At 53.6% G+C, this 97,238-nt stretch carries 90 protein-coding genes, 1 tRNA gene, 1 pseudogene and 1 riboswitch; of the genes and pseudogenes, 80 read left to right on the top strand and 12 right to left on the bottom strand.

The annotated features are described in order from the left end of the window. Positions 1-151 precede the first annotated feature (151 nt). Positions 152-235 (bottom strand) — tRNA-Leu (locus QZQ46_RS03825). Between the two features lie 266 nt (positions 236-501). On the opposite strand from QZQ46_RS03825, the gene QZQ46_RS03820 reads away from it, so the two are divergent. From QZQ46_RS03820 to QZQ46_RS03700, 25 genes are all read left to right on the top strand, one after another. Continuing rightward, on the top strand, positions 502-1,131 hold the full coding sequence (locus tag QZQ46_RS03820; RefSeq protein WP_296826976.1) for an ECF transporter S component: 630 nt from the start codon (positions 502-504) through the stop codon (positions 1,129-1,131). 168 nt (positions 1,132-1,299) lie between these two features. Next, positions 1,300-2,340, top strand: a complete 1,041-nt coding sequence (locus QZQ46_RS03815) for a rod shape-determining protein (protein WP_296826974.1) — start codon at positions 1,300-1,302, stop codon at positions 2,338-2,340. A 2-nt stretch (positions 2,341-2,342) separates the two neighbouring features. Beyond that, positions 2,343-3,263, top strand: a complete 921-nt coding sequence (gene mreC / locus QZQ46_RS03810) for a rod shape-determining protein MreC (protein ID WP_296826972.1) — start codon at positions 2,343-2,345, stop codon at positions 3,261-3,263. Next, positions 3,260-3,769, top strand: coding sequence for a rod shape-determining protein MreD (mreD, locus tag QZQ46_RS03805; RefSeq protein ID WP_296826970.1), 510 nt, complete (start codon positions 3,260-3,262; stop codon positions 3,767-3,769). The genes mreC and mreD overlap by 4 nt, the downstream gene beginning before the upstream one ends. A gap of 19 nt (positions 3,770-3,788) precedes the next feature. After that, positions 3,789-5,666, top strand: coding sequence for a penicillin-binding protein 2 (mrdA, locus tag QZQ46_RS03800; protein ID WP_296826968.1), 1,878 nt, complete (start codon positions 3,789-3,791; stop codon positions 5,664-5,666). 31 nt (positions 5,667-5,697) lie between these two features. Continuing rightward, positions 5,698-6,528, top strand: a complete 831-nt coding sequence (locus QZQ46_RS03795; RefSeq protein WP_296826965.1) for an AAA family ATPase — start codon at positions 5,698-5,700, stop codon at positions 6,526-6,528. A 9-nt stretch (positions 6,529-6,537) separates the two neighbouring features. Next, positions 6,538-7,641, top strand: a complete 1,104-nt coding sequence (rodA, locus tag QZQ46_RS03790) for a rod shape-determining protein RodA (RefSeq protein ID WP_296826964.1) — start codon at positions 6,538-6,540, stop codon at positions 7,639-7,641. A gap of 22 nt (positions 7,642-7,663) precedes the next feature. After that, positions 7,664-9,553, top strand: coding sequence for a TIGR03960 family B12-binding radical SAM protein (locus tag QZQ46_RS03785; RefSeq protein ID WP_296826962.1), 1,890 nt, complete (start codon positions 7,664-7,666; stop codon positions 9,551-9,553). After that, entirely contained in the window at positions 9,528-10,250 is a 723-nt protein-coding gene (locus tag QZQ46_RS03780) for a TIGR03936 family radical SAM-associated protein (RefSeq protein WP_296826959.1), read from the top strand. The genes QZQ46_RS03785 and QZQ46_RS03780 overlap by 26 nt, the downstream gene beginning before the upstream one ends. Continuing rightward, complete coding sequence (cobI, locus tag QZQ46_RS03775; protein ID WP_296826957.1) at positions 10,240-10,935, top strand: precorrin-2 C(20)-methyltransferase; 696 nt, start codon at positions 10,240-10,242, stop codon at positions 10,933-10,935. Before QZQ46_RS03780 ends, cobI begins: the two co-directional genes overlap by 11 nt. A 57-nt stretch (positions 10,936-10,992) precedes the next feature. Continuing rightward, complete coding sequence (locus QZQ46_RS03770; protein ID WP_296826955.1) at positions 10,993-12,432, top strand: Rne/Rng family ribonuclease; 1,440 nt, start codon at positions 10,993-10,995, stop codon at positions 12,430-12,432. A gap of 38 nt (positions 12,433-12,470) precedes the next feature. After that, positions 12,471-13,697, top strand: coding sequence for a lipase family protein (locus QZQ46_RS03765; protein ID WP_296826953.1), 1,227 nt, complete (start codon positions 12,471-12,473; stop codon positions 13,695-13,697). An 83-nt stretch (positions 13,698-13,780) separates the two neighbouring features. Further along, positions 13,781-15,124, top strand: a complete 1,344-nt coding sequence (gene trkA / locus QZQ46_RS03760) for a Trk system potassium transporter TrkA (protein WP_296826951.1) — start codon at positions 13,781-13,783, stop codon at positions 15,122-15,124. A 1-nt stretch (position 15,125) separates the two neighbouring features. Continuing rightward, positions 15,126-16,580, top strand: a complete 1,455-nt coding sequence (locus QZQ46_RS03755) for a TrkH family potassium uptake protein (protein ID WP_296826949.1) — start codon at positions 15,126-15,128, stop codon at positions 16,578-16,580. Between the two features lie 109 nt (positions 16,581-16,689). Continuing rightward, a complete protein-coding gene (locus QZQ46_RS03750) occupies positions 16,690-17,739 on the top strand; it encodes a GspE/PulE family protein (RefSeq protein WP_296826947.1) in 1,050 nt (349 codons plus the stop codon). After that, positions 17,730-18,686, top strand: a complete 957-nt coding sequence (locus tag QZQ46_RS03745) for a type IV pilus twitching motility protein PilT (RefSeq protein ID WP_296826945.1) — start codon at positions 17,730-17,732, stop codon at positions 18,684-18,686. The genes QZQ46_RS03750 and QZQ46_RS03745 overlap by 10 nt, the downstream gene beginning before the upstream one ends. 2 nt (positions 18,687-18,688) lie before the next feature. Then, the gene (locus tag QZQ46_RS03740) at positions 18,689-19,741 is read left to right on the top strand and encodes a type II secretion system F family protein (protein ID WP_296826943.1); all 1,053 of its coding nucleotides are present in this window, start codon (positions 18,689-18,691) and stop codon (positions 19,739-19,741) included. A gap of 13 nt (positions 19,742-19,754) precedes the next feature. Beyond that, positions 19,755-20,120, top strand: coding sequence for a competence type IV pilus major pilin ComGC (locus QZQ46_RS03735; protein WP_296826941.1), 366 nt, complete (start codon positions 19,755-19,757; stop codon positions 20,118-20,120). 3 nt (positions 20,121-20,123) lie between these two features. Beyond that, positions 20,124-20,570 (top strand): prepilin peptidase, encoded by a 447-nt coding sequence (locus tag QZQ46_RS03730; RefSeq protein WP_296826938.1) that lies wholly within the window; start codon positions 20,124-20,126, stop codon positions 20,568-20,570. Beyond that, a complete protein-coding gene (locus QZQ46_RS03725) occupies positions 20,567-20,992 on the top strand; it encodes a hypothetical protein (protein ID WP_296826936.1) in 426 nt (141 codons plus the stop codon). Before QZQ46_RS03730 ends, QZQ46_RS03725 begins: the two co-directional genes overlap by 4 nt. Before the next feature lie 281 nt (positions 20,993-21,273). Then, positions 21,274-21,813, top strand: coding sequence for a hypothetical protein (locus tag QZQ46_RS03720; RefSeq protein ID WP_296826980.1), 540 nt, complete (start codon positions 21,274-21,276; stop codon positions 21,811-21,813). Further along, the gene (locus QZQ46_RS03715) at positions 21,810-22,226 is read left to right on the top strand and encodes a hypothetical protein (protein WP_296826934.1); all 417 of its coding nucleotides are present in this window, start codon (positions 21,810-21,812) and stop codon (positions 22,224-22,226) included. The genes QZQ46_RS03720 and QZQ46_RS03715 overlap by 4 nt, the downstream gene beginning before the upstream one ends. 11 nt (positions 22,227-22,237) lie before the next feature. Then, positions 22,238-22,984: a hypothetical protein gene (locus tag QZQ46_RS03710; protein ID WP_296826932.1), complete on the top strand. Its 747-nt coding sequence runs from the start codon at positions 22,238-22,240 to the stop codon at positions 22,982-22,984. Positions 22,985-22,995: 11 nt separating this feature from the next. Further along, positions 22,996-23,508, top strand: a complete 513-nt coding sequence (locus QZQ46_RS03705) for a hypothetical protein (protein ID WP_296826930.1) — start codon at positions 22,996-22,998, stop codon at positions 23,506-23,508. Next, on the top strand, positions 23,492-23,950 hold the full coding sequence (locus QZQ46_RS03700; protein WP_296826927.1) for a hypothetical protein: 459 nt from the start codon (positions 23,492-23,494) through the stop codon (positions 23,948-23,950). Before QZQ46_RS03705 ends, QZQ46_RS03700 begins: the two co-directional genes overlap by 17 nt. A gap of 310 nt (positions 23,951-24,260) precedes the next feature. On the opposite strand, the gene QZQ46_RS03695 is transcribed toward QZQ46_RS03700, so the two are convergent. Continuing rightward, complete coding sequence (locus QZQ46_RS03695; protein ID WP_296826925.1) at positions 24,261-24,698, bottom strand: hypothetical protein; 438 nt, start codon at positions 24,696-24,698, stop codon at positions 24,261-24,263. A 409-nt stretch (positions 24,699-25,107) separates the two neighbouring features. On the opposite strand from QZQ46_RS03695, the gene QZQ46_RS03690 reads away from it, so the two are divergent. The 19 genes and pseudogenes from QZQ46_RS03690 to QZQ46_RS03600 all read left to right on the top strand — a co-directional run bounded on the left by QZQ46_RS03690 (position 25,108) and on the right by QZQ46_RS03600 (position 47,241). Further along, positions 25,108-26,283, top strand: coding sequence for an iron-containing alcohol dehydrogenase (locus tag QZQ46_RS03690; RefSeq protein WP_296826923.1), 1,176 nt, complete (start codon positions 25,108-25,110; stop codon positions 26,281-26,283). Between the two features lie 217 nt (positions 26,284-26,500). After that, positions 26,501-26,680: pseudogene (locus QZQ46_RS10575) on the top strand (AEC family transporter); the annotation flags it as partial. Positions 26,681-26,763: 83 nt separating this feature from the next. Next, the gene (locus tag QZQ46_RS03680; protein ID WP_296826919.1) at positions 26,764-26,937 is read left to right on the top strand and encodes a hypothetical protein; all 174 of its coding nucleotides are present in this window, start codon (positions 26,764-26,766) and stop codon (positions 26,935-26,937) included. Positions 26,938-27,006: 69 nt separating this feature from the next. Continuing rightward, a complete protein-coding gene (locus QZQ46_RS03675) occupies positions 27,007-28,005 on the top strand; it encodes an aldo/keto reductase (protein WP_292279160.1) in 999 nt (332 codons plus the stop codon). 150 nt (positions 28,006-28,155) lie between these two features. Then, positions 28,156-28,794 (top strand): flavodoxin family protein, encoded by a 639-nt coding sequence (locus tag QZQ46_RS03670; RefSeq protein ID WP_296826916.1) that lies wholly within the window; start codon positions 28,156-28,158, stop codon positions 28,792-28,794. Positions 28,795-28,920: 126 nt separating this feature from the next. Further along, on the top strand, positions 28,921-29,967 hold the full coding sequence (locus QZQ46_RS03665) for a cobalt-precorrin 5A hydrolase (protein ID WP_296826914.1): 1,047 nt from the start codon (positions 28,921-28,923) through the stop codon (positions 29,965-29,967). A gap of 29 nt (positions 29,968-29,996) precedes the next feature. Then, a complete protein-coding gene (gene cobJ / locus QZQ46_RS03660; RefSeq protein WP_296826912.1) occupies positions 29,997-30,728 on the top strand; it encodes a precorrin-3B C(17)-methyltransferase in 732 nt (243 codons plus the stop codon). Further along, the gene (gene cobK, locus QZQ46_RS03655) at positions 30,725-31,426 is read left to right on the top strand and encodes a precorrin-6A reductase (protein WP_296826910.1); all 702 of its coding nucleotides are present in this window, start codon (positions 30,725-30,727) and stop codon (positions 31,424-31,426) included. Before cobJ ends, cobK begins: the two co-directional genes overlap by 4 nt. 34 nt (positions 31,427-31,460) lie before the next feature. Further along, positions 31,461-32,678, top strand: coding sequence for a precorrin-6y C5,15-methyltransferase (decarboxylating) subunit CbiE (cbiE, locus tag QZQ46_RS03650; protein WP_296826908.1), 1,218 nt, complete (start codon positions 31,461-31,463; stop codon positions 32,676-32,678). A 27-nt stretch (positions 32,679-32,705) separates the two neighbouring features. Next, entirely contained in the window at positions 32,706-34,094 is a 1,389-nt protein-coding gene (locus tag QZQ46_RS03645; RefSeq protein WP_296826906.1) for a cobyrinate a,c-diamide synthase, read from the top strand. A 5-nt stretch (positions 34,095-34,099) separates the two neighbouring features. Beyond that, a complete protein-coding gene (locus QZQ46_RS03640) occupies positions 34,100-34,729 on the top strand; it encodes a precorrin-8X methylmutase (protein ID WP_296826904.1) in 630 nt (209 codons plus the stop codon). An 89-nt stretch (positions 34,730-34,818) separates the two neighbouring features. Further along, positions 34,819-35,724 (top strand): PHP domain-containing protein, encoded by a 906-nt coding sequence (locus QZQ46_RS03635; protein WP_296826902.1) that lies wholly within the window; start codon positions 34,819-34,821, stop codon positions 35,722-35,724. Positions 35,725-35,726: 2 nt separating this feature from the next. Then, a complete protein-coding gene (locus tag QZQ46_RS03630) occupies positions 35,727-36,683 on the top strand; it encodes a peptidoglycan recognition family protein (protein ID WP_296826900.1) in 957 nt (318 codons plus the stop codon). Between the two features lie 112 nt (positions 36,684-36,795). Next, positions 36,796-40,080 (top strand): transcription-repair coupling factor, encoded by a 3,285-nt coding sequence (gene mfd / locus QZQ46_RS03625; protein WP_296826898.1) that lies wholly within the window; start codon positions 36,796-36,798, stop codon positions 40,078-40,080. Further along, on the top strand, positions 40,067-41,650 hold the full coding sequence (locus tag QZQ46_RS03620; protein ID WP_296826978.1) for a polysaccharide biosynthesis protein: 1,584 nt from the start codon (positions 40,067-40,069) through the stop codon (positions 41,648-41,650). The genes mfd and QZQ46_RS03620 overlap by 14 nt, the downstream gene beginning before the upstream one ends. Positions 41,651-41,769: 119 nt before the next feature. After that, positions 41,770-42,228, top strand: coding sequence for a MarR family winged helix-turn-helix transcriptional regulator (locus QZQ46_RS03615; RefSeq protein ID WP_296826896.1), 459 nt, complete (start codon positions 41,770-41,772; stop codon positions 42,226-42,228). After that, a complete protein-coding gene (locus QZQ46_RS03610; protein WP_296826894.1) occupies positions 42,225-43,319 on the top strand; it encodes an efflux RND transporter periplasmic adaptor subunit in 1,095 nt (364 codons plus the stop codon). Before QZQ46_RS03615 ends, QZQ46_RS03610 begins: the two co-directional genes overlap by 4 nt. Next, a complete protein-coding gene (locus tag QZQ46_RS03605) occupies positions 43,316-46,357 on the top strand; it encodes an efflux RND transporter permease subunit (protein WP_296826892.1) in 3,042 nt (1,013 codons plus the stop codon). Before QZQ46_RS03610 ends, QZQ46_RS03605 begins: the two co-directional genes overlap by 4 nt. A gap of 146 nt (positions 46,358-46,503) precedes the next feature. Further along, complete coding sequence (locus QZQ46_RS03600) at positions 46,504-47,241, top strand: flavodoxin (protein WP_296826889.1); 738 nt, start codon at positions 46,504-46,506, stop codon at positions 47,239-47,241. 74 nt (positions 47,242-47,315) lie between these two features. Here QZQ46_RS03600 and QZQ46_RS03595 read toward each other — a convergent pair whose 3' ends face one another. Beyond that, positions 47,316-47,918, bottom strand: a complete 603-nt coding sequence (locus QZQ46_RS03595; RefSeq protein WP_296826887.1) for a hypothetical protein — start codon at positions 47,916-47,918, stop codon at positions 47,316-47,318. A gap of 25 nt (positions 47,919-47,943) precedes the next feature. Continuing rightward, entirely contained in the window at positions 47,944-48,390 is a 447-nt protein-coding gene (locus QZQ46_RS03590; protein ID WP_296826885.1) for a DUF6173 family protein, read from the bottom strand. A gap of 233 nt (positions 48,391-48,623) precedes the next feature. Here QZQ46_RS03590 and hslO point away from each other — a divergent pair, with 233 nt between their 5' ends. The 24 genes from hslO (at position 48,624) to QZQ46_RS03470 (ending at position 71,148) form a co-directional block, all read left to right on the top strand. Next, a complete protein-coding gene (hslO, locus tag QZQ46_RS03585) occupies positions 48,624-49,514 on the top strand; it encodes an Hsp33 family molecular chaperone HslO (protein WP_296826883.1) in 891 nt (296 codons plus the stop codon). A gap of 28 nt (positions 49,515-49,542) precedes the next feature. Continuing rightward, positions 49,543-50,340 carry an S-methyl-5'-thioadenosine phosphorylase gene (mtnP, locus tag QZQ46_RS03580; RefSeq protein ID WP_296826881.1) on the top strand — a complete coding sequence of 266 codons (798 nt, stop codon included), beginning with the start codon at positions 49,543-49,545 and terminating at the stop codon, positions 50,338-50,340. Then, positions 50,340-51,395, top strand: a complete 1,056-nt coding sequence (mtnA, locus tag QZQ46_RS03575; RefSeq protein ID WP_296826879.1) for an S-methyl-5-thioribose-1-phosphate isomerase — start codon at positions 50,340-50,342, stop codon at positions 51,393-51,395. Before mtnP ends, mtnA begins: the two co-directional genes overlap by 1 nt. A gap of 17 nt (positions 51,396-51,412) precedes the next feature. After that, positions 51,413-52,654 (top strand): adenosylhomocysteinase, encoded by a 1,242-nt coding sequence (locus tag QZQ46_RS03570; protein ID WP_296826877.1) that lies wholly within the window; start codon positions 51,413-51,415, stop codon positions 52,652-52,654. Between the two features lie 15 nt (positions 52,655-52,669). Then, positions 52,670-53,950, top strand: coding sequence for an amidohydrolase (locus QZQ46_RS03565; protein ID WP_296826875.1), 1,281 nt, complete (start codon positions 52,670-52,672; stop codon positions 53,948-53,950). 117 nt (positions 53,951-54,067) lie between these two features. Continuing rightward, the gene (locus QZQ46_RS03560; protein WP_296826873.1) at positions 54,068-54,313 is read left to right on the top strand and encodes a hypothetical protein; all 246 of its coding nucleotides are present in this window, start codon (positions 54,068-54,070) and stop codon (positions 54,311-54,313) included. 288 nt (positions 54,314-54,601) lie between these two features. Beyond that, complete coding sequence (locus QZQ46_RS03555; RefSeq protein ID WP_296826872.1) at positions 54,602-55,087, top strand: GNAT family N-acetyltransferase; 486 nt, start codon at positions 54,602-54,604, stop codon at positions 55,085-55,087. A gap of 246 nt (positions 55,088-55,333) precedes the next feature. Continuing rightward, positions 55,334-55,432, top strand: a riboswitch (SAM riboswitch). 77 nt (positions 55,433-55,509) lie between these two features. Beyond that, a complete protein-coding gene (gene cysK / locus QZQ46_RS03550) occupies positions 55,510-56,448 on the top strand; it encodes a cysteine synthase A (RefSeq protein ID WP_296826871.1) in 939 nt (312 codons plus the stop codon). Between the two features lie 32 nt (positions 56,449-56,480). Then, complete coding sequence (locus QZQ46_RS03545; protein ID WP_296826870.1) at positions 56,481-57,518, top strand: sulfate ABC transporter substrate-binding protein; 1,038 nt, start codon at positions 56,481-56,483, stop codon at positions 57,516-57,518. A gap of 12 nt (positions 57,519-57,530) precedes the next feature. Further along, a complete protein-coding gene (gene cysT, locus QZQ46_RS03540; RefSeq protein WP_296826869.1) occupies positions 57,531-58,376 on the top strand; it encodes a sulfate ABC transporter permease subunit CysT in 846 nt (281 codons plus the stop codon). A gap of 12 nt (positions 58,377-58,388) precedes the next feature. Beyond that, positions 58,389-59,219, top strand: a complete 831-nt coding sequence (locus QZQ46_RS03535; RefSeq protein WP_296826868.1) for a sulfate ABC transporter permease — start codon at positions 58,389-58,391, stop codon at positions 59,217-59,219. Between the two features lie 11 nt (positions 59,220-59,230). After that, positions 59,231-60,292: a sulfate/molybdate ABC transporter ATP-binding protein gene (locus QZQ46_RS03530; protein WP_296826867.1), complete on the top strand. Its 1,062-nt coding sequence runs from the start codon at positions 59,231-59,233 to the stop codon at positions 60,290-60,292. 16 nt (positions 60,293-60,308) lie between these two features. Beyond that, a complete protein-coding gene (locus tag QZQ46_RS03525) occupies positions 60,309-62,006 on the top strand; it encodes an adenylyl-sulfate reductase subunit alpha (RefSeq protein ID WP_296826866.1) in 1,698 nt (565 codons plus the stop codon). Further along, positions 61,990-62,304 (top strand): ferredoxin family protein, encoded by a 315-nt coding sequence (locus tag QZQ46_RS03520; protein ID WP_296826865.1) that lies wholly within the window; start codon positions 61,990-61,992, stop codon positions 62,302-62,304. Before QZQ46_RS03525 ends, QZQ46_RS03520 begins: the two co-directional genes overlap by 17 nt. A gap of 34 nt (positions 62,305-62,338) precedes the next feature. Continuing rightward, positions 62,339-63,241: a sulfate adenylyltransferase subunit CysD gene (gene cysD, locus QZQ46_RS03515; RefSeq protein ID WP_353736594.1), complete on the top strand. Its 903-nt coding sequence runs from the start codon at positions 62,339-62,341 to the stop codon at positions 63,239-63,241. Then, the gene (locus tag QZQ46_RS03510) at positions 63,241-64,935 is read left to right on the top strand and encodes a sulfate adenylyltransferase subunit 1 (protein WP_296826864.1); all 1,695 of its coding nucleotides are present in this window, start codon (positions 63,241-63,243) and stop codon (positions 64,933-64,935) included. Before cysD ends, QZQ46_RS03510 begins: the two co-directional genes overlap by 1 nt. 230 nt (positions 64,936-65,165) lie before the next feature. Continuing rightward, positions 65,166-66,182, top strand: a complete 1,017-nt coding sequence (asrA, locus tag QZQ46_RS03505; RefSeq protein ID WP_296826863.1) for an anaerobic sulfite reductase subunit AsrA — start codon at positions 65,166-65,168, stop codon at positions 66,180-66,182. Further along, complete coding sequence (gene asrB, locus QZQ46_RS03500; protein ID WP_044503739.1) at positions 66,175-66,981, top strand: anaerobic sulfite reductase subunit AsrB; 807 nt, start codon at positions 66,175-66,177, stop codon at positions 66,979-66,981. The genes asrA and asrB overlap by 8 nt, the downstream gene beginning before the upstream one ends. 12 nt (positions 66,982-66,993) lie before the next feature. Next, the gene (gene asrC / locus QZQ46_RS03495; protein WP_225069407.1) at positions 66,994-67,971 is read left to right on the top strand and encodes a sulfite reductase subunit C; all 978 of its coding nucleotides are present in this window, start codon (positions 66,994-66,996) and stop codon (positions 67,969-67,971) included. Between the two features lie 12 nt (positions 67,972-67,983). Then, positions 67,984-68,751 (top strand): formate/nitrite transporter family protein, encoded by a 768-nt coding sequence (locus QZQ46_RS03490; protein WP_296826862.1) that lies wholly within the window; start codon positions 67,984-67,986, stop codon positions 68,749-68,751. A gap of 380 nt (positions 68,752-69,131) precedes the next feature. Further along, a complete protein-coding gene (locus QZQ46_RS03485) occupies positions 69,132-69,293 on the top strand; it encodes a hypothetical protein (RefSeq protein ID WP_296826861.1) in 162 nt (53 codons plus the stop codon). Between the two features lie 46 nt (positions 69,294-69,339). Next, on the top strand, positions 69,340-69,495 hold the full coding sequence (locus QZQ46_RS03480) for a hypothetical protein (RefSeq protein ID WP_296826860.1): 156 nt from the start codon (positions 69,340-69,342) through the stop codon (positions 69,493-69,495). A gap of 91 nt (positions 69,496-69,586) precedes the next feature. Further along, positions 69,587-70,450 (top strand): formate/nitrite transporter family protein, encoded by an 864-nt coding sequence (locus QZQ46_RS03475; protein ID WP_296826859.1) that lies wholly within the window; start codon positions 69,587-69,589, stop codon positions 70,448-70,450. Between the two features lie 140 nt (positions 70,451-70,590). Next, positions 70,591-71,148 carry a flavin reductase family protein gene (locus QZQ46_RS03470; protein ID WP_296826858.1) on the top strand — a complete coding sequence of 186 codons (558 nt, stop codon included), beginning with the start codon at positions 70,591-70,593 and terminating at the stop codon, positions 71,146-71,148. Positions 71,149-71,216: 68 nt separating this feature from the next. Here QZQ46_RS03470 and QZQ46_RS03465 read toward each other — a convergent pair whose 3' ends face one another. Next, positions 71,217-71,876, bottom strand: a complete 660-nt coding sequence (locus QZQ46_RS03465) for a Crp/Fnr family transcriptional regulator (RefSeq protein WP_296826857.1) — start codon at positions 71,874-71,876, stop codon at positions 71,217-71,219. An 11-nt stretch (positions 71,877-71,887) separates the two neighbouring features. Beyond that, positions 71,888-72,505 carry a transcriptional repressor LexA gene (gene lexA, locus QZQ46_RS03460; protein ID WP_044503744.1) on the bottom strand — a complete coding sequence of 206 codons (618 nt, stop codon included), beginning with the start codon at positions 72,503-72,505 and terminating at the stop codon, positions 71,888-71,890. Between the two features lie 189 nt (positions 72,506-72,694). Here lexA and QZQ46_RS03455 point away from each other — a divergent pair, with 189 nt between their 5' ends. After that, positions 72,695-73,027, top strand: coding sequence for a LysM peptidoglycan-binding domain-containing protein (locus QZQ46_RS03455; RefSeq protein ID WP_296826856.1), 333 nt, complete (start codon positions 72,695-72,697; stop codon positions 73,025-73,027). Here QZQ46_RS03455 and QZQ46_RS03450 read toward each other — a convergent pair. Further along, entirely contained in the window at positions 73,024-74,019 is a 996-nt protein-coding gene (locus QZQ46_RS03450; RefSeq protein WP_296826855.1) for a site-specific integrase, read from the bottom strand. The two genes, QZQ46_RS03455 and QZQ46_RS03450, sit on opposite strands and share 4 nt — an antisense overlap. Before the next feature lie 358 nt (positions 74,020-74,377). On the opposite strand from QZQ46_RS03450, the gene QZQ46_RS03445 reads away from it, so the two are divergent. Beyond that, complete coding sequence (locus QZQ46_RS03445; protein WP_296826854.1) at positions 74,378-75,181, top strand: TIGR00730 family Rossman fold protein; 804 nt, start codon at positions 74,378-74,380, stop codon at positions 75,179-75,181. 16 nt (positions 75,182-75,197) lie between these two features. Here the strand turns inward: QZQ46_RS03445 and QZQ46_RS03440 are convergent, their stop codons facing one another. Then, positions 75,198-76,562 (bottom strand): PhoH family protein, encoded by a 1,365-nt coding sequence (locus QZQ46_RS03440; RefSeq protein WP_296826853.1) that lies wholly within the window; start codon positions 76,560-76,562, stop codon positions 75,198-75,200. Positions 76,563-76,719: 157 nt separating this feature from the next. Here QZQ46_RS03440 and QZQ46_RS10570 point away from each other — a divergent pair, with 157 nt between their 5' ends. Both QZQ46_RS10570 and QZQ46_RS03435 read left to right on the top strand, forming a co-directional pair. Beyond that, on the top strand, positions 76,720-76,839 hold the full coding sequence (locus QZQ46_RS10570; protein WP_366135329.1) for a hypothetical protein: 120 nt from the start codon (positions 76,720-76,722) through the stop codon (positions 76,837-76,839). A gap of 95 nt (positions 76,840-76,934) precedes the next feature. Next, complete coding sequence (locus QZQ46_RS03435; protein ID WP_296826851.1) at positions 76,935-77,291, top strand: PTS glucitol/sorbitol transporter subunit IIA; 357 nt, start codon at positions 76,935-76,937, stop codon at positions 77,289-77,291. 117 nt (positions 77,292-77,408) lie between these two features. Here QZQ46_RS03435 and QZQ46_RS03430 read toward each other — a convergent pair whose 3' ends face one another. The 4 genes from QZQ46_RS03430 to QZQ46_RS03415 all read right to left on the bottom strand — a co-directional run bounded on the left by QZQ46_RS03430 (position 77,409) and on the right by QZQ46_RS03415 (position 82,437). Next, positions 77,409-79,187: an adenine deaminase C-terminal domain-containing protein gene (locus QZQ46_RS03430; RefSeq protein ID WP_296826849.1), complete on the bottom strand. Its 1,779-nt coding sequence runs from the start codon at positions 79,185-79,187 to the stop codon at positions 77,409-77,411. A 12-nt stretch (positions 79,188-79,199) separates the two neighbouring features. Beyond that, entirely contained in the window at positions 79,200-80,537 is a 1,338-nt protein-coding gene (locus QZQ46_RS03425) for an NCS2 family permease (RefSeq protein ID WP_296826847.1), read from the bottom strand. Between the two features lie 286 nt (positions 80,538-80,823). Continuing rightward, on the bottom strand, positions 80,824-81,663 hold the full coding sequence (locus QZQ46_RS03420; RefSeq protein ID WP_296826845.1) for a LemA family protein: 840 nt from the start codon (positions 81,661-81,663) through the stop codon (positions 80,824-80,826). A 9-nt stretch (positions 81,664-81,672) separates the two neighbouring features. Then, positions 81,673-82,437: a hypothetical protein gene (locus QZQ46_RS03415; protein ID WP_296826843.1), complete on the bottom strand. Its 765-nt coding sequence runs from the start codon at positions 82,435-82,437 to the stop codon at positions 81,673-81,675. A 240-nt stretch (positions 82,438-82,677) separates the two neighbouring features. Between QZQ46_RS03415 and QZQ46_RS03410 the strand changes: the two genes are divergently transcribed. From QZQ46_RS03410 to QZQ46_RS03375, 8 genes are all read left to right on the top strand, one after another. Further along, entirely contained in the window at positions 82,678-82,968 is a 291-nt protein-coding gene (locus QZQ46_RS03410; protein WP_296826841.1) for a YciI family protein, read from the top strand. Between the two features lie 466 nt (positions 82,969-83,434). Then, complete coding sequence (locus QZQ46_RS03405) at positions 83,435-84,496, top strand: hypothetical protein (protein ID WP_296826839.1); 1,062 nt, start codon at positions 83,435-83,437, stop codon at positions 84,494-84,496. 107 nt (positions 84,497-84,603) lie between these two features. Continuing rightward, complete coding sequence (locus tag QZQ46_RS03400) at positions 84,604-88,398, top strand: ESPR-type extended signal peptide-containing protein (protein WP_296826838.1); 3,795 nt, start codon at positions 84,604-84,606, stop codon at positions 88,396-88,398. Positions 88,399-88,723: 325 nt separating this feature from the next. Further along, positions 88,724-90,724 (top strand): hypothetical protein, encoded by a 2,001-nt coding sequence (locus tag QZQ46_RS03395; RefSeq protein WP_296826836.1) that lies wholly within the window; start codon positions 88,724-88,726, stop codon positions 90,722-90,724. Positions 90,725-90,733: 9 nt separating this feature from the next. Beyond that, complete coding sequence (locus QZQ46_RS03390; RefSeq protein ID WP_296826834.1) at positions 90,734-92,098, top strand: lecithin retinol acyltransferase family protein; 1,365 nt, start codon at positions 90,734-90,736, stop codon at positions 92,096-92,098. Between the two features lie 37 nt (positions 92,099-92,135). After that, positions 92,136-93,899, top strand: a complete 1,764-nt coding sequence (locus tag QZQ46_RS03385) for a TM1812 family CRISPR-associated protein (RefSeq protein ID WP_296826832.1) — start codon at positions 92,136-92,138, stop codon at positions 93,897-93,899. A 295-nt stretch (positions 93,900-94,194) separates the two neighbouring features. Next, positions 94,195-94,653 carry a hypothetical protein gene (locus QZQ46_RS03380; RefSeq protein ID WP_296826830.1) on the top strand — a complete coding sequence of 153 codons (459 nt, stop codon included), beginning with the start codon at positions 94,195-94,197 and terminating at the stop codon, positions 94,651-94,653. 132 nt (positions 94,654-94,785) lie between these two features. Continuing rightward, positions 94,786-96,780 (top strand): TM1812 family CRISPR-associated protein, encoded by a 1,995-nt coding sequence (locus QZQ46_RS03375; protein WP_296826828.1) that lies wholly within the window; start codon positions 94,786-94,788, stop codon positions 96,778-96,780. Positions 96,781-97,238: the final 458 nt, after the last annotated feature.

The following is a 97,238-nucleotide window of genomic DNA, read 5'->3' as shown; positions in this document are numbered from 1 at the left end:
CAAATGGGGAGATTCATGTCTTTATTTTATTTTGCGAAAAATATTATACCTTATCAATTTTTGTTGCAGGGGTCAAAATGGGGTCAAAGACACTCGATTTTGTGATGGCAACAAAAAAAGACAACCGTGCTAATCTGCATGGTTGTCTTTTTGGTGCGAGTGAAGGGACTTGAACCCTTACGTCGTAAGACGCTAGATCCTAAGTCTAGTGCGTCTGCCATTCCGCCACACTCGCAAGTACTTGTCCATTCTATCACGTTTATTGGCTGTGGGTCAACTGAAAATTGGCCTTTAAAAGGATATTCGTGCAAAAATTCACAATATTTGAAAAACCTATTGTCAAGGACTTCCCAGTGTGCTATACTACGCATGACACAAAGGCGGGTCCATTTTTTTACGCTGGATGGGTACCGGAAACGGACTGGTACCGGCGGAGACCGGCCGTGTTTTTATATGCAGTGCGACTTGTATCTTGGGAAAGAACGAGAACGGGGGAGTATCATGGTAAAACAAAGGGACACGGTACCGACACAGCAGACGTTTTTGTCGGTCCGCCAATTGACCATTGCCGCTTTTTTATCGGCTATTACGATTTTTCTGGGCATAACCGGCTACGGATTCATTCCGCTGGTTATTATGAATGCGACGATTCTTCACATTCCTACGATCATCGGCAGTCTATCGGCAGGTCGTAAGGTCGGGATGATTGTCGGCTTTATGTTCGGGATTTTTTCTTTTATCCGATCCCTGCAGGCTCCGAGCGCACTGCTCTTGTTTGCCGTGCAGTACAACGTCGTTGCCGACGCCTTTATTTGTATCGTACCGCGGATTCTTATCGGCCTCATTGCTTATGAATTGTACCGCCGTTTGAAGACGCGCGAAGTCGTGCGCGTGGCCGTGACGGCTGTCGTGACGACGGTGATCCATACGGTCCTCTTCCTGGGTTCCTTTACGGCCCTCGTCGGTGTTCCTTATGCCGAAGCCCAAGGGATTCCCTTCATGAACGTCATCAACATCATGCTCGGCATTACCGCCGTCAACGGGATTCCCGAAGCTGTCGTTTCCGGGCTGATCGTTACGCCGATTATCATGGCTCTTCAGCGTGCCGGGTTAAAGATACAGCAACAGTAAAATACAAGGGTTATGAATCAAACGGGGCTGTCCCCCAAAGGGCGGTCCCGTTTCTCTATTCTATGGAAATTTGCTAATGCGAAAGTTTGCGCTATGTGGTAAAATAAGCAATGAATGGCTGTTTACGTATGACAGCATATATGAAAGGAATAGAAGGGATTATTTGTTATGGCTTCGATTTTTTCTCCATTAACTAAAAATATAGGCATCGATTTAGGGACGTCTACGGTCCAAGTCTATGTCGAAGGCCGGGGCGTCGTTTTGTCCGAGCCGTCGGTCATGGCGACGGACGAGCGAAACAGCAAGATGATTGCTGTCGGCCGCTCGGCTGAGGACTTACTGTCACGCTCTCCTGAGACGGTTAAGCTCCATCGTCCCTTGGTGCACGGTGTCATTGCCGATTACAGCGTAACCCGGACCATGCTGGGCTACATCCTCAGCAAGTGCGTCCGCAGCGTTCAGCGCCTGCGCATCATGATCGGCGTGCCGTCGGCAGCTTCGAACGTTGAAAAAAGAGCCGTCATGGAAGCGGTTTACCAGGCCGGTGCCAAAGAAGCCTTCGTTATTGAAACGGCGGCTGCGGCGGCTCTCGGCGTCAATCTGCCCGTCTACGACCCTGTCGGCAATATGGTCATCGACATCGGCGGCGGTACGACCAATGTGGCCATGCTGTCCCTAGGCGGCATCGTCGTCTCTAAATCGCTTCATTTAGGCAGCCTCGATTTCAATGCCGCCATTCGTGACTATCTGCGCTATCAGTACGACGTCGTCACTGACGATACGACCATCGAAGAGATGAAGGTCACCAACGGCTCGGCCGTCCTGCCCCTCGAAGACAGGGGCTATTATTTCATGGCCCGCGGCCTCGATGACGGCCTGCAGCGCGAAGTGGCCGTCAAATCGAGTGAACTCTATCATGTCATTGGCAAGCCCTTGGTGAAGATTCTCGACGTCGTCAAAGACGTCCTGCGCGAGACGCCGCCAGAATTGGCTGCCGATATTATGGAACACGGCATCGTCCTCACCGGCGGCGGTGCTAAGCTCAAGGGGATGGATCAGTTCTTTACGCAGGAACTGGGCGTTCCCGTATTGATGGCAGCCGAACCGGAACTGGCCGTGGCCAGGGGCACGGGGATTGCCATCAACGATCGTGAAAAGTTATCGGCCCTCATTGAAGGGGCGCAGCGCATATATAGGAGGAGATTTTAAAATTGTTTTCGTTCGGTAAAAGAAGCGTCGTCTTCGTACTCGTCTTATTCATCATCATTGCTGTCGTAGGCTGGGCTTGGCGCCAGCGCGATTCCCTGCCTTTTATTACGAAGCCTTTGATGACGATCATGTCGCCTTTTGAATACGGTGCCAGCAGCATCATGGATGTCCTGGCTTCCAACATTCACATCGTCGACGTCAGTTTGAAGAACCGCATTGAATGGGAATCGCTGGAAAAAGAAAATGCCGACCTGAAAAGCCGGACCGTCGACTACGATGAAGTCGTCGCTGAAAATGACCGCCTGCGGGCACTCCTCGATTTTAAATCGAGCCACAGCCAGTATCAGCTCTTGGCAGGCTCGGTCATTTCCCGTGATTACGGGACTTGGACCAATACGATGATCATCGATGTCGGCAGCGGGGAAGGTGTAGAAAAGAATATGCCTGTCATTACCCCGGCCGGTGTCGTCGGCTTTATCAGTGACGTCTATCCGCATTCGTCTCGGGTACAGCTCATGACCGACCCCCGGACCAGTATCGGGGCCATCGTTCAGCGGCCGGAATCTCGCGTATCGTCTGTCGTCCGCGGCAACGGTAATGTGCCGACGGAACCGCAGTTCGTCAATATCGCTAAAGATGCCGATATCCTCGAAGGGGATACGCTGGTCACGTCGGGCTTCGGCTCCATCTACCCGAAGGGCCTCTATATCGGCACCATCGTATCGATTCATCAGAATGAAAATGATTTCGTAAAATATGCCGTCATTCGTCCCGGCGTCGATTTCTCGAAATTAGAAGAAGTCTTCGTCATTTTGAAATCGGCTGACACCGGCTCTTATGAAAAACCGGATGTAACGCCGAAACTCGTACCGCAGACGAATCGCGACAAGGTGGAAGGCATCAAAGGAGCTGCGGCCTTATGAAGAAAATGAACTGTATCATCACAGCCTTCATCGTCTTTATTTTGCAGGCTGCGGTCTTGCCTTTTATCTTTAACGGTGTCAGCCAGCCCAATCTCATCTTCGTCTTCGTCGTCCTTATGGCCCTCCATCACGGCCAGCGCGTCGGCATTGCGACGGCACTCCTAGGCGGTTTTTGCCAAGATGTCATCATTGGGAATTTCTTTGGCATGCACCTCTTGGTGTATCTCATTGTCACCCTTGTTTGCAGCTATCTCGGCCGCAATATCGATAAGGATCAGTGGATTTTGACCCTGCTCATCGTCCTCGGGGCGACGGAAGCGGGCCTTATCCTGACCTGCGGCTTCCTGTTTCTGGCCGGCCAGTACATCAATGTGGCGGCGTATTTATTGGAATTCAGTATACCCGTACTCGTTTATCACGGAATCTTGGCCTTGCCCGTGGACCATGTCGTCTGGCGCCTGCGCCGGTCCGATACCTTTTATGGCTTTCCGGGTTATCGCTGGTAACTAAAGGAGACACAGATACATGCTTGAAGCGTTATTAAAAAAGAAGAATCAAGATGGCCGCTTCCGGTATCTCTACTGGGTGGTCATTGCGATTTTTATTATTCTTGTCAGCCGGCTCGTCTATTTACAGCTCTTTGCCGGTGAATATTATCATTCTCTGGCCGAAGGGAACCGCCTACGGGCCATCCCCATTGCGGCCATGCGCGGCATCATGTACGACCGCAACGGACAGATTTTGGTCGGCTCGCGGCCGAGCTTCATGGCCACTTACGTTCCGCCCAAGGGCGGCATGAGCGATGAAGAACTGGCGAAACTGTCGGGTATCCTCAATATACCGGAGGATAAACTGCGCGATAAGATTCAAAAAGTCAAGAGTTCCTACGTCCCGACGGTTTTGGCTAATGACCTTACCCAGGACATCGTCACGAAGATTGAAGAACAGCGCAACGACCTGCCCGGCGTTTCCGTCGAAGTACAGCCGATTCGCTATTATCCTTATAAGACGATGGCGGCTCAGGTTTTCGGCTACGTCGGTCAGATCGATGAAGAAGATGCCAAACGGCTCGAAGGCGTTGAAGGTGTCTCCAATATCACCCAGATCGGCCGGGCAGGCCTTGAAGCCTATTACGACGACCTCCTGCGCGGGCAGGACGGCGGCCGTCAGGTCGAAGTCGATGCTGCCGGCAGTCCGGTTACGGAAATGGAACGAAAAGAACCGGTGGCCGGTCACAATATGCACCTGACCCTGGACCTCAATTTACAGGAAGCGACGGAACAGGCCATGGACCGCCAGATTGCCAACGGCGTCGGTACCCACGGCATTGCCGCCGTTGCCATCGACCCCAATACGGGGGCTGTTTTGGCCATGGCCAGCCGGCCCGCTTATGACCCCAACTGGTTTACCCGGGGCATTACGGAAAAGGAATGGGCCATGATCAACGACGACCCCAACCATCCTATGGAAAACCGGGTCATTGCCGGTGAATATCCGCCGGGCTCTACCTTTAAGCTCATTACCGGTTCGGCAGCTTTGGAATTGAAAAAAGTTACGCCTGATGAAATGATCTTCGACAGCGGGCGCCACTGGTTAGTCGATATGCGAAATGCCGGCGGGGAAGCCTTGGGCTGGATCAACTTCGTCGAAGCCCTGGCAAAGTCGGATAACGTCTATTTCTATGAAATGGGCCGCCGCGTCGGTATTGATGAATTGGCTAAATATGCCGACATGTTCGGCATGGGCAAGAAGACCGGCATCGCTCTTCGCGGTGAAGCGTCGGGTCTTGTCGCCAGTGAAGAATATAAGATGAAGACCTTCCACGAAGACTGGTACTTAGGGGATACGTTCAACTCCGCTATCGGCCAGGGCTTCCAGTTGGTTACGCCTCTCCAGGCGGCCATGATCGTCAGTGAAGTCGCTAACGGCGGCATCCAGTATCGGCCGTTTATCGTCAGCCGTATCGATAATCTCGACGGGACGCCTTATAAGATCTTTGCGCCGGAACAGACAGGGACGCTGCCCGTTTCTAAATCGACCCTCGATCTCGTCCGCGAAGGGATGCGCAACGTTGCTGAAGAATCAGGGACAGCAGGCTCCCTGTTTGCCGGATTCCCCATCCAGGTCGCCGGTAAAACGGGGACGGCGGAAAACTTCGGCGGTACGGACCACGGCTGGTTCGTCGCCTATGCACCGTATGAACATCCTCGCATCGTCATCGCCGTCTTGGTAGAACAAGGTGGTTTCGGGTCCGTTTCGGCAGGGCCGATCGTCCGATCCATGCTGGAAGAATTCTTCCATCTCGGCGCTTATGCCGAAGGGGCTGCGAACAACGCCAACGGTGCGCAAGGGACTGCCAATCAGACCGGCAGCGGCCAGAAAGCGGCTGCTCAAAATAATTGATCCATAGTGTTTCAGAAAGGGTGGTAATTCCATGTCTCGACTCATCGCGATTGCTTCTGGTAAGGGAGGCGTCGGCAAAACTTTGATTACAGCTTCTCTTTCCGTATTGCTCCAGCGCCGTGGCTATCGGGTGCTGGCTGCCGATGCGGACATGGGATTGCGCAACCTTGATTTACTCTTCGGCATGGATGAGGCGGTAAAGTTCGACGCCAGTCAGGCTGCCCGCGGGAAATGCCTTCCCCGGCAGGCCCTGGTTTCGATTGCTCCCGGCCTTGACGTCCTGCCGGCCAGTCAGAAACGGACTTGGGAAAAGGTCGATATTCCGTCCTTTCACTACGTCTTAGAATCCCTGGCCGGTGAATACGATTTCGCCTTTGTCGACTGTCCGCCCGGCCGCGATGAGGCCTACCGGGCTGCGACGGCTTTGGCCGACCAGATCTTATTCGTCGTTGAACCGTCGCCGTCGTCACTCCACGATGCCCAACGGGTCATTCAGTACTGCATGAAGCAGAAGCGGTTTCACTATGACGTCATCCTCAATAACTTTTTTGCCGACGGCGTCATCTCACCGACGGATGCCATGGCCTATCTGAATCGGAAAACCGTTGCCGGTATTTTGCCCCATGATGAGGGCATCGACCTGGCAGCCGGTCAGGGGGAAATTCATAAAGCATCGGATCAGCTGCCGTTTTTCCAGGCTTTGGCCAAAACGGCGGACTGGCTCGAAAAGAGGACGGCCATTGATCAGGCCGAATTGATCGGTCTCTTGCCGCGCCGTACAGCCGGTGCGGATGATACATCAGGCTTATCGGTGCGGCGCCGACGGCAGGAATGCCGGAATTGGCGCCACTATCGTCGATAGGAGAGGGAAATGTTTATTAAACGTGAATGGAAGAATTTAGATAAAGTTATGCTCATTGTGAGCTTTTTCATCGTCTGCATCAGCCTGGCTATTATCGGCAGTGCGACGCATATCAATAAAGGGGCTATCAATTATGACTTCGTCATCAAGCAGGGCACAGCCTTCGTCGTCGATTTCATGATTGTCATCTTTTTCAGCCGCTTTGACTATACGAAGTTAAAAAAGTACGCGAAACCTTTATATGTCATTAACCTGCTGATGCTGGTAGCCGTCATGTTCGTCGGTACGTCAGCCCTCGGGGCTCAGCGATGGATTCAGTTGGGACCGATTACCCTGCAGCCGTCAGAGTTTTCCAAGCTCATCATGATCATCTGCACGGCAGCTATCCTCAGCGACCGCGTAGGCCAGCTTAATAAGTGGCGGCAGGTGCTTCCCATCGGCCTCTTCGTCGGGATTCCCTTCCTCTTGGTCTTGAAACAGCCTGACCTGGGGACCAGTCTCGTCTTTTTGGCCATCACCTTGGGCATGCTCTTTGTCGGCCGCATCAAGATGTCCCTCTTGCGGAACGTCTTTTTAGCCGGCGTCGTCCTGGCACCGGTAGGCTGGCATTTTTTGAAGGACTACCAAAAGTCTCGTATTACGGTATTCCTTAACCCCAACGCCGATCCTTTCGGGGCCGGGTATCACATCATCCAGTCCAAGATTGCCATCGGTTCGGGCATGCTCTTTGGCAAGGGCCTGTTCCAGGGGACCCAGAGCCAATTGAACTTTTTGCCGGAAAACCACACGGACTTCATCTTTTCGGTTATCGGTGAAGAACTGGGCTTTTTAGGCTGTATCTTTCTGTTATTCCTGTATTTTATCCTCATCTACCGGGGCATCATGATTGCCAAAGAATGTAAAGACAGCTTTGGCATGATGCTGGCCACGGGCGTCGTATCGATGTGGGCCTTCCAGATTTTGGTCAACGTCGGTATGACCTGCGGCATCATGCCGGTCACGGGGATTCCGCTGCCCTTCATGAGCTACGGCGTCAGCGCCTTGACGACCAATATGATGGGGATGGGGATTTTACTCAGTATCTACATGCGCCAGCAGACGATGATCTTTTGACGGCGTTTAAGGAGGAAATGAATTGTCACATCCTGTGGAGATAGATCCGATTTTATTGAGCAAAGTCAGTAAACCGGCCCGCTACGTCGGCGGGGAATGGAACAGTGTCGTAAAAGACCACGACCGGGTAAAACTGACCGTTGCCTATTGTTTTCCCGATGTTTATGAAGTGGCCATGAGCCATTTAGGCCTGCGCATCCTCTATGCCCTGCTCAACGAACGGCCCGATGTGGCCGCCGAACGGGTCTATGCGCCCTGGCCGGATATGGAAGACCTCATGCGCTCCAAGGGGTATCCTCTGTTTTCGCTGGAAACGAAGACGCCTGTCCGCGATTTCGACATGGTCGGCTTTACCCTCCAGTATGAAATGAGTTTTACCAATATATTAAATATGCTCGATCTGGCCGGACTGCCGATTTTTGCCAAAGACCGCGGCGACGATATGCCCTTAGTGGCCGCCGGCGGTCCTTGTGCGTATAATGCAGAACCTTTGGCCGACTACATCGATATCTTTTTCCTCGGTGAATCGGAAGAATCGACGCAGCTTCTGGCCGATACGATCATCGCCTGGAAAGAAGGCGGAAAGCCCGGCGGCAAGAAAGGCCTCTTGAAAGAACTGGCTAAGCAGCCGGGAAACTACGTGCCGTCCTTCTATGATGCCGAGTACGACGAAGACGGCAACTTCAAGGCCCTGGTCCCGACGGAACCGGAAGCCAAGGCGGAAATCGAAAAATGCGTCGTTCCTGACGTGGAACACGTCTTTTTCCCGACGAAACCCATCGTGCCCAACATCGATATCGTTCACAATCGGGCCGTGCTCGAACTGTTCCGCGGCTGCAGCCGGGGCTGCCGTTTCTGCCAGGCCGGCATGCTCTATCGTCCCATTCGGGAAAAGTCGCCGGAACAGCTGGTAAAACTAGCCAAAGACATCGTCGCCAATTCGGGTTACGATGAAATTTCTCTCATGAGCCTGAGCTCGGCAGACTATTCCTGCCTGCCGGAACTGGTCGACCAGCTCCTCGACGCCTTTAAGGGCCAGAAGGTCAGCGTCAGCCTGCCGTCGCTCCGCGTCGACAGCTTTTCCGTTGACATCGCCAAAAAAGTCCAGCAGGTCCGTAAGAGCGGCCTGACCTTTGCCCCGGAAGCGGGGACGCAGCGCCTGCGCGACGTCATCAATAAGGGCGTCACCGAAGAAGATCTCCTCTCGGCCTGTGAAAATGCTTTCCAAAACGGCTGGTCGACGGTAAAACTGTACTTCATGATGGGCCTTCCGACGGAAACGGACGAAGATTTGGCCGGCATTGCCGATTTGGCTTATAAAGTACTGAACTTATACCGTTCCGTTACCCATAAGAATAACGGCAAGGTGACGGTCTCCGTCTCCAGCTTCGTCCCCAAATCGCACACGTCTTTCCAGTGGTTCGGTCAGCTTCCCATCGAAGAAATCGAACGCAAGCAGCAGTACATCAAGGGGCTTATTCGCGACAAGCACATTTCTTACCACTACCACGACGCCAAGACGGGCCGCTTGGAAGCGACCTTTGCCCGCGGTGACCGCCGCATGGGCGCCGTCCTCTATGAAGCCTGGAAACTGGGCTGTAAGTTCGACGGCTGGACGGAAATGTTCGACTACGACCGCTGGATGAAGGCCTTTGAATTGGCCGGCATCGATCCCGATTATTACGCCGCCAGAAACCGCAGTTTGGACGAGGCCCTGCCTTGGGATCATCTCACCAGTGGTGCCGCGAAGAACTATTTGAAGCAGGAATGGATGCGGGCCGAACGGGCCGAACTGACTCATGACTGCCGCCGTCTGTCCTGTACGGGCTGCGGTGTCTGCCCGAATTTGGGCATTTCGATTATTGACAGAAAGGCAGGGGACGCTCATGGCAAGAATACGTTTAGCTGTTAAGAAAGACGGGGCCCTGCAGTTTTTGTCCCACCTCGACTTTGCCCGGGCCGTGCGCTACGTCATCGTTCGGGCTAAGCTGCCCATCTGCTACTCCGAAGGCTTCAATCCTCATATGAAGCTCAGCTTCGCCTCTGCCCTCGGCGTCGGCGTGTCGGCCGACATCGAATACCTCGATATGGAACTGGCCGAAGAAATTCCCGTCGCCGATGTCATGGCCCGCATGAACGCCATGTCCCCCCAGGGCTTTGCCGTCCTCGACGGCCGCTATGTCGACCCCAAGGCACCGAAATTGATGGCCATTGCCAACTATGCCGTCTACACCCTGCGCGGCCCTTTGAAGGAAGACCTCAGTCAGGACGGGTTGAATGCCATTCTGAAACGCTTTAACGAGGCCGAATCGGTCCTCTACGAAAAGGTGTCTCATAAAGGGAAGCACCGCGTACGGACCATTGAAGTGAAAAATCACGTCATCGACGCCATTCACGGCAATGTCAAAGACGGCGACGTCTACTTAACGGTAGGCATCTATCAGACTGAAGAAGGGGCCATCAAGCCCATTCAGGTTTGGGAAGTCCTTGAAAAAGACTTTGAGCTGCCCGTCCACGCCGACATGATGCTGGCTCGTCGGACGGGAATCTTCGTTCGTAAAGACGACGGCAAGACGGCGTCACTCTTTGAGGGTTATGATGAAAGGTAAATTATACTGCGTCGGCATCGGCCCGGGCGATCCCGAGCTGTTGACCTTAAAGGCGCTGAAAACGATTGCTTCCTGTCCCGTCCTGGCCGTCCCCAAAAGCGGGACCGGGTCGGGGACGGCGAAGGATATCTTACTGAAGGCCTTGGACGGATGCGACCTCAGCCTGTCCGATAAGACCGTCCTGACCTTGGACTTTCCCATGACCCGCAAGGACGAAGTCCTGGCAGGGGCCCATGAAAAAGCGGCCCGATCCATTATGGATGAGCTCGATAAGGGCAGGGATGCAGCCCTCATTACCCTGGGCTGCCCGACGGTCTATGCGACCAGCATCTATGTCCACCGCCTCGTTCAGGGTGCCGGCTATGAAACGGCCATCGTCCCCGGTGTGCCCAGCTTCTGTGCCGTCGCCGCTAAATTGCAGCAGCCTCTGTGCGAAAAGGACGAAGCCTTGATGATTATTCCCGGCAATCATGAAGACCGCCGGAAGCTCTTGTCCCTTCCGGGCAGCAAGGTCATCATGAAGCCGTCGGGAAAATTGGGACCCCTTCAGGCAGAACTGAAGGAATTGGGCCTCCTCGAAAGGACCTCCATGATCGAACGTTGCGGCCTTTCGGGCGAGAAAATATATGAACGGGCCGGCGATGCGGAAGAAACCGGTTATTTTGCCGTCTTATTGGTCAAATAATCGGCCTTTTTAGAAAGAGATACGCTTCGTCAGCTATGTACAAGGAGGAGTGACACGATGAAAACGATCGTTGGCAACGTCATGCCCGAAGAAACGCGCATGGCTATCCTCGAAGATGGTCGTCTTCGTGATTTTGCGGTAGAACGGGACGATGGCATGCACATCGTCAATCACATATATAAGGGGACGATCCAGAATATTCTGCCGTCGCTCCAGGCTGCTTTCGTCAACATCGGCCGCCGCAAGAATGCCTTTATCTATATGGGCGATATGTTTCCCCGGGCGGCGTCGAAAGAGGAAATCCAGCAGATGCACCTGTCTGTAGGCCAGTCTATTTTAGTCCAGATCATCAAGGACGAACAAGGTTCAAAAGGCCCCAAGGCGACGGCTAACGTCAGTTTGGCCGGCCGCTTTGCCGTCTTGATGCCCACCGTCGACTACATCGGCGTATCGAAAAAAATCCGCGATGAACAGGAACGGGACCGCCTGCGGGACATCGTGGCCGAAATAAAGCCCGACGGCATGGGACTCATCATACGCACCGTGGCTAAAGGCGTGTCGCGGGAAGAACTCTTAGGCGACCTCCAGTACCTGCTCCATACCTGGGACAGTATTCGCCAGCGCTATGCCCTGGCCAAGAAGCCGACCCTCTTGTACCGTGAAGCCGACTTGGTCATGCGCATGGTTCGCGACCATTTTACGGCCGATGTCAAGCAAGTCATCGTCGACAGCCGAGAAGCCTATGAACGTATTTCTCAGATTTTTCCCGATTCTCAGTGGCAAAACCGTATTCGCCTCTACGAAGGGGAAGAACCGATTTTCGAACACTATGGCATCGAAGAAGGGTTGAAGGGACTGATGTCGCGCATCGTACCCCTGCCGTCGGGCGGCAATTTGGTCATCGATCATACCGAGGCCCTGACCGTCATCGACGTCAACAGCAGCAAGTATACGGGCAACGGGACGACCCTTCAGGATACGATTTTTCACGTCAATAAGGAGGCCGCCGTCGAAATCGCCCGCCAGCTTCGCCTGCGCGACATCGGCGGCATCATCATCATCGACTTCATCGACATGGCCCAGCCTTTAAAGCGCGATGAAATCCTGCAGATTCTGATCCGCGAAACGGCTATGGACTGCACCAAGACCCGGGTCCTCGGTATGACGGCCTTGAATCTCGTCGAAATCACCCGCAAGAAGGCCCGCCAGAGCCTGTATCAGGTCCAGTTCGATCCCTGTGACGTCTGCGGCGGTTCGGGCTATCTCTATTCGGCGGAAACGGTGGTCCTCCAGATCATTCGCCGCCTGCGCCACATGGCGGCCAATCGCCAGCTGCGGGGCGACGTCCTCATCGCAGCCCATCCCGACGTTCTGGCCCTCTTGAAAGATAAGAAGCGAAAAGCCGAATGGGAACGGGAATTGAAGCGGACCCTCTACTTTGAAGCTTCAGACCATCCCAATCGGGAAGTCTTTTCTATTTTATCGTATCAAGCATGACCGGTCGGCCGAGGAGGCCGCAAAGAGGGGGAATTCCTATGAGGGGAAAGAAAATACTGGCCTTAGCTATTTGTTTCGTCGTGACGGCCTTGTCGGCTTTGGCAGCGTCGCCGCAGGAAACGTATCATAAGGCGCGGACGGAAGCCCTGTCGGTCTGGCTGTCCCTGGCGTCTTATGACGATAAACCCGGAGAGGCGGCCCGTGATGAACTCCGGCGCCGCGGCTGGGACGTTGACAACCGGATCGAGAAGGATGACCGGTCGGAAACGAAATTCCATATCGCCCGCAAGGGGAAGGAGACCTTCATTGCCGTAACGGGGACGGAAAGTTTGGCCGACGTCAAATCCGATTTGAATCTCCACTCCATCCCGTATCGAAATGGGGAGGCAGCGGATATGCGGGTCCATGCCGGTTTTTCTCACTATACGAAGACCTTGTTGGACGCACCTTATGAGGACACGACGCTGGGACAGTTCGTGCAGGCCGACGCAGCCTTACAGGACGTGACCTTGACCGGCCACAGTCTCGGCGGCGCCGTGGCTCTCCTTACTGCCGCCCGGCTCTATGACGACGGGGTCCGAAACCTTCAGGTCGTCACCTTCGGAGCGCCGGCTGTGGGCAATTCGGCCTTTAATGAGACCTATGAACCGCTTCTTCAGTTGGACCGCATCGTTATGGCCGATGACCCGGTGAAGGGCATTTTGCAGACCGTGAGCGGGACGTACAGCCAATTTTCTAAGGAAACAGTGTGGCAGAGCGCTCCGTCGACGCAGCGCTTTGCTCATGACATCGTCGGCTATGCCGATACGGCCCTGCGCCGCTATTACGACGCTAAAGGGGAGTATGAAGCCTTTTTGGGCCATTCCTCAGGAGGCGACCCGGCACAGGCGACAGGCCCTTCGGTCTTCGTCCTGCCCTTATCGGTGAAGGTCGATCCTTTATTATCCGGTGACGGACCTTATATGGAAAAAGCCGCTGACGACCAATTGACATATCGCCTTCGGCCCTTTTTCGGACCAGCGGGACAGTCTCTGACAGAGAGTCTCCAAGAGGCTCGAGACAAGGGCTGTACGGCCCTCTTAGTCCGGACGGTGACGGGGAAAAGAGCCAAGAACAAGGCTTATGATTTTGTCATGACTTATGAAGAGATTTGGTACGATGCCGGAAGCGGTGCCGTCCGGTCCGCTTTTTCCATGACCATGAATACGGAAAAGATGACGCCCATCCTGACCCTCTTGGCCATGGCCGGTATGGCCGGGGCGTAAGGGAGTTTGAACGGTTGTCGTCTTAGCAGGCAGCGGCCATTTCGTCTTGCTGTCAAGGTTATCCATATGAGGAGGTTTTTCCTTTGCGCATAGTTGTCGTAGGGGCCGGCAAGCTGGGCTACAGCATTGCCGAGCTGTTATCACATGAACAATTCGATATCGTCGTCGTCGATCACGATGAAGAACGGCTGGAAGTCGTCCGCAATACCCTGGACGTACTGACTATCTTGGCCAACGGTGCCAGCCCGGTTACCATGGACGACCCGGATATTCACGGTGCCGACCTCCTCGTCGCCTGTACGGCGACGGACGAAGTCAATTTGGTAACCTGTATTTTAGCCAAGAAGCACGGCATTAAATACACGGCCGTCCGCATTCGCGACATGCAGTTTTTGACCGGGGCCAAGGACTATTTAAAGAAGAATTTCGACATCGACCTGGTCATCAATCCGGAAATGATTACGGCCCGTGAAATCAACCGCATTCTCATGACGCCGGCGGCGCTCAACGTCGAAGATTTTGCCAACGGCAAGGTCCGTCTCTTTGAAACGAAGATACAGCGCCATTCGCCGCTGGTCAACGTGCCTTTTAAAAATATGAACATGCCGCCGTCGGTCTTGGTCGGCATGATTTTCCGCGATCAGCGCATGATCATTCCCCATGGCGATGACCGCCTCTATCCCCATGATAATGCCTATTTTATCGGCGATGCCAAAGCTATTGAAAAATTCAGTGAAAATTTTGTACCCAGCAATATCGAAGCCATCGAACGGGTTATCATCATCGGTGCCGGCCGGTCGGGCCGCTTTTTGGCACCCATGCTGGATAAGGAAGGATTTCAGGTCAAGATTTTCGACAAGGATCACGAACGGTGCCTGCAGGTAGCCGAGCTCATGGAAGACGGCTTGGCCATTCACGGCGACGGGACCGATATCGACCTCTTGGAACAGGAGGGGATTGCCGATGCCGATGCCGTCATCTGCTTGACCGATGACGACCGCCTGAATTTGATGCTGGCCCTCATTGCCAAGCATTTAGGCGCCAAGAAGACCATCGTTCGCGTATCCCGTATCGAATACGGCGGCCTCATGGAAAAAGTCGGTGTCGATATCGTCTTATCGACGAGGCTCTTGTCGGCCGGGGAAGTCCTGGCCTTTGCCCGGGGCGGCGTCGTATCGGTATCCCTTCTCGAAGGCGCCAAGGCCGAAGCCGTCGAAGTCATCGTCCAGGAAGGGGCACCGGTCATCGGCCAGCGGCTGATGGACGTCGACTTGCCGCCGGAATGTCTGGTCTGCGCCTACGTCCGCGACGGCGAAGCCTATATCCCGAACGGCCAGTCGGTCCTCTTAGAAGGGGATCGGATCATTCTCTTCAGCCAGACAGAACATTCACAGAAGGTCATGCAGTACTTTAAAGGCAGGGAGTAGCATGGACAGACATATCTTGTTCTATCTCGTCGGCAGGCTCATTCTGGTCAACGGCCTGGGTCTGATCATTCCGCTCATCGCCGGCCTTTTCTGGGGGGAAGCGGGGCTGCTCTATTTTGGGCCGCCGCTCATTACGGCTGCCTCCTTTTCCGCCTACTGTCTCTATCGGGGCCGCCATCACAAGCGGCAAGTCGGGGCCGGCGAAGGCGCTTGGTACATGGTCCTGGTTTGGCTCATCCTGAGCCTGGTAGGCATGATGCCTTACGTCATGGCCGGTGTTTTTGCTTCTCCGGCCGATGCCTTTTTTGAAAGCGTATCGGCTTTTACGACGACGGGGACATCGGCCCTTCCTGACGGCGGTGCCAGCCTTCCGGCGTCGCTCCTCTTGTGGCACAGCCTCATGGGCTGGCTCGGCGGCTTGAACTTCATCCTCATGCTGGCCTCGGTCATGCCCTTGGTCAGCGGTTGTTTCGGCCTGACCTTGTCGGTCCATCAGAGCGTTTCTTTCAGCCCTATGGTGGCCAGCATGCAGGACGCGGCCCGCAAAGTGGGCTGCATATACTTGGCCATTACCGTCTTTTCCATGGTATTGTATTGGCTGGCCGGCCTGTCGCCGACGGCAGCCGTCAACCAGGGCCTTATGACGTTGTCGACGAGCGGCGGCGATTCGCTCTTTGATTTTTTCCGCTACGACAATCGAGCCCTCGAAGGAGCCGCTGTCATTTCTATGCTCCTGGCCAGCGGCAACTTTCTCTTGTACTGGAAGGGCTGGGAGCGGCGCAGTCTGAAAATCTTCTTTCACGACGCTGAACTGCGGTACTTTTTAATCCTCCTCTTCGGTGTCAGTGCCGTCGTATCCTTCCACTTGTGGCACTACGGCGTCTATGACGGCTGGGATAATCTGCGTTACGGCTTTTTCCAGGTCTTATCCTTTGTCAGTACTAGCGGTTTTTCTTCGACGACGACGGCCGCCTGGCCGGAATTCGATAAATACGTCCTCTTTTTACTGGCCTTTATCGGCGGTTGTATCGGTTCGTCTACGGGGGGCCTCAAGGTTATGCGCTTCATGGTCCTGTTTAAAATGACGGCTCAGGAACTGCGCCGGACCCTCCATCCCCATATGGTCATTTCTTTGAAAATAGACGGCGTCCCTGTCGATATGAAAATCGTCAGCCGCGTCCTCAGCTACTTCTTCTTAGTCATCGTGACTTTTTTCGCCTCTATGCTGATTATTTCCTTAGCCGGCGTCACGCCTATTCAGGCCATGGGAATGGCTGTCGGCTGCCTGTCCAGTGTCGGTTCGACGATGGCCCTCTTCGGCGTTACCGATATTGCCGGCCTGCCGGCGTGGACGAAAGTTTACTGCGGCTTTTTGATGATTTTGGGCCGCGTCGAAATTTTCCCCATCCTCCTGGTCATCCAGCATAGTATGAGTTACGTCTGGCGCCGTTGGTAAACCTCGGTAAGAAAGTGCTGTGGACGATCATGGCTTCGTTAAAAAACAATTAAATCGCCTTAGGGTATCTCCTTTTCGTGCTATGCTAGCATGGAAAGGAGATTTTTTTATGGATGTGAACGTGTTATTTCAGCAGGCTGTCGCTGCCGGTGCCAGTGACATTCATATCGAGCCCTTAGATGAGGCTGTGCGCATTCGCTGGCGAAAAGACGGCGTCCTCCAGACGGCAGGCAGTCTTCCTCGAAAGAGTCTCGACAATATTGTCAGCCGCATCAAGGTCCTGGCCGGCCTCGACATTGCCAACCGGAGGCTGCCCCAGGACGGACGCATCGTTTGGCAGGACGGCGGGCGGCGTCTGGACCTTCGCATCAGTACCTTGCCGACCGTTCGCGGCGAGAAAATCGTCGTCCGCATCCTCGACGGCGAGCGTCTGCCTCTTCAGTTGTCGGCCCTCGGCATGGACGGTGATGCCTTAGCTTGTTTAGAGAAACTGATTCGCCGCCGGCAGGGGCTGATCCTCATTTGCGGGCCTACGGGGAGCGGTAAGACGACGACCCTCTACGCCGCCCTTCGCCATATTCAGGACGAAGCCCTCAGCATTGCAACCTTAGAAGATCCGGTAGAAATCCTAATCGATGGCCTGTCTCAGAGCCAGGTTCAACCTAAAGGAGGCATGGTTTTTCAAAACGGGCTGCGGGCCTTACTGCGCCAAGACCCGGACGTCCTCGTCGTCGGCGAAATCCGCGATGGGGAGACGGCCCAGATCGCCGTCCGGGCGGCCTTGACGGGACACGTCGTCTTCAGTACCCTTCATGCGCCGAGTGCCGTCGAAGCGGCAGTTCGCCTGAGCGACATGGGCGTTGCCCCTTATTTTGTGGCCGACGCCTTGACGGGCATCGTCTCGCAGCGCCTGGTCCGCCGTAAAACCGCCTCCGGTTCATATGAAGGGCGATTTTGTCTCTGCGAAGTCGTCCCGGCCGGGCCATCTTTTAAAGAGGCCTTTCGGCGCCGTGCCGGCCTTCCGGAATTGACGGCAGGGGCAGAACGGGACGGGGCCGTCCTGCTGCCGACTGTTGTACAGCGAGCCCTTGAAATGGGACTGACCGACGAAGCTGAAATCCGCCGCGTCTGTGAGGGAGGCCGGGACCTATGGACATGACCGGCCTGATGGAAAAAGCGATTGCCGGTCGGGCTTCTGACCTTCACCTCCAAGAAGGGCGGCCGCCTATGATGCGGGTGGCGACCGGTCTTTCTCCTGCTTCTAAAGAGCCCTTGGACCGTTCCAGCATGCACCGGGCTCTGGAGGCTGTCGGCTGGTCCGGTGAGCATGACGGCGACGGGGCCTTCTCCTGGAAGTCGTCTTTGCGCTGCCGCCTTCACGTCTGCAGGGAACAAGCCGGCCTGCACCTGGCCATTCGCTTTCTCTATCCCATAGAAGACCTTCCGGAAGATCGGGACCAACTTTTTTTGACACGTCTCGGTACCTTGTCGAGCGGACTGGTCCTGGTCTCGGGGCCGACAGGGAGCGGTAAGACGACGGCTCTGTGGCGGATTTTACACGGCATCAATGAGCGGCGCCGCTGTCACATCGTCACCTTAGAAGACCCCATTGAATACGTAGAAGCGGGAAAAGAGGCACTCATTACGCAGCGTGAATTGGGCCGTCATTTTTCATCCTTTGCGGAAGGCATTCGCCAATCCTTGCGGCAGGACCCGGACGTTATCCTCATCGGCGAAATGCGTGACCGGGAAACGATGGACGCCGCCTTGACAGCAGCTGAAACGGGGCATCTCGTCTTTTCCACCCTTCATACGCCGTCAGCCGTCCATACGGTAAGCCGTATTGCCAGTACCTATGGGGTCGACGGGCAAGATGAAGTCCGGCACCGCCTGTCCATGGTCCTTCAGGCCGTCTTGTCCCAACGGCTCGTCGTCTGCGGAGAAGCCTTGGCTGTGGCCCGGGAAATTTTAGTCCGCACGCCGGCTGTATCTCAGCTCATTCGCAGCGGCAAGGAACATCAGCTGCCGACGGTCATGCAGACGGGAAGTGCCCTTGGCATGCGGACCATGGACCAGGCTCTGGTCCGATTGGCGAAGGGAGGCTGACTATGGTTACGGCATCGCCGCGCCTTGATGGAAAAAATCTGGCTTTTTTCTTTCGCCAACTGGGAACCCTTTTAGCCGGCGGCGTACCTTTGGTGCAGGCCTGGAAGCTCTTAGCAGCAGACATGAAGAAAAAGCGTCGTCAGGCTCTTTTGACGGCAGCCCTTCACATGGAACAAGGCGTCCGTCCGGCTATGGCCATGAAGCGTTGTCAGGCCTTTCCTGAATTGGCCTGCCGCCTTGTCGAAGCGGGGGAACAGTCGGGAAATTTCGATGCTGTCTGTCAGGTCCTGGCTGATTTCTATGAACGAGCCGACCGGGACCGTCGGGCTTTTATCGAAGCCATAGCCTATCCCGTTTTTTTGTTGGCCTGTCTCTTCCTCTTGATGACGGGTGCCGTGTTTTTCATCATTCCCGTCTTCGTCGACATGATGGCTCAGATGAACGTCCCCGTACCGAAGGGGACGCAGTATCTCTTGGCAGCTTGTGACTGGCTGCAGCAGAAGGGAATCTACCTGCCCTTGGTGATTGGTTTTACGTTTTTTTTCCTCCATCGGGCCTGGCAGGACGATACCTATCGCTTGTCTATGGAAAAAGCCGTCGTCCGTATTCCCTTCGTCCGTCCCTTGTTTCTGGTCTGGGCCTGGCAGCGATTCAGCCGCGTCTTAGCCGTTCAGCTATCCGGTGGGATTCCCTTGCTGGAATGCCTGTCCGGCGCCGGGGCCGTCGTGCCGTCTCGGCTGTTTCAGACCTATGTCCGGCACCTCGCCTTTATGCTGGAACGGGGTCAGACCTTTAGCCAGGCCGTTCACAGCAGTCCCTACGGCACGGCCTACATCGAGACCATGCTCACCGTCGGCGAGATGACCGGCAAGTATGACGATGCCTTAGGGGCCATAGCCGCTTATTATGACAGCCGTCTCCGTCAGTGGGCGACCGGCCTTCAGCGCTGGCTGGGGCCGATGGTTCTCCTGATCGTCGGCATCTTCATGGGCTTTTTGATGTTTTCATTACTACTGCCTTTACTCGATATGGCGTCTTCCGTTGTTACTTCCTGAAAGGAGTTTTATCATGACCCTGCGAAACGGTTTTTCTATGCTGGAAATGTTAATTTGTGTCTCAATCATCCTGGTCTTTGCCTCGTTTGCCGTGCCCAAGTTTACGTCGGCTACTAAGACGGCGCAGGAAGCCAAGGTACAGGCCGATATCCGCACCATCAGCAATGCGGCGGCCTTGTATGAAATCGACCACGGTGAATTCCCGACGACTGTCGATGAATTGGTCACGGCCGACAGCGAAGGGCGGCAGTACCTGCAGTTTAAGCCGCTGACGCCGGATAAAGAAGAATATCGCATCGAAAATGGCGTCGTATCTGCCGATTATAACGATAAGCATTATTCTTCCGACTCCGACGCAGGCGTGCCGGCCGGAACCTAAGCGATGGAACTCTTCGCCCTTTGGTACGGTCTGGCTTTCGGGGCTGCCGCTGTCATTACCTATACCGACATCAAGGCCTATTGGATTCCTGACACCCCGGTCCTCATCTTGGCGCTGGTCAATCTGTTGGCCCTGTGCCTGGACCTGGTCCGACCATCGATCCTGGCCGTCAGTGCGACGATTTTCTTTTTTCTCCTCCTCTATGGCCTGTGGCCGGACAGTATCGGAAGCGGCGACATCAAACTGGCCCTGGCCCTTGCTATCGGCTGTCCGGCTGGCGGGGCCTGGATCATGACCGTGGCCTCATTTTTGCTGGCCACCATTATTGCCCTCATCTGCTGGGGAATAAAGGGGAAGACCATGCTTCCCTTCGGACCTTTTCTTCTCTTGGGATGGTGGCTTTCCCAGGAACTCCATTTTAATTGGCTGACGGCAGGAATGGGCTTATGAAGCCTAAAAACGGATTCATTCAATTTACCGGCCTTGCGGTATCCTTAGCCGTTCTCGGCCTTTATGCGGCCCTGGCGATGAGCAGCAGCCAGACCCTCAGCCGTCATCAGACCGTGGACAGCCTGGTTCGCAATCTGGTACTCGATATGGAAGTCGTTCGCCAGCACAGTATGGGCAATTCCTTTGGCGACGGCTACTGTAAATTGATTCTGAAAGAGGATCACTACTTAGTGCAGCATCTTTACCGGGCCAAGAAAAAAAGGCCCTATCCGACGGGCCTGCGAGTGACGAAAGGAATGGTGCAGTTCGATGTTTACGGTCGTCCGAAATATAAGATGGTGGTCGTCGTTTCTTCGAAAGAGGATCGCTATGAACGGCGCATCGTCGTGGCGGCCCAGACCGGGCGCATTCGCATCGAGTAGGGGCAACGGCTTTTTCTTCATCGCCGACGGTATGATTGCCTTAGTCATCGGTGCCGGCTTGTTCTTGGTCGCCGGAAGTCTGGCCGTTCAGGCGATGGAAATCCACCGTCGGGCGGAAGTGAAGTATCAGGCGGCCATGGTCGGCCGTCAGGCCATGGAGTTATGGAAGGCCGAGCAGCCCCTGCCGCGGGAAATTGAGCTGTCCGGTCACCGCTATGAGATTCGCTGCCGAAAGGATAGCGAAGAAAACGGGTATGTCCTATGGGAAGTTGAAGTAGGTGATGAAGGTGGAACCCAATTTTCTTGTCGGCGACTGGCACCGGCCGCGCTGCCGAGCCAACGGCTGGATGATGACGGAGTTACTGTTGGCCATGACCTTAGTCGTCCTGGCCGTGACGGCCTTCCTGCCCCTGGTCAGTCAGACCGTGCGCCTCGATAGAAAGGCTCAAATTAAAGAGGCCTTGCTGCGGCAGGCGGTCAGCATCGAAGAGACCTTGTTCCAAGAATTGACCTATGGCTGTGATATTACGGCGGCACCGGACAGCCTTCGCTTTAAAACGCCGCAAGGGCGGAAAAAGGGCTTTATCCTATCGGGAGAAACGCTCTTTATCCGGCTCAGTGATGGCTCCTATCAGCCCCTCAGCGGCGGTGCCGGTACGATGAAGGGCTGCCGGATTTTGATTCGCCCTCAGGGGAGGGAACCGGCCTTTTCCCGAAAAGAGCAGGCCATCGCCGTATCGCTCCTCCTCGTCGAGGAAGAAAGCGGCCTGTCTCTGCCAGTCAAACTTATGGTAACGTCGTTAAATGAAGGAAGTCGATGAATACGCGAAACGGATTCTTTTCTTTTTCTATCATCGCCCTGGCCGTCCTGACCTTGTCCCTGATTATGACGACGGCCTTGGTGTCCTTGAACTCTCTGCGTCTGGCCAGCCTCTATGAGAAGAAAGTCCGCCTGCACTACTTGGCGGAAAGTGCCGTCCTCGAAGGCTGGCAGACGGTGCAGCAAAATCCGGCCCCTTATGTTTCTGGTCAGCCCGTGGCGGTTCCCCAAGCGGCCCAGCTTGCCGAAAAGGGGGAAGCGGTATCTGTCGAAAGTCGTTTTGAATACGGGTATATAATGGGCCTGGCTGTCGATGAGGAGGAAGACTTAGAACAGACATGCAGCCTTTTCTTTGAAGTCGCAGTAAATGAAGCGGGTCAGTATGAACTGCGGTTTATCCGTTATCAGGAATGAGAGGTGATTCCATGTGGTGGCGCAGAAATGCGTATCTCTGGCTGGTCGGTCGGACGATTCGGGTCTTAAAATTGACCCGCCAGTGGTACGGTCCCGTCGCTTTTTGTCAAGGCCACACCGAGTGTGAGCGGCAATGGAAGAAGGACTGGCTCGACTCTCCTGATGAAATTCGGGTTAAAATGCCGCTGCTGCTGGACCGCTACGGCCTTTCCGGCTGGCGAGTCCATGTCGTCGTCGCAGGTCCCTCTCTCCTCTGGAAGGGCCTGGCCTTAGCGACGGAAGATGCCGAGGAAGCCCGCGGGCTCATTACCGGTGCCGGCTTATTGGATGAAGAAGGACGGACCTATCTCTTTGACGCCGCTTGTCCTGAAAAAAATTCCGAAGGCCTCTATGATTGGATCGTCGGCGCTTACCCGAGGGACTGTCTCGACGCCTTGTGCCGGTCCGTCGTCGACAGCGGTGCCGTCATCGCCTCGCTGGACCTCCTGCCTTCTTTCTTAGGACGACTCCAGCCGGATGGCGAGGGAATCCTTTCTTTTTGGGAAGGGAACGAAGAGCATCGAGTCCATCTGAAAAAGGGGCGGCCCTGGGCCTATGACGTCGCAGAGCGGGAGCTCTTAGCAGAAGGTTCATCGGTCCTTACCTGGAAGGAGAAAGAGGACGGTGAAGGCCGGCCGTTAATGCCGACGGCGACTGTGACTAAGGTCATGAACACCTATGACTTGTCGCAGGCGACGGCGTCCTTAATCGAATTATAAGGGAGCGTAGAATGATGAAATGCAACTTGATACCGCCTGAATACGGCAAGCCTCCGGGCCTTTGGATGAAGCCTCTTACCCTGGGTTTCTTGGCGATGGCAGTACTCTTTTTGGCCGGTGGGACTTTTTTTCAATATCAGATACGGCAGGAGAAAATCTATTATCAAACGGTCCTTCAGCCAATCCAAGAGACCATCAAAGGCCATAACGACCGGATTCGTCAAGGCCAGGCCTTGGTGGAGCAGCAGGCTAAATTGCGGCAGGATTCGTCTTTTTCCTGGCCCGTCCTCATCGTCGACCTGGCCCTTTCAAAGCCGGATACCGTCGTCGTGACCAAGGTCAGCGGCCGCGATACAGGTGCCGTCATCGAAGGCGTGACGGCGACTTCCGACGGAGCACAGAAGTGGCAGCGCAGTTTGCAGTCCCGTGGCCGGTATAAGGCAGCTGTTACCCGGATGCAGCCAAAGAGCGGCGAAAGCATTCCCTTCTCCTTAGAGGTCATCTGTCATGAAGATAAATCGTAAAGGCAGGCCTTCGTCGTGGCTGGCAGCCGCCATGATATTGGCCGCTCTCTCCGGGTGCTACGCTTTTGTTTCGTATCAGTCCTGTCAGGCATGGCAGGGGCTTCGCGGTCCCCTCCAAGCTCATGCCGATAAAAATCTGACGCCTTCATCCTCGTTCAAGGAGCCTCCTGTCGTCGATACAAATCAGACTATTTCTGACTTGATGGACCGTCATGGCCTGACCCTCTTGTCGTGGCATCAGGCCCGGCAGGGCGAGGGGCAGACCGTGACCGTAGAAGGAAAATTTGCCCCCATCCTGTCCTTCCTCAACGACTGGCAGCAAGGGGCGCCGGACGGATCCTGCAAGGTCATCGAATGGGTGCCGAGCGGCGATAATACGGTCCTTACCGTCGAAATCTGTGGAAGCCGTAAACTGCCGCTGGCTGATAAAAAGGGCCGCTGACGGCGAATTCGATACGATGAACGCAAAGGTGGCCCCTTATTTTTTGAAAGGCTAATGGGAAAAAATCAGAAATTAAGATGAAAAGAATTGAGAAAATATCAGCGGCACAGCTCAATCGAAAAGGCCCGGGATGATGGAAGTGATCCGTTATCCCGGGCCTTGGTCGTAAATGAGGTGCCGAAAAAAGATAGCCAAATCGAAAAAAAGACAGTCCCTGAGAACCGGTCCGGAGCATTCCGGATTCCGCTGCGGCGGAGGTTCTCATAGGGACTGTCTTTTTTAGCATGGTCGCCGGGAGTGAGGAGGGAAATTAGTCGCCCCAGTCGATCATGTCGTCAATGAAGGCGTCAATTCGGTCCTGCTGTCGTTCTTCCGGTGTCTTTTCCCGAGGGGCTGCATAGCATGGGCCGTGGTGATGATAGGCGCCGCGGCGGCCGCCTTGGCGGTAATGGGGATAGTAAGGCAGGGTATCCTGATGGAAAAAGGTTTCCGTATTGTACGTGTGGACGGCCTTGTTGTATTGGTCGACGGCGTCTCTTCGCCGGGCCAGGAGTTCGTCGATTTGTTTATCGACGTCGCGGACATAGGTATCTAAATCTTTCCGATAGGCGTCCATTTCGGATCGGCTGGCCATCTCCGCTGAGAAGGGTTCATGGCTGCTGGAAAAACGTTCTTTGGCATCTGCGCCGAGGGGCAGGGCCATTGCCAGGGAGGCTAGGATGGCAATCGACATCATTTTTTTTGACATAGCGTGTAGTCTCCTTTTTTACATAAAATACATAATCATTATACCTTATTTTTACACCTGACCTCAAGTTCTATTCGGAAGTCATGACCATAAGGAAAATCTTTCCCTTTCCCAAACATCATCTGCGTCCTTGTTTCGGGGGAGGGCGTTCAAAGCCGCTCCGGCTGATAAGCGAATAGGAGGGGCGGCCGGACTTTTCAACCGAATTTTCGGCTGAAGGCATTTTTTAGAAAAAGTTTTCAAAAAAGACTTGACCGGTAGTTAATACCGGATGATAAGATGAGTTCGTACCTGAGGTGAAAGGCCGAGACAGCCCTGTTTTTAAGCCTTTTTGGAAGGTTCGGTACTTTTTGTTGCTGTTACACAGCCCTTGGCTGTTATGGATAGATATTGGATAGGAGACGATGACATGGAAAACTTTGTTTTTGAAAATAGTACGAAAGCCTATTTTGGCAAACACTGCGTCGGTCAATACTTACCGGAACTGTTGTCCCATTACGGGAAGAAGGTCATGGTGGCCTATGGCGGCGGCTCCATTAAGCGGACCGGCATTTACGAAGAAATCATGGCGATTTTGACCGACGCCGGGAAGGACGTCGTCGAATTTTCGGGCATCATGGCCAATCCGACCTATGCTAAAGTTCTCGAAGGGGCGAAAATCGCCAAAGAACAAGGCGTCGACCTCATCTTGGCCGTCGGCGGCGGATCGGTCATGGACTGCTGCAAGGCCGTGTCCCTGGCTGCTGTCTATGACGGTGACGTGTGGACTGATTTTTGGGCTAAGGCCGGCACCATCGAAGCAGAGCCCTTGCCCTTAGGCATCATTATGACCGTTTCCGGGACGGGCAGTGAAATGAACGGCGGCGCCGTCATTACCAACGAAGCCTTAAAGATTAAGACCGGCCGCGATTACCCGGCCCTCAACGCTCAATTTGCCCTCCTCGACCCGCTCTACACCTACACCGTTCCTAAACTGCAGATGATTTCCGGAGCCTTTGATTCTTTTACCCACATGATGGAAACGTATTTCAGCGCCCCCGATGTCGATAATGTGTCGGACAGCATTAACGAAGCACTCATGAAGAGCGTCGTCCGCAATCTCCGCAGGGCCATCGAAAATCCGCAGGACTATGAAGCCCGCAGCAACTTGGTATGGCTCTCGACGATGGCTGAAAATCGCATCCTCAAATTGGGGAAGAAAGGCGATTTCCAAGGTCATATCTTAGAGCACTCCCTGGGAGCCTTTACGGACTGCAATCACGGCTGCGGACTGGCCGTCCTCTTGCCGGTCTATTACCGCCATATTAAGTCGGCCGGGGCGGAAAAATTTGCCCGCTTTGCCAGCGAAGTATGGGGCATTTCCCCGGAAGGGAAGACGACGGCAGAACTCGCCAATGACGGCGTCGAAGCCTTGGCGGCCTTCGTGAAGGAAATCGGCCTGCCGACGACCTTGCGGGAACTGGGCATGACGGACGACCAAAAGGCGTGGCTGCCCCGGATTGCTGCTGGTTGTGTCGCTTCGCCGGGCAGTTACAAACACCTCGAAGGCGATGAAATCTTAGCGATTTTTGAAGAAGCCTGGTAAAAGGGAGAAGGCGAAGCGATGCTTATTTTACAGCAAATGATTATTTTCGTCCTGCTCATGGCCGTCGGTGCCCTGGCCCGTCGCTATGAGATCCTGACGCCGGCTAATCAGCCGCAGATTACGAAATTGGTGGTCAACATCGCTTATCCGGCGTTACCGGCAAGGGGCCCCGCATCGAAGGGGCAGAGCTGGCATATGCTTTTGGTGTCACCTGGTCATGCTGGTCCTCCTCATGGCCTGTGCCTGGATTCTGCCGCGGATCCTCCGCTATCCCAAGAAGCACTACGGCATCGTCAATGTCATGGTCATCTTCACCAATATCGGCTTCATGGGCGTTCCCATGATCGACGGCATTTACGGGAAGGACGCCCTCATTTATATGACCGTCCTCTTGATTCCTTTTAATATTCTCTTTTTCTCTTACGTTATCCAGACCATCAAAGGAAGTTCTGACAAGAAGGGCCCTTTCGTTGGCAGAGTTTGGCCAATACCGGCATGGGCGCCCTGGCGACGCCGTCGGGGAACATTATCCCCTTGTTGGCGGCCGTTTACAATAAAGATGTCTATCCCGTCTCCGTTCAGGGTATTGCCTTGACGACGGCTGCCGCCGTGGTTACCATGCCAATCGTCGCCGTCGTTACCGGCCTTGGCTGAGAACAGGGGAGATCTTAGCTTAGACAGATTTTGTGATATTTCATGTTACTAAAGAAAGGAAGGATTTTTATGAAAACTCGTACCTTAGGAAAAGATTTTACCGTATCGGCAGTAGGCTTAGGCTGCATGGGCATGAGCCACGGCTATGGACAGCCGAAAGACGTTCGGGAGATGACGGAATTATTGGCCAAAGCCGTCGATGCCGGCTATACTTTTTTTGATACGGCCGAAGTTTACGGGACGGCTGACGATCCCCACGCCAATGAAACCTTGTTGGGACAGGCTTTGAAGCCCTTCCGGAACCGCATCCAAATCGGCACTAAGTTCGGCATCCACTTCGACATGACGTCGCCGGAGCCGAATAAGCCCATCGTCCCCGATGCTCGTCCGGACCTCATCCGCAAGTCCGTGGAAGCATCGCTCCAGCGTCTGCAGACTGACCACATCGATATCTACTACCAGCATCGTCAGGACCCGAAGGTTCCCGTCGAAGACGTAGCCGCCGTCATGGCCGACCTCATGCAGGAAGGGAAGATCCTTCACTGGGGCCTGTCTGAAGTCGACGCCGATACCCTGCGTCGGGCCCATGCCGTCTGCCCGGTCACGGCCGTCCAGAATCGCTATTCCATGATGGCCCGCTGGTATGAAAAAATGTTCCCCGTCCTGGAAGAACTGCAGGTCGGCTTAGTCGCTTTTTCGCCGATGGCCAACGGCTTCCTGACGGCTCGTTACGACGCTAACTCCCAGTTTGATCCGGATACGGACTACCGCCGGAACATGCCTCAGTTCCAGGCCGATGCCATGGAAGAAAACAAGGCTCTCCTGCAGTGGATTCAGGACTTGGCTGCTTCGAAACAGGCGACGCCGGCACAGCTTTCGTTGGCCTGGATGCTCTCTAAAAAGCCTTGGATCGTACCCATTCCGGGAACGACTAATCCGGGACGCCTCCTGGAAAACGGCGGCGCTGCCGATATTGAACTCACGGCAGACGAAGTGCGGAAAATCGACGAAGCCTTGGATAAAATCCAGATGTCGTCCGTCTTTGGCGGTTCGGTTGTGCGCGGTTGATCGCCGTCCGACGGTTCAATGAAGCCGGCGAAGTTTTCAATTCATAATAAAAAAGACAGATGACCCCTTGACTTGGACTCGGTTCCAAGTGATATAGTAAAAATATTCGGTGAGATTCCGGGACAGGGGCCGTCATGAGAGGATGATTCGATGAAAGTATTACTGGTAAACGGCTCGCCTCACAAAGAAGGCTGTACCTATACGGCCCTTCAGGAAGTGGCCCGGACCTTGGAAACCCTCGGCATTGAAACAGAATTCTTTTGGATCGGCGCCAAGCCTATCGGCGGCTGCATGGCCTGTCATAAGTGTAGGGACATCGGGCACTGCGTCATTCCCGATATCGTCAAGGATTTTCGGGAAAAGGCCTTGACGGCCGACGGCTTCGTCTTCGGTTCGCCCGTCCATTACGCGGCCTTGGCCGGCAATATGACGTCCTTCATGGACCGCGTCTTTTATGCCGAAGCCAACGGCAACGGGAATAAGGCTTTTTACTTAAAGCCCGCAGCGGCCGTCATTTCGGCACGCCGGGCCGGGACGACCGTGTCCTTTGACCAGATGAATAAATACTTTACGGAAAAGATAATAAAAAAAGAGATTTTTTGTTCCGAGCAACCTCGACGGGCTGCTCGGAATTTTTTTGTTGTCGAAATACGGAACATGGGCCTTTTGTTGGTCGAGAGGGAGTGTAAGGAAAAGAGGGATATCGATATATGCACCGATATCGGTATATATGGTATAATGTTTCTAGTTTATGAAGGATGGTGCCTGTCAGACCTTTTCTTTGATTAAAACAGGGCCTTCCGTTTTTTATGTTTAGAGCTTTTCCCATTGAAAGCAGGCTTTTGTCCCATCCATCGGACAGGGCTGCATCAGAAAAAAGCATGATAATGCACTTTTTCGGAGAGGAGACAGGTCGTGAAAGCAGTTATTTTTTCCTTTACCAAAGCCGGAACGGCCCTTGGCAGCAGGGCAGCAGCCTTTCTTCAGCAAAATAGCTGGCAGGTCCGCCAAGCGACGCTCGCGAAGTTTGCCGTCCCGCCGGCCGTCTCCTTTGACCCGTCCCTGAGGGAAGAAACGGCCCGGGCTTTTCAATCGGCGCGGCTCCTCCTTTTCGTCGGGGCAGCGGCCATCGCCGTTCGCTCTATTGCCCCTTTTATCCGTAAGAAGGACGAAGACCCGGCGGTTATCGTCATCGACGAAAAAGGGCAGTTCGTCATTCCCATCCTGTCCGGCCATATCGGCAGGGCCAATGAATGGGCCCGTCAATTGGCCAAGGCCATAGGAGGACAGGCCGTCATTACGACGGCGACCGACGTCAACGCCTTGTTTGCCGTCGATGAATGGGCCGCCAAGGCCGGCCTGCGCCTGTCTTCTCTGACGGAGGCCAAGGCCTTTGCAGCCGGCCTTCTCTTAGACGGGAAAGCCGGTCTGTACAGCGACTTTCCCATCGAAGGTCCCTTGCCGCCGGGCTTGGTCGTGACGACGGATTGTGAAACGGGGTTGATTGTGACGACTAAGGAGAAACTGTCCCTTTTTCAAACTTCCGTCATGGCAAGACCGGCTATCCTCCACGTCGGCATCGGCTGCCGCCGCGGGACCGACGCCGAGGCTATTGCCCGGTGGGTCCGGGAGGTCCTGGCTGAAGCCAATCTGTCGCTCGATGCCGTGGCTGACGTCAATACCATCGACGTCAAGCACGACGAACAGGGGCTCTTGACCTTTGCTAAAGAGCGGTCCTGGCCGATTCATTTCTTTACGGCCGGTGAACTCAACGCCGTGCCCGGCGATTTTACGGCATCGGACTTTGTCCGACAGACCGTCGGGACGGATAACGTCTGCGAAAGGGCTGCCGTCAAGGCAAGTCACGGTGGAAGACTCGTCGTTTCCAAAAAGGGCCGTCAGGGCATTACCGTCGCCGTGGCCGCGGAGCCCTATGTGCTTTGCTTTACTGAAGGCCGCTGAGGCCTATTTTTGAATAAGGATGTGATTGTATGAAACCACATATTTACGTCGTCGGCATCGGTCCCGGCTCCCAGCAGGGCATGACCTTGGAAGCCCAAGCTGTCCTTGAAAGCTGTGACTGCATCGTCGGCTACCATACATATATCGATTTGATTCGGGACTATTTCCCTGACAAGGAATTCGTCGTCACCGGCATGACCCAGGAAGTGGCTCGCTGCCGCCTGGTTTTAGAACGGGCCCTTGAGGGCCAGAAGGTGGCTATCGTGTCCAGCGGCGACGCCGGCATTTACGGCATGGCCGGCATCATGCACGAGGTGGCTGCCGATAAGCCGGACGTCGATATCGAAGTCATTCCCGGCGTCACCGCCGCCAGTGCCGGAGCGGCTCTTTTGGGAGCACCCCTCATTGCCGACGTCTGCCTCATTTCCCTGAGCGACCTTTTGACACCGTGGGATAAGATTGAAAACCGCCTCGACTGCGCCGCTGCCGGCGACTTCGTCATCTGCCTCTATAATCCGGCCAGCAAGAAGCGGTCTGACTACCTCGAAAAGGCCTGCGATATCATCCTGCGCCATCAGTCGGCCCATACGCCGGCCGGCATCGTCCGCAACATCGGCCGCGACGGTCAAGACGTCAAGATTCTCACCTTAGGCGAATTGCGAAGCCAGCACCTCGACATGTTCTGCACGGTCTTTATCGGCAATAGCCAGACTAAGGTCCTGAACGGCAAGTTGGTTACGCCCCGAGGCTATCGGTTATGATCGGCCCGGTGTGGATTGCCGGCGGAACGACAGAAGGTCGGAAATTGGCCGGCTACGCTGCCCGTTTTCGGGTAAGGGCCTACGTCTCGGTGGCCACGGCATACGGAGCGTCCCTGCTGCCCGTCAGCCCCTATGTGACTGTCCTGGAAGGGCGCATGGATGAGGAGGCTATGGAAGCCTTCCTTCGGGACAAGAAAATCAGCCTTGCCATCGATGCGACTCACCCTTATGCGACGGTCGTTACCGACAACATCAAGGCTGCCTGTCAAAAGGTCGGCGTCCCTTATCGCCGCATCAACCGGCGGGCCGGAACGTATCGGACGGATGGCCGCACCATCGCTGTCCGCACCGTCGACGAAGCCGTCGAAGTCCTGAGCCATACGGAAGGGTCCGTATTTTTGACGACAGGCAGTAAGAACCTCGACGCCTTTGCCAAGATTCCGGATTATGAAAATCGGGTCTACGCCCGTATTTTACCGGTCAAGGCCTCCCTCGAACGAGCCTTGGATCTGGGCTATCCGCCGGCACGACTTATCTGCATGCAGGGGCCCTTTTCGACGGACCTCAATGAGGCCATGTTCAAAGAAACCAAGGCTCGCTACGTCGTGACCAAAAATTCGGGCCATACCGGCGGTTTCCAAGAGAAACTGAAGGGGGCCGAACGAACGGGGGCGACGGTCATCATCATCGAACGCTGACAGGGAGATTATTTCGTCAGGGAAAGGACTGTATATGCATATCTATGTTATCGGCACCGGGCCGGGCAATCCGGCCTTACTGACTGTAGAAGCGAAACGGGCTATCGAAGCATCGACCCTCCTCGTCGGCGACAAGCGGATGCTGGAACCCTTTGAGGGTTCGGGGAAAGAATTGGTCCGGACCTATCGGCGCGATGAAATCTGCCGTTTAGCTTCCTCCCGGACCGAGTCCGACGGTCCCATGGCCGTCTTAGTATCGGGGGATGTCGGTTTTTTCAGTCTGGCTGCCTTATTAAAGGACATTCCCGGCTGCACCGTGACCCGCCTGGCCGGCATCAGCAGCCTGGTCTATTTTGCCGCCGCCTTGGAAACGTCTTGGAACGACGTCTTCATCGTCAGCCGCCACGGCCGAAAGGAACCGCTCATTCCCGCCGTTCGCCAGCATGCCAAGGTCTTCGTCCTCACCGGCGGCAGCGAATCGCCGGCATCCCTGTGCCGCAGCCTCTGTGACGCCGGTCTCGGAGCCGTGCGGGTTGCCATCGGCTGCAATCTGTCTTATGACGACGAAGTCATCCTTCGCGGTACGGCTGCTGACTTTACGGAAAGAGGGGACGACGCCTTAGCTGTCATGATGATTGAAAACGACGACGCCCGTCTGTGGCAGCGCCCCGTTCACGGCCTGCCCGACGAGGCTTTTTTGCGGGGCAAGGCACCCATGACCAAACAGGAAATCCGCAGCGTGGCTTTGTCGAAACTGGCACCGGCTGCCGATGCCGTCGTCTACGATATCGGTGCCGGCACCGGGTCCTGTACGGTGGAACTCTCTTTGCAGGCGCCCTTTGGAAGGGTCTATGCCTTTGAAATAAACGACGATGCCCTGCGGGTCTTGAAGCAAAATATTGCCCACTTTGACCTGTCCAATGTCACTGTCGTCGCCGGCGATGCCGGTGAACGCCTGAAAGATATCGAGACGCCGCCTGATTACGCTTTTATCGGTGGGACCAAGGGAAGGCTGTCGGCCATCCTCGACGAATTGTACGGCAAAAATGAAGCCTGTGCCATCGTCGTCACGGCCATTACCATTGAAACGTTAGCGGCTCTTACGGCCTATTACGGATCGCGCCGGGACTATGAACTGGACATCACCCAGGTCAGTACGGCCCGGAGCCAAAAGGTCGGTGCCAGTCATCTCATGATGGCCCAAAATCCTATTTATATCGTTACCATTGTCCGTAAGGACGAGATGCGATGACAAGGCCTGTAAAGGAGGTTGACCTGTATGCCGAATGTTCCCAGGATTCTCGTGGCGGCTCCTCGAAGCGGCAGCGGCAAGACGACCGTCGTCTGCGCCCTGCTGGAAGCTTTGAAGAAAAGGGGGCTTTCCCTGACGGCCTTTAAGTCCGGTCCAGATTATATCGACCCCATGTTCCACCGCCGCGTCCTCCATACGCCGTCGTACAACCTCGACCTCTTCCTCTTCGGCCGCGGCGAGAAAGGGGCCCAAGCGGCTCGGCAGCTCCTTTGCCGTCATGGGGGAGAATCGGACCTTCTGGTCATCGAAGGGGCCATGGGCTATTACGACGGCGTCGGAAGGGGACACGAAGCCAGTGCCTATGACGTCGCCGCTGCGACCGATACGCCGGTGGTCCTCGTCGTCGACGGCCGTGGGGCAGGGCTCTCCTTAGGGGCTGTCTTAAAGGGCTTGGCCGATTTTTATGCCGACAGCCATGTTGCCGGCTTTATCGTAAACCGCGTCAAACCCATGGTGTACGCTCATTTTAAGAAGGCTTGGGAAGCGGCGTCGGGCCTTAAGGCCTTAGGTTCCTTTCCAGACCTTCCGGACTGTGCCTTTTCCAGCCGCCATCTGGGCTTGGTAACGGCCGGAGAAATAAAGGAATTGGAAGACATTATGGCCCGCCTTTCCGAGGCGGCAGAAGAAAATATAGATTTAGACGGTCTCTTGGAATTGGCAAAGGCGGCACCGCCCCTTTCAGAAAAGGGGAGCCTTGACGAGAAAGAGACAGCCGGGGAGAAAACCCGCATTGCCGTTGCCTATGATGAGGCCTTTTGCTTTTATTATGAAGACAGTCTCGACGTCCTGCGCCGATGCGGAGCCGAGCTGATCTGTTTCAGCCCCCTTCATGATGACGTTCTGCCGCTCTGTGACGGCCTCTATTTAGGCGGCGGTTATCCTGAACTCTACGCCAAGGAACTCGAAGCCAATGACGCCATGCGCCGCAGCATCGGACAAGCCCTGGCCGACGGCCTGCCCTGCTTTGCCGAGTGCGGCGGCTTCATGTACCTCCACCAGTATTTTCGGGGGAACGACGGGACGCGATACGCCTGGGTCGGCACCGTGTCCGGTGAAACCTTCCTGACGACGTCCCTCCAGCACTTCGGCTATGTCACCTTGGAGGCAGAAAAGGATAACCTCCTCTGTAAGGCCGGAAGTACCATACCGGCCCATGAATTTCATTATTCAAAGAGTACCTTTGAAGGGGATGCCTTTACGGCTCATAAAGCAGGCAGTAAACGCCGTTGGCCGGCAGGCATTGCCACGGAGACCCTGGCGGCCAGTTATCTCCACCTCCATTTTCTCGGGAATGAGGACTGGGCGGCTAACTTCACCAATGCCTGCCGAAACAGGGCCCTTTCCAGAAAGGATTGATATGTATGAAAATCGAACATATTTTACCGGCCGACATCGAACGCCGCAGTATGGAAATCATTGAGTCCGAATTAGGGCCTATCCGGCTGCCGCCCGATGAAAAGGATATTATCAAGCGCGTCGTCCACACCAGTGCCGATTTCGACTACGTCCGCAACCTGCGATTTAGTGAAGGTGCCGTCTGTAAGGCCTTGGAAGCCTTGCAGTCGGGATGTACCATCGTGACCGATACCAATATGGCCTGCATGGGCATCAGTCAGCCCGGCCTTACGAAATTAGGCTGCCGGAAAGTCTGCTTCATGGCCGATGCCGATGTGGCTGCCGCTGCTGCTAAGCACGGTACGACGCGGGCTCAGGCCTCGATGGATAAGGCTGCAGAGCTCAAAGGTCCGCTGATTATCGCCGTCGGCAATGCGCCGACAGCCCTTTTACGCCTGAAAGAACTCATCGATGGGGGGCGTATTTCGCCGGCCCTGGTCATCGGCGTTCCCGTCGGCTTCGTCAACGTCGAATACGCTAAAGACGTCATCATGGAAGCCGGCGTTCCCTATATCGTCGCCAAGGGCCGCAAAGGGGGCAGCACCATTGCCGCTGCTATCTGCAACGCCCTCATCTATAAGCTGACTCGCGGATAAAGCCATATCTTACTTACTTCTTACTGGCAAGGTGCCGGGATGCGTAGTATAATAAGGGCGGTATCTTAATGAGAGAGGGAGTGTAGAGTATGGAAACATGGCTTGATTTGCACATGCATACAAAATACAGCATGGACGGTCAATTTGAACCGACCGACTTGATGCGCCAGTGCGCTGACGCCAAGGTACAGGCCGTCGCCGTCACTGACCACGATTCCACCCGGGCCATTCCCGAAGCGCGGGAAGAAGCAGCTCGTCTGGGACTGCGGCTTATACCTGGCATTGAAATCAGCTGCCAGCATGAAGGAAAGAACTTTCACCTCTTAGGCTATGGCATCCATCCCGATGCCGCCGTATTTGAGGATATTGAAAAGGATGTCTACGGCCAGCGAAAAGACGTGTCCGATAAGATATTGGACGCCGTCGAAGCACTGGGCATCGTCCTTGACCGCGACGCCATTTGGAAGCTCTGTACCGGCGGAGTCATTGCCTCGGTGCACATTGCCCGCGTTGCCCTTGCCGATCCGCGCAATGCAGACTGTGCGGCTCTTACGCCATACCGGCCGGGAGGCAGCCGCAGCGATGCGCCGTATGTCAACTTCGGCTGGGATATCTGCGGCCAGGGGGGACCGGCCTTTATACCCATGACCTTCATGGATTTTTCGAAAGCCGTTCAGATTGTTCACGACCAAGGCGGCGTCGCCGTATTGGCCCATCCCGGTGCCAATATGAAGCAGAACCGGCCTTTGACGGAAACCCTCATCGCCCTCGGCCTCGACGGCATTGAAGCTTACTGCAGCTATCACGATGAAGCTACGAGTGCTTTTTATCGCCGGATTGCCGATGAACACGGCCTGATGGCGACTATCGGCAGCGACTATCACGGCCGGGCCAAGCCTCATATTGCTCTGGGCACCTACGGTCATCCGGAACCGCAGGCGTTGTGGGAAAACTTGACCTCACAGATTCAACATCATCATGGGGAAGTGTACTAAATATGAAAACGAGCAAGACCCTGTCAGCCCTGGCCGTTGCGCTGTGGCTGGCTTTTGGTTTTTCAAGCCTTTCACTGGGAGCCTCGCCGTCGGATACGGAAGCGGCCTATACCATCGGAACCGTGTCCGACTCCGGTCAGTCTGCAGCGGCGAAGAAGGCCGCTGAAAAAGGTAAGACGAGTGAAAAGAAAAAGGGGGCTGATAAAAAGGCGTCGGCCGAAAAGGGAAGAGACGCCGATACCTCGAGGACTGCTTCAGAAGGGCCTCAGCCCGTCGCTGTGAGCAGCGTCCCGCGGGATGCGAAGCCTGCCGGTGCCCGCGGCGTCCTGCAGACTTATCATCCGGCAACAGATGCAGCGCCGGCCGAACCCATGGCCATTCGGGAAACGAATTTCCGCTTCAATGAACCCTTATTGCTGCGCCCTAAGACGGATATGATCGTCATCCATCACGTTGGCATCCCTGACGGCGACACGTCGGCAGCGGCGATTCACCGGGCCCACTTAGCTAACGGCTGGGCCGGCATCGGCTACCATTACGTCATCCGCAAAGACGGGACTATCGAACGGGGCCGTCCTTTAGCGACGGTCGGAGCCCACGCTGAAGGGCAGAATTACCATACGGTCGGCATCAACGTCACGGGGAACTTTGATAAAGAAATCCCCACGCCGGCTCAGATTCATGCTCTGGAAGGCCTCGTCGCCTGGCTGTGCAAAACCTATGACATTACGCCGGGACCTTCGACCATCGTCGGCCACCGCGACGTCAACAGCACGGACTGCCCGGGCCAGCACCTCTACGACATGCTGCCTCAGATCCGCCGCGATGTCGAAAAGCGGATGGAAACCATGGGTGAAGCCGCTCCGTCTTACGAAGACACCCTGAAAGGAAAGAGCCTTCTCAAGATGAGTCGTAAGGAACGGGAAGCCTTCATCATGCAGGGAACGGCGGGACAATAATGTGCCTAGTCGGGACGAATGAACTATGATATAATAAAAAACACGCAAGTAGATGATAACTATTGAGGGCTTTGGGCAACTAAAGCCCCCTTTGTCATGAGGTAAAAAAAGCATGAAGCAATTCTTTCAATGGATGAATCAAGATGAAAATATCCGCTCCGCCGGCGCTGCCTTTTCAAAGCCCGGCTGTCACAGCATCTACGGCCTCAGCGGCTCTGTTAAGAGCGCTCTGGTCGCTAAAGTGCTGCATGAAGGGGCTCGTCAGGTCGTCCTCGTCGTCCCGTCGCGGGAACAAGCCGCGGCTTGGCAGGCGGACCTGGCCTTTTTGGTGCCCGGCGTAAAGATCCTCGACTTTCCCGTCGTCGACAAGGCCGTCTTTACGACGACGGCCAAGAGCCTCGATCGGATGGCTCGTCAGATGGAAGCCCTGGGCCGTCTGCGCCAGGGTGATCCGGTTCTCGTCTTGGCTGCGCCGGAAGAAGCGGCACAGTACGTCATGGCTCCGCAGCGCATCGACGATGCGGCCATTGACGTCGAAATCCAAGGAGAATACGACCGCGATGACTTACTGCAGCACCTCGTTGACGCCGGCTATGAACGGGTCGACATGGTCGAACGCCGCGGCCATTTTTCCGTTCGCGGCGACATCGTCGACGTCTTCGCCGTCAATGAACCGCAGCCTCTGCGGCTGGCTTTTTTTGGCGACGAACTGGAAAGCATCCGCGCCTTCGACGTGGACAGCCAAAAATCCCTGAACGATGCCGAACGGGCTCGAATCCTGCCGGTGTCGTTGACGACGGCTGATGATGAATCCTACACCCTCCTCGATTACGTCGAAGACGGGACAATCATTTGGGATGAACCGAACCGGATTCGCGAAGGCCTTAAAAAGATCCTCAAAGAATCGGACGATTACAAAGGCGTTCTGGCGTCGTGGAAAAACATGGTCTCGCCGGAACGGAACGTCCCGCAGATCGTCTTGTCCCTCATGGCTCAATCCGTGCCGGATATGCTCATCGACGAGTCCTTCAGCTTTGCCGCCAAGATGATGGCCAGCTTCCAAAAGCAGTTCAACCTCCTCGAAGAAGAAGTGGGCCACTGGCGCAGCTTGGGCAATACTATCGTCTTCGTCATCAACAGCAAGGAACGAATTGCTTCCCTCAAAGCCTGGATGAAGCAGCACGACCTTTCGATACAAGACTATGACGACGAAAAAAGCGCCGCCGGCGGCATGTATATCGTCGAAGGGGAAATCCACGACGGCTTTGAACTGCCTTATGCCAAGGTCGTCGCCGTCGCCGAACGAGACGTCTTCGGCACTCAGAAACGGCGCCTGCGCCATCGCGTTGCCAAGGGGCAGGAAATCAGCGTCTTTACCAGCCTGAAATCCGGCGACTACGTCGTCCATGAAGTCCACGGCATCGGCCGCTACATGGGCATCAAGACCATTGAAATGGACGGCGTCCACAAAGATTACCTGGAAATTCACTATGCCGGGAAAGACATCCTCTACGTGCCGACGGACCAGTTATCCCTGCTTCAACGCTATATCGGCAACGAAGGCGATACGCCGAAACTGCAGAAGATGGGCGGCTCGGACTGGCAGAAGATACGCTCTAAGGCCCAGAAGTCGATTACCGATTTGGCCGAAAAACTCGTCGCCCTCTATGCGAAACGGGAAGTCGTCCCGGGTTATGCCTTCCCGCCGGATACGCCTTTCCAGAAAGAATTTGAAGAAGCCTTTCCCTATGAAGAAACGGAAGATCAATTAAAGGCCGTCAATGAAATCAAGGGCAGCATGGAAAAACCGACGCCCATGGACCGCTTAGTCTGCGGCGACGTCGGCTTCGGTAAGACAGAAGTGGCCATGCGGGCCATTTTTAAGGCTGTTACGGCCGGCAAGCAGGTCGCCGTCTTAGTGCCGACGACGGTCTTGTCTCAGCAGCACTTCCAGACCTTCATGGAACGGTTCGGTCCCTTCGGTGTCCACGTCGAAGTCCTCAACCGCTTCCGCTCGTATAAAGAAAAGAAATCCATCCTGGCTCGGACCTTGACCGGCGACATCGACGTCCTCATCGGGACCCACAGCCTGCTCAATAAAAACGTTAAGTTCAAGTCCCTGGGACTCCTCGTCGTCGACGAAGAACAGCGCTTCGGCGTTGCTCAAAAAGAAAAATGGAAGGCCTGGGCGGCCAACATCGACGTCTTGTCCCTCAGTGCCACGCCGATTCCCCGGACCCTTCACATGTCCCTGGTCAACCTGCGGGAAATGTCGGTCATCGAATCGCCGCCGACGGACCGTTTCCCGGTCCAGACCTACGTTGCCGAATACGACGCCCGCATCGTCAGCGACGCCGTTATGCGCGAAAAGCGGCGGGGCGGTCAAGTCTTCTTCGTCTATAACCGCGTGGCGTCCATCGAGCGCATGAAAGACGAACTGCAGGCCCTTTTGCCTGACGTGACCATCGGCATCGCCCACGGCCAGATGGCCGGGAGCCTCCTCGAGTCGATGATGTTCGACTTTTATGAAGGAAAGTATGACGTCCTCCTCTGTTCGAGTCTGGTCGAAAACGGCCTCGACGTAGCCAATGCTAATACGATTATCATTTACGACGCCGATCACTTCGGCCTGTCCCAGCTCTATCAGATGCGGGGCCGCGTCGGCCGAAGCCACCGCATGGCCTATGCGTATTTCCTGTACCGCCGCGATAAGATCTTGTCCGAAGTCGCCGAAAAGCGCCTTCAGGCCATCAAGGAATTTACCGAACTCGGCTCAGGCTTTAAGATTGCCATGCGCGATCTGGAAATCCGCGGTGCCGGCAACCTCCTCGGCAGGGAGCAGCACGGCAACATTGCCAGCGTCGGCTTTGCCATGTACTGCCACATGCTGGAAGAGGCCATTGCTAAGGCCCAGTCCGGCAAAGAGGTGGAACCGCCGCCGCCGGAAACGGTCATGGAAATCCACGTCGACGCCTTTATCGACAACGAATATATCCAAAACGGCGGCCAGAAAATCGACATGTACCAGCGCCTGGCCGTCGTCTCGTCGAAAGAAGAGCTCGACGAGCTGCGTCGCGAACTGGAAGACCGCTACGGCCGTCCCAGCCCGTATGTTGAAAAACTCCTGCAAGTGACGGCGACCCGTCTCGAAGCCAAGTCTCAGGGGATGGTCCTCATCGCTCAGAAGAAGGAAGTTCTCGAAATCAAATGGCGCCGCGTTTCGGATATACCTGATTTGACGAAACTCGAAAAATCCCTGCGCAGCCGCTTCCGCCTCGTCCCCGGCATTCCGGTCATGGTCCGCGTGTCCCTGGCAGGAATCTCGGATATCCTCGATTTTATCCAGACCTTGCTGACGGCCTTTTCTGCCCTCCGAAAGGAGGATTCTCGTGACTAACTTTTTACGAGGCGCCATGGTCCTCACCGTGGCCGGCATCGTCGTCAAGATCTTAGGCGGATTGAACCGCATCTTCTTATCGCGCCTTTTGGGCGGGGAAGGGATCGGCCTCTATCAGATGGCCTATCCGGTCTACATCCTGCTCCTCAGCATCATCGGCGCCGGCATTCCCATCGCCGTGTCGATCATGATTGCCGAACAAGCGGCCAGAGGTCATTACAGCGGCGTTCGCCGCATCTTCCACGTGACCCTGGCTTTTATGACCGTCGTCGCCGTCGTCTGCGGCATAGCCCTGCCCTTTGGGGCAAAGGCCATGATCGAGCTTGGCATCGTCCGCGACAGCCGGGCCCTGCCGGCCTTGGCCGTTTTGGCGCCGGCCCTCAGTCTGTCGGTCATCGTCTGCTGCTTCCGCGGTTACTTCCAAGGCCTGCAGCTCATGACGCCGACGGCTCTGTCCCAGATGGCCGATCAATTCGTCCGGGTCTGCACGATGCTTGTCCTGGCCTGGGTATTTCTGCCTAAAGGGCTGGAATGGGCCGCTGCCGGCGCTTCCTTCGGCGCCGTTCCCGGTGCGGCAGCGGGGCTGATACTCATAGCCTTCTTGTATTACCGACACCGGCGAAATCCCCTGCCCGATGACGACGGCGTCTTCGTCATGCAGTCGACGGGGCATATCATCCGTCGCCTCGTCGTCTTAGCCGTTCCCGTGGCAGCCGCTAATATGCTCCTGCCGGCCGTGGCCAGCATCGACCTCTTTATCGTGCCCCTGCGGCTGGAAGCAGCCGGCTACAGCACCCATGAGGCAACAGCCCTCTACGGCTACCTGACGGGCATGGCCAACGGCCTGGTCCAGCTGCCGGCCATCTTGACCATTTCCCTGGCCACCAGTTTGGTGCCCGCCGTTTCAGCGGCCTTTTCCCAGGGGAAGCGGAATGTCGTCTTGAAGCGGACTCATACGGCCATGCGGATTGCCAACGTCATTACCGTTCCGGCCTGCCTGGGCCTGGCCGTCTTGGCCCTGCCCATTTCACGACTGTTGTATGCTACGCCGGCTGCCGGGCCTGCTATCGGCGTCCTGTCTATTTCCGTCTTCCTCGTCGGCCTTCAGCAGATTACCAGCGGTCTTCTGCAGGGCATGGGACGGACAGCGGTGCCGCTCTATAATATGGCTGCCGCTGCGGTAGTCAAGATTTTCTTGAGCTGGCACCTGACGGCCTTGCCCTGGCTCGGTGAAGTCGGGGCCGCTTGGGCGACCAACGCCGATTTGGCGGTGGCTACGGCCTTGAACCTCTATTTTGCCCGCCGCTTCGTCGGCTACGGCGTCCAGTGGGGTTATATCGGCCGCTTGTTCCTTGCGGGAGCTGCCATGGCCGGTACGGCCTGGATCATCCATCACAGCCTGCTCAACCTGATTGGCAACGGTTTGGCGACGATCATCGCCATGACCGCCGCTGCCGTCGTCTATCTCATCGGTATCTTTGCTTTCCGGGCCGTGGCCGTAAAAGACTTAGCCAACCTGCCCGTCATCGGCTCTAAATTAGCAGCCATCGCTGAAAAATTAGGAAAATAATAGATTGTAAAGAGGATTGCCTCCCGGGCATCCTCTTTTTTTTCTTGCTTTTGATGCGTCAGTTTGTTATACTGTAGGCGAATGGTTGATTAAGTCAACTAATAGAGGAGGATAACGAGATGAATTACCTATATGCCGGTCACGATTTCGGCATTATCAACCGCCGGTCGCAGGCTTACATTACCGAGGCCTGTCAGCCTTGGGGCCTGTCTTATTCGGAATATGTGCCGCTCATGGAACTGTACGACTATGACGGCTGCCGCCAAAATGAGCTCTGCAAGGCCCTTAAAGCCGACAAGGCGCTGATTGCCCGCAGCCTGAAGACCTTGGAAGCGAAGGGCTACGTCTGCCGCCGCCAAAAAGACGGGGACCGGCGCTTCAAATTCATCTATGTGACGCCTAAGGGGTGGGATCTTCAGCCGAAGCTGGAGGCCATTTTACAGGCTTGGATTGAGCATCTCGTCGCAGGCTTTGAAGAAGAAAAGCTTGACGAGCTGTTTTTGATGATGCACACCATCGCCGAGCGGGCAGCGGAAGCCGATGTGACCGATTTACAGAAAGAGGGGGATATACCATGAGGAAGGGAAAGAAGATACAGGCCGTTTTTATGGCCGGAGCCATCGTAAGTGCTCTTATCCTGGGCGGCTGCGGCAGTGACCAAACGGCTGCCGAACCGGATCAATTGGTAAAGACGATGACGGTGGGGCAGCGCAGCGACAGTACGGCCGGTACCTATTCGGGAACGGTCAAAGGGCGGTATGAAAGCAAACTGTCCTTTCAGGCCGGCGGCCGGATTACGGCGCGAAACGTCCAGCTCGGCACGCGGGTCAAGGCCGGCGACGTCTTGATGAGCATCGATCCGAAAGACGTCATGCAGGCCGTCAACCAGTCTCAGGCCCAAGTCGATGCGGCAGCGGCCCAGCTCCAACTGGCGGAGGCCAATTTAAAGCGCTACAAGGAACTCTACAGTTCCGATGCCGTCAGTGCCGCTGACCTCGATCAGTTCCAGACGGCTTATGACCGGGCAGCTGCCCAGTATAATCAGGCCCAAGCCGGCCAGCAGGCTCAGGCTAACCAGCTGGCCTATACCCAGCTCACAGCCGATGCCGACGGCGTCATTGCCGCGGTCAGCGCCGAAGTGGGGCAAGTCGTTCCGGCCGGCCAGCCCGTCGTGACCTTGGTCCATGACGGCGACTTAGAAGTAACCATTAACGTACCGGAAAATAAATTAGCCGACTTTCCCGTCGGCAAGGCCGTGGCCGTCTCCTTTTGGGCTCTTCAGAATCAAAACGTCTCCGGCGTTGTCCGTGAAGTGGCGCCTATGGCCGATCCCGTGTCGCGGACTTATGAAGTCAATATTGCCCTGCCCAATCCGCCCCAGGGACTGCAGCTGGGCATGACGGCTTCCGTTGCCAATGCGGGCGAAGAACAGGCTGCTGCCGATGCGGTCGTCCTGCCCTTATCGGCCATCTATCAGACGGGCAGTACGCCTCAGGTCTGGGTTGTCGGCAAGGATAAGACCTTGACCCTTCAAAATGTGTCCGTCGAAACCTTTGGCGACAACAGCGTCAAGGTCACAGGCCTTCACAAGGGCGATGTCGTCGTCACGGCCGGCGTCCATAAACTCCGGGCCGGCGAAAAAGTCCGCACTGAGGGGGCAGATACATGAGAAACTTATCAGAAGTATCCCTCCGTAACCGGGCCTTAGTCTGGTATTTCATCATCCTCGTGGCCATTGCCGGCGTCTTTTCCTACGTCAAGCTCGGCCGCATGGAAGACCCGACGTATACCGTGCGGACCATGATCGTCACCGTCGCCTGGCCGGGAGCCACGGCAGAGCAGATGGAAGAACAGGTGACCGATAAGATTGAAAAGAAGCTCCAGGACACGCCGCATCTCGATTACCTCAAGAGCTATTCTCGTCCCGGGCAATCGGTCATTTACGTCAATTTAGACGATCAGGCGCCGCAAAGCAGCATCCGCGACACGTGGCACGAAGTCCGCAATTTGACGGAAGACGTCAAGCGTGAATTGCCCGACGGTGTCTACGGCCCTTATTATGACGATCGTTTCGACGACGTCTTCGGCTCTATCTATGTCCTCACGGGCGACGGCTATTCCTATGAAGAACTGCGGCAGAAAGCCGAAAAGATACGCCGCATGATGATGAACGTCGACGACGTCAGTAAGGTCGAACTCGTCGGCGAACAGTCGGAAAAGATCTATATTGAAGTGGCCAACGCCAAACTGGCCGAATTAGGCATCCCGCCGACGGTCATTGCCAATGCCGTCAAAGGCCAGAATGACATGACGCCGGCCGGCATGGTGAGCACCGAGTCGGACAACGTCTACCTGCGCCTGTCCGGTGTCTTTAAAGACGTCGAAGGCATCCGCAATCTGCCCATCAATGCCAACGGCCGCGTCTTCCGCTTAGGCGACATCGCAACCGTCGAACGGCGCTACACCGAACCGGCCGACCCCAAGATGTTCTATAACGGCAAGCCTGCCGTCGGCATCGCCCTGGCCATGAAGGACGGCGGCAATAATTTAAAGCTCGGCGAAAATCTGAAAAAGCTCGAAGCCAGCGTCAAAACCGATTTGCCGGCCGGCATGGAACTGGACCAGGTGTCGGACCAGCCGCAAATCGTAAAGGAATCGATCAGTGACTTTACGGAAACCCTGTGGGAAGCCATTGCCATCGTCCTTGTCGTCAGCTTCATCACCCTGGGGCTGCGGACGGGCCTGGTCGTCGCCTTCTGCATTCCCTTAGTCCTGACGGGCGTTTTCTGCATCATGGAAATAGCCGGCATCGACCTTCATAAGGTTTCCTTAGGGGCCCTGATCATCGCCTTGGGCCTCCTCGTCGACGACGCCATCATCGCCGTCGAAATGATGACCGTTCAGCTTGAAAAGGGGAGGAGCCGCATCGACGCCGCCTGCTACGCTTTCCGGGCTACGGCTAAACCGATGCTGACCGGGACCCTCATTACCTGCGCTGGCTTCATTCCCGTCGCTTTTTCCGACGGTGCTGCCGCTGAATTTTGTAAAGCCCTGTTTCCGGTCATCACGGCGGCGTTGGTCCTGTCGTGGATCGTGTCGGTCATGGTAGCGCCCCTCTTCGGCTATTACCTCATCAAGCCCAAACAGCGGGAGGGAGACGAACCCAAAAAGCTCTACACCAGCCGGTTCTACGTCTTTTTCAGGAAGGTACTGACCTGGTGCCTGACCCACCGAAAAGTGGTCATCAGCGGGACGGCAGCGGCTTTCGTCATTTCTGCCGGGTTGATTTATTTCATCCCGAAAGAATTTTTCCCGCCGTCCCTGCGGCCGGAACTGATCGTTGAAATGACCCTGCCCGAAGGCTCGTCCATGGAGGCGACTCAGAAGGAAGCATCCCGCCTGGCCCAGTACCTCGACGGCCAGCAGGATAAGCTGAAGAATTACTCCTACCACGTCGGGCAGGGGGCACCGCGGTTCGTCCTGACCGTCGAGCCTGTCCTTCCGGCCGATAATTACGCTCAGTTCGTCGTCGTCGCCAAGGATACGGAATCTCGGGAAGCCCTGGCGGCGTCGCTGAAGACGGAGTTGGCTGACAAATTCCCCAACGTCCGCAGCAATATTAAGCACATCTCCCTGGGGCCGCCGTCGGATTATCCCATCATGCTGCGCGTCTCGGGCTACGACAAGGATAAGGTCAAAGCCTATGCCCAGGAAATTGCCGACCGCATCTCCAAAGACCCGAATACGGAAAATGTCTTCCTTAACTGGAATCAGAAGGACAAGGTCATGCACGTCGAGCTCGACCAGGATAAACTGAGGGCCATGGGCGTTTCCGGACAGGACATTGCCCAGACCTTGTATACGGAACTGTCCGGGGCGACGGTGGCGCAGTACTATGCACCGGATAAGACCATCGACATCCAGCTCCGCCTCGACGATAAGGACCGCAAAGATCTCTCGGCTGTCAAGAGCCTGCCGGTCTACGTCGGCCAAGCCGGCTACGTTCCTTTGGAACAGATCGCCCGCATTTCCTATCAGGGCGAAGACGGCCTCATTTGGCGCCGCAACCTGAAGCCCACCGTTACGATTAACGGCGGCATCAAGTCGGGAACAGCCGATGATGCGACGCAAAAGGCTTACGATTCCATTGCCGATATCCGTGAAAATATGCCCTTTGGCTACGACGTCGAAGTCGACGGTTCCCTGGAAAACAGTGAAAAATCCTTGAAATACCTCTTAGGACCGGTGCCGGTCATGATCATTATCATCATGACCCTGCTCATGTTCCAGCTCCGGAGCCTGCCCCTCATGGGGCTGACCTTAGTGACGGCGCCCATGGGCCTCATCGGCGTCTCCCTGGGGATGCTGATCTTCAGACAGTCCTTGGGCTTCGTCGCCTACCTCGGCATCCTGGCCTTAGGGGGCATCATCATCCGCAATTCCATCATCCTCCTCGACCAGATCGAAAAGCACATGGCCGACGGGGAAGATCCCTGGCATGCCGTCATCGATTCGGCGGTCCTGCGCTTCCGGCCTATCATGCTGACGGCAGCGGCGGCTATCTTAGGCATGGTCCCCTTGATGACCAGCGTCTTTTGGGGCCCCATGGCCGTGGCCATTGCCAGCGGTCTCCTGGTGGCCACCGTCCTGACCCTCTTGGTCCTGCCGACGATGTATGCCGCCTGGTTCCACATCAAGCGTTCTTAGTTTTTTATAAAGGCCTGCATCCTTTGGTGCAGGCCTTTTTTGCACTGGCAAGAGCCACAGCTGCACGGACTGTTATTTTACAAGGGAATCTTACTATCGTATAATATAAATTATAGATACGATATTCGATGATAGGAGATATTTCTATGGTAAAACGCGCTGCAGTCCTCGTGGGAACCCTCGTTTTGATGCTCATCCTTTCGGCTTGTGCCAGGGGGCCGGCTCGGACCGATAACGATACCCACCGGGAGACCCTTGCCCAAACTGAAAAGCAGCCCGTGTCGACGGCTGTCGTCCATAACGGTCAGGGAAATCCCCGACGCGTACTCATTGCTTACTTTACCTATCCTGACAATACGGACGCCAAAGAGATTCATTCGACGGAATACGACGTCATGGCCTCGGCCAGCCTCAATGTCAAAGACGGTGAAATCATCGGAAATGATGCCGTCATTGCCAATGAAATCGCCAAGGAGACCGGCGGTGACGTCTTTTCGATTCTCTCTGCCAAGCCTTATTCCGCGGACTACGATGCCCTGATCCGCGATGAAAAGTCCGATACCGTCCGTCGTGAAGGGCGGGAGCTGAAAAGTCATGTCGGAGATATGAGCGGCTACGATACGGTCGTCCTGGTGTATCCCATTTGGTGGGATGCCCTGCCGGAACCGGTCGAGTCCTTCCTGACCGAGACTGATTTGTCCGGCAAGACGGTGTACGCCGTCGCCTCGTCTGGTGACAGCGATTTTGCCGATACCGTCGAAGACATTGCTTATTTGGAGCCGGACGCTGCCGTCTACGAAGGTTTTGTCCTCCACCACAGTGATATGGACGAAGCGCCCGATGCCGTTCGTCAGTGGCTTCGGACAGCCGATTTCATGAAATAAAAAAACGCTCCGGTTATCCGTCGCAGCAGCGAGAGATAATCGGAGCATTTTTGCATGTCTGGCAGGATGGGGGCTTACGGGCGACGGAAGAGGATGAGGCCGCCTTTTTTGCGGTGCCCCGTATTCCACAGGCCGTTGAAGTCGAGCCAGCGCCAGGAACCGTAGGTGACGGCTTTGACCATGAAGTCGCCGTCGAATTCGGTGTAGCCCGTCAGTAAGAACCAGTGCCAGTCGTAGAACTTGAAATTAGGGTTGGCATGGTGCAGGACGAGGTGGGGAATGGGCCAGCCGCCGTCGATTTGAGCCTTGATGACTTCTTTCGTTTCCTCGGCCGTCTTGTCGCCGGACCAAGGGTCCATGGCGATGTCGGTTTCGCCGCGGTCGGCGAGAAATCGGCCCATGCCGTCCATATAGATGTCGAGGCGGTCGATGCCGCCCCAGCGCGGACGGAGATAAGGCTTCATCACGTCCGTAAAGGCAATATAATCCTTCCGGCTGACCTCATCGGCATCGTAGGGATAAAGACCTTTCGCGTCTTTATAGAGGGTGAAATAAATCGACGAATCGCAGGCCGTTACGGCAGCGCAGCCGCCGAGGTTCATCATGCGGTCTGTGAGCCAGTCCTGATTGCCGCCGTAGGCAGCACCGATGTGGAAATAGGGAAGTTCGTGTTTCATTAAGCATATCCTTTCGTAATAGTAATCAATCGTCTGAATCGTGTATGATGTCCGGTTCTGCTTTTTGGGTAAAGCCGATGACCCGGCGCGGTTGTTTGACGTCATCCTTTCGGGGGACAGCCACCAAGAGCAGGTTGAGCTGGGACAGGTGCTGGACCAGTTCGACGGCCGAGCCGTCGGAGAGCTCGCCGTAAAAGACGATCATATTCGGGTCCCAGTAGCCGATATCCTGAATGCTGAAGGTAATGTCGCCGGCTGAGACCAGGCGGCCGCCGGCCTGCATCGTATCGGGGAGTTCCGATTCAAAGTTGTTGATCAGGGCGACGATGCGCTGATACATGTCCGATGCCATATAAGGCGCTTCCGGGTCGTCATCTTCCGGCGTCGGAGCTGACTGGCAGAGGGCCATTTCTTTGACATCGTCCGTATAGGTTTCCTGTAATGCAGGGACCGTTTTCTTTTCCGTATTCACAGATATCACTCCTTCTTGACTGCTTCCTAATAATATTCGGGACGGAGGAGGCAAATTCCTGCCGGGACTGATGAAAGACTTTATCAATTTTAAATAACATAATTGAATAAAAGGAAAGGGGTCGGCAGCAGGCCTCGGCCGGGAGGGCGACCTTTTTCGGGGCACTACTGGCTAGGGGTGGACAGATGTTGTATAATAAGGATTGGATTTGTAGAGAAAGGATAGAATCGATTATGATCAGAGACAATCAAATTATTCACTATACATCAGATGAGGCCATTCGCGTGTCCATCGCCTTTACGGCAGGCATCGTGGAAAAAGCCCGCCAGAGCCACAACTTATCGCCCGTGGCCTGTGCCGCTCTTGGCCGGACCATGACCGGTGCAGCCCTTCTCGCCGGGGACTATAAGAACCATGAAGGCGTATCCATCAAGATTGCCGGCGACGGTCCCTTAGGCGCCGTCCATGCCGACTGCTTCGATACCAATAAGCTTCGCGGCTACGTCGATAATCCGACAATAGATCTGCCATTAAAACCGAACGGCAAACTCGACGTCTCGGCTGCTGTCGGACGAAACGGCCAACTGACCGTGACCCGCTTTACGCCCAAGACGACGACCTATACCAGCCAGGCCGACCTCGTATCCGGTGAAATTGCCGAAGACATTGCCTATTATCTCTATACGTCGGAACAGGTGCCGTCGACGATCAACTTAGGCGTCCTCGTCGACAGGGATTACACCATTGCCGCTGCCGGCGGCTTCCTCGTCCAGGCCCTGCCCGGTGCTAAAGACGAAGACTTGGCCCGCGTCGAAGCCAATATCACCCAGGTCGGCGCCTTGACGACCTACCTCAAGGATCATCCTAAGGGAGAAGGCCTGATTGACATCATCCTCGGCGGTATGCATTATAAAGAATTGTACCGTCAGCATCTCTACTGGCGCTGCACCTGCTCACGCCAGCGCTTTGAAAGTGCCTTGTTATCCCTGCGCCCGGAAGACAAAGAATCCCTCTTGCAGGATCCCCAGGTTGAAATGACCTGCCACTACTGCGGCGCCAAGTATACCCTGTCCCACGACGAATTAGCTGCCTTGTACGAAAAGGCAGGGACAGATACGCATTGATCTTCAATTTATAAAGGGAGGTTTTATCATGGGACTCATTGCCATCATCGGCGGTACCGGCGTCTGTGACCCGAAGATTTTGTCCAACGTCCGCGAAGGATACATGGACACCTATTACGGGAGCATTCGTTATTGGAAGGGAACCTATCAAAATCGGGACCTCATCTTTTTAGCCCGTCACGGCCGGATGCATTCCATTCCGCCGCACCTCATCAACTATCGGGCCAACATCCTCGGCCTGAAGCGCCTCGGCGTTACGGCCATCTTGGCGACGACGGCCGTAGGCTCCATGAATCCGGATCAAAAGCCCGGCGATTTCGTCCTGCCCGACCAGTTCATCGACTTTACCAAGAGCCGTCACACGTCCTTTTTCGACGGCGGAGCCAACGGCGTCGTCCACGTCGACATGACCGAGCCCTACTGCCCGACCCTGCGTCGTCACGTCGTAGCGGCCGCTGCTGAACTGGGGGACTGCCGCCTTCATGATAAGGGTACCTATGTCTGCACCGAAGGGCCGCGCTTTGAAACGCCGGCTGAAATCCGCATGTTCCAAAAACTCGGCGGCGATATCGTCGGCATGACCAACGTTCCCGAAGTCTGCCTGGCCCGGGAAGCGGAAATCTGCTACGCCACGGTCTCCATGGTCACCAACTTTGCCGCCGGCATTTCCGACAAGCCCCTGACTCATGAAGAAGTCGTCGATGCCATGGCCAAAAGCTCCCTGCGTCTGCGCCAGCTCATTTTAAAGAGCATCGAAAATTATCCCGATGACGACGACTGTGCCTGCCACCACACGCTCCAGGCTTACGGAGGTTTTACGGTATAATGGAAACCTTGCGCTGGGAAAAGGGGACCCTCTATCTCCTCAATCAGACGGTCCTGCCCTTTACCGAAACCTACCTGACCTGTACGACCTGGCAGGACGTCCATAAGGCCATTTCCGTCCTGGCCGTCCGCGGTGCTCCGGCCATCGGCGTCGCCGCAGCTTACGGCGTCGTCTTAGGCGCCCAATCTCTCTGTGAAGGGCAGGGGGACAAGCCCTTTTTGACGGCCCTTCAGGATATTTGCACGGCCCTTGACGGGGCCCGGCCGACGGCAGTCAACCTTCACTGGGCCTTGGAACAGATGATGGCCTGCGCAAAACATCACGGCGGCGAAAGTCCTGAGGTCCTCGTCGGGATATTGGAAGAAAGGGCCAAGGCCATCCATGCCGACGATGTGGCTATCAATACGGCCATGGCCGGCTGGGGTGCCGATGAAATCGGGAAAGGGGATCGTCCCTTGACTCTCCTGACGCACTGCAATGCCGGTTCCCTGGCGACAGCCGGCGTCGGCACGGCCCTCGGCATCATTACCGAGCTCCATCGCCGCGGGAAAGTCGCCATGGTCTATGCCGATGAAACGCGGCCCCTTCTCCAAGGAGCGCGGCTGACAGCCTTTGAACTCATGACAGGCGGTGTTCCGGTCACCCTCATTACGGACAACATGGCTGCCTGGACGATGAAGGAGAAGGGCGTCGACGCCATCATCGTCGGTGCCGACCGCATTGCCGCCAACGGCGATACGGCCAATAAAATCGGGACTTACGGCCTGTCCCTCATGGCCAAGGTCCTGGACATCCCCCTGTACATTGCAGCGCCCCTGTCGACCTTTGACCGGTCCATTGCCGACGGCAGTCAGATTCCCATTGAAGAACGGAATCACGACGAAGTCCGCTCCTTTGGCGGTGCTGCATCGGCCCTTTCCGATACGCCGGTATTCAATCCGGCCTTTGACGTGACGCCCCATGAAAATATCCGGGCCATCGTCACCGAAAAGGGCGTCATCGACCGCCCCGACACGGCGGCCGTACAAGCATTTTTTGAAAAGAATTCATTATAGAAAGAGGTATGAACCGTATGGAATCAATTATTCGCGATATCAAATTAGCTAAGAGCGGCCATGAAAAGATCAACTGGGTCGACCGGCACATGCCGGCCCTCAATGCAATTGGTGACCGATTAAAAGCCGAACAGACCTTTAAAGGAAAGACCATCTGCGTCAGCGTCCATCTTGAAGCCAAGACGGCATACCTGGCCGAAGTCCTCCACCGGGCCGGCGCTAAGGTCATCGTCACCGGCAGCAACCCCTTGTCGACCCAGGACGATGTCGCCGCAGCCCTCGTCGAAGACGGCCTGACGGTCTATGCCTGGTACGGCGCGACCGATGAAGAATACTTCGATTTCCTCAATAAATCCCTCGACCATAAGCCGGACATCATCATCGATGACGGCGGCGATCAGGTCCATCTGCTCCACACGACGCGGAGCGACGCTATGGAAAATCTCCTGGGCGGCACGGAAGAAACGACGACCGGCGTCAATCGCCTTCACGGTCTCGATAAAGCCGGCCAGCTGAAGTTCCCCATGATTGCTGCCAACGATTCGTACTGCAAATATCTCTTCGACAACCGCTACGGTACGGGCCAGTCGACGTGGGACGGCATCATGCGCACGACCAACCTGACTGTCGTCGGCAAGAAAGTCGTCGTCGCCGGCTACGGCTGGTGCGGCAAGGGCTGCGCTATGCGTGCCAAAGGCCTCGGCGCTCACGTCATCGTCACCGAAGTCGACCCGATTAAAGCCATTGAAGCCGTATTTGACGGATTTGAAGTCATGCCCATGGCTGAAGCTGCCAAAGTCGGCGATATCTTCGTCACCTTGACCGGCGATAAAGACGTCATCCGCGGCGAACACATGAAGAATATGAAAGACGGCGTCGTCCTGGCCAATGCCGGTCACTTCGACGTTGAAATCAACCGTCCTGAATTGGAAGCCCTCTCAGTCCGCCACTTTGAAGCCCGCCACAACATCGAAGGCTACGAACTCCCCAACGGCCACGTCGTCAACCTCTTGGCAGAAGGCCGTCTGGTTAACCTGGCTGCCGGTGACGGCCATCCGGCTGAAATCATGGACCTGTCCTTTGCCGTTCAGGCCCTGGCTGCCAAATACATCCTCGACCATCATACGGAACTGGAAAACCACGTCTACGTCCTGCCCCATGAAATCGACGACGACATTGCTAAGATTAAATTGGCTTCCATGGGTTACGCCATCGATACCCTCAGCGAAGAACAGCGTAAATACTTGAATCTCGACTGATAGGAGCGGACTAGGATGAAAAAACTGATTCAGCACGTCGGCCTCTATCGGGACCACAAGGTCACAGAAGACCAGAATATCGCCATCGACGGCGCCGTCATTACGGGCTTTCCCGAAAACCCCCAGGCGTCGGATTACGATGAAGTCATCGACGGCCGGCATATGTTGGCCCTGCCGGGCTTCGTCAACACCCATAACCACATCGCCATGACCGTCTTCCGCAGCTATGCTGACGACATGCAGCTCATGGACTGGCTCCAGAAGAAAATCTGGCCGGCCGAAGACAAACTCGACGGTGACGTCGTCTACGCCCAGACCATGCTCGGCATCGCCGAAATGATTCGCTGCGGCACGACGTCCTTTGCCGACATGTACTTCTTCATGGACGACGTTGCCCGCGCCGTCGACGCGTCGGGGATCCGGGCCTGCCTGAGCCGGGGCATGACGGGCATTACGCCCAGCGCCGAAACGGCCCTCAAAGAAAATAAACAGCTCTTTTTAGACTGGCATAAAAAAGGGGACGGCCGCATTACGGTCATGCTTGGACCTCATGCGCCCTACACCAATACGCCGGAATACCTCTCCCGCGTCGTCGACTTGGCCCACGAATTAGGGGCTGAAATCCATACCCACCTGTCGGAAACGAAGGGCGAAGTCGAAAACATTAAGAAGCAGTACGGCAAATCGCCTATTGCCTGGTTCAACGAATTGGGTCTCTTCGATACGGGCTGCCTGGCCGCCCACTGCGTCTGGGTCGATGACGACGATATGGACATTATGCTGAAAAAACACGTCCGCGTCGCCCACAACCCGGGCAGCAACCTGAAACTGGCCAGCGGCTTTGCACCCATTGCCAAGATGCTGAAAAAGGGCATCACCGTCGGCCTCGGTACGGACGGCGCCTCGAGCAACAACAACCTCGACATCGTCGAAGAAATGCATTTAGCTGCCTTAGTCCATAAGGCCAACACCCTCGATCCGACGGTCATCCCGGCTGAAACGGCCATCAACATGCTGACTGAAGGCGGGGCCAAATGCCTGGGCTACACCGATATCGGCAAACTCGAAGCCGGTTACAAAGCCGACATCACCTTAGTCGACCGCGAAGGCCTCCACTGGTACCCCAAACACGACGCTCTCAGCCTCATGGCTTACAGTGCCAACAGCATGGACGTCGACACGGTCTTGGTAAACGGCGAAGTCCTCCTGCGGAACAAAGAGTTTACCAAACTCGACATCGAAAAGATCAAAGCTGAAGCCGAACGGACCAAAGAAAAACTCTTTGCCCAAATTTAGCCTTTACGCAAGGGAAGTGGCCCCTGCGATTACGGCTTGTTTTATTCCTGAAAAGCGTGTATAATTAGATTCAATTTGAGGCTATTTATGTACGTTTACAGGGAGATGCATCGATTCATGACTAAAACGCTCGTTACGGCTTTCTTCGTCGTCTTGGCACTGCTTTTGTCCACGTCTTGGGATTTACTGGCTGTTAAAATCCTCTTGACCGGCTGTCTCATGGGCTGGCTGGCCAGGACCGTCGTGGCCAACATAAAGGAAAAGAACCGGAAAGCTGAGGTACGGCGCAATAAACGGCTCCGCCGCATGGCAGCCGATCACGCAGCCAGGGAAGAAGGTCGTGTCAGTGTAAACGAACACTGAGGCGTAACAGACGTAATAAAGACTGCTGAAAAGGACTTGTGTGAGGGGGAAACCTTCATGCAGGTCCTTTGCTGTATCTGCCGCCTTGATACGTTTTTTTCGGTAAAAATAACAGTTTTTCGAATCTTTCGGAAGGCTCTTCGACTCTCGGCAGACTCAGAAAGGCCGGTGTCACCGCGAGTTTTCTTAGTAGCTTTTTTTCGGCGTTTACGATATAATAGTTGAAATATACGTTTCATCGGGTCCGACTGCAGGGGGCAGGCGGGCTGTGACGGAAGGAGCGATGGTATGAATATCAGAACGGCAACTCTCGACGATCTCAAGGCGGTTGCCGCCGTAGAAGCCGCTTGTTTTCCAGCGGCCGAAGCTGCATCGGAAGAACGGCTGCGTGACCGTATTTCCTACTTTGGCCGGCATTTTTGGCTGCTCTTTGGCGACGACGGAACCCTGATTTCTTTCGTCGACGGTATGGTTACGGATAAACGAGATTTGACCGATGACCTCTATGGCGATGCGTCGCTCCACGATGAAAAGGGCGCCTGGCAGATGATATTCGGCGTCAACACACTTTCAAGTTATCGGAAGCGCGGATATGCTGAATTACTCCTCACGAAAGCTATCGATGACGCCCGCAAAGAAGGCCGCCAAGGACTGGTCCTGACCTGTAAGGAGAAACTTTTGCATTATTATGCTAAATTCGGCTTTGAAAATGAAGGCCTCAGTACGTCGGAACACGGCGGAGCCGTTTGGTATCAAATGCGCCTTACTTTTTAATGAAGGTCTGTGACGGGCTTTTTATAGGTTATTTTAACTTTTTATTTCATTTTTTTCATAAAACACCTTGACAAGAAGCCTTACAAAGTGTACAATTCCAGTAACGTTTCAAGCGAATCGTTGTTGTATACATTGTATAAGAATGAGGTATGTCATCATGGGGTACTTAAAAAATTTGACCATCATGTGTTGTACGATATAATCGTATTGTACAGCCATCTGTCATAGGACAATACAATACGAACCTATTCATCCAGAGCAGCCGAGGGACTGGCCCGACGACGCTGCGGCAACCTACGCATGTAAGGTGCCAATTCCAGCAGGATTTTACCTGGCAGATGAAGTCATGGGCATACGTTTATTTCTTGCGCCATCTGCTTATCACAGGTGGCGCTTTTCTTTTGGCAATATGGAGGAATCTTATGGCGCATATCGCAAAACACGTGACCGACCTGGTCGGCCATACGCCGCTCTTGGAGCTGACTCGCTGGCAGGAGGTACACGGCATCAAAGGCCGGGTCCTGGCCAAGCTTGAATACTTCAATCCCTTGGGCAGCGTCAAGGACCGAGTGGCCGTGGCCATGATCGACGCCGGGATACAAGCCGGCAAGATCGATAAGGATACGGTCATCATCGAACCGACGAGCGGCAACACCGGAATAGGCCTGGCCATGGCCGCCGCCGTGAAGGGCCTGCACCTGATCTTGACCATGCCGGACACGATGAGCCTGGAAAGGCAGAAAATCGTCAAGGCCTTGGGGGCTGAAGTCGTGCTGACACCGGGCATCGAGGGGATGCGCGGCAGTATCGGCAAGGCCGAAGAACTGCGAAAGTCTTATGGCAATGCCTTCATTCCGCAGCAGTTCGACAATCCGGCCAATCCGGCCATCCACCGGACGACGACGGCCGAAGAAATCTGGCGCGATACGGACGGCACCGTCGACATCTTCATTTCGTCCGTCGGGACGGGCGGCACCATTACCGGTACGGCTGAGGGGTTAAAAAGCCATAACCGGGACGTGCAGATCGTCGCCGTCGAGCCGAAAGATTCGGCCGTCCTTCGCGGCGGAAAGCCCGGGCCCCACGCCATTCAGGGGATTGGCGCCGGCTTCATTCCCAGCGTTCTCGATATGTCACTCGTAGATGATGTGATCGATGTATCGAACGAAGCTGCTTATGAACAGGCCCGGGAAGTGGCCAAGACCGACGGCCTCTTGGTAGGTATTTCGTCAGGCGCGTCCTTAGCGGCGGCTCTGACCGTCGCCAAGCGTCCGGAAAATGAGGGCAAGACCATCGTCGTCCTCCTGCCGGACGGCGGCGAGCGCTATTTATCAACGTCATTATTTGAAGAAGGGCTGTAAGGCCCTGCAGTCGGTATCGAGGGGGAAAAGATATGAAGCACAAAAAAATCATAGCGGTACTGACTGTCACGGCAGTCCTCACGGCGGCCGGTCTCTTGGCCGGCTGCGGTCGAGGAACTGATGAGGACACGCTTACCTTGACCAACGTCTCGTATGATCCAACGCGTGAACTGTATAAAGAATATAATGAAGCCTTTCAGAAGCATTATAAAGCGCAGACCGGGAAGGACATCCGTATCGTCCAGTCTCACGGCGGGTCGGGCAGTCAGGCCCGGTCGGTCATCGAAGGCAGCCGGGCTGACGTCGTCACCCTGGCCCTGGCCTATGACGTCGAGCGCTTAGAACGGGCCGGACTGATCCACGCCGGCTGGCAGCAGGAACTGCCTGATGATTCGGCGCCGTACACGTCGACCATCGTCTTTCTGGTTCGCAAGGGGAATCCTAAGGGGATACGCGACTGGGACGATTTGACGAAATCCGGCGTCAGTGTCATTACGCCCGATCCTAAGAGCAGCGGCGGTGCCTGTTGGAACTTTTTGGCCGCTTGGAGTTGGGGCCTTGATCATTTCGGGGGGAATGAAATCAAGACCCGGGCCTTCATGACCGACCTCTACCGTCATGTCACCGTTATGGACGCCGGTGCCCGGGGCTCGACGACGACCTTCGTCGAAAACGGGCAGGGAGACGTCCTCATTGCCTGGGAGAACGAAGCGCTCTATACGATGCGCGAATATCCCGGCCGCTTTGAACTCGTCGTACCCAGCATCAGCATCTTGGCTCAGCCCAGTGTAGCCGTCGTCGATCGGCTGGCTCGCCGCAAGGGTCACGAACAGGCTGCTGAAGAATACCTGCGCTACCTCTATTCCGATGAAGGCCAGGAACTGGCCGCCAAGAACGACTTCAGGCCGTCCAACCCGGATATTCTCCGGCGCTATGCCGACCGCTTTGATCTTAACGTCAAGTTGACGCGCATCAGCGACTTCGGCGGCTGGGAGGCAGCCTATGTCAAATTCTTCGACGATGATGCTATGTTTGATAAAATCATGGCTGATGTCGATGGCAGTCAATAAGGAGGGATGCAGATGAATCCATTTTCAAACCCGGCGGGCGGGCGAAACCGAATTATTCCCGGTTTTGGCCTGACCATGGGCGTGACCTTAGCCATGCTGTCCTTATTGATACTCATCCCGTTGATGTCGATTTTAGGCCACGCCTTTCAGTTGACGGCCAATGACTACGCTAAGCTCATCACCAACAGCGCCATTCGCAATGCCTTCATAACGACTATCGGCAGCTCCTTCTTGGCAGCGCTGATCAATTCGTTCTTCGGCTTTATCTTAGCCTGGGTCCTGGTCCGCTATGAATTTCGCGGCAAGGCCCTCTTAAACGGCGTCATCGAGCTGCCCTTTGCCTTGCCGACAGCCGTTGCCGGTATTACCTTATCGAAGCTCTATGCCGATACGGGCTTCTTCGGCAGCTTCTTCGCCCAGTACGGCATTTCCATTGCCTATACCCATATCGGCCTGGTCATCGCCCTGGTCTTCGTCGGCATACCCTTTGTCGTCCGCTCCATTCAGCCGGTCTTGGAAAACTTGGATCCGACCTATGAAGAGGCGGGCAGTATGCTCGGCGCATCGAAGTTCACCATCTTCCGGCGCATTATCTTTCCCGAACTGCGGCCGGCTCTCTTGACCGGCTTCGGCCTGGCCTTTGCCAGGGGCCTCGGTGAATACGGCAGTGTCATCTACATTGCCGGCAACAGTGCCCGCAATCATACTCAGGTCGTGTCCTACGTCATCATGCAGAAGCTCAATTATGTCGACTATGCCGGTGCTACGGCCATCGCCCTGGTCATGCTTATCATCGCCTTTGCCATGCTCTTTTCCATCAATATGATTCAGGTCTGGCAGGCTCGCCGCGTTCAGTAGAGGAGGGGAATCATGAAGCACAGCAAGACAGAAATACTCTTACTGAGCATCAGCGTCGTCTTCGTCGTCATCATGCTCATCGTGCCCCTCATTTCGGTCCTGGTCAATTCTCTGGCCGAAGGCTGGGCCTTCTATGTCAGAGCCCTTACGACGCCTTACGTCCTGTCGGCCCTGCGCCTGACTTTGATTGCCACGGTCATTGCCGTCGCCGTCAATACCGTCTTCGGCCTCTGTGCCGCCTGGGCCATCGCAAAATTCGATTTCCGGGGAAAGCACTTGTTGACGACCCTCATCGACATCCCTTTTTCTGTCTCGCCGGTCATTGCCGGCCTGGCCTTCATCATGACCTTCGGCCGCATGGGCTGGATTGGTCAGTGGATTGAAGTCCTGAACGACTATTTAGGGACCGATATTCAAATCGTCTTCGCCGTTCCCGGCGTCATCTTGGCGACGATTTTCGTCACCTTTCCCTTCGTCTTCCGGGAAATCATCCCAGTCCTTCACGCCAACGGCCGCGATGAAGAAGAGGCGGCGGCCCTCATGGGGGCCAAGGGCAGGACGATTTTCTTCCGCATAACTCTGCCGCAGATCAAATGGGCCTTATTGTACGGCATCGTCCTCTGTTCGGCCCGGGCCCTCGGCGAATTCGGTGCTGTCAGTGCCATGTCGAAACTGCGGGGCGAAACCTTTACCCTGCCCCTTGAAATCGATGCCCTCTACCAGTCGGGATCGGCCGACGCCATTACGGCAGCCTTTGCCGTGTCGTCCTTATTGGTGCTATTGGCCGTCGGCGTTCTCTTGCTGAGAGTATTCTTTGAATCGAAGCTCCACAAGCCATCATAGGAGGTGATGTCATGTACGTCGAGATGAAGCATATTGAAAAAAATTACGGCTCCTTCCACGCCTCGCGGGACGTTTCCTTTGGCGTCGAGAAGGGCAAGCTCGTCGCCCTTTTGGGGCCCAGCGGCAGCGGTAAGACGACGATCCTGCGCATGCTGGCGGGCCTTGAAAATCCTAACAGCGGCGACATCGTCATCGACGGCAAACGAGTCAATGACATTCCTGCTGCCAAGCGGGGCATCGGCTTCGTCTTTCAGAACTACGCCCTGTTTCGCTATATGACGGTCTTTGACAACGTCGCCTTCGGCCTTACCATTCAGGGGATGGGGAAGAAACAGATTCGTGAACGGGTCCTGGAGATGATCGACCTAGTCGGCCTGGCCGGCATGGAAGGGCGCTATCCCAACCAGCTTTCCGGCGGCCAGCGCCAGCGCGTGGCCTTTGCCAGGGCCTTGGCGCCGAAGCCTCAGGTCCTCCTCCTCGATGAACCTTTTGCGGCCATTGATGCCAAAGTGCGGCAGGAACTTCGCAACTGGCTGAAGGAGACCATTCACCGCGTCGGCATTACCAGCCTCTTCGTCACCCACGACCAGGATGAGGCCGTCGAGGTGGCCGATGAAATCATCATTACCAACCGCGGCCGAATCGAGCAGGTCGGGACGCCCTTCGACATTTACAGCAAGCCCGAGACGCCTTTTGTGGCCCAGTTCATCGGGACGCCTGTCGTCATCGATAACTGCAGCATCCTCACGGGCTTCGTCAACATCGGCGGCCCGAAAAAGGCCATCATCCGGCCGGAATTCCTCAAGATTTATAAACAGGGGACCATGAAGCGCTACGCCAGCGCCGCGGAATACGGCGTCGTCGAAGCCGTCGTCTTCCGGGGCAGCCGCCTCGACGTGACCGTTCGCATCAAAGATATCCTCGTTCACGGCGAATACGCTTTTGATGCACCGGCCCTTGAGGTCGGTGAAACGGTGCAGGTCCTCATTTACCGCCTCCACGTCCTCGACGGCGATAAGACCTATTTACGAGAAAACAGCGCCATGAGCGGCGGCGATATATTCTATATTTAAGCGAAGGAGTTATACCATGCAGATTACCAAGGAGCAAATCATCCATACCGATGTCCTCATCATCGGCGGAGGCACGGCCGGCTGTTACGCCGCCCTGACCCTCAAGAGCCTGTCAGAGGCTTCCGTGGTCATCGCCGAAAAGGCAGACATTCGCCGCAGCGGTTGTCTGGCAGCCGGTGTCAACGCCTTGAATGCCTATATCACCAAGGGCCATACGCCGCAGTTCTATGTGGACTACGCCAAAAAAGACGCTGCCGGCATCGTCCGCGAAGACCTTCTTTTGACCATGTCGGAAGGCCTCAATGAAGTCACTAAAAAGCTCGAAGAACTGGGCCTGGTCATCTTGAAGGACGAACAGGGGGAATACGTCACCCGCGGCCCGCGCAACATCAAGATCAACGGCGAAAACATCAAGACCATCTTAGCCGATGCCGTACAGAAACTGGACGGCGTACAGGTCATCAACCACTTGAATATCACCGACTACATCGTCCGCGACAACCGCATTGCCGGAGCCTTAGGCTTCGATATCCGGACCGGTACAGCCTATGAAATCCGGGCCAAGGCCGTCCTCTGCGCCACCGGCGGTGCAGCCGGCCTCTATCGGCCCAACAACCCCGGCTTTTCCCGCCATAAGATGTGGTACTGCCCCTTTAATACGGGCGCAGGCTACGCTATGGGCATCCGGGCCGGCGCTGAAATGACGACCTTTGAAATGCGCTTCATCGCCCTGCGCTGCAAGGATACCATTGCCCCGACGGGGACCATCGCCCAAGGCGTCGGCGCCAAGCAGATCAACGCCAAAGGCGAAGTCTATGAAGATAAATACGGCCTGACCACGTCTCAGCGCCTCTACGGTACGGTCCGGGAAAGCCTTGACGGCAAGGGACCGTGCTACCTCAAGACAGAGGGGCTGACGGCTGACGAAGATGAAGCCCTCTTAAAAGCCTACCTCAATATGGCACCGAGCCAGACCTTGAAGTGGATTGAATCGGGGAAACGGCCGAGTCAGCAGAACGTCGAAATCGAAGGGACCGAACCTTACGTCGTCGGCGGCCATACGGCCAGCGGCTACTGGGTCGATACCCATCGGCAGACGACGATTCACGGCCTCTATGCTGCCGGTGACGTCGCCGGCGGCTGCCCGCAGAAGTACGTAACCGGTGCCCTCGTCGAAGGGGAAATCGCCGCTAAGCACATCGTGGAAACGGCCCTGTCCGAAGGTTTTGAACTGACGGCTGACGAAGAACGGCAGATCTTAGCCGACAAGGTGGCTGAATACAACGCCTTCCTCGGCGAAGAACGGCCTTTCTTTACCGTCGAAGAACTGGAAGAAGCCATGCAGAAAGTCATGGACACCTACGCCGGCGGCATCGGCAGCCATTACCAGTACAATGAACGACAGCTGGCGCTGGCCGATGAAAAAATCGACCAGCTCACGGATCTGGCGACCAGCGTCGGTGCCGGCGATTACCATGAACTGCTCTTCGTCTACGAACTCCGGGAACGGCTGACGGTCTGCAAAGTCCTCATTGCCCACCTCCGGGCCCGCAAGGAAACGCGGTGGCATTCCTTTGCCGAAAACCTCGACTATCCCGACCAGAAGGACGAATGGCTGAAATACGTCAATTCCCGCATGGATGAAGACGGTCAGATTCACATGGTGTACCGCGACTTAGTATCAGGAGGGACTCTTTATGAGCATTCGCATTAATCAAGACCGCTGCATCGGCTGCAAACGCTGTGTGTCCGTCTGCCCGGGCAGCCTCATCGATATGAACGACGCCGGCAAGGCCTGGATGCATTACCCCAAAGACTGTTGGGGCTGTGTATCCTGCGTCAAAGAGTGTCCCGTTCAGGCCATCGACTTTTACCTCGGCGCCGATATGGGCGGCCGGGGCAGCACGATGAACGTCACTACCGAAGGACAGTTCATCAAGTGGCACATTCACCGGCCAGACGGCAAGGAAGAAACGATTACCATCGACCGCAAACAGGCCAATTCGTATTAACCGGCCTTACTATCTATCTGTTTAGAGGGGGATTATTATGTCTGCATTATCGCATCTTGACAACTTGGAAGCCGAAGCGATTTACATCATCCGCGAAGTGGCTGCAGAGTGTGAAAAGCCCGTCATGCTCTATTCCATCGGCAAAGACAGCTCGGTCATGCTCCATTTGGCCTTGAAAGCCTTTTATCCGGAAAAGCCGCCTTTTCCTTTCCTCCACGTCAACACGACCTGGAAGTTTAAGGAAATGATTCGCTTCCGCGATGAAACGATGAAAAAATACGGCCTCCAGCTCATTGAACATATCAATCAGGAAGGGGTAAAACAAGGGGTCAACCCCTTCGATTACGGCGCGTCCTATACGGATATCATGAAGACCCAGGCCTTAAAGCAGGCCCTGAACCAATACGGCTTTACGGCAGCTTTCGGCGGCGGTCGGCGCGACGAAGAAAAGTCCCGTGCCAAGGAACGTATCTTCTCCTTCCGCAACGAAGCTCAGGCTTGGGATCCGAAAAACCAGCGTCCGGAAATGTGGAAACTGTACAACACCCATATCCATAAAGGGGAAAGTATGCGTGTATTTCCTATTTCCAACTGGACGGAAAAGGATATCTGGCAGTACATCAAGCGGGAAAACATCGATATCGTATCCCTGTATTTTGCCGCTGAACGGCCCTGCGTCTACCGCGACGGCAACATCATCATGGTCGACGACGACCGCATGCGCCTCAAACCCGGTGAAGAAGTCATGCATAAAAAGATTCGCTTCCGGACCCTGGGCTGCTATCCGCTTACGGGGGGCATCGAATCGGATGCCGACACGCTGGACGCCATCATCGACGAAACCTTGAGTGCCGTATCGTCAGAACGGACGAGCCGGGTCATCGACAATGAAGCAGCCGGCAGCATGGAACGCAGAAAGAGAGAGGGGTATTTCTAATGGACAGAAATGAAAACGGGTTATTAAGATTCATCACCTGCGGCAGCGTCGACGACGGCAAATCGACCTTGATCGGCCACTTACTGTACGATGCCAAACTGCTCTATGCCGACCAGAAACGAGCTTTGGAGCTGGAAAGTAAGGTCGGCAGCCGCGGCGGCGCCATCGACTATTCGCTCCTCCTCGACGGGCTCATGGCCGAACGGGAACAGGGCATCACCATCGACGTGGCCTATCGCTACTTCAATACGGATAATCGCAGCTTCATCGTCGCCGATACGCCGGGCCACGAAGAATATACGCGCAACATGGCCGTCGGCGCCTCTTTTGCCGATTTGGCCATCATCCTCATCGATGCCACCCAGGGCGTCTTGGTCCAGACCCGGCGCCACGCCCGGATCTGCGCCCTCATGGGCATCCGCTACTTCATCTTTGCCATCAACAAGATGGACCTCGTCGACTACGATCAGAAGCGCTTTGAAGCCATCAAACAGGATATCGAAGCTCTTCGGGACGACTTGGAATTGGAAAATGCTGTCTTTATTCCCGTCTCGGCGACGGAAGGGGACAACGTTACCAAAAAGTCCGTGCCCATGGCTTGGTACGACGGCCCGACCATCCTCGAATACTTGGAAACAGTCGACGTCGAAGAAAATGACGAAGAAGGCTTTTACCTTCCCATTCAGCGCGTCTGCCGGCCGAACCATACCTTCCGCGGTTTCCAGGGTCAGATCGAAAGCGGCAGCCTGGCCATCGGCGACACGGTTCATATCCTGCCCAGCAAGCAGGAAGCTAAGGTCAAAGACCTCTTGGTCGGTTTTAATTCCGTGCCGTCGGCCTCAAAAGGTCAGCCGGTCAACGTCCAGCTCGACCGGGAAGTCGACGTCTCCCGAGGCTGCGTCTTTACCAAAGACACGGCTATCGGCCTCGGTCAGCGCATTACGGCGACCATGCTCTGGATGGATGATCAGCCCTTAGTCGTCGGAAAAGAATACGTCGTCAAATTGGGAACGAAAGAAATCGTCGGCGTCCTGACCGACGTCGACTACACCATCGACGTCAATACGGGCGAGAAAAAACGGGCGACATCCGTGTCTAAGAACGAAATCGCCGTCTGCACCTTGTTCCTCCAGGAACCGATCGTTGTCGATACCTTCAGTCATCACAAGGGGCTTGGCGAACTGATCCTCATCGACCGGGTCACCAACATGACCTCGGCCTGCGGCGTCGTCATCGACGGCAACGATACCGACAGGGACCACACCTTTGTCAACGGCAGCCTGAAAGGCCGGGGCGACGTCTTTGAAGACTTCTTCTACGGTATGCAGAGCCTGAACATCACTAAGGCTAAACCGGCTTACCGCCAGTATCACATTGGCGATGCCATTCCGACCAAAGGTGAAACCTACGCCTACCCCGACGACTTCGACATCCTTATCCTCCGCGATAATCTGGCCGTCGAAATCCGTAAGGCCAAGGTAGCCAACATCCTGTCCCTCGACGGGTATGCCTATACAGAAAAACCATTGGTCAACGGCCGGGGCTTTGCCATCAATGTCCATTCGGCACAGGAATTTGCCGCCTTTAAGGCCGATTATGCCGCTGCCGGGGACAATCCCGATGCCAAGGTCTTCGATAAATGGCTGACTTTTGAAACGTACCGCACGATTAAATTCCATAACGATTTTGAATAACTTCATCACCAAAAAAGTGCTGTTCCCACGGCGGGAGCGGCACTTTTTTTGCCTTTTGGGGATGGAGGTATGGATGACTTTTAAGCATGATTAATTGCGGGAATTTTCAATAACCGTTGCCACGGCAACAGTTTGAACGACGCCTTCCTGCTATGATAAGGACAAGCTAGAAATAAGATTGCTGTCACGATCTATGTGAAAAAAAGTATTTACTGAAAGAGGGGACTGCTATGGGATACGCGGTATCACTTGAAAAATTTCAAACTGTCTTCGATAGCTGGAGAAAAAAATATGACATTTACGCTCCGAAAGTCTTTGAAGGAACGGGACGTTTTTCTGAAACAGACGTCGTTCGTTACGGGAAAGTCACGGATTTGGCCGACATCGATTGGAACGATCGGTCGGAATACTCCTTTAAGGATATTCTCCTGCCATTGAGCCAGACCTTATTGTACTTTACGGAACATGGTATGACCGAATCGGAAGGGCCGACGCGGGGGACTATCGTCTTCCTCCGCAGCTGCGACCTCCACGCCGTAAAACGCCTCGATTATATGTTCCTCGAAAACGGGCCGGAAGACTCCTATTACAAGCGCGTCCGCGATGGACTGAAATTCGTCCTCATGGGCTGCGACCACGACTTTGACGGCTGTTTCTGCGTCTCCATGGGGACCAACGTCAGCACGGACTACGACGTGGCCGTAAACGTCCGCAGCGGCGGCTTTGAAATCGACTGCAAAGATCCGGAACTGGCCAGGGCCTTCATCGACATGGGCGCTGCCGAAGTGGACGTCACGCCTGATGCTGTTATGGAAAACAGCCTGACCGTCAAGGTTCCGGAAAACCTGACGTCAGCCGTTGCCAAGAGCTCTATTTGGGACGAATACGACAAGCGCTGCATCAAGTGCGGACGCTGCACCGTTGCCTGTCCGACCTGCACCTGCTGGTCCATGCAGGATCTGTTTTACACCGAAAACGGCCAGGCCGGCGAACGGCGCCGCGTCCAGGCATCGTGCATGATCGACGGCTATACGGAAGTGGCCGGCGGCCTCTGTTTCCGCAAGAAAGCCGGCGAACGGATGCGCTTCAAGGTCCTCCACAAGGTTCTCGATTTCAAGAAGCGCTCGGGCTTCCAGATGTGTGTCGGCTGCGGCCGGTGTGATGCCATCTGTCCCGAATACATTTCCTTTACCCATTGTGTCGAAAAATTAGAAGCCGGAATGAAGGAGGTCAGCGGCCATGAATAATTCATATATGCCTTTTCGCTCAGAAATCTTAGAGGTCATCAAACACGCCGATGTGGAATATACCTTCCGCATGTCCTACGACCGCGGCGACACGCATCCCGTCAAGCCGGGCCAGTTCTTTGAGATCTCCATCCCGAAATACGGCGAAGCGCCCATCTCCGTCAGCGGCATCACCGACCATTCCCTGGATTTCACCATCCGCCGCGTCGGTTCCCTTACGGAAGAAATCTTTGAAAACTACGTCGGCGGCCACTTCTTCATGCGCGGCCCTTACGGCAACGGCTTCGACGTCAACATCTTTAAAGGCAAGGAAATCGTCCTCATCACCGGCGGTTCCGGCTTGTCTCCGGTCCACGGCGTCATCGACTACTTCGCCGATCACATGGATGAATGCAAGAGCCTGAACATCATTTCCGGCTTCAAATCGCCGGACGACATCTTGTTCCGCGACGATTTGAAACGCTGGATCGCCGACGGCATGAACTTCATCTACACCGTTGACGCCGCCCCCGAAGGCTATGAAGGTAATGTCGGTCTGGTTACGCAGTACATCCCACAACTGCCGCTCAAAGATTTCGACAACGCCATCGCCGTCGTCGTCGGTCCGCCGATGATGATCAAATTCTCCATTCAGGAACTCTTAAAAATCGGCTTCGACGAAGAAAAAATCTGGCTGTCAGAATCGCGCAAGATGTGCTGCGGCCTCGGTAAATGCGGTCATTGCCGCATTGGCGAGCTCTACGTCTGCCAAGACGGCCCGGTATTCAAATACACGACGGTTCGCTCATTTATCGACTAGGAGGTAAGAACGATGATTGATATGAATTGTGGCAAGTTAAAGAAAAACGCCTTCCGCGTCACCAAGAACCGCGGCGTCACGTCGGCCCGCGTCCGCGTTCCCGGCGGCCATCTCCGGGCTGACGTCCTCGGCAAAGTTCAGGAAATCGCCGAAACCTACGGCAGCGGGGAAGTCCATCTGACCATCCGTCAGGGCTTTGAAATCTTGGGCATTCCCTTTGAAAAAGTCGACGAAGTCAATAAGGCATTGCAGCCTATCATCGAAGAACTGGGCATCAACCAGTCGGAAAAAGGCCGCGGCTACGATTCGTCCGGCACGCGTAACATCATGGCCTGCGTCGGCAACCGTATCTGTCCCTTTGCCAACTACGATACGACGGCCCTGGCCGAACGGATTGAAAAGGCTATTTTCCCCAATGACCTCCACGTCAAAGTCGCCCTGACTGGCTGCCCCAACGACTGCGGCAAGGTCCGCATGCACGACTTCGGCATCATCGGCATGACCGAGCCCCAATTCGACCCGACGCGCTGCATCAGCTGCGGCGCCTGCGTCAAGAAGTGCAAACAGCTCTCCGTCGAAGCCCTGAAAATGGATAAGAACCGGCCTGTACGGAACGTCGAAAAATGCATCGGCTGCGGCGTCTGTGCCCACGCCTGCCCGACCCGTGCCTGGACGCGGAGCAAGACTCAGTACTTCCGCATGACCCTCCTCGGGCGCAGCGGCAAGAAGAACCCCCGCATGGGCATCGACTTCATCAAATGGGCTGACGCCGACAGCGTCGTCAAGATCATCAGCAACGTCTACGCCTACGCCCAGAAATACATCGATCCCGAAGCACCGGGTGGTAAAGAACACATCGGCTACATCGTCGACCGGACGGGAACGGAAGAATTCCTGCGCTGGATCATGAAAGACGTCAATCTGCCGCCGAAGGCCGAAATCTACAAACCCCTGTACTGGGACGGCATCCGGTACTCGGGCTTGAAGTAGGGGGCAGACGCAATGTATCAAGACGAATATGCGGCGACGGGAGCCGGTGCGGCTGCCAAAGTACGCTTATTGAAAAAGAATCCCTTAGGATACTTTCTTATGTCGGCCCTGGCCGGTGCCTATATCGGCTTCGGCATCCTCCTGTCCTTTACCGTAGGGGGGACCCTGGGTCCGATTCCGATGAATAAAATCGCCATGGGCCTGTCCTTCGGTATCGCCCTGAGCTTGGTCATCATTGCCGGGGCCGAACTCTTTACGGGCAATGCCATGGTTCTCTACAATGGCTGGCGGCAAAAGACCGTTACCCTAACCGACGTCATCGGTTTGTGGGTCGTCTGCTACTTCGGCAACCTCGTCGGTGCCGTCATCTTATCGTTTATCTTCTACGGTGCTGCCGGAACGGCCGGCGGTGTCGGACAGGCCCTGGCAGGAGCTGCCGCGACCAAGATGAGCCTGCCGCCGTTGGTCCTATTCCTGCGGGGCATCTTGTGCAACGTCCTGGTCTGCCTCGCCGTCTGGTGCGGTTTCCGCTGCAAGTCCGACAGCGGAAAATTGATCATGACCTTCTGGTGTCTCTACGCCTTCTTTACCTGCGGTTTTGAGCACAGCGTGGCCAATATGACCGTCCTGACCCTGGGCCTCCTCAATCCGGCCGGCATGGCCGTAAGCCTCACAGGATACGGGCACAACCTGTTGTGGGTCACCTTGGGGAACCTCGTCGGCGCCATTCTTTTCCTGGCCATACCCTACGGGGTGGCGGCTAAAAAAATCGCTGAATAGTTGAATTTGTCCGTCTCATCCGAATTTTCTGCGATAATAAAGAAATACATCCGGTCGTGGTGAATGATGTCAGGGGAACACCAATATTTGACAAAGAACCAAAAAACGGCTTCCACAATGGGAGCCGTTTTTGTCTTTTCGGAACAAAGAAAAAGCAAACATGATTTATTAATATATGTATAATGCGATTTTTTCAATATATGCTGTGGCAGCCATAGTTTGGACCGCTCATTTGTGGTATTATAAGAATAAAATAAAAAGCGGTTTGTTATTACAATGTGTGAAAAAATCATTGAACGCATTGAAAAGGCCATTTTCCCTAATGACTTCACGTCAAAGTCGCTCTCACGGGCTGACTCAACGACTGCGGCAAGGTCCGCATGCACGATTTCATTATCGGTATGACCGAGCTTCAATTCGATCCGATGCGCTGCATCAGCTGCAGTGCCTGCATTGAAAAGTACAAACAGCTTTCTGTCGAAGCCCTGAGAATGGATAAGAACCGCTCCGGACGCACAGCAAGCCCCGGTATTTCCTCATGATTCTCCCGGCCGCAGCGGCAAAAAAATCCGCATGGGCATCGATTTTATGAAATGGGCTGACGCCGACAGCGTCATCAACATCATCTGCCATGTCTACGCCTACGCCCAACATATATGGATCCGCAAGCGCCGGGCGGCAAAGAACCCATCGGCTGCATCGTCCATCGGACGGGCGCGGAGGAGGTTCTGCGCCGGATCATGAAGGACGTCAGCTTACCGCCCAAAGCTGAGGTCCATAGCCGTTGTATTGGACGGCATCCGCTATTCAGGTTTGAAGTAGGAGGCGAGGTACTATGTATGATGAAGAATATGCAGCAACCGCTACCGGTGCGGCTGCCAAGGTACGTTTTTTAAAAAATAACCCTTTGGGATATTTTCTCCTGTCGGCGCTGGCCGGTGCTTATATCGGCTTCGGCGTCCTCCTGGCCTTTACGGTCAGCGGCACCCTGGGGCCGATTCCGATGAATAAGATTGCCATGGGCTTGTCCTTTGGCGTCGCCCTCAGTCTGGTCATCATCGCCGGGGCAGAATTGTTTACGGGCAACGCCTTCGTCCTCTTCAGCGGCTGGCGCGGAAAGACCGTTTCTTTGCTCGACGTCGTTCATCTGTGGATTGTCTGCTACGTTGGAAACCTCGTCGGCGCCCTCATCTTATCGTTCCTCTTCTACGGGGCAGCTGGGACGGCCGGCAGTGTCGGACAGGCCTTGGCCGGAGCCGCCGCGACTAAAATGAGTCTGCCGCCGCTGGTCCTCTTCCTGCGAGGCATCTTGTGCAACGTCCTGGTATGTCTGGCCGTCTGGTGCGGCTTCCGCTGCAAGTCCGACAGCGGCAAACTGATCATGACCTTCTGGTGTCTCTACGCCTTCTTCACCTGCGGCTTTGAACACAGCGTGGCCAACATGACCGTCCTGACCTTGGGCCTCCTCAATCCGGCCGGCATGGCCGTAAGCTTCTCCGGTTTCGGCTACAACCTCCTGTGGGTCACCTTAGGCAATCTCGTCGGTGCCGTCGTCTTTCTGGCCATTCCGTACGGCATTGCTGCCGCAAAAAAGCAGGCTCAGTCGACGACCAGCATCCGTTCATCCTCGAATACCGCCGTACCGAAACGTACCGTCACCCATACCCCGTCATCGGTAAGTCCTTCGACGCCACACTGACGGTAACGAACTGAACGTCATATCGTCATATACCCGGCTGCCGCAGGGCGGTCGGGTTTTCCTTTTTCGCCGCATTCTGTATCCATCGCTTACGAGTTTCTGTTATAATAAAGAAAATAACCGTAAGGGGGAATGATATCATGAGTAAAGAATTTACCGGGAAAGAAGCTTGTATCGCCCCGGAAGGGGTTTTCATCATCGGAACCTACGATGAAAATGGCGTTCCTAATGCCATGAATGCAGCCTGGGGCTCCCAGTCCGATTTCGATGAAATCACCTTATTTTTAGACAAGCACAAGACGACGGACAACGTCAAAAAGACCGGCGCCTTTACGGTGGCCTTTGCAACCAAAGATACGATGGTCCTGGCCGATTACTTCGGCGTCGAAACGGGGAACCGCGTCAATAAGATAGAAGTGGCCGGCTGCCACGTCCATGAAAGCAGTCACGTCAAGGCTCCGATTATCGAAGAATTTCCCGTCACTCTCGAATGCGAATGCAAGAGCTATGATGACGAAACGGGAATCCTCGTCGGTAAAATCGTGGCCCAGCAGGCTGATGAATCGGTCCTCACCGACGGCCTCGTCGACTACGACAAGCTTCAGCCCATCATGTACGACAGCAGTACCAAGACTTACCGCCTCATCGGTCCCGTCGTCGGCAAAGCCTTCCACGACGGCCTGTCTTTGAAGAAATAAGTGAATATCAGGCATGCAAAAACGGAGTACCGCCAACATCACGTGGCAGCACTCCGTTTTTTTGTATGTCAGTTCAGAGTAACGGTTTGCTGATTTACATCGATGAGTCCTTCTTCTTTCATCCGAGTCATTTCCCGAGCGACGGCCGTTCGGTCGGCACAGAGATAGTCAGCCAGCTGAATCCGCGTCATGGGAATAGTGAAGGTCGGGCTGCCGGCCTTTTCCGATTGGAAGGAGAAATAGGTCAGCAGCTTTTTACGCAGGGTCTTTTTCGAGACGACTTCCAATTTTTCCATGAGTTGGGCGTTCTTTGCCGCAATGAGGTGCAGCATATTTTCGATGAGTCGATGGTGAAAGGGACAGGCCTGGGTACAGACGTGGAGGACTTTTTGAAAGGGCAGGGTCAGGAAGGTCGTCGTCTTGACGGCCTGGAAGGTGACTAAAGACTGGAGCATCGTAGCGCAGACGAAGGTTTCCCCAAAGAGGCCGCCTTCTTTGATGACGGCCAGGACAGCCTTATCGCCCCAGCGGTCTTCGTGGATCATGTGGACTTCACCGCTTAAGACGACGCCGATATAGCGGACTTCATCCTGAGCCAGAACTAAAAATTCACCTTTTCGTACGGTCTTCGTCTGAGCGCCCAGGCAGGTGAGCATGGCTGACCGGTCTTCCGGGCGGATGCCGTCAAAGAGAGCGCTGTCAGCTGCTGCCGCTGCAACATCAACCATAGAGATACCTCCTAATATTGACGGTAGAGGCCGACGACTTTGCCGAGAATCTTGCAGTTTCGCGTGTAAATCGGTTCATATTCGTCATTTTCCGGCTGGAGTCGAATGGCATCTTTTTCACGGAAATAGCGCTTTACCGTCGCTTCATCGTCGATGAGGGCCACGACGATTTCGCCGTTTTCCGCCGTGTCCTGATGGCGGACGATGAGCTGATCTCCTTCGAGGATGCCAGCATTTTTCATGCTGTCCCCTTGGACGATGAGCATGAAGCAGTCATCGTTGCCGATGAAATCAGCCGGGAAAGGGTAGACGTCTTCGACGCATTCTTCGGCAAAGATGGGGGCCCCGGCGCGTACCTGACCGACCAGGGGCAGGGGAACGATTTTCTTCGACCGCCACGAGCCTTCGTCGAGGAGTTCAATCGTCCGGTTTTTAGCCGGGTCTCGGCGGATGTAGCCGAGGTCTTCCAGGCGATGGAGATAGCCGTGAACCGTCGATGTCGAACTGAGGCCGACTTCTTTACAGATTTCCCGGACCGACGGGGGATAGCCGAATTGGTGGACACAGGTGCGGATGTATTCTAATATCTGTTTTTGACGGGTCGTCAGCATTTTTTCATTGGTAATCATATATAGTCACTCCAGTCTCTGGCAAGTTGCAATCATTCCAGTATAGCTAGTCATATTATACCGAAATTCTCAAAAAAAATCAAACATTTGTTCAAATCGCCTTGACAAGAACAACTGTTCGAAGATATAATAAGGGTGTCGACGAACAGTTGTTCTTAGAACGTTCGTTTTTACTTAGGAGTGATTGCCATGAGAAAAAGAAGAAGAGCCAGAAGCCCCTTATTCAAATATGCCGCCTTAATCGGCTTGGCTATCTTTATGTGCACCCAAATCGGCTGGAGCTACCAGCCTTCACAGGAATACGTTTCCGTCCGCGTCGAACAGGGCCAGACCATTTGGCAGCTGGCATCGGTCGTCGTCGACGAAGATACAGATGTCCGTCAGGTCATCCAGTCCATCCTCGACGAAAATAAACTGACCGGTGACAAGGCCATTCAGCCGGGCCAAGTCCTGCGCCTGCCCGTTTCCGCCGGAAAAGCCGGCCACGTTCGCCAGGCCTTTGCCGGCCAGCTCGTCCCTTAAGGTTTGTCGTCGGTAATCTTAAAGATAGGATTGTCGATGAGGCGGTCGGCTTCGTCGATGTAGCGGCGGACGACGGACTGTGACTTATGGCGGGTCTGGCGCATGATCTGCCGTTCTTCCACATGATGCTGAGCCGCCGACGTGGCAAAGCCGTGGCGCAGGCTGTGGGCACCGTAGTCATCGGGATTCATGCCCATCAGTTCGGCATAGTGCTTGACGATGAGGGCGATGGCCTTATCGGAAATCCGCGTCTTGCGGATATGGTGGCCCTTGGTCAGGCCACGGAAGACGGGACCCGTCGTGATGCCGCTCATGTCGAGCCAGTTTTTTAATGCCGTAACGGCGCAGAGATTCGTATCCTTTACCATGGGGATGGCGATCATCTGGCCTTGGTCGAACTGGTCAGTCTTCGATTTGCGCAGGGTGATGAGCAGGCCCAGGCGGGTGAATTTCAAATCTTCCACGTCGATGCCGGCCAGTTCCGACCGGCGAAGGGCGCCGTAGAAGCCGACCAATAAGATGGCCCGGTCCCGGATTTGCTGAAGGTCTTTGCCTTCGAGGAAGGTCAGCATTTCTTTGATATCATCAAAGAGGACCGGCGCCTTGCCGTTTTGGATGGTGCCCTTCATGCGCTTGATGCCGCGCAGGGCATTCTTGACCATGGGAAAGCGGCAGGGGTTGTCGTGAACGCCGGCGGCGTCGAAGTTTTCCGTAAGGGCGCTGAGGCGCCGGGCAATGGTATTAGCCTTGGCATTGTCGGCCAGGTCGTTGATGTAGTTTACGATTGTTTCCGGTTCGGCCGGAAAGGACGACAGATTGTGGTAGGCACACCAATCACAGAAGTCATTCCAGTCTGAGCGATAGGCGTCGACCGTATTGGCCGCCCGGGCCGTATACAGGCTCTGACGGGATTTATGAGATAATTTGTCGTTGTTGGCAATGGCGTCGCTGCGGCCGATAAAAAAATTAGGCGCATCCGTTTCTCTGGGCAAGGTACATGCTCCTTTCGTTTTTACAGTTATAGAGATACAGAAAAAGGCGTTTCGCAAGAAGTTTCTTGTGAATACGCCTTTTACGTATACCTCGATGGGTGAAGCTCTTTTATGAACCGCCTGTCGGCCTGCAAAATCAGATCGCCGCGGGATATGAAATCCTTAAGGGCACGAATCGCTGCGAACGAAATCTCTTCCCTTACGGGATTTTCTTTCGCCGATAAAACTTGCCGGACAGCTGCGGTTTTTCCTGACATTTATACGTCGGAATACTCCTCACATATGCTATAATAGATAGTATTATTGTAGCATACAATGGCCGTCAAGGCCATGAATCTAGAGGAGAGAAGGGAATACGATGAACATTACTGTCTATCTCGGCGCCAGCCGGGGAAAGGACCCGCGGTATGAAGCCTATGCTTCAGCCTTAGGGGCTTGGATTGCCGAACACGGGCACACCTTGATTTACGGCGGCAGCCGAACGGGACTCATGGGAGCCGTAGCAGCGGCAGCTCTTAAAAAAGGAGGTGCCGTCATCGGCGTCGAGCCTCAGGAATTTATCGATACGGCCCTGCAGCTGGAAGGACTGACAGAACTCATCGTCACGCCGGACATGGCTTCGCGAAAAGCCAAGATGATGGAACTGGGCGATATCTTTCTGGCTTTTCCCGGCGGCTTCGGCACCTTGGAAGAAATCAGCCAGGTCATGAGTGAAGTAAAGCTCGGCCATCTCAAAGGGCGCTTCGCCTTCCTCGACTTCAACGGCTATTATCAGCCCCTGAAGGCCTTCTTAGAAGCCATGTGCGACCAAGGCTTCGTCGATGCCAAATGGGTGAAAGCTGCCGCTTTTCTGCCGTCTTTGGGAGCTCTCAGCGCTTTTGTCGCTGGACGGGATCTGCCCAGACCCGGCGAAACGTGGCGTCACTTTAAACAGAAGCGCTACCGTATCATCGGCCTTGCCGACGATGCTGCGACGAAGGAAACGTACGTCGTCTACAAAACCTTATACGGCGAATACCGCGATTTCATCCGTCCCTTAGAGATGTTCCTCAGCGAAGTGGATCACGAAAAATACCCCGACGTCCGTCAGCGCTGGCGCTTTGAGAAAGAAGACAGTCCCTGCTCGTGGAATCCGGCAGTATCACAGCAGTACCTGAAATAACCGCTAAAAGCCGGGCTTACAGCCGCTGAACGGCATCCAAAGCCAGGGGCGACCGTTCGCATTCGTCAGCCCGCATGGTCAGCTGATAGCACAAGGGGCTGCCCTTCATCTTGCCGGCGGCATAGGTCAGGCCGTTCGTCCGTTCGTCGAGGAAGGGACGGTCGATCTGGTTCGGGTCGCCGACGAGGATGATCTTCGTGCCCTTGCCGGCACGGGTAATGATGCCCTTTACCTGATTGGGCGTCATGTTCTGCGCTTCGTCGATGATGAGATAGGTCTTTTCCAAAGAGCGGCCGCGGATGAAGTTTAAAGCCTCGGTCTGAATGAGGTGGCGGTCGAAGATTTCTTCAATCTTTTCGGCCAGTTCCCGTTCATTTTCATAGCGTTCGGCTTCGTTGCTGTCGATGAGCTGCTCCAAGTTGTCGATAATGGGGCGCATGAGGGGAGAAATCTTTTCCTGTTCATCGCCGGGCAAAAAGCCGATATCGGAATCGAATTGGGCGTTCGGCCGGCAGATGAGGATGCGCCGGTATTCGCCCGTCGGATGGTTGACGATTTTTTCAAGGCCTACGGCCAAGGAGTAGAAGGTCTTTGCCGTACCGGCCTGGCCCTTGATGATGACCAGCGGTGCTTCGTCAGCAGGCTGCATGAGGGCTTCCTGCATGAAATACTGGCCGGCATTTCGCGGCTTGATGCCGTAGGGGTTCATGCGGCCGTAGGTCAAAGGGATGACCCGGCCCTGATGGACTCGGCCTAAATGGGTTTTGCGAAGAGAGGCGTCGGCCTGTAAGATGATGAACTCATTTTCCTGTACCGTCACGTCATAACGCTGGGCATCGCCGTCGATTTGGTAGAGGCGGCTGATGTCGATGCCTTCTTCCAAAAAGGAATCGAAGTCGCTTTCCGGAACGTAACAAGTCTGACGGCCGGTATAGCCGTTCTTTTCCGGCAGTACCTGTTCCGTACTGAAATCTTGGGCTTCAATATTCAGCACCTGGGCTTTGAGCCGCAGCACCAGGTCTTTAGTGACCAAAATGGGCTGGCAGCTTTGCAGGTGGCAGCAGACTTTCAGAATTCGGTTATCGGCCTGATCTTCAGGCAGCGATTCCGGCAGCGCCTCATGGACGCAGTTAATCTCGATACGCACCGTGCCGCCGTTATCAAGGGCTACGCCGTCCAGTAAATTCCCGCGAAGCCTTAAACGTTCCAAAAAGCGGATGGCTTGACGGGCATTGAACCCGCGTTCACCATCCGCTTTTTTTAATCCGTCCAATTCTTCAACGACAACCAGGGGAATAACGACATGATTATCTTCAAAACACTGCATAGCATACGGAGCCTGAATCAGGACATTCGTATCGAGCACATAAGTCTTTGCCATAAAAATCCCACCTTTTAGTCTATTTTTTACAGCATACCAAAGGAACATATAGAATATGTAAAACACTGGAAAAATTCAATGTAAAACATTTAAAATCTTCTTGACCGTTTTTTACTTTCTTTTCTGACAGATTCCTAGGTATTCATCGTGGTTCCGGATGGTTAAGGAATATTTCGGCCTGACCGTTGAAAGGGCATTGAAATCATATACTGTGGCGACTTGTTTTGCTTCGGTTACAGCTATCTTGCTAACGCTGGGAATATCTGTTATATTTTAAGCTATACAGAAAAAGTTTATTTGCTTAGCCTCTGTTACAGCGATTTTGTTAACGCTGGAATATCTGTTTAAGATGTACAGAAAGGAGCTGCTATTATGAAATACGAAGCAAAAGTTACTGCGATTGGGGAATCTGTCCTGTCGTTTATGAAAATACGAAACAGCATTATCATCTTCGATAACGACGTTCCCTATGCGTATGAAAATATGGTCGTGTCCCACACCAAGAGCACCTTGTCCCAGCCTATTGAAGTCGGCGACAAGCTGCTCATTGCCGATGAAGAATATCTGGTTAGTGATGTCGGTTCGGAAGCCAATCAGACCTTGAAGGAACATGGTCACTGCACCCTCGTTTTCGGAGTCGGGATAAAGGCAGAAATGCCCGGCCAAATCGCCTTGGAAGGCAAAAAGGTTCCGCGCATTATGATCGGTGATATGATTATCTTTTTATAACTGTTAGCAAGGATATCTTGAACGGTATCTTATGAAATCGCCCCCATGACGTAGTTGTTCTATGTCATGGGGGCGATTTTGTATCGGATGATTATAATTTTTTGTTTTGCTAAGAAATTACGGTTTCAGTTGCAAAATGGGGTCAAAGTAAGCCAGTTTCGTATAGTCGACGTTGCCGCCGTCGGTGATGGCAAGGTCGGGAATAGCCGTAATGGGCAGGAAGGAGAGGTAGAAGATCGGGTCCGGCAGGCGGCTTCCGAGGGTTTTCGCCCCTTCATCGAGTTCGTTTTCTTTCTGAGCCAGTTCTTCCGGCGTCATGTCGGAAGCGATGCCGGCAATGGGCAGAGGCAGGAAGGATACAATCTTTCCGTCGAGGACGACGACCTGTCCGCCGCCGTTTTCGATGAGGGTATTGGCTGCCAATGCCATATCTTCGTAGTTGGCACCGGCGACGACGAGGTTGTTGTCATCGGGAGCGGCCGTCGTGGCAATGGCGCCCTTGGTGAGGGACCAGCCGGAGATGAAGCCTTTGGAGACGTTGCCATTTTTGCCGTAGCGTTCGATGACCGAGACTAAGGCCACGTCTTTTTCGGCACTCGGGCGAACGATACCGTCTTTGACTTCGAGTTCGACGTCACGGCGTTTGCGCATGAAAGGACCGACGCTGTTGATGGTTTCGACGACGGCCGTCCCTTCTTTGAGGTCGACGTGGTAGGCAAAGTCGAGGGGACTCATCTTTTCGTGCTGTACCGTATTCAGCAGGGCTGCATCGCGGGCCGGTACGGTGTAGGTGAAGACGTTTTTCTTGTTTTCAGTGATGACCATGCCCTTACTGATGACCGTTTCGACGGTGAAGGTCCCGGGCTGGTCGATGAGGAGGATATCGGCATCTTTACCGGGGGCAATGGAGCCGACGCGGTCGTCGATTTCATAGGCTTCGGCAGCATTGATGGTGGCCATCTGGATGGCCGTCATCGGAGCGAGACCGGCAGCAATGGCCAGGCGGACCATGTTGTCGATATGGCCGGTCTTTAAGATGCCGCGGGCGTGGACGTCGTCCGAGCAGAAGCTGGTGTGGCGGGCGATGCCCGGGGCCCCTTCGGTGATGGCCCGGACGTTTTCCTTCAGGAACTTGGTGACTGCCGATTCGCGGATGATGGTGTGCATCCCTTTGCGGGCCTTTTCTAAAAATTCCTGATGATCGTAGCTTTCATGGTCGACGCGGACGCCGCTCATGAGGTATTCGTTGAGGTCCTTGCCGCGGGCCAGGGGGCTGCAGCCGAAGATGGGGCGATGGTATTTTTGAGCCAAGACCAAAGCTTCGAGGGTATCGGGATCCTTCGTTTGGACGGCTTCGCGGACGAGTTCCCAAATGCCGTAGCAGTTCGGGTTCTGGTGGTATTTGGCGTGATCCTTGGCCGTGACATTGTAGGCGATGGTCGATACGGGAATGGTGTACGGCGTTTTATACGGCAAGGCCCAAAAGACCTTCAAGGGCGAGGCGTCGATTTCTTCAAAAATCGGGCCTAAGCCGTCGACGCCGATGACGGAAATGTATTCGTCAAGGCCGCTTACGATGCTCGTCGTGCCGCAGGGAACGACGGCCTGGGCAAAGCGGGTCATGCTCATCTTACTGCATTCCACGTGGATATGGCAGTCGATGAGGCCCGGAGCCAAATACTTTCCCGTCCCGTCGACGGTCTTGGTGTCAGGGCCCATGTAGTCGGAAATATCACTTTCAACGGCGACGATTTTTCCCTTATACATGGCGACGTCAGCCTTATAATATTCGCCGGTGTTGACGTTTATAAGGGTGCCGCCGACGATGGCCAGGTCGGCCTTGATTTTGGCTGCGCCGGCATCGATATAGTCGGATAATAATTCTTTCGTAAGCATAGGGCTACCTCCTTAGAATTTAAGAATCGTCAAGGTATAGAGCAGGATCAGGAACAGGACGAACATGACCCAAATGAGGGGATTCAGTTCTTTCCGGCGGCCGGCAATGGTCATCAGAATCGGGTAAAAGAGGAAGCCGAAGGCGATGCCGTAGGAAATGTTAAAGGTCAGGGGCATGCCGATGATGACTAAGAAGGCCGGGAAGGCCGTTTCGAATTGATCCCAGTGAATTTCGCGGAGAGACGACGTCATGAGGACGCCGATGATGATCAGGGCCGGCGCTGTGACCTGGGCCGTAACGACCGACAAGAGGGGCGAGAAAATCATGCTGAAGCCAAAGAGAATGGCGACGACGATAGCCGTAAGGCCTGTCCGGGCACCGACGGCAATGCCGGCCGACGATTCAACGTAAGCGGCGGTCGGCGTCGTTCCCATGACGGCCCCGCCGAGCATGGACAGGGAGTCGGCCATGAGGGCTTTCCCGATGCGGGGCATCTTGCCGTCGTGCATGATGCCGGCCTGCTGGGCAAGACCGATCAGGGTTCCAGCCGTATCGAAGAAGGCGACCAGGAAGAAGATGACGACGACGGCCCACATCTGCGGGTCGGTGACGATGGCGCCCATGTTGGCGACGCCGACGCCAAAGGTCGGTTCCAGGCTCGGAGCCATGGAAATGATGCTGTCCGGCAAGGGGATGAGATTGGTGACAAGGCCCAAAACAGCCGTCAGGACGATGCCGTAAAAGATGGCGCCGGGAACCTTTTTAGCCATGAGCATGGCCGTTACGAAGATGCCGAAAATGGTCAGCCACGTCGTAGCGACCTTAAAGGAACCGATGGCGACCATCGACGACGGGTCGGCCATGACGATGCCGCCGCCCTGGAGGCCGACGAAGGAGATGAAGATGCCGATACCGGCAGCCATGGCGTACTTTAAGTCTTGAGGAATGGCGTCGATGATGATTTCACGCAGTTTGAATAAGGATACCAGGGTAAATAAAATGGATGCAATGAAGACGCCGCCCATGGCCTGCTGCCAAGGCATACCCATGGCCAGGACGATGGAATAGGTGAAAAAGGCGTTGTCGCCGAGGCCCGGAGCAATGGCGATGGGGTAGTTGGCCAAAAAGCCCATGAGCAGGCAGCCCATGATGGCCGATAAGGCCGTCGCCGTAAAGACGGCACCGGGATCCATGCCGGCATCGCCTAAGATGATAGGATTGACGAAGAGAATGTAAGCCATGGAGACGAAGGTCGTAAGACCCGCCAGGCATTCGCGCCGCACCGTCGTATTATGTTCAGATAAATGGAATAATCGTTCTAAAAGTCCGTTTGATTGAGGTTGGGACATGTTCGTTAAACCCTCCTTTAAGGAAAAATAGAATAGGCCCAATGACAGAAGCTGTCTTTTGGCACTCGGAACGAAAAATCGGCCTTGAAACAAAAAAAGAAATAGCCGAACATACGCCATTAGCGTACATAGCTATTTCTTTTGCCGAAGCCTCTAGCGCCACTAGAAGTCCTGTTATTGAATTTATTACCCGTTCATTATACCGACAACCGTCGGTATTTGTCAATGAAGGCTTTTCGGACGGCAGCGGGCCGGAATATCATAGAACCGACCGCCCCGGTATGGATCAATCGTCGGCTGCCGCCTCGGTCAGTACGGCCGTATCGGCAGGGTACTTGGCCTTGCATTCCGGGTAGTTGCTGCACGTCCAGTAGTCCTTGTGAGACAGGGTCCGTTTGTGCAGGTAGCCGGTGCCGCAGGTCGGGCAGAGGCGGATGACCGGTTTTCCGTCGTCGTCAGTGAAATCGGCCTTGCATTTTGGGTTTTCGCAGCGCCAATAGGGACCGAATTTTCCCTTCAGCTGATGAATTTCAGACTGGCATTTGGGACAATGATAGACCGGTTCCGGCATAACCTCCTTGACCGAACTTTCGATGACCGGCGGCGGTGTTTCCGGAGCCGTCTTGATTTCGGCGGGACTGGCGTCGAGATCCTTCTCTTTTTGATTGTATTCGGCGGGCTTGAAGCCAAAGAGAGGCGCCAGCAGGCAGTAAGGAATCTGGCTGCGCAGGGTCTGATAGTTGCTGACGGCCTGGTTATATTCCTGACGGCTTTCTTGAATCCGGAGTTCCAAGGCTTTCACGCTGTCCATGAGGGACTGATAGGTCTGATTCGACTTCAGCTCCGGATAAGCTGCGGCTAAGGCCTGGAAATTAGCGTTTTGACGAGACATGTTCGCCAGGCTCGCTTGCGTGAGGGTATTGCTTTCGCGTTGGCTGAACTGCTCGGCAATGACGTAGAGGTGATAGAGCGTCGCTTCCCGCTGGGCCTTATACGTCGAAATATCGGCCAATGCCTTGCGGACGGGCTCGCGAGTGCGTCCGAGGGTATTGTAGATGTGAATCAAATAGCGGAGGACCCAGATGGCGATAAGGATTTCGCCGATGGTCTTCAAAATATCGAACATAGAAACCTCCTACTTGTCTTCCAAATCCCAGTCGTAGTGCTGCATTACGAGCTGCGTAATGATGACGTCTTCCGGGTCAAACTCGGGATGCTCTGTATAATCGACGGGCTGCGGACGGCTGCGGTCGATGGGCTGGGGAATGTTGTAGGCAATGCTTAAGGAATATCCCGAGCGGCTGCTGGTATCCCAGGTGTAGATGATTTGCTTGGCAAAAGCACTTCCGTTGAGCTGTCCGTCGAGATAACGAGAGCCCGTCGGACCTTTTCCTAAGGCTTTGGTCATATTGTCGGCTGCCAATTTAAAATCCGAAAGGCCTTCCTGCATGATGGTTGAGACGTCATCGGGCTTCAATTTTTTTACGTCATCCGATTTGACGGTCATCTTCAGTATAGCGGAATAATTGCCTAAAGGCCGGCCCTTTTTAAAATCAGCCTCCAGGGCTTCGCGTTTCATGACGTAGGGCACCGTGTCGTGCTTTTCAGAGCGGCCGTAAGTGTGGACAATGCCGATTTGGCCATTGTCGTAAGCTTCTAAAATACTTGGCAGCTTCCACATCTTGGTCTGCGTCGAGTTATTATAGTTCCAACCGGTAACGCCGGAAAAATTCTTTTTGAATTCTGCATCCGACATGCCGAGGTACATCGTATAGACGTTGGACGGATTGCGGCTTATGACGTCGGCTTCCTTGGTCAGATCAAGGGCAAAGCCGGTCATTCCCGTTACGGTCAAAAGGCCTGCAAAAAGGCCGGTACAAAAAACTTTCTTCCACTTCATCAAAACGCCTCCTTTAGAAAATCCCTATGGGAAACAGTCTTCACTTCAATAGTAAATAAATTATCAGATCTGAAAAACAATCCATATGTTACAAATTCGACATGCGACATAAAAATCCTTCTCTCCGAAACTGACGAAAGGTGTCAAAATTTTCTAAGCAACGCCTTGCCCGGACTAAACTCCATGCTGTAAGCTGTAAGTATCAAAGCGACTCAGCCATTGAAAAGGAGGTCATGCACCATGTTTATTATCAGCGAATACTTGAATCCGGAAAACATTCCTCAGGACCAGGCAGAATCTTTATTTCAGCAGCATGTGGAATGGTTTACCAAACATTTTAATCTGGGACATTTCGTCCTCGTCGGGCCCTACATCGATATTCCTAAGGCCGGCATCATGCTGTCCAACCTGACTTCGCGGGAAGAACTTGACGCCATCCTCGCCGAAGACGTGTTTGCTAAGGACGACATGGCTCGCTATGAAGTCCATGAATTTAAAGCGGCCATGGTATCTACTATAAAGCCGGAATAAAGGTAGGCAGTCATCACCGGTATTTCCTAACAGCCCTGTTTCATCGTCATCAAAATGATGGTGGAGCAGGGCTGTTTTGCGTCTGTCTCTTGTCTGAAAGGGCTGATTTTATAAAGCTCGGCGTAGTGTTTAGGTCGATTCCTTGTCTTCATCACAAAATGATTTATAACTGGTTTGCATGACCCCATACTCTTATATTAAAAAAATATCATAGAAATATTGTTAAAATGTGTTAACTATGACAGAATTAGGACAATTAATATGTTATACTAGAAAGAAAGCTATACAAATATTCGCCCTTAATTAATTTATAATGTGTTATATAATGCCTGCTATTTTAAACAAAATTTATAAAATGGGACTATTTTGTTTTATTTATGAATTTTATATAGAAATATAACATAAATATGTATACAGTATTTTGCTTTTAATAAAGGCGGGGCGAATGGAAGGGAAGGATGTCATCATGTCATTTGCATTTCAAAAGAACCGCAAGGTCCTTATCGGTCTTTCCGCGGTCTTAGTCATTCTTATCGGAGCCTTGTTGTTTTATTTTCTCTATTGGGTCAAGACACCGGCTTATTCTTTAGGACTTGTCCAAAAGTCGATAGAAAACCACGATTTGCCGACCTTTAGACGCCATGTTGATTTGAAGTCTTTATACAGCCGCGGCTTCGATGACCTCATGCAGGAAAGCTTGGGCGAGGACGCGTCCAATGCCTTTGTGTCCGGCATCGTCGCGGCCCTCAAAGAAAACATGATTCAAACGATGATCACCGAAACCGAGAAATACGTCGAAACGGGGAATTTTGAAAAGCCGGCCCAAAGTGGTGGCAAGAATCAGGCTTCGATTCAGGAAGTCAGCCAGAAATTAAATACGCCGGATCTCGAGTATTCCGGAGTTAAAAGCACGCAGATAGACGGCAACATTGCCATCGTGACCCTTATCCTCCACGATAAGAAGGTCGACAAAGACTTTGACCTGAAAATCAAAATGCGGGCCATTGACGGAGGCGAATGGCAGGTCGTCGAAGTGGCCAACTTAATCGAATTCATGCAGGAACAGGAAAAGGCGACGCAGGAAAAACTGGCTGAAATCAATGCCCCGGTCAAGAAAGAAATGGACGCTGCCTTCGACGTATCCAATCGAATCGCCGGCAGTATCGTCAGTCAGAATTCCTTCTTCCCGTCCCATTATATCCGCTTCCAGATCGGTTATACCCTGCCGACGCCGGATAAAAAGGTGAGCTCCGTCATGGGTTATCTGAACGTTAAGGATAAAGACGGAAAGACCGCTGTCACCCTTCCCGTCCAAATCGATAACATCGATAAAAATTACACCGCTTCCGATTACAGCAGCGATAAGATTTGGACCTTTGACAGCGAAAGCGAAAAATCCTTGAATCCCTTCATCGATAAGGAAAAGAAAATCTACACCGATGGTCTCAATAACTATACCTTAGAATTCACCATCCAAAAGATGACCTTTGCCGACGGAAAGGTCCTTGAATTACAGGACAAATTATAGCTTAGCAAAAACAACATAGATGGCTGCTGTGAAGAAAGCCAATCTGATTCATATAGCTGATTACCAATCCCATAATACTAATAATCATGAGAGAGGAGACGTTTATTATGAATAGGATTTATAAGGTTATTTGGAGTCATGTAAAACATCGATATGTCGTCGTGTCCGAATTGGTTCGAAGTAGCAGAAAACAATCGGGAGGCCAAGTCACCAAGAAAATGGCAACCGTTCTCGCCGTGGTTGCTCTGACGGCTGGCACCGGTGGTATGGCAGACGCCGCCACCAACGGAAGCTGGACGACGGCAACTGATTCCAATGGCAACTTCACAGCCCACATCGACACGGAAAATACGATGGGCGGTGGAGCGAAGGATAACACCGTTGTCGGGGACGGTAATAAAGTACATACCGCTAATAATGATATTATCGGTGATGAAAATGAATTAGGTATAGATACTGGAAGTAACTATGTTATCGGTGATGGAAACACGATTTCATCATTACAATCCTCATGGATTATTGGTAATGATAATAAATTATTTACCAATGAACCTCTTGGTTATTGGGACTATCGTAACTCACTAATTCTGGGGAGTAGAAATACATCGGCTGAAGAAATCAATAGTACAATTTTAATTGGCAATGATAACAAAGTAACTTCGTATATAGCAGACTCCGTAGCAATTGGTAACGGTATGGAATTCGGCTTCAACACAAATGAGTCAGTTATTATCGGGTATAAGGCAAAAAATGGCCCATCCTTAGAAGAAGCTGAACAAATTTCGACATCGCCGGGCAGTAACTATTCAATCGTTATCGGGTCTGAGGCTAGTAATAAATCGCCTGCTAGTATTGTAATTGGTGCGTGGTCTAAAATGGGCAATGATAGTGATGGTTCAGGCAGAGGCATCGTTATAGGCCCGGGTATTGCCATCGGAGATAAATCAGAGGACTCCATTGCTATAGGTTCTGGTAATACTAAAATTAATGATGAAGCAGATGAAGGCATCGCGATAGGTAAAGATGTAACAATCGGAACTGAATCGGATCACGCTATTGCTATTGGGGGCATAAAAGCGAGTGTTGGTAACGATTCTTCGCATAGTATGGCTATTGGGTCTTTTTCAAAGGTTACGGATAAAGTATCGTATGGCTCAGCGATTGGTTATGGAGCATCAGTTCAGAGTTGGTATGCTGTTGCTCTAGGTGATTATGCATCAATCGAAGGGACATCTAATGACTCCCTTGCTATTGGGCATAAGGCGAAAATTGATTATTCAGCACAGAAGACGGTTGCTATTGGCAGCGAGTCTCATATTGGAACTGAGTCTGATGACAGTATTGCTATAGGTGTTAAGTCTAATATAGGTACAGGCTCTGATGAGAGTATCACTATTGGGGCCAATACTACGCTTAATGATGAGTCCGATGGTTCGATAGCATTGGGTGCAAATTCAAATATTAAAGGCTTTAATAATATCGCGATAGGCTATACCGCACAAGTCACAGATGATAATGAAGATGTTGAACAAGCAATTTCTTTAGGATATAAAGCTAACGTTAACGGTACATATAGTACCGCGATAGGGAGTGAGGCTTCTATCATAGATAATGCTAAAGAGACATTGGCTATCGGGTATAAAACAAATGCTAACGGTTCGTATGGTGTGGCCTTGGGCGGGGAATCTATAATCACCGGTGGAGCTACATATGCGACAGCCGTAGGGCATAGCGCTCAATCAGGCAGTGAAGGAGCAACTGTTATAGGTGCAAAATCCACTATTGGTAAAGAATCCAATTATTCTTTTATCGGTGGTTATGATTCCTCTGTGCCGGATAATGTTTTTGGTGCGACTGTCGTAGGCTCTAAGGCCAGTGCAAAATATGACTATACAACTGCTATCGGTGCATGGAGTAAGGTTGAAGCTGATACTGACTATAGTGTGGCTTTGGGGAGTTTTAGTGAAGTAAAAAAAGGTAATTTGTTTACTCGTAAAAAGTTGAAAAACTTCAAAGAAAAACTTGGCGATTTTTATAATGCAAAGTGGAATATTTCAGCCGCAGACGGTGACAATGGTGTTGTTTCAGTGGGTACTCCCGGTGATAAACGACGTATCATTAACGTGGCTAAAGGGCGAATTAGTCCCAACTCGTCAGATGCTATTAATGGTAAGCAGATTTATTACTTAGCCAACGATTTAACGGCTCAAATTGCAAATGCCGGTGGGGTTGTTTCTGCCGGGACCAATATAGCATCTGTTGGTACTGAAAAAGATGAAACCAGCGGTAAAACGGCATATATAGTTAATGCGGAAAATGCCAGTGTCAGTGTAGATGATAATTTTGTTTTAACACCTGCAACTGATAAAACTACGAATATTACCGATTACAACATTAAGTTGAATGATATTGTCACAGTTGGCTCTGCCGAAGGCAAGAAAATTAAAATAGATGGGGCTGTAGGTCATATTACCGGCTTGACCAACAAGACTCTCGATGTTTCCGACTTTGCTATGGTTGGTCGTGCTGCAACGGAAGAACAACTCAAAGCCGCTATGGGTGATATGAAAGCGGATCAACAACTTCGAGACCAGCATCTCGTTGCCAATCCCGATGGAGGTAATTATATCGTTGATGATAAAGGGGAAGTAACCTTAAAAATAAAAGGTGTCGATGAAGACGGGAATGCCACATATACCGATGTCGTTATTGAAGATGTGGCGTCGAAAAAGAAATTCGATGAAATCGTCGGTGACGGTCAGTATTTTGATAATGAAACCGGCAAAGGCAATGTCGTCAATAACGATATGAATGTCACCGAAGCTATTGAAGCCCTGGACAAGGCCGTCGATAACGCTGCAACAGAAGCCGGAAAGCATCGTACCGTTTCTGCCGGTAACGGCATTAAAGTAGAAAAAACGGAAGCCACGGACGACAAGGAAGCGGACTATAACGTATCTCTTGCCAACGACATTACTTTGACGGGCGACGACGGAACCAACACGATTCACATCAACGCCAATGATGGCAGTATCACGGCTTCTCAAAGTATTGCCGTCGGTGAAAATACGTATATCACAACAGACGGCATCAATGCCAACAATCAAAAAATCACCAATGTCAAAGCCGGTGAAGCCGATACGGACGCCGTCAATGTGAGCCAGCTCAAAGGCGTTCAGCAGCAGGTTGCCCAGAACAGCCTGGCCATTAACCACTTGGACAATAAGGTCAATCAACTGGACAACCGCATCGATGAAGTTGGTGCCGGTGCTGCCGCCTTAGCAGCCCTTCATCCGCTCGATTTTGACCCCGATGACAAATGGGATTTCTCCGCCGGTTACGGCAACTACCGCGGTGAAAACTCGGTAGCCGTCGGTGCCTTCTATCGTCCTAATGAAGACACCATGTTCAGCGTCGGCGGAACCGTCGGCAATGGCAACAACATGGTGAATGCCGGCGTATCCATTAAGTTTGGTCAGGGCAACAGCATTTCCACGTCCCGCGTAGCCATGGCTAAGGAAATCAAAGACCTGCGCCGTGAACTGGAAGCTATGAAGTCAGCCATGCTCGACTCCAATGCCGGCCGCAAAATCGATACATCGAAGCTCCAGCTCTTCCCGGACGTTCCCCAGAATCACTGGGCGTATGAATACGTCGCCACCCTGGCCGGAAACGGCATGATTCATGGCTATCCTGACGGAAGATTTGACGGCGACCGCCCCATGACGCGTTATGAATTTGCCGCCATGCTGTATCGGGCTATGGTCAACGGAGCCACCCTTTCGGACAAGATTCTAACTGAATTTGCTCCTGAATTAGAACGGTTCACCGTCGACACCGTTCATACCGACAAAGACGGCAACCCGACGGTAGAACGGGTACGTGCTGCGAAACGTAAATAAGTTATGAAAGGTTTTTCAAAATCATAAGAACGTAACATAGAGACACTCCCTTTGAAGCGGATAGATACCAGAGGTTCCGGCAAGCGTCTTCAAAGGGAGTGTTTTCTTTATATATTGTATAATGCTATGACATCGGATTTATCATAACTCAATAAAACTTACGAATATAGGCCGACTGTAAGTTTCGCAAGAAAGCTTTACGGACATATGAAAAAGGAACTCAAATAAGCTCAATTTCTTGGCAGGATTATATAGAATAAGTGTAGAAATTATAACATATAGAAATGTTCGATTTTTGCACGCTATCATAGGAAGGGGACTTAGCATGTCAGAATTATCAACCTTATTAGCGAATCAGCAAGGACTGCTGGAGAGATTGAAGGGTTTGGATGGGGTCGGAGAAGGACGGAAAAAAGATGAAATTGCTGCCGTGAAGGAGAAACTTCAAGTCATGAACGGTGAAGCGAATCGGCTATATAATGACAGCCGCAACATAATTTTAGACGCCATCAAAAAGCAGCGCTGGTTCTTCATTAAAAATAAGCCGAAGGTCTTCTTTGACAGAGATACAGGATATCTATGGGCCAATCTGAAGCACTTCCCTTGCTGTAAAAAGGGTGGGGGCGGCGATTATGCCAAACGCGAAGCCGAAAGGGTCGTTCAAGCCTTTGATGGCGACGGCTATGCGGACTGGAAATTGCCCCTCTTTGATACGCTTAGAGCCATTATTTCAGACCCATCCTTTCCTTTTCGAGAGGGGGGTGGCGATCGTATATTAAATCGTCGTTATTGGCTCTATCGAACTGGTGATACAATACGAGGCGTTGACCTCGACAAGAATTTTTATCCCTTTAACACTGACAAAGGTAGTGTAATTCCCTATAGTCCTATTCTCGTCGCGGGTTCAACCTATAAAGACGACGTTGCGGTCGATAACAAGGCTTATACAGAAAAAGAACGCCTCCAATTTACGCTGGATCTCTTTGTACGACATGGACTGCAACCCATCTTTACGGATGATTCCATTACGGAATTATACCATCAGGTATACTTTGAAACACCGAACTTGATGGCGGATTTACAGGATCGCATTGGGCAGATTAGTGCGCTTATTCCCTTGTCAGAAACTTTCGACTATCATGATATGCTGGGCGATTACGATGTGTCGGCTATCGACACTTCGCTTATCCAGTACTATACGGCAATCCAGCGCTGGATTGGGACGCTGCTGGAAAAATTAGACGAATACGAAGGCCTGAAGGACGACATTATACGCGAGTTCAACGTCATCAGTCTGACCTTGTCCCGAAAATACGAGGCCGATCCCCATCTGACTGCAGATGAAAATGCCTTGCTGGAAAGGCGGCAGCACTTCTTCTGCCAGCGTTTCTCCCTCGATATGAATCAGGTCAAGGAAAAATTAATCTCCGTCAAGGAACAGGCCGATGCATTGGAAGAGCGGCTCGACGACTTAGATGCCGATGAGCAGTCCCTCACGGCTTGGGCCGCCTTGGATGCGGAACCCCGACCATCTTTTTCCTTCATTGCTGAAAATACGGCTAAGATCATAAAAAAGGCCTTGCTCAAAATTGAATATTTTGAAACCCATAAGGAATTAGTCCAAGAAGCTATCGCTTTGTGGCAGTCTTGGAGCGATGATTACCGGGTATTCAAATCGACGCGGCGTCAAGAACTGCAGCACCTCTGCGAAGAGGACGACATCGAAGCGGAAGTTTGGAGCGCGTGGTACAAGGACTGGCAGAGCCTTCGCCGAAAAATTGAAGAAGGGATGGAACCCCTCGTTGCCTGGAGCTTGAAAGAATTGGTCCTAGATGAGAAGAATGAATTCGTCCAAGGAAAGCTGATGGACCAACTGGCAGCCTATAAACAGCAAATCGACGACTTCTTCTTGAAAGAACGGAAGGGTATCTATCAGAAATATGCATTTCAGCCTGGCGGAGACCTGCAGGATAAATTTGCTGCTGAAAATGACTTATACAAGCGGACCCTGGCTTTTCAAGAGGCTGTTTCCAAGATTCTCTTTTCCTGCCCAAAAAGCGAAGACCGAATCACCATCTTGAAATGGGCCTATCCTTTGTGGAACCTTCAGATCGATGCGGTTCTTCAATTTGTATCCGACTGCAGCCTGGACCAGATTTCTGAAAAAGTACTGCATGAATTTGCCGATTTGAAGAAGCGCAATTATGCTGCCTTCTTAAACGATGTCGCGGCATACAGCAAGGCCCAGAAAGAACGGGAAAAGCAGTATGATTCCCTGATGTTCAAAATGCGTAAGGAATTGGCATCAAATGTCTATCAAAAGTGAGGCGATATTTTGGTACGCAGATTTATCAGGAATGACGGCGTATTCCCTATATTTGTACTCGGTACATTCATTAGTTGCGAGTCTGAAAAATGGGAATGCCGGCGCCCCGTCAAGGGCGACCATATCCGGGTCAAGCGCTATGACGGTCTCTATGCTCATCACGGCATCTATGTTTCAGACGAGGAAGTCATCCATTTTACCGGTACCGGCGACGACAGCGTCCTTGATTGGTCCCAGTGCCGCGTTATCAAGACGTCGCTGGCCCGTTTTCTTGCCGGCGGTACGCTGGAAGTGAAGGACTATACGGATGACGAGTTCAGTGATCTCTATGCCGTTGAGCAAATTGTCCAATATGCCCGATTTTGTTTGGGTGATTCTGGATATCATCTTATCTTTAATAACTGCGAGCATTTTGCCAATGCCTGCACCTTGGGGGCTTATCGGAGCCATCAGGTGGAGCGATTCTTTTCCGGCAGGATGCCCAATGAGGAGGAAGAAAGTATGGGATTTTTCAGTTCAGTCGGTAATTTCTTTAAAGGGCTTTTCGGCGGCAGCAGCGAAAGAACGACTCATTCCTATAATTACGAACCGGACAAGGTCAAGATTGCCGAAATTGAAAATAGGACAAGGGTAAAATTGGCCCAGCTTAAAAACGAGCGAGTAGATCTGAGTAAACAAATCGAGAGCTCAACGAAGGTGAAATTGGCCCATCTTGAAAACGAACGGGTAGACCGGATTAAACAGGCACGAATTGAAATCCTGCAGTATGAAACCCAATCCCAACTGGCGCTGAAAGAGGCTCAGGTACGAGGCTTCCAAAGAGTGGCTGAGACAATCACGGAAATGCAGAAGCAGCTCAATGACATTGCCCAAAAGCGATTGCTTATCCTTGAAAAAGGCTCCTTATCCGTCATTCATGACGTCGAAGTCATGTACGATCAATTGAATGAAAAAATTAATCGGGACAACGATATCTATAATACTGAAAAATTACCGAAGCTCTTAGATATCTTAGCAAAATATGAGAAGGATTCGCCGGCCTATGCCTTGTATCAAAAGCGGATCGACGACGATACGGTACTCCATATGGAGCATATCTCTTTACAGTTTAAAACGATACAAGAGCGGCAGAACCGAATCGTCGACAGCATCTTAGCCGATAAGAATAAGCTCATCGATCAGGCTAACAGCATTACCCTTGAAATGTTGACGCATTTAAACCAGCAAATCATCAATCTGGAAGAAAAAAACATCCCCAATTTGACTGGCGGACAGGACAACTTGCTGTCCCATAAGGACCCCTTGGCCTTGTCAGAAAAGAAAGAGCCCGTCGATTCAAAAGATATAGAAGCCATCGATGGCGATTCGGTGTAGCCCGGAAAGACTGATGAAATAAAAGGGAAGTGAAGCTATGAAGCATATCATGCTGTTGTTTTTACGAGAAGTCCGGCTCAATCGGGACCGCAGCCTATCCGTTTCTCCCTATACGCTTCCTGATGGAACGGTGATTGACTGTGTTCAGCCTCAGGAAGCGGCTCTTCGCCGGACGGCCGCTTCCTTACAGCAACAGGGGGAACCGCTAGACTGCCTGTTCTACTTTTCAACCAAGGAGACACAAGAGACGATCCGATACACTGATGCCGCTGGCCAAGAAAGATGCCTGACCCATGAAGCCCTGTTTCTTGAACGGATACGTCCCTTCGCAGCCCACTGTATCGGCATCGAGTACGATGAACAGAGCCCGACGGCGGAAGGCGTCCGCCCAGTCCTTGACATGACCGACACGATCCGGTCCTTTCTGAAAGAAAAGGGCTGGCAGCCGGAAGACGTCGAGATTTACGCCGATGTTACCGGCGATTTTTGCCATGCCTCGATGATGCTGTCAGTCGTGCAGCTCTTGAAATACTACGGCATCCGGACGACAGCCGTCCTTTCTTCCGACAGTCATGAACAGCCAATCGAAAACGTAACCGACATCTACCGCCTGTTCAACCTCATTTCCGGAACCGATGAGTTCCTCAACTTCGGCAGTACCCGTGAAATCACGGCCTATATGGAAGAATCGGAACAGACGGCGGAAACGGCGGCCTTACTCCAAGCCATGCGTGATTTTACCGATGCCGTGCGAATCTGCCGGACCGGGAAAATTGCACCCCTGGCCAGAAGGCTTCAGACAGCCTTGAAGGCTTTTGAAAAGGCCGGGGCCGTCTCCCTGCAGGAAAAAATCTTCCTGCGTATCCTGACCTTCTTTAAAAGGGAATACGGGTCCCTCCTGAAGGGAAAGGTGACCCACCTCGATATCATTCGCTGGTGTGTCGAAAAAGGCTGTCTTCAGCAGGCTGTGACCTTGTGCAGCGAATGGATTCCCGGGATCATCGTAGCCCGGCATATCTTTTATCCGATTCGTCCTGATATTCAGAACACATGCAATCAAATGAGAAAAAAGTATCAGACTTGGGAGCATTATTTTATCAATACCTATATGCCTAAAAATTTGCGTAGGCAGACGGCCCTTCCCGATGAGGAAGAGGCTTGGCGTAAGGTCCTCTTCCTTTTTGGACAGAATGAGCCGACCGATCGCATTTCGAAGCACTATCCTGAAGCGACGGCCAAACTGAAGCCGTTGTTAGATGACTTGTTTATCGGATCGAAGTTACTGGCGGATATGAAAAAAGCAGGAATCGATCCTTTATCGATAAGGAGCATTTGTCCTAAAACGTATGCTGTCCTCCGTTCCATGTACCTTACGGATAGTAATGTATCGTCATCGATCCTATCGGAAGCGACATATTTCAGTCGCCGCAGACTGAAACATATATGCAATTATTTAGCCCACGCATCGTCGGAAGTGCTTTTAAAGTTCATTCCTGTGGATGTGGTACCGCCGGAAAATATGGAAGGGTACATCCCCGTTCCTATGGGAGATGTACCGAGACTTTATCGTGCCGAAGCGGCGTGGAATATTCGGCAGAAACAGTATGTGAGAATGATGAATTACGGGATCGTTCAATATCGGCCTTCGATGAAAGACGCCTTGGAGATTTTGTGCTACTACTTCAAAATCCGGGTAGAAGGTAATCATATTCATCATATCAACGCCGAAGATACCCTGTCGACACGGGAGGTTACAGACTTAATATCGGGACTCTTACGGAGATTGGATGGCCGCCCTTAGCCGACGGTGATTTTATCCGACTGAACTTGAAAAATCGGCTTAACTGACTGATAGAGACGGGATGTGACTCATTTGACAAGAAAAATCGGAAAAAGTATACTAAACATAAATAAGCGTAATATCTTGGCCGAAGGAAAACCGCATGTGATTCCAATCTCAGAACGAGGACGGGGGCCAGCATCGTATTACAAAAATCCCCGTAAGGGGGCTGAAAAGACCTCCCGATGTAGGAGCCGCTTCCTATGTCCGGAGGTTGTCGTGTCTTTATTTAGCTTGAAGAAGGGAGTGAAGGGCTATGGGAGCGTCCTTTACGGATGACATTATCCTGATAGAAGAGCGATATACCTTTAATTTCTCCGATTGCACTATTACCAATCTTAAAGGCTTGGCCGGGAATGCATCCTTTAAAGAAGTCTGCGAAATATTTCCTCGTCCTCAAATAACCTACACGGATAAATGGAATCGGATCGAAATAGCCTCCGGTGACAAAAAGACAATGGCTCATATCTATGACCATCGAATCGATTTTATCTATGTGTACGATGAACCGCAGGTCGAGGAACATGGTCTCTTTGGCCGGGTGAAGGAAATGCGGGTCCGGTCATTTTTTAAGGCATTTCGAAATCGCCTCATGGCAGAAGACGTATTGGAATTCGGACCGCCGGACGTAAAAGCAATCGTTGCCGAGCCTCTTGGCAGCAATGAAGGGCGGCATACGCCGGGGCATCACGTCTATACGATCGATTTTAAATGATGTTCTGCGAATGTCAGCGTGTCGTCTGCAGCTAAGGGGGCGACGCATATTGAGGAAGCGACTTCGCTGATTTTGACAGTCCGTGACGACGATGGCTGAAGCCGGGACCATACCGTAAAGGGGAGTGAATCGATGAAGCATATCATGATGCTGTTTTTAAGCGAAGTCCACTTGAATCCCGACCGTACCTTATCCTTTTCTCGTTATAAGAACCCTGACGGGACGATGATATATTGCGTTCAAACGAACGAATCAGCCGTTCGCCGGACTGCCGACTTATTACAAAAGCAGGGAGAGCGGCTGGACTGCCTGTTCTACTTTTCAACGAAGCAGACACAGGAAGAAATCAGCTATATCGACGAAGTCGGCGATGAGCGTACGATGACTCATGAAGCCTTGTTTCGCGAGCGGGTGCAATCCTTTGCCGCCCACTGTATCCGCATCGATTACGATGAACGGAGTCAGACCGAGGAAAGTATTCGCCGGGCCCTCGAGATGGCCAACACCATCCGTACCTTTATAGAAGCACAGTCGTGGCAGCCGGAAGACGTCGAACTCCATGTCGATGTTACCGGCGGCTTTCGCCATGCGTCGATGATGCTGCTGTCGGTCATGCAGCTCTTGAAATACGGCGGCATTCGGACGACGTCCGTTCGTTATTCCAACCGCCATGAGCAGCAAGTCGAAAACGTAACCGACATCTACCGTATGTTTAACCTCATCTCCGGCGCCGATGAGTTCATCAATTTCGGCAGCACCTGTGAAATCATGGCCTACATGGAAGGGGCGAAGCAGACGGCGGAAACGAAGATGCTGCTGCAGACGATGGGCGATTTTACCGATGCCGTCCGCATCTGCCGGACCGGGGACATAGCCCTCCTGGCTAAGGAACTCCAGGAAGCCTTGAAGAACTTTGAACAGGCCGGTGCCGTCTCTTTGCAGGAAAAAATCTTTCTGCGCATCTTGGAAGTATTTAAGTCGGAGTACGGCTCTCTCCTGAAAGAAGATTTTACCAACTTCGATATCATCCGCTGGTGCGTCGAAAAAGGCTGCCTTCAACAAGCCATGACCCTGTGCAGCGAATGGATCCCCGGTGAAATCGTGGGCCGGCATATCTTTTATCCTGTCAAAGATTCCATCATCGCCGAATGTAATCGGCAAAAGGCGAATTACCAGACGTGGCAGCAGTATTTTTTGAACGACCTTACCGTCGGCCAGGGGGAAGAGAAAGAAGCCTCGAAAGAAGACCATGAAGCTCCCCAAAAAGAAGAACGATCGGAACAAACGGATCGGGAGAGACGGGAACAGAGAAAGCATACCATGGTCCGAGTCTTTGAATGCACGGGCAAGTTTTCCTCCGTCTCGAAGTTTTTCTCCGATGAGGCCGAACCCTTTAAGCCCTTGCTGGAAGAATTGAATGCCTGTCATCGCGCTCTCTACGACCTGAAAAGAGACTTGCTGACATTGGGGCAATTAAAAGAAAAATTGCCAAGAATCTATACGACTTTATGGGCCATGTACCGCCAAGCTGCAGAAGATCCGGACTTTACTCGGACTGCAGAAGACTACTTCAAAACCCGTGAGATGGGAGATGTCTATGAGTTTCTGAAAATGGCACCGTATGAATTGTTTCAGATTCTGCTGCAGTCTCCTGAAGGGGGCGAAGATGACCTGCCTTCTGAAGGGATTTCAGCTGCTGAAACGGTAAAAACCACCCCATCTTCGACAGCCGATGAAACTTTGGGAGACGACGTGATTTCGGCGGATCATGAAAATTCGGAAGATGATGTGATTTCTGAGAAGTACCGGCTCGATGAAGCCTTAGAAAAGGGCGTTCTGCCGGGGAGTAACGAGCCGTCTGAGGGCTATATTTTCGGCATCTACTGCGAGGATGACAATTGGAACAATCGTCAAGCCAATTACTTACGACTGATGAACCATGGCGAAGCTGGCTATGTGCGGCCGGTCCGAGCGACCTTGGAAATCCTTTACAACTACTGGCAAATTCGTATCGAACGGAACAACATCAACCACGCCAACGACCAGGGATCTTTGTCGATAGAAGCCATGAAAGACCTGATTCTCGATTTGCTGCGGCGAATGAAAAACATCGCAGAGCGTGAATAGGGAGAACCGTCGGAGTTTGACAATTGACCAGAAATGAAGGAAATACGTTAGCCGAAATAAAACGATTTTGGTGGGAAAAAACGCCGAGGTTTGAAAATTGAAAAAAGGGTACCCCCATAGGTTTGAAAAAATCTCCTGTGGGCCCGCTCTGGGCGCGGGTACTGGGGGACAGAGTCGTATTTTACCCAAATCCCCGGATTTAATTAGACTCTTTTTAGAAAAAAGAGTTTGTACCATAGGGGACTGAACAACCTCTGGATATAGGAGCTGATTTCTATGTCTGGAGGTTATTTTACGATTGACATTTTGTTGCAAACAGGATATACTGATTTAAGCCGAATGATTGACTGTTTAGGCGCATGTTTTAGAACTATTACAAAGAATGGTTCTATACGTGCGCCTTTTTTGGTTCTATAATAAATGTTGGGGTCTTGTGGACACTCCTGTTCACAAGGCCC

The organism is uncultured Megasphaera sp., assembly GCF_900539295.1.
Classification (GTDB): Bacteria; Bacillota; Negativicutes; order Veillonellales; family Megasphaeraceae; genus Megasphaera.
The sequence above is the reverse complement of the archived record's forward strand: the minus strand, read 5'-3'. Positions and strand labels throughout refer to the sequence as shown.

Excerpts from the sequence above, each read along its gene's own strand:
- asrC (WP_225069407.1), top strand. The coding sequence starts at position 66,994 with ATGATTGATATGAATTGTGGCAAGTTAAAGAAAAACGCCTTCCGCGTC.
- QZQ46_RS03400 (WP_296826838.1), top strand. The coding sequence starts at position 84,604 with ATGAATAGGATTTATAAGGTTATTTGGAGTCATGTAAAACATCGATAT.
- QZQ46_RS03640 (WP_296826904.1), top strand. The coding sequence starts at position 34,100 with ATGAAAATCGAACATATTTTACCGGCCGACATCGAACGCCGCAGTATG.
- QZQ46_RS03705 (WP_296826930.1), top strand. The coding sequence starts at position 22,996 with ATGATGAAATGCAACTTGATACCGCCTGAATACGGCAAGCCTCCGGGC.
- QZQ46_RS03405 (WP_296826839.1), top strand. The coding sequence starts at position 83,435 with ATGTCATTTGCATTTCAAAAGAACCGCAAGGTCCTTATCGGTCTTTCC.
- mfd (WP_296826898.1), top strand. The coding sequence starts at position 36,796 with ATGAAGCAATTCTTTCAATGGATGAATCAAGATGAAAATATCCGCTCC.
- QZQ46_RS03480 (WP_296826860.1), top strand. The coding sequence starts at position 69,340 with ATGAAATGGGCTGACGCCGACAGCGTCATCAACATCATCTGCCATGTC.
- QZQ46_RS03485 (WP_296826861.1), top strand. The coding sequence starts at position 69,132 with ATGCACGATTTCATTATCGGTATGACCGAGCTTCAATTCGATCCGATG.
- QZQ46_RS03740 (WP_296826943.1), top strand. The coding sequence starts at position 18,689 with ATGGTTACGGCATCGCCGCGCCTTGATGGAAAAAATCTGGCTTTTTTC.
- QZQ46_RS03570 (WP_296826877.1), top strand. The coding sequence starts at position 51,413 with ATGGAATCAATTATTCGCGATATCAAATTAGCTAAGAGCGGCCATGAA.
- QZQ46_RS03420 (WP_296826845.1), bottom strand. The coding sequence starts at position 81,663 with ATGTTCGATATTTTGAAGACCATCGGCGAAATCCTTATCGCCATCTGG.
- QZQ46_RS03730 (WP_296826938.1), top strand. The coding sequence starts at position 20,124 with ATGGAACTCTTCGCCCTTTGGTACGGTCTGGCTTTCGGGGCTGCCGCT.
- mrdA (WP_296826968.1), top strand. The coding sequence starts at position 3,789 with ATGCTTGAAGCGTTATTAAAAAAGAAGAATCAAGATGGCCGCTTCCGG.
- hslO (WP_296826883.1), top strand. The coding sequence starts at position 48,624 with ATGATCAGAGACAATCAAATTATTCACTATACATCAGATGAGGCCATT.
- QZQ46_RS03530 (WP_296826867.1), top strand. The coding sequence starts at position 59,231 with ATGTACGTCGAGATGAAGCATATTGAAAAAAATTACGGCTCCTTCCAC.
- QZQ46_RS03750 (WP_296826947.1), top strand. The coding sequence starts at position 16,690 with ATGGATGTGAACGTGTTATTTCAGCAGGCTGTCGCTGCCGGTGCCAGT.
- asrB (WP_044503739.1), top strand. The coding sequence starts at position 66,175 with ATGAATAATTCATATATGCCTTTTCGCTCAGAAATCTTAGAGGTCATC.
- QZQ46_RS03630 (WP_296826900.1), top strand. The coding sequence starts at position 35,727 with ATGAAAACGAGCAAGACCCTGTCAGCCCTGGCCGTTGCGCTGTGGCTG.
- QZQ46_RS03490 (WP_296826862.1), top strand. The coding sequence starts at position 67,984 with ATGTATCAAGACGAATATGCGGCGACGGGAGCCGGTGCGGCTGCCAAA.
- QZQ46_RS03455 (WP_296826856.1), top strand. The coding sequence starts at position 72,695 with ATGAGAAAAAGAAGAAGAGCCAGAAGCCCCTTATTCAAATATGCCGCC.
- cobJ (WP_296826912.1), top strand. The coding sequence starts at position 29,997 with ATGAAACCACATATTTACGTCGTCGGCATCGGTCCCGGCTCCCAGCAG.
- QZQ46_RS03770 (WP_296826955.1), top strand. The coding sequence starts at position 10,993 with ATGAAAACGATCGTTGGCAACGTCATGCCCGAAGAAACGCGCATGGCT.
- QZQ46_RS03510 (WP_296826864.1), top strand. The coding sequence starts at position 63,241 with ATGGACAGAAATGAAAACGGGTTATTAAGATTCATCACCTGCGGCAGC.
- cysT (WP_296826869.1), top strand. The coding sequence starts at position 57,531 with ATGAATCCATTTTCAAACCCGGCGGGCGGGCGAAACCGAATTATTCCC.
- QZQ46_RS03780 (WP_296826959.1), top strand. The coding sequence starts at position 9,528 with ATGGCAAGAATACGTTTAGCTGTTAAGAAAGACGGGGCCCTGCAGTTT.
- QZQ46_RS03815 (WP_296826974.1), top strand. The coding sequence starts at position 1,300 with ATGGCTTCGATTTTTTCTCCATTAACTAAAAATATAGGCATCGATTTA.
- QZQ46_RS03445 (WP_296826854.1), top strand. The coding sequence starts at position 74,378 with ATGAACATTACTGTCTATCTCGGCGCCAGCCGGGGAAAGGACCCGCGG.
- mreD (WP_296826970.1), top strand. The coding sequence starts at position 3,260 with ATGAAGAAAATGAACTGTATCATCACAGCCTTCATCGTCTTTATTTTG.
- QZQ46_RS03430 (WP_296826849.1), bottom strand. The coding sequence starts at position 79,187 with ATGCTTACGAAAGAATTATTATCCGACTATATCGATGCCGGCGCAGCC.
- QZQ46_RS03525 (WP_296826866.1), top strand. The coding sequence starts at position 60,309 with ATGCAGATTACCAAGGAGCAAATCATCCATACCGATGTCCTCATCATC.
- QZQ46_RS03720 (WP_296826980.1), top strand. The coding sequence starts at position 21,274 with ATGAAGGTGGAACCCAATTTTCTTGTCGGCGACTGGCACCGGCCGCGC.
- QZQ46_RS03605 (WP_296826892.1), top strand. The coding sequence starts at position 43,316 with ATGAGAAACTTATCAGAAGTATCCCTCCGTAACCGGGCCTTAGTCTGG.
- QZQ46_RS03600 (WP_296826889.1), top strand. The coding sequence starts at position 46,504 with ATGGTAAAACGCGCTGCAGTCCTCGTGGGAACCCTCGTTTTGATGCTC.
- QZQ46_RS03375 (WP_296826828.1), top strand. The coding sequence starts at position 94,786 with ATGAAGCATATCATGATGCTGTTTTTAAGCGAAGTCCACTTGAATCCC.
- QZQ46_RS03560 (WP_296826873.1), top strand. The coding sequence starts at position 54,068 with ATGACTAAAACGCTCGTTACGGCTTTCTTCGTCGTCTTGGCACTGCTT.
- QZQ46_RS03465 (WP_296826857.1), bottom strand. The coding sequence starts at position 71,876 with ATGGTTGATGTTGCAGCGGCAGCAGCTGACAGCGCTCTCTTTGACGGC.
- lexA (WP_044503744.1), bottom strand. The coding sequence starts at position 72,505 with ATGATTACCAATGAAAAAATGCTGACGACCCGTCAAAAACAGATATTA.
- QZQ46_RS03395 (WP_296826836.1), top strand. The coding sequence starts at position 88,724 with ATGTCAGAATTATCAACCTTATTAGCGAATCAGCAAGGACTGCTGGAG.
- QZQ46_RS03440 (WP_296826853.1), bottom strand. The coding sequence starts at position 76,562 with ATGGCAAAGACTTATGTGCTCGATACGAATGTCCTGATTCAGGCTCCG.
- QZQ46_RS03425 (WP_296826847.1), bottom strand. The coding sequence starts at position 80,537 with ATGTCCCAACCTCAATCAAACGGACTTTTAGAACGATTATTCCATTTA.
- mtnP (WP_296826881.1), top strand. The coding sequence starts at position 49,543 with ATGGGACTCATTGCCATCATCGGCGGTACCGGCGTCTGTGACCCGAAG.
- QZQ46_RS03700 (WP_296826927.1), top strand. The coding sequence starts at position 23,492 with ATGAAGATAAATCGTAAAGGCAGGCCTTCGTCGTGGCTGGCAGCCGCC.
- QZQ46_RS03725 (WP_296826936.1), top strand. The coding sequence starts at position 20,567 with ATGAAGCCTAAAAACGGATTCATTCAATTTACCGGCCTTGCGGTATCC.
- QZQ46_RS03670 (WP_296826916.1), top strand. The coding sequence starts at position 28,156 with ATGAAAGTATTACTGGTAAACGGCTCGCCTCACAAAGAAGGCTGTACC.
- QZQ46_RS03820 (WP_296826976.1), top strand. The coding sequence starts at position 502 with ATGGTAAAACAAAGGGACACGGTACCGACACAGCAGACGTTTTTGTCG.
- QZQ46_RS03795 (WP_296826965.1), top strand. The coding sequence starts at position 5,698 with ATGTCTCGACTCATCGCGATTGCTTCTGGTAAGGGAGGCGTCGGCAAA.
- rodA (WP_296826964.1), top strand. The coding sequence starts at position 6,538 with ATGTTTATTAAACGTGAATGGAAGAATTTAGATAAAGTTATGCTCATT.
- QZQ46_RS03765 (WP_296826953.1), top strand. The coding sequence starts at position 12,471 with ATGAGGGGAAAGAAAATACTGGCCTTAGCTATTTGTTTCGTCGTGACG.
- QZQ46_RS03535 (WP_296826868.1), top strand. The coding sequence starts at position 58,389 with ATGAAGCACAGCAAGACAGAAATACTCTTACTGAGCATCAGCGTCGTC.
- QZQ46_RS03735 (WP_296826941.1), top strand. The coding sequence starts at position 19,755 with ATGACCCTGCGAAACGGTTTTTCTATGCTGGAAATGTTAATTTGTGTC.
- QZQ46_RS03595 (WP_296826887.1), bottom strand. The coding sequence starts at position 47,918 with ATGAAACACGAACTTCCCTATTTCCACATCGGTGCTGCCTACGGCGGC.
- QZQ46_RS03415 (WP_296826843.1), bottom strand. The coding sequence starts at position 82,437 with ATGAAGTGGAAGAAAGTTTTTTGTACCGGCCTTTTTGCAGGCCTTTTG.
- QZQ46_RS03545 (WP_296826870.1), top strand. The coding sequence starts at position 56,481 with ATGAAGCACAAAAAAATCATAGCGGTACTGACTGTCACGGCAGTCCTC.
- QZQ46_RS03615 (WP_296826896.1), top strand. The coding sequence starts at position 41,770 with ATGAATTACCTATATGCCGGTCACGATTTCGGCATTATCAACCGCCGG.
- QZQ46_RS03520 (WP_296826865.1), top strand. The coding sequence starts at position 61,990 with ATGAGCATTCGCATTAATCAAGACCGCTGCATCGGCTGCAAACGCTGT.
- QZQ46_RS03645 (WP_296826906.1), top strand. The coding sequence starts at position 32,706 with ATGCCGAATGTTCCCAGGATTCTCGTGGCGGCTCCTCGAAGCGGCAGC.
- cysK (WP_296826871.1), top strand. The coding sequence starts at position 55,510 with ATGGCGCATATCGCAAAACACGTGACCGACCTGGTCGGCCATACGCCG.
- QZQ46_RS03695 (WP_296826925.1), bottom strand. The coding sequence starts at position 24,698 with ATGTCAAAAAAAATGATGTCGATTGCCATCCTAGCCTCCCTGGCAATG.
- QZQ46_RS03555 (WP_296826872.1), top strand. The coding sequence starts at position 54,602 with ATGAATATCAGAACGGCAACTCTCGACGATCTCAAGGCGGTTGCCGCC.
- cbiE (WP_296826908.1), top strand. The coding sequence starts at position 31,461 with ATGCATATCTATGTTATCGGCACCGGGCCGGGCAATCCGGCCTTACTG.
- QZQ46_RS03385 (WP_296826832.1), top strand. The coding sequence starts at position 92,136 with ATGAAGCATATCATGCTGTTGTTTTTACGAGAAGTCCGGCTCAATCGG.
- QZQ46_RS03715 (WP_296826934.1), top strand. The coding sequence starts at position 21,810 with ATGAATACGCGAAACGGATTCTTTTCTTTTTCTATCATCGCCCTGGCC.
- asrA (WP_296826863.1), top strand. The coding sequence starts at position 65,166 with ATGGGATACGCGGTATCACTTGAAAAATTTCAAACTGTCTTCGATAGC.
- QZQ46_RS03675 (WP_292279160.1), top strand. The coding sequence starts at position 27,007 with ATGAAAACTCGTACCTTAGGAAAAGATTTTACCGTATCGGCAGTAGGC.
- QZQ46_RS03710 (WP_296826932.1), top strand. The coding sequence starts at position 22,238 with ATGTGGTGGCGCAGAAATGCGTATCTCTGGCTGGTCGGTCGGACGATT.
- cobK (WP_296826910.1), top strand. The coding sequence starts at position 30,725 with ATGATCGGCCCGGTGTGGATTGCCGGCGGAACGACAGAAGGTCGGAAA.
- QZQ46_RS03475 (WP_296826859.1), top strand. The coding sequence starts at position 69,587 with ATGTATGATGAAGAATATGCAGCAACCGCTACCGGTGCGGCTGCCAAG.
- QZQ46_RS03470 (WP_296826858.1), top strand. The coding sequence starts at position 70,591 with ATGAGTAAAGAATTTACCGGGAAAGAAGCTTGTATCGCCCCGGAAGGG.
- QZQ46_RS03410 (WP_296826841.1), top strand. The coding sequence starts at position 82,678 with ATGTTTATTATCAGCGAATACTTGAATCCGGAAAACATTCCTCAGGAC.
- QZQ46_RS03690 (WP_296826923.1), top strand. The coding sequence starts at position 25,108 with ATGGAAAACTTTGTTTTTGAAAATAGTACGAAAGCCTATTTTGGCAAA.
- QZQ46_RS03610 (WP_296826894.1), top strand. The coding sequence starts at position 42,225 with ATGAGGAAGGGAAAGAAGATACAGGCCGTTTTTATGGCCGGAGCCATC.
- QZQ46_RS03565 (WP_296826875.1), top strand. The coding sequence starts at position 52,670 with ATGAAAAAACTGATTCAGCACGTCGGCCTCTATCGGGACCACAAGGTC.
- QZQ46_RS10570 (WP_366135329.1), top strand. The coding sequence starts at position 76,720 with ATGGTTAAGGAATATTTCGGCCTGACCGTTGAAAGGGCATTGAAATCA.
- QZQ46_RS03635 (WP_296826902.1), top strand. The coding sequence starts at position 34,819 with ATGGAAACATGGCTTGATTTGCACATGCATACAAAATACAGCATGGAC.
- QZQ46_RS03380 (WP_296826830.1), top strand. The coding sequence starts at position 94,195 with ATGGGAGCGTCCTTTACGGATGACATTATCCTGATAGAAGAGCGATAT.
- QZQ46_RS03755 (WP_296826949.1), top strand. The coding sequence starts at position 15,126 with ATGGACAGACATATCTTGTTCTATCTCGTCGGCAGGCTCATTCTGGTC.
- QZQ46_RS03435 (WP_296826851.1), top strand. The coding sequence starts at position 76,935 with ATGAAATACGAAGCAAAAGTTACTGCGATTGGGGAATCTGTCCTGTCG.
- cobI (WP_296826957.1), top strand. The coding sequence starts at position 10,240 with ATGAAAGGTAAATTATACTGCGTCGGCATCGGCCCGGGCGATCCCGAG.
- mtnA (WP_296826879.1), top strand. The coding sequence starts at position 50,340 with ATGGAAACCTTGCGCTGGGAAAAGGGGACCCTCTATCTCCTCAATCAG.
- QZQ46_RS03745 (WP_296826945.1), top strand. The coding sequence starts at position 17,730 with ATGGACATGACCGGCCTGATGGAAAAAGCGATTGCCGGTCGGGCTTCT.